The sequence below is a fragment of the Labrenzia sp. OB1 genome (assembly GCF_001624695.1).
In the GTDB taxonomy this organism is placed as follows: Bacteria; Pseudomonadota; Alphaproteobacteria; order Rhizobiales; family Stappiaceae; genus Roseibium.
Map to the genome: position 1 here is coordinate 57,268 of NZ_JSEP01000007.1, position 115,343 is coordinate 172,610.

The 115,343-nt window shown below is 60.6% G+C and carries 109 protein-coding genes and 2 tRNA genes (2 of these 111 only partly in view); 34 read left to right on the top strand and 77 right to left on the bottom strand.

What is annotated here, in order from left to right:
* Positions 1–318: the end of a glycosyltransferase gene (locus tag OA90_RS11165; protein WP_068410902.1), read on the top strand. The gene continues 762 nt to the left of window position 1, outside the view; only the last 318 of its 1,080 coding nucleotides appear in the window; the start codon falls outside the window, past its left edge; it ends in the stop codon at positions 316–318.
* A gap of 21 nt (positions 319–339) precedes the next feature.
* Here the strand turns inward: OA90_RS11165 and OA90_RS11170 are convergent, their stop codons facing one another.
* Complete coding sequence (locus tag OA90_RS11170; RefSeq protein WP_068410905.1) at positions 340–1,140, bottom strand: WecB/TagA/CpsF family glycosyltransferase; 801 nt, start codon at positions 1,138–1,140, stop codon at positions 340–342.
* A 392-nt stretch (positions 1,141–1,532) separates the two neighbouring features.
* Here OA90_RS11170 and OA90_RS11175 point away from each other — a divergent pair, with 392 nt between their 5' ends.
* Positions 1,533–3,638, top strand: a complete 2,106-nt coding sequence (locus OA90_RS11175; protein WP_068410909.1) for a GumC family protein — start codon at positions 1,533–1,535, stop codon at positions 3,636–3,638.
* Here OA90_RS11175 and OA90_RS11180 read toward each other — a convergent pair.
* The 10 genes from OA90_RS11180 to OA90_RS11225 all read right to left on the bottom strand — a co-directional run bounded on the left by OA90_RS11180 (position 3,631) and on the right by OA90_RS11225 (position 13,636).
* A complete protein-coding gene (locus OA90_RS11180; RefSeq protein ID WP_068410912.1) occupies positions 3,631–6,072 on the bottom strand; it encodes a glycoside hydrolase family 2 protein in 2,442 nt (813 codons plus the stop codon). The genes OA90_RS11175 and OA90_RS11180 overlap by 8 nt on opposite strands.
* Positions 6,073–7,095 (bottom strand): DUF1839 family protein, encoded by a 1,023-nt coding sequence (locus tag OA90_RS11185; protein WP_068410915.1) that lies wholly within the window; start codon positions 7,093–7,095, stop codon positions 6,073–6,075.
* 16 nt (positions 7,096–7,111) lie between these two features.
* A complete protein-coding gene (locus tag OA90_RS11190) occupies positions 7,112–8,020 on the bottom strand; it encodes an amino acid--[acyl-carrier-protein] ligase (RefSeq protein ID WP_068410919.1) in 909 nt (302 codons plus the stop codon).
* A gap of 3 nt (positions 8,021–8,023) precedes the next feature.
* A complete protein-coding gene (locus OA90_RS11195) occupies positions 8,024–9,205 on the bottom strand; it encodes an acyl-CoA dehydrogenase family protein (protein WP_068410921.1) in 1,182 nt (393 codons plus the stop codon).
* 3 nt (positions 9,206–9,208) lie between these two features.
* Entirely contained in the window at positions 9,209–9,457 is a 249-nt protein-coding gene (locus tag OA90_RS11200) for an acyl carrier protein (protein WP_068411523.1), read from the bottom strand.
* A gap of 246 nt (positions 9,458–9,703) precedes the next feature.
* On the bottom strand, positions 9,704–10,234 hold the full coding sequence (locus tag OA90_RS11205) for a cytochrome b (RefSeq protein ID WP_068410923.1): 531 nt from the start codon (positions 10,232–10,234) through the stop codon (positions 9,704–9,706).
* A 90-nt stretch (positions 10,235–10,324) separates the two neighbouring features.
* A complete protein-coding gene (locus tag OA90_RS11210; protein ID WP_068410925.1) occupies positions 10,325–11,131 on the bottom strand; it encodes a class I SAM-dependent methyltransferase in 807 nt (268 codons plus the stop codon).
* On the bottom strand, positions 11,128–12,180 hold the full coding sequence (locus OA90_RS11215; protein ID WP_068410927.1) for a glycosyltransferase family 4 protein: 1,053 nt from the start codon (positions 12,178–12,180) through the stop codon (positions 11,128–11,130). The genes OA90_RS11210 and OA90_RS11215 overlap by 4 nt, the downstream gene beginning before the upstream one ends.
* 7 nt (positions 12,181–12,187) lie before the next feature.
* Entirely contained in the window at positions 12,188–12,586 is a 399-nt protein-coding gene (locus OA90_RS11220) for a 6-carboxytetrahydropterin synthase (protein ID WP_068410930.1), read from the bottom strand.
* Between the two features lie 48 nt (positions 12,587–12,634).
* On the bottom strand, positions 12,635–13,636 hold the full coding sequence (locus tag OA90_RS11225) for a zinc-binding alcohol dehydrogenase (protein ID WP_068410933.1): 1,002 nt from the start codon (positions 13,634–13,636) through the stop codon (positions 12,635–12,637).
* Between the two features lie 128 nt (positions 13,637–13,764).
* Between OA90_RS11225 and mdoH the strand changes: the two genes are divergently transcribed.
* Positions 13,765–15,564 (top strand): glucans biosynthesis glucosyltransferase MdoH, encoded by a 1,800-nt coding sequence (gene mdoH, locus OA90_RS11230; RefSeq protein WP_208986090.1) that lies wholly within the window; start codon positions 13,765–13,767, stop codon positions 15,562–15,564.
* Between the two features lie 65 nt (positions 15,565–15,629).
* Here the strand turns inward: mdoH and ptsN are convergent, their stop codons facing one another.
* From ptsN to OA90_RS11315, 17 genes are all read right to left on the bottom strand, one after another.
* On the bottom strand, positions 15,630–16,097 hold the full coding sequence (gene ptsN, locus OA90_RS11235) for a PTS IIA-like nitrogen regulatory protein PtsN (protein ID WP_068410939.1): 468 nt from the start codon (positions 16,095–16,097) through the stop codon (positions 15,630–15,632).
* Between the two features lie 60 nt (positions 16,098–16,157).
* Positions 16,158–16,745, bottom strand: coding sequence for a ribosome-associated translation inhibitor RaiA (gene raiA / locus OA90_RS11240; RefSeq protein WP_068411526.1), 588 nt, complete (start codon positions 16,743–16,745; stop codon positions 16,158–16,160).
* Positions 16,746–17,036: 291 nt separating this feature from the next.
* A complete protein-coding gene (gene rpoN, locus OA90_RS11245; RefSeq protein WP_068410943.1) occupies positions 17,037–18,602 on the bottom strand; it encodes an RNA polymerase factor sigma-54 in 1,566 nt (521 codons plus the stop codon).
* Between the two features lie 94 nt (positions 18,603–18,696).
* The gene (gene lptB / locus OA90_RS11250; RefSeq protein ID WP_068411529.1) at positions 18,697–19,479 is read right to left on the bottom strand and encodes an LPS export ABC transporter ATP-binding protein; all 783 of its coding nucleotides are present in this window, start codon (positions 19,477–19,479) and stop codon (positions 18,697–18,699) included.
* 140 nt (positions 19,480–19,619) lie between these two features.
* Positions 19,620–20,186, bottom strand: coding sequence for an LptA/OstA family protein (locus OA90_RS11255; protein WP_068410946.1), 567 nt, complete (start codon positions 20,184–20,186; stop codon positions 19,620–19,622).
* Positions 20,183–20,851, bottom strand: a complete 669-nt coding sequence (gene lptC, locus OA90_RS11260) for an LPS export ABC transporter periplasmic protein LptC (RefSeq protein ID WP_068410949.1) — start codon at positions 20,849–20,851, stop codon at positions 20,183–20,185. Before lptC ends, OA90_RS11255 begins: the two co-directional genes overlap by 4 nt.
* 58 nt (positions 20,852–20,909) lie before the next feature.
* Entirely contained in the window at positions 20,910–21,530 is a 621-nt protein-coding gene (locus tag OA90_RS11265) for a ribonuclease D (RefSeq protein ID WP_068410952.1), read from the bottom strand.
* A gap of 131 nt (positions 21,531–21,661) precedes the next feature.
* Positions 21,662–22,090: a cytochrome c gene (locus OA90_RS11270; RefSeq protein ID WP_068410955.1), complete on the bottom strand. Its 429-nt coding sequence runs from the start codon at positions 22,088–22,090 to the stop codon at positions 21,662–21,664.
* A 40-nt stretch (positions 22,091–22,130) separates the two neighbouring features.
* Positions 22,131–22,556, bottom strand: a complete 426-nt coding sequence (locus tag OA90_RS11275; protein ID WP_068410957.1) for a cytochrome c — start codon at positions 22,554–22,556, stop codon at positions 22,131–22,133.
* The gene (cueR, locus tag OA90_RS11280) at positions 22,556–22,969 is read right to left on the bottom strand and encodes a Cu(I)-responsive transcriptional regulator (RefSeq protein WP_068410960.1); all 414 of its coding nucleotides are present in this window, start codon (positions 22,967–22,969) and stop codon (positions 22,556–22,558) included. The genes OA90_RS11275 and cueR overlap by 1 nt, the downstream gene beginning before the upstream one ends.
* A 53-nt stretch (positions 22,970–23,022) precedes the next feature.
* Positions 23,023–25,380: a heavy metal translocating P-type ATPase gene (locus OA90_RS11285; protein ID WP_068410963.1), complete on the bottom strand. Its 2,358-nt coding sequence runs from the start codon at positions 25,378–25,380 to the stop codon at positions 23,023–23,025.
* 253 nt (positions 25,381–25,633) lie between these two features.
* Positions 25,634–26,230 (bottom strand): NAD(P)H-dependent oxidoreductase, encoded by a 597-nt coding sequence (locus OA90_RS11290; RefSeq protein WP_068411532.1) that lies wholly within the window; start codon positions 26,228–26,230, stop codon positions 25,634–25,636.
* A gap of 60 nt (positions 26,231–26,290) precedes the next feature.
* Positions 26,291–27,697: an FAD-binding oxidoreductase gene (locus OA90_RS11295; protein ID WP_068410966.1), complete on the bottom strand. Its 1,407-nt coding sequence runs from the start codon at positions 27,695–27,697 to the stop codon at positions 26,291–26,293.
* Between the two features lie 2 nt (positions 27,698–27,699).
* On the bottom strand, positions 27,700–29,022 hold the full coding sequence (locus OA90_RS11300) for a cytosine deaminase (RefSeq protein WP_068410970.1): 1,323 nt from the start codon (positions 29,020–29,022) through the stop codon (positions 27,700–27,702).
* Entirely contained in the window at positions 29,023–29,916 is an 894-nt protein-coding gene (locus OA90_RS11305; RefSeq protein WP_082836988.1) for an ABC transporter permease, read from the bottom strand.
* A 40-nt stretch (positions 29,917–29,956) separates the two neighbouring features.
* Positions 29,957–30,766: an ABC transporter ATP-binding protein gene (locus OA90_RS11310; protein ID WP_068410973.1), complete on the bottom strand. Its 810-nt coding sequence runs from the start codon at positions 30,764–30,766 to the stop codon at positions 29,957–29,959.
* 115 nt (positions 30,767–30,881) lie between these two features.
* Positions 30,882–31,892 (bottom strand): ABC transporter substrate-binding protein, encoded by a 1,011-nt coding sequence (locus OA90_RS11315; protein ID WP_068410976.1) that lies wholly within the window; start codon positions 31,890–31,892, stop codon positions 30,882–30,884.
* Positions 31,893–32,223: 331 nt separating this feature from the next.
* Here OA90_RS11315 and OA90_RS11320 point away from each other — a divergent pair, with 331 nt between their 5' ends.
* Together OA90_RS11320 and OA90_RS11325 are read left to right on the top strand one after the other, a co-directional pair.
* Complete coding sequence (locus tag OA90_RS11320; protein ID WP_068410979.1) at positions 32,224–32,610, top strand: RidA family protein; 387 nt, start codon at positions 32,224–32,226, stop codon at positions 32,608–32,610.
* 88 nt (positions 32,611–32,698) lie between these two features.
* Positions 32,699–33,499, top strand: coding sequence for a creatininase family protein (locus tag OA90_RS11325; RefSeq protein WP_068410982.1), 801 nt, complete (start codon positions 32,699–32,701; stop codon positions 33,497–33,499).
* Positions 33,500–34,059: 560 nt separating this feature from the next.
* Here the strand turns inward: OA90_RS11325 and OA90_RS11330 are convergent.
* Both OA90_RS11330 and OA90_RS11335 read right to left on the bottom strand, forming a co-directional pair.
* Entirely contained in the window at positions 34,060–34,686 is a 627-nt protein-coding gene (locus OA90_RS11330; protein WP_068410985.1) for a hypothetical protein, read from the bottom strand.
* A 580-nt stretch (positions 34,687–35,266) separates the two neighbouring features.
* Positions 35,267–35,353 (bottom strand) — tRNA-Leu (locus OA90_RS11335).
* Positions 35,354–35,543: 190 nt separating this feature from the next.
* Here OA90_RS11335 and OA90_RS11340 point away from each other — a divergent pair.
* Entirely contained in the window at positions 35,544–36,518 is a 975-nt protein-coding gene (locus OA90_RS11340) for a complex I NDUFA9 subunit family protein (protein WP_068410989.1), read from the top strand.
* A 261-nt stretch (positions 36,519–36,779) separates the two neighbouring features.
* Positions 36,780–38,042: an MFS transporter gene (locus OA90_RS11345; protein ID WP_068410992.1), complete on the top strand. Its 1,263-nt coding sequence runs from the start codon at positions 36,780–36,782 to the stop codon at positions 38,040–38,042.
* 126 nt (positions 38,043–38,168) lie between these two features.
* Here the strand turns inward: OA90_RS11345 and OA90_RS11350 are convergent, their stop codons facing one another.
* Entirely contained in the window at positions 38,169–38,420 is a 252-nt protein-coding gene (locus tag OA90_RS11350) for a DUF1127 domain-containing protein (RefSeq protein WP_068410995.1), read from the bottom strand.
* Positions 38,421–38,647: 227 nt separating this feature from the next.
* Here OA90_RS11350 and OA90_RS11355 point away from each other — a divergent pair, with 227 nt between their 5' ends.
* A complete protein-coding gene (locus tag OA90_RS11355) occupies positions 38,648–39,676 on the top strand; it encodes a WYL domain-containing protein (RefSeq protein WP_068410998.1) in 1,029 nt (342 codons plus the stop codon).
* A 223-nt stretch (positions 39,677–39,899) separates the two neighbouring features.
* Here the strand turns inward: OA90_RS11355 and OA90_RS11360 are convergent, their stop codons facing one another.
* Positions 39,900–40,706, bottom strand: a complete 807-nt coding sequence (locus tag OA90_RS11360) for an undecaprenyl-diphosphate phosphatase (protein WP_068411002.1) — start codon at positions 40,704–40,706, stop codon at positions 39,900–39,902.
* 252 nt (positions 40,707–40,958) lie between these two features.
* Between OA90_RS11360 and OA90_RS11365 the strand changes: the two genes are divergently transcribed.
* The 3 genes from OA90_RS11365 to OA90_RS11375 all read left to right on the top strand — a co-directional run bounded on the left by OA90_RS11365 (position 40,959) and on the right by OA90_RS11375 (position 45,191).
* Positions 40,959–41,651, top strand: coding sequence for a glutathione S-transferase family protein (locus OA90_RS11365; protein WP_068411005.1), 693 nt, complete (start codon positions 40,959–40,961; stop codon positions 41,649–41,651).
* A 72-nt stretch (positions 41,652–41,723) separates the two neighbouring features.
* Entirely contained in the window at positions 41,724–42,869 is a 1,146-nt protein-coding gene (gene queG / locus OA90_RS11370) for a tRNA epoxyqueuosine(34) reductase QueG (protein ID WP_068411008.1), read from the top strand.
* Between the two features lie 153 nt (positions 42,870–43,022).
* Positions 43,023–45,191, top strand: coding sequence for a hypothetical protein (locus OA90_RS11375; RefSeq protein ID WP_208986091.1), 2,169 nt, complete (start codon positions 43,023–43,025; stop codon positions 45,189–45,191).
* 468 nt (positions 45,192–45,659) lie between these two features.
* Here the strand turns inward: OA90_RS11375 and OA90_RS11380 are convergent, their stop codons facing one another.
* The 17 genes from OA90_RS11380 to OA90_RS11460 form a co-directional block, all read right to left on the bottom strand.
* On the bottom strand, positions 45,660–46,190 hold the full coding sequence (locus tag OA90_RS11380; RefSeq protein ID WP_068411014.1) for an RNA pyrophosphohydrolase: 531 nt from the start codon (positions 46,188–46,190) through the stop codon (positions 45,660–45,662).
* Positions 46,191–46,290: 100 nt separating this feature from the next.
* Positions 46,291–47,436, bottom strand: coding sequence for a divergent polysaccharide deacetylase family protein (locus OA90_RS11385; protein WP_068411017.1), 1,146 nt, complete (start codon positions 47,434–47,436; stop codon positions 46,291–46,293).
* 119 nt (positions 47,437–47,555) lie between these two features.
* Positions 47,556–48,884, bottom strand: a complete 1,329-nt coding sequence (locus tag OA90_RS11390; protein ID WP_068411020.1) for a S41 family peptidase — start codon at positions 48,882–48,884, stop codon at positions 47,556–47,558.
* A complete protein-coding gene (locus tag OA90_RS11395; protein ID WP_082837004.1) occupies positions 48,881–50,224 on the bottom strand; it encodes a peptidoglycan DD-metalloendopeptidase family protein in 1,344 nt (447 codons plus the stop codon). Before OA90_RS11395 ends, OA90_RS11390 begins: the two co-directional genes overlap by 4 nt.
* A 306-nt stretch (positions 50,225–50,530) precedes the next feature.
* Positions 50,531–51,028: a GNAT family N-acetyltransferase gene (locus OA90_RS11400; RefSeq protein WP_068411023.1), complete on the bottom strand. Its 498-nt coding sequence runs from the start codon at positions 51,026–51,028 to the stop codon at positions 50,531–50,533.
* A gap of 38 nt (positions 51,029–51,066) precedes the next feature.
* The gene (rlmH, locus tag OA90_RS11405; RefSeq protein WP_068411026.1) at positions 51,067–51,549 is read right to left on the bottom strand and encodes a 23S rRNA (pseudouridine(1915)-N(3))-methyltransferase RlmH; all 483 of its coding nucleotides are present in this window, start codon (positions 51,547–51,549) and stop codon (positions 51,067–51,069) included.
* A gap of 79 nt (positions 51,550–51,628) precedes the next feature.
* The gene (rsfS, locus tag OA90_RS11410; RefSeq protein ID WP_068411029.1) at positions 51,629–52,012 is read right to left on the bottom strand and encodes a ribosome silencing factor; all 384 of its coding nucleotides are present in this window, start codon (positions 52,010–52,012) and stop codon (positions 51,629–51,631) included.
* A 238-nt stretch (positions 52,013–52,250) separates the two neighbouring features.
* Complete coding sequence (locus OA90_RS11415) at positions 52,251–52,880, bottom strand: nicotinate-nucleotide adenylyltransferase (RefSeq protein WP_068411032.1); 630 nt, start codon at positions 52,878–52,880, stop codon at positions 52,251–52,253.
* Complete coding sequence (locus OA90_RS11420) at positions 52,877–54,157, bottom strand: glutamate-5-semialdehyde dehydrogenase (protein WP_068411540.1); 1,281 nt, start codon at positions 54,155–54,157, stop codon at positions 52,877–52,879. Before OA90_RS11420 ends, OA90_RS11415 begins: the two co-directional genes overlap by 4 nt.
* A 100-nt stretch (positions 54,158–54,257) precedes the next feature.
* Positions 54,258–55,400 carry a glutamate 5-kinase gene (gene proB / locus OA90_RS11425; protein ID WP_082836990.1) on the bottom strand — a complete coding sequence of 381 codons (1,143 nt, stop codon included), beginning with the start codon at positions 55,398–55,400 and terminating at the stop codon, positions 54,258–54,260.
* Complete coding sequence (gene obgE, locus OA90_RS11430; RefSeq protein ID WP_068411035.1) at positions 55,397–56,443, bottom strand: GTPase ObgE; 1,047 nt, start codon at positions 56,441–56,443, stop codon at positions 55,397–55,399. Before obgE ends, proB begins: the two co-directional genes overlap by 4 nt.
* A 24-nt stretch (positions 56,444–56,467) precedes the next feature.
* Positions 56,468–57,034 carry a GNAT family N-acetyltransferase gene (locus OA90_RS11435; RefSeq protein ID WP_068411039.1) on the bottom strand — a complete coding sequence of 189 codons (567 nt, stop codon included), beginning with the start codon at positions 57,032–57,034 and terminating at the stop codon, positions 56,468–56,470.
* Complete coding sequence (locus tag OA90_RS11440) at positions 57,031–57,573, bottom strand: GNAT family N-acetyltransferase (protein WP_068411042.1); 543 nt, start codon at positions 57,571–57,573, stop codon at positions 57,031–57,033. Before OA90_RS11440 ends, OA90_RS11435 begins: the two co-directional genes overlap by 4 nt.
* Positions 57,573–58,142, bottom strand: a complete 570-nt coding sequence (locus tag OA90_RS11445) for a GNAT family N-acetyltransferase (RefSeq protein ID WP_068411044.1) — start codon at positions 58,140–58,142, stop codon at positions 57,573–57,575. The genes OA90_RS11440 and OA90_RS11445 overlap by 1 nt, the downstream gene beginning before the upstream one ends.
* Positions 58,139–58,744, bottom strand: a complete 606-nt coding sequence (locus tag OA90_RS11450) for a GNAT family N-acetyltransferase (protein ID WP_068411546.1) — start codon at positions 58,742–58,744, stop codon at positions 58,139–58,141. Before OA90_RS11450 ends, OA90_RS11445 begins: the two co-directional genes overlap by 4 nt.
* Before the next feature lie 139 nt (positions 58,745–58,883).
* On the bottom strand, positions 58,884–59,153 hold the full coding sequence (rpmA, locus tag OA90_RS11455; RefSeq protein ID WP_068411047.1) for a 50S ribosomal protein L27: 270 nt from the start codon (positions 59,151–59,153) through the stop codon (positions 58,884–58,886).
* A 54-nt stretch (positions 59,154–59,207) separates the two neighbouring features.
* Entirely contained in the window at positions 59,208–59,864 is a 657-nt protein-coding gene (locus OA90_RS11460; protein ID WP_068411051.1) for a 50S ribosomal protein L21, read from the bottom strand.
* Positions 59,865–60,501: 637 nt separating this feature from the next.
* On the opposite strand from OA90_RS11460, the gene OA90_RS11470 reads away from it, so the two are divergent.
* Together OA90_RS11470 and OA90_RS11475 are read left to right on the top strand one after the other, a co-directional pair.
* Positions 60,502–60,591: transfer RNA gene (locus OA90_RS11470), tRNA-Ser, on the top strand.
* Between the two features lie 59 nt (positions 60,592–60,650).
* A complete protein-coding gene (locus tag OA90_RS11475) occupies positions 60,651–61,202 on the top strand; it encodes a DUF5946 family protein (RefSeq protein ID WP_068411058.1) in 552 nt (183 codons plus the stop codon).
* A 353-nt stretch (positions 61,203–61,555) separates the two neighbouring features.
* Here OA90_RS11475 and OA90_RS11480 read toward each other — a convergent pair whose 3' ends face one another.
* Complete coding sequence (locus OA90_RS11480; protein WP_068411060.1) at positions 61,556–62,437, bottom strand: LysR family transcriptional regulator; 882 nt, start codon at positions 62,435–62,437, stop codon at positions 61,556–61,558.
* Positions 62,438–62,529: 92 nt separating this feature from the next.
* On the opposite strand from OA90_RS11480, the gene OA90_RS11485 reads away from it, so the two are divergent.
* The gene (locus tag OA90_RS11485) at positions 62,530–63,186 is read left to right on the top strand and encodes an NAD(P)H-dependent oxidoreductase (RefSeq protein ID WP_068411549.1); all 657 of its coding nucleotides are present in this window, start codon (positions 62,530–62,532) and stop codon (positions 63,184–63,186) included.
* 220 nt (positions 63,187–63,406) lie between these two features.
* Here the strand turns inward: OA90_RS11485 and OA90_RS11490 are convergent, their stop codons facing one another.
* Genes OA90_RS11490 through speB form a run of 4 tightly spaced genes read right to left on the bottom strand, consistent with a single transcriptional unit; the run spans position 63,407 to position 67,077 of the window.
* Positions 63,407–64,186: an ABC transporter ATP-binding protein gene (locus OA90_RS11490; protein ID WP_068411063.1), complete on the bottom strand. Its 780-nt coding sequence runs from the start codon at positions 64,184–64,186 to the stop codon at positions 63,407–63,409.
* A 10-nt stretch (positions 64,187–64,196) separates the two neighbouring features.
* Positions 64,197–64,991, bottom strand: a complete 795-nt coding sequence (locus tag OA90_RS11495) for an ABC transporter permease (protein ID WP_068411066.1) — start codon at positions 64,989–64,991, stop codon at positions 64,197–64,199.
* Positions 64,992–65,010: 19 nt separating this feature from the next.
* A complete protein-coding gene (locus tag OA90_RS11500; RefSeq protein WP_068411552.1) occupies positions 65,011–65,988 on the bottom strand; it encodes an ABC transporter substrate-binding protein in 978 nt (325 codons plus the stop codon).
* A 45-nt stretch (positions 65,989–66,033) separates the two neighbouring features.
* Positions 66,034–67,077: an agmatinase gene (gene speB, locus OA90_RS11505; protein ID WP_068411069.1), complete on the bottom strand. Its 1,044-nt coding sequence runs from the start codon at positions 67,075–67,077 to the stop codon at positions 66,034–66,036.
* Positions 67,078–67,178: 101 nt separating this feature from the next.
* Here speB and OA90_RS11510 point away from each other — a divergent pair, with 101 nt between their 5' ends.
* Positions 67,179–68,084 carry a LysR family transcriptional regulator gene (locus OA90_RS11510; RefSeq protein ID WP_068411072.1) on the top strand — a complete coding sequence of 302 codons (906 nt, stop codon included), beginning with the start codon at positions 67,179–67,181 and terminating at the stop codon, positions 68,082–68,084.
* Positions 68,085–68,424: 340 nt separating this feature from the next.
* On the opposite strand, the gene OA90_RS11515 is transcribed toward OA90_RS11510, so the two are convergent.
* Complete coding sequence (locus OA90_RS11515) at positions 68,425–69,519, bottom strand: cyclic nucleotide-binding domain-containing protein (RefSeq protein WP_068411075.1); 1,095 nt, start codon at positions 69,517–69,519, stop codon at positions 68,425–68,427.
* Positions 69,520–69,789: 270 nt separating this feature from the next.
* Here OA90_RS11515 and OA90_RS11520 point away from each other — a divergent pair, with 270 nt between their 5' ends.
* Positions 69,790–71,322, top strand: a complete 1,533-nt coding sequence (locus OA90_RS11520; RefSeq protein ID WP_068411078.1) for a hypothetical protein — start codon at positions 69,790–69,792, stop codon at positions 71,320–71,322.
* Positions 71,323–71,383: 61 nt separating this feature from the next.
* Here OA90_RS11520 and OA90_RS11525 read toward each other — a convergent pair whose 3' ends face one another.
* The 8 genes from OA90_RS11525 to OA90_RS11560 form a co-directional block, all read right to left on the bottom strand.
* Entirely contained in the window at positions 71,384–72,409 is a 1,026-nt protein-coding gene (locus OA90_RS11525) for a glycosyltransferase family 1 protein (RefSeq protein ID WP_068411081.1), read from the bottom strand.
* Positions 72,406–73,224, bottom strand: coding sequence for a UDP-2,3-diacylglucosamine diphosphatase (locus tag OA90_RS11530; RefSeq protein WP_279625812.1), 819 nt, complete (start codon positions 73,222–73,224; stop codon positions 72,406–72,408). The genes OA90_RS11525 and OA90_RS11530 overlap by 4 nt, the downstream gene beginning before the upstream one ends.
* Before the next feature lie 201 nt (positions 73,225–73,425).
* On the bottom strand, positions 73,426–74,502 hold the full coding sequence (locus OA90_RS11535) for a transporter substrate-binding domain-containing protein (protein WP_082837005.1): 1,077 nt from the start codon (positions 74,500–74,502) through the stop codon (positions 73,426–73,428).
* 558 nt (positions 74,503–75,060) lie between these two features.
* Positions 75,061–75,999: an SMP-30/gluconolactonase/LRE family protein gene (locus OA90_RS11540; RefSeq protein WP_068411084.1), complete on the bottom strand. Its 939-nt coding sequence runs from the start codon at positions 75,997–75,999 to the stop codon at positions 75,061–75,063.
* A 1-nt stretch (position 76,000) separates the two neighbouring features.
* Entirely contained in the window at positions 76,001–76,954 is a 954-nt protein-coding gene (locus tag OA90_RS11545) for an ABC transporter permease (RefSeq protein ID WP_068411087.1), read from the bottom strand.
* Positions 76,951–77,916 (bottom strand): ABC transporter permease, encoded by a 966-nt coding sequence (locus tag OA90_RS11550; protein ID WP_068411090.1) that lies wholly within the window; start codon positions 77,914–77,916, stop codon positions 76,951–76,953. The genes OA90_RS11545 and OA90_RS11550 overlap by 4 nt, the downstream gene beginning before the upstream one ends.
* Complete coding sequence (locus tag OA90_RS11555; RefSeq protein ID WP_068411093.1) at positions 77,909–79,435, bottom strand: sugar ABC transporter ATP-binding protein; 1,527 nt, start codon at positions 79,433–79,435, stop codon at positions 77,909–77,911. The genes OA90_RS11550 and OA90_RS11555 overlap by 8 nt, the downstream gene beginning before the upstream one ends.
* A gap of 68 nt (positions 79,436–79,503) precedes the next feature.
* A complete protein-coding gene (locus OA90_RS11560) occupies positions 79,504–80,616 on the bottom strand; it encodes a sugar ABC transporter substrate-binding protein (protein ID WP_156510463.1) in 1,113 nt (370 codons plus the stop codon).
* Positions 80,617–80,682: 66 nt separating this feature from the next.
* On the opposite strand from OA90_RS11560, the gene OA90_RS11565 reads away from it, so the two are divergent.
* Positions 80,683–81,732 (top strand): LacI family DNA-binding transcriptional regulator, encoded by a 1,050-nt coding sequence (locus tag OA90_RS11565; RefSeq protein WP_068411099.1) that lies wholly within the window; start codon positions 80,683–80,685, stop codon positions 81,730–81,732.
* Positions 81,733–81,779: 47 nt separating this feature from the next.
* On the opposite strand, the gene OA90_RS11570 is transcribed toward OA90_RS11565, so the two are convergent.
* Complete coding sequence (locus tag OA90_RS11570) at positions 81,780–82,268, bottom strand: nucleoside deaminase (protein WP_082836993.1); 489 nt, start codon at positions 82,266–82,268, stop codon at positions 81,780–81,782.
* Between the two features lie 398 nt (positions 82,269–82,666).
* Between OA90_RS11570 and OA90_RS11575 the strand changes: the two genes are divergently transcribed.
* The 5 genes from OA90_RS11575 (at position 82,667) to OA90_RS11595 (ending at position 87,830) form a co-directional block, all read left to right on the top strand.
* Positions 82,667–83,671 (top strand): ABC transporter substrate-binding protein, encoded by a 1,005-nt coding sequence (locus tag OA90_RS11575; protein ID WP_068411564.1) that lies wholly within the window; start codon positions 82,667–82,669, stop codon positions 83,669–83,671.
* Between the two features lie 6 nt (positions 83,672–83,677).
* On the top strand, positions 83,678–84,457 hold the full coding sequence (locus tag OA90_RS11580) for an ABC transporter ATP-binding protein (RefSeq protein ID WP_068411102.1): 780 nt from the start codon (positions 83,678–83,680) through the stop codon (positions 84,455–84,457).
* Between the two features lie 125 nt (positions 84,458–84,582).
* Positions 84,583–85,314 carry an ABC transporter permease gene (locus OA90_RS11585; RefSeq protein WP_208986101.1) on the top strand — a complete coding sequence of 244 codons (732 nt, stop codon included), beginning with the start codon at positions 84,583–84,585 and terminating at the stop codon, positions 85,312–85,314.
* Positions 85,311–86,714 (top strand): amidohydrolase family protein, encoded by a 1,404-nt coding sequence (locus OA90_RS11590; protein WP_068411106.1) that lies wholly within the window; start codon positions 85,311–85,313, stop codon positions 86,712–86,714. Before OA90_RS11585 ends, OA90_RS11590 begins: the two co-directional genes overlap by 4 nt.
* 117 nt (positions 86,715–86,831) lie before the next feature.
* Positions 86,832–87,830, top strand: a complete 999-nt coding sequence (locus tag OA90_RS11595) for a 2-oxoglutarate and iron-dependent oxygenase domain-containing protein (RefSeq protein ID WP_068411109.1) — start codon at positions 86,832–86,834, stop codon at positions 87,828–87,830.
* Positions 87,831–87,893: 63 nt separating this feature from the next.
* Here OA90_RS11595 and OA90_RS11600 read toward each other — a convergent pair whose 3' ends face one another.
* The 4 genes from OA90_RS11600 to OA90_RS11615 are packed head-to-tail and all read right to left on the bottom strand — an operon-like array spanning position 87,894 to position 90,960.
* The gene (locus tag OA90_RS11600) at positions 87,894–88,733 is read right to left on the bottom strand and encodes an amidohydrolase family protein (protein ID WP_068411111.1); all 840 of its coding nucleotides are present in this window, start codon (positions 88,731–88,733) and stop codon (positions 87,894–87,896) included.
* Positions 88,730–89,161, bottom strand: coding sequence for an RbsD/FucU domain-containing protein (locus OA90_RS11605; RefSeq protein WP_068411113.1), 432 nt, complete (start codon positions 89,159–89,161; stop codon positions 88,730–88,732). Before OA90_RS11605 ends, OA90_RS11600 begins: the two co-directional genes overlap by 4 nt.
* On the bottom strand, positions 89,146–90,201 hold the full coding sequence (locus OA90_RS11610) for an aldo/keto reductase (protein WP_068411116.1): 1,056 nt from the start codon (positions 90,199–90,201) through the stop codon (positions 89,146–89,148). The genes OA90_RS11605 and OA90_RS11610 overlap by 16 nt, the downstream gene beginning before the upstream one ends.
* Positions 90,202–90,246: 45 nt before the next feature.
* Positions 90,247–90,960: a GntR family transcriptional regulator gene (locus OA90_RS11615; RefSeq protein ID WP_068411118.1), complete on the bottom strand. Its 714-nt coding sequence runs from the start codon at positions 90,958–90,960 to the stop codon at positions 90,247–90,249.
* Positions 90,961–91,067: 107 nt separating this feature from the next.
* Here OA90_RS11615 and OA90_RS11620 point away from each other — a divergent pair, with 107 nt between their 5' ends.
* The 6 genes from OA90_RS11620 to OA90_RS11645 all read left to right on the top strand — a co-directional run bounded on the left by OA90_RS11620 (position 91,068) and on the right by OA90_RS11645 (position 97,990).
* Positions 91,068–92,594, top strand: coding sequence for an altronate dehydratase family protein (locus tag OA90_RS11620; RefSeq protein WP_082836995.1), 1,527 nt, complete (start codon positions 91,068–91,070; stop codon positions 92,592–92,594).
* A 43-nt stretch (positions 92,595–92,637) separates the two neighbouring features.
* A complete protein-coding gene (locus tag OA90_RS11625) occupies positions 92,638–93,393 on the top strand; it encodes an SDR family oxidoreductase (protein WP_199823687.1) in 756 nt (251 codons plus the stop codon).
* A gap of 35 nt (positions 93,394–93,428) precedes the next feature.
* Complete coding sequence (locus tag OA90_RS11630; RefSeq protein WP_068411127.1) at positions 93,429–94,955, top strand: sugar ABC transporter ATP-binding protein; 1,527 nt, start codon at positions 93,429–93,431, stop codon at positions 94,953–94,955.
* Positions 94,952–95,956, top strand: coding sequence for an ABC transporter permease (locus OA90_RS11635; protein WP_068411133.1), 1,005 nt, complete (start codon positions 94,952–94,954; stop codon positions 95,954–95,956). Before OA90_RS11630 ends, OA90_RS11635 begins: the two co-directional genes overlap by 4 nt.
* Before the next feature lie 75 nt (positions 95,957–96,031).
* A complete protein-coding gene (locus OA90_RS11640; RefSeq protein ID WP_068411135.1) occupies positions 96,032–96,976 on the top strand; it encodes an ABC transporter substrate-binding protein in 945 nt (314 codons plus the stop codon).
* A 159-nt stretch (positions 96,977–97,135) separates the two neighbouring features.
* Positions 97,136–97,990, top strand: a complete 855-nt coding sequence (locus OA90_RS11645; protein ID WP_068411140.1) for a fumarylacetoacetate hydrolase family protein — start codon at positions 97,136–97,138, stop codon at positions 97,988–97,990.
* Between the two features lie 284 nt (positions 97,991–98,274).
* Here the strand turns inward: OA90_RS11645 and OA90_RS11650 are convergent, their stop codons facing one another.
* The 3 genes from OA90_RS11650 to panC all read right to left on the bottom strand — a co-directional run bounded on the left by OA90_RS11650 (position 98,275) and on the right by panC (position 101,355).
* On the bottom strand, positions 98,275–99,333 hold the full coding sequence (locus OA90_RS11650; protein WP_068411142.1) for a trifunctional transcriptional activator/DNA repair protein Ada/methylated-DNA--[protein]-cysteine S-methyltransferase: 1,059 nt from the start codon (positions 99,331–99,333) through the stop codon (positions 98,275–98,277).
* A 325-nt stretch (positions 99,334–99,658) separates the two neighbouring features.
* Positions 99,659–100,468 carry a 3-methyl-2-oxobutanoate hydroxymethyltransferase gene (gene panB, locus OA90_RS11655; protein WP_068411146.1) on the bottom strand — a complete coding sequence of 270 codons (810 nt, stop codon included), beginning with the start codon at positions 100,466–100,468 and terminating at the stop codon, positions 99,659–99,661.
* Between the two features lie 35 nt (positions 100,469–100,503).
* Entirely contained in the window at positions 100,504–101,355 is an 852-nt protein-coding gene (gene panC / locus OA90_RS11660; protein ID WP_068411150.1) for a pantoate--beta-alanine ligase, read from the bottom strand.
* 411 nt (positions 101,356–101,766) lie between these two features.
* On the opposite strand from panC, the gene OA90_RS11665 reads away from it, so the two are divergent.
* The 3 genes from OA90_RS11665 (at position 101,767) to OA90_RS11670 (ending at position 104,514) form a co-directional block, all read left to right on the top strand.
* The gene (locus tag OA90_RS11665; RefSeq protein ID WP_199823677.1) at positions 101,767–102,738 is read left to right on the top strand and encodes a P63C domain-containing protein; all 972 of its coding nucleotides are present in this window, start codon (positions 101,767–101,769) and stop codon (positions 102,736–102,738) included.
* 343 nt (positions 102,739–103,081) lie between these two features.
* Positions 103,082–103,762 carry a hypothetical protein gene (locus OA90_RS28525; protein WP_156510464.1) on the top strand — a complete coding sequence of 227 codons (681 nt, stop codon included), beginning with the start codon at positions 103,082–103,084 and terminating at the stop codon, positions 103,760–103,762.
* Positions 103,762–104,514, top strand: coding sequence for a hypothetical protein (locus OA90_RS11670; protein ID WP_068411156.1), 753 nt, complete (start codon positions 103,762–103,764; stop codon positions 104,512–104,514). Before OA90_RS28525 ends, OA90_RS11670 begins: the two co-directional genes overlap by 1 nt.
* 232 nt (positions 104,515–104,746) lie before the next feature.
* Here OA90_RS11670 and OA90_RS11675 read toward each other — a convergent pair whose 3' ends face one another.
* From OA90_RS11675 to OA90_RS11690, 4 genes are all read right to left on the bottom strand, one after another.
* The gene (locus OA90_RS11675; RefSeq protein WP_068411159.1) at positions 104,747–106,363 is read right to left on the bottom strand and encodes a thiamine pyrophosphate-binding protein; all 1,617 of its coding nucleotides are present in this window, start codon (positions 106,361–106,363) and stop codon (positions 104,747–104,749) included.
* Positions 106,360–107,640: a CaiB/BaiF CoA-transferase family protein gene (locus OA90_RS11680; RefSeq protein ID WP_068411162.1), complete on the bottom strand. Its 1,281-nt coding sequence runs from the start codon at positions 107,638–107,640 to the stop codon at positions 106,360–106,362. The genes OA90_RS11675 and OA90_RS11680 overlap by 4 nt, the downstream gene beginning before the upstream one ends.
* Before the next feature lie 168 nt (positions 107,641–107,808).
* On the bottom strand, positions 107,809–108,675 hold the full coding sequence (locus OA90_RS11685) for a hypothetical protein (protein ID WP_208986093.1): 867 nt from the start codon (positions 108,673–108,675) through the stop codon (positions 107,809–107,811).
* A 154-nt stretch (positions 108,676–108,829) separates the two neighbouring features.
* On the bottom strand, positions 108,830–109,615 hold the full coding sequence (locus tag OA90_RS11690; protein WP_068411167.1) for an ion channel: 786 nt from the start codon (positions 109,613–109,615) through the stop codon (positions 108,830–108,832).
* A 217-nt stretch (positions 109,616–109,832) separates the two neighbouring features.
* On the opposite strand from OA90_RS11690, the gene OA90_RS11695 reads away from it, so the two are divergent.
* Positions 109,833–110,594 (top strand): SDR family oxidoreductase, encoded by a 762-nt coding sequence (locus tag OA90_RS11695; protein ID WP_068411173.1) that lies wholly within the window; start codon positions 109,833–109,835, stop codon positions 110,592–110,594.
* A 309-nt stretch (positions 110,595–110,903) separates the two neighbouring features.
* Here OA90_RS11695 and OA90_RS11700 read toward each other — a convergent pair whose 3' ends face one another.
* Complete coding sequence (locus tag OA90_RS11700) at positions 110,904–111,407, bottom strand: DUF302 domain-containing protein (protein ID WP_156510465.1); 504 nt, start codon at positions 111,405–111,407, stop codon at positions 110,904–110,906.
* A gap of 427 nt (positions 111,408–111,834) precedes the next feature.
* Here OA90_RS11700 and OA90_RS11705 point away from each other — a divergent pair, with 427 nt between their 5' ends.
* Positions 111,835–113,220, top strand: coding sequence for a tetratricopeptide repeat protein (locus OA90_RS11705; RefSeq protein ID WP_068411180.1), 1,386 nt, complete (start codon positions 111,835–111,837; stop codon positions 113,218–113,220).
* 96 nt (positions 113,221–113,316) lie between these two features.
* Positions 113,317–114,585, top strand: a complete 1,269-nt coding sequence (locus tag OA90_RS11710) for an OpgC domain-containing protein (RefSeq protein ID WP_279625811.1) — start codon at positions 113,317–113,319, stop codon at positions 114,583–114,585.
* Between the two features lie 28 nt (positions 114,586–114,613).
* Here OA90_RS11710 and OA90_RS11715 read toward each other — a convergent pair whose 3' ends face one another.
* Positions 114,614–115,343: the 3' portion of a diguanylate cyclase gene (locus tag OA90_RS11715; RefSeq protein WP_068411184.1), read on the bottom strand. Its footprint extends 1,067 nt past the window's final position; 730 of the gene's 1,797 nt are visible here — the last part of the coding sequence; its start codon lies off the right edge, out of view — the gene reads right to left on this strand; the stop codon is at positions 114,614–114,616.

Consider the following 115,343-nt stretch of genomic DNA (forward strand, 5'->3'; position numbering starts at 1 on the left):
GTCTTCTGCTATCTGCTGCCGGACGGGCTGAGCTCGCGGCGCGGCAGCGTTCTGGCCGCCGCGACCTCGGGTAAACCGGTCGTCGTCAATGCGCCGGCCAGTCCCGGCACCCTTGACCATCACCGTCTGTTCCGGCGACTGATCGAAACCGGCAGCATCCGGCTGATCCCGACCGGAGCGGATGCCGCGGCGGCCGCTGAAGCCGTTCTGAAGGCCAGACAAGCTGATGCCCGAACCACCGGTCTGGCCGGAGAAATCGACGCGCTCTGGTGCGATGTCGTTGCGAAAATCGACGCTTGCCTGCGGGACAGCGCATGAGTCCGAGGCACGACTGGCCCGTTATCTGGAGTTCCGCAAGATCTCCCGCAGGGCGATCGGGTTGGTAACGAGATATCGGCGGGCCAGACGTCGTGGCTCCAGGATGGTTCTATAAAGCCATTCCAGGCCGCATTTCTGCATCCATTCGGGAGCCCGGCTGTTTTTCCCCGACAGGAAATCAAACAGGCCACCGCTGGTTTTTATCACCCCGACGCCGTGCAGTCTGTGAAGATTTCGGACAACGAATTCCTGTTCGCGCGGCACGCCAAGCCCCACCCACAGGATGTCCGGTTTCAGTCGGCTGATCTCCTCGACGACCGCCTTTTCGTCCTCCGTCGAGAAATAGCCGTTGCGCCGTCCGGCAAACTTCAGCTTCGGGTAGAGCGCCTGCATCCGCTCCACAGCCAGCTTGTTGACCTCCTCGTGGGCGCCGAGAAAATAGAAGCTGACGCCGGCAGCTTCGGCCTTGCCGGCGGTTGCGTGGACAAGATCGGTGGTGGCCACGCGCTCGCTCAGGGCGGTGCGGGCGACATGGCGCGACAGCAGCACCATGGGCATGCCATCGGCATGGATCTGGTCCGCATGCAGCAGAAGTTTTCTGAAATCCGGATCCTTCGCCACCATGGCAATGACTTGACCGTTGGCCGAAGTGGAATAATAGGGAAGGCGGTCGCCTTTCCTTGCATCGAGTGCAATTCGGACAAATTGCTCGGCCGTTTCCTGCATTCCGATGTTCGCAATGGGAAGTCCGCCAAGCACCGTAGTTGCCTGGGTTAGCGTTGAACCGGATTGCTGCCGTTGTTCGGCTTCGGACGAGATCATTCAGTTCCAGAACTTTTTGACGGAAAAACCGGGTCACGGTCCCGGACCGGTATGATCAATATCACGTTTGAAGTTAAGCACGGGTTAGGAGCGGGGGAGCGGCCTCAAAATTCCGTGATTATGACAGTGTCAGCAGTGCCAGCTCAAGGTGCCCTTCAATGGTTTGGCACTCGCCATGATTTAACCGAAATGATCACGTCACATCCTTGGCTCGCTGCGGATCGAGGCGCATACAGGAATTTCCATGTGTGGAAACAGGTCCCGACAAGCTGCCACCGACCCGAGACCGTCTCACGGCCCCCATTAGGCAGTTGCTAACCATGTTGGATTATACTATCGGGATGAACAAACTTAGTATTCTACAAAATTCGCACGCGAAGCAGGGCGAGTAAGTGTCGGAAAAGGCACCCACATTTAGGGACACTCTGAATCTTCTGACCGAATTTCGGCGCAAGATCTGGATCGTGCTTGCCTTCGCGGTCGTAGGCGCGGCCGTGGCGGCCGCCATCTCCCTCAGCCTGAAGCCCGTCTATCGGGCAACAACCCAGGTCCTCATCGACCCCTCCGTACGTCAACCCTTCGAAGACAGGAACGCACCTACACGCTATCTGGAAGATACCTTTGTCGTCGACAGTCAGGTGACCGTGCTGCAGTCCTCCTCCGTACTCAGGAACGTCGTCACGCATCTCAATCTGACGGAAGATCCGGAGTTCGGCGAAAAGCCGGCCGGTCAGGGATTTCTAACCTCGCTTTTCGGCGGATCGACGCAACGCTCTCCGGAAACGCAGGAGGTAATCGCAAACGACGCCGTGCAAGCACTTCGCGATGCCATGACCGTTAGCCGCGAAGGCCTTACCTTCGTCATTAATGTCGCGATCGATACGGGATCGCCAATCCAGGCAGCGATCCTGTCCAACGCCATTGTCGAAACCTATATCAACGACCAGGTAGGTCAGGTGTCCAATATCGGCCGCACGGTCGAGGAGAAGATCGGCGACAGGCTCAAGATCCTCAGAGATCAACTTCGCGAGGCCGAAGCCAGGGTAGAGGCCTTCAGGGCCAAGCATAATCTGCAATCCACCGACCAGAACGCCTTTCTGACCGATCAGGAACTGGCGGAGCTCAACACCCAAATCACGGAACAGAAAGCCGCGCTTGCCGCCGCCGAAGCTAAGGCCGCCGAAATCCAGCGGATGATAGATGCCGGCGCAAGTCTCGATGCGCTTGCCGATGTCACCGCGTCCCAGACGGTTGCCAACCTGCGCCAGCAGTATGCGACTGTAGCCCGTGCAGAGGCGAATCTTTCCGCCGAACTTTTACCCTCTCACCCGGACCTGATACGGGCCCGCGCCCAGACACAGGAAATCCGCGAACAGATCGAATCCGAAATCCGTCGCGTCGCCAGCACCGCGCAACTTGAAGCGGATGTCCTGCGCGATCGCGTCGCCAAGCTGGAAATTCAGCTCGATACGGTGCGCTCGAGGTCAAATCTCGACCAGCAATCGCGCATCGAATTGCAGGAATTGCAGATCGAGGCGGACACCAACAGAACACTTTATGAAAATCTGCTAAGCCGGACCAAAGAAATCACCGAGATCGATCAGATCAGCATTCCGCATGCGCGGATCATCTCGCCAGCGATCCCGCCGTCATCGCCCGTGTGGCCGAAAAAGAAGATCCTGGTGGCGCTGGGGCTCGTTCTCGGCGGCATGATCGGCACTCTTCTGGCAATCGGCCGTTCGGCGCTGTCCCTTTGCATGCGCTATCTTTTATATCCGCGTTCCGATGTCGCCTTTGCCTATTCGCTGACAGACTCACCTGTTACGCCTGCCGTTACTGAAATGCCTGTCTCCGCCCCTCCTCATCAGCAGCTTGCCCGACAGCCCAGCCCGGAAGAGCTGGCTGTGTCCTATCTGCCACGGCTGCCCTCGCACAATCGCCATGAGGACATGGACACGGAAGAACTCCTGACCTCGCTCTGGGACTTCAAGAGCGGGGCCACCGACCGCGAGATGCGCCCTTACTGGAAGTCCGTCTTCACCATTCTCAAGAAGCTGCAGTCCGAGCGTGTCGACGGGTTCGCAAGCACGGTAATCGTCACCAGTATCGACGGCAAACACAACATGGTGGCCCTGTCGGTCGTTTTCGCGGCGGCCAGCCTGAAGAATTTCCGGGTTCTGCTTGTCGACAACAATACGGCGGCCGAGCAACTCTCGCCGAGAATGCCGAGCCGGCCGCACCCGACGACGGATCTCAATGATGCCGTCAAGCTGGCCGACCTCGACATCGACTTCCTGAGCCTGACGCATGGACGGCGCAAGTATCAGGATGAATCGAAAGGCTGCTACCAGGTCCTGAACGGATCCGGTCTGGATCCCGAATTTGACCTCATCGTCATTTCTGAGTCGCCCATGGCCTCGCCACAGGTCGACGCCGCTATGCAGGATGCGGCCGATCATGTGATCGTATCCCTTGAACGGCAGGCCGCGCTTAGTTGATGGCAATTGTTCCCGGGCGGTTCAGCGCCGAAAAGGTGCCGGAGGGCCGGGCCGCGCCATCCGTATGCGAATCGGGCCGCAGTTCGATGCGGTGCGTCCTGCCCGGAGCCAGATGAAACCAGTTGTCCGAGGGGCGGAAAGGATCGACGCGGATATTCACCCGGCGAAGCAGCCGGTCCGCGGCCAATTCCAGCCACCAGATCCCGTCCCCGCTCTGCCGGAGCGAGGCAACGCATTCCGCCGAAGAGGCCAACGGCTGATCGACAGGCGTAAAATGAAACGCCTCGGCCAGCACTTCACCGGTCTCCGTGTCCAGCATCCGGACCACCGTCACATCATGCGAGGGTGGGCCGAAGCGGTAGGCGTAGGTGACGTCGAAGAACGCGCCGATCAGATCCACCGCGTTGAGGGATTGCGTGCTGTGCGGGTTCAGGATCAGATCCTTTCGTCCCGAGACCACCGGCACCTGACCGTCCCGCAGACACTCCAGCGAGAGCGTGACCGGCTTTTCCTCAGGCCGGTCGTTGATGACATGAATGGCAAGGCCGCCGGTGCCTTCGTCGGTGAGCGAGACCTGAAGAGGACGGAAGGCCCGCTTAAGGGCGTAGTAGGCCGGCTTCGGTCTGCCGGCGGCGTCGATCACCCCCCAGCCCGCTCCCATGGCGAGATCCTGAAAGGTCCACACGAGTGCACCCTGACAGGAGGAGCCTTCGCGCCGCCACTCGGCAAAGGTCTGTTCCATGAGCTCGCCGGTCACCGCCCTGCCGAGATCGAGATAGCGATCCGGATCGCCGTAGCGCAGGGCTGCCGGGTCGATCCCGTATAGCGTTTTCAGATAGTGATCGCGGACATCCTCAAAGTCCCAGCCTGCGCCGCGATCGCGCGGGACACGCGCTTTCCAGCGCGGATCGTGCCCGGGTTTGACGCCTGACAGGCCTTCGTCGAGGCTGCGCTGTTCGGGAATGTTGGAAAAGGCCAGACACTCTGCGGCAAAGCGGACATTGGCGCGGCGGGCGTCCTCCAGCGGGCGCAGGTAGGCTCCGACGCCGTAGTAGTGGGCGATGCCCTCTCCCGGTGAAAACGGCAGCACGCCACCGGATGGCGCATTCGGCACGTAAGGCACGTCGGGCCGGAGGCGGCCGGCCAGCTCCGGCAGGATTTCCTCGCACAGCGGACCCTTCCAGCGCTCTTCCGGCAGGCCCATCATGGCGCCCTGCTGATAGATCTCGCTGCCGCCACACAGAACAGCCAGCGACGGGCAGCCTTGGGTTTTGGCAAGCTGATCGCGGATCTCGGCGCGAACCTCCTGAACGAACGGCTCGTCCTTGACCGGGTAGTCGTAATTGGCGAACTGGAAATCCTGCCAGATCAGCAGGCCGAGCTCGTCACAAATGTCGAAAAACGCCCTGGTCTCGTAGAGCATGGTGCCGCCGATGCGCAGCATGTTCATGCCTGCGTCGCGGGCCGCTTCCAGAAGCGGCCGGTAGCTGTCCGCATCGCCGGGCAGGTAGAGCAGATCGGTACAGGTCCACACGCCGCCGCGGCAGAAAACGGACACACCGTTGACCTTCAGGCCGAACCCCTTGTCGTCCGCACCGCGATCCACTTCCAGGCGGCGGAAGCCGGTTTTTCCGAGGGAAAACTGCCGCTCGCCTGCCTTGAGCTTCACGTCATAGAGCGCAGGCGTCCCATGGGTATGCGGCATCCAGGGGGTAACATCAGCCGGTCTCAGCACAGCCGTCCAGCGGCCTTCCTCCTGCCGGGTCATTTCGGCTGTGGTTCCCGCACAGGACAGCTCGGGCGTACCGCCGGCGTTTTCGAGTTTCAGTGAAACCGTGAGGGTTGCGCTGCCGTCCGGTGCAAGATCGGCGAGAATGTGACTGTCCGTGATCCGGGGTGCGTCAGCCGGTTCAATCCGGATCGGCCGATAGGGGCCGACAGCGTGAATCTCCGGACACCAGCCGGGCATGTGGCCCAGAAGCGTGGTGCGGATCAGGCGCAAGCCCTGCGAGGTCGCCAGTTGCGGCTTCCAGCGAGCGCGCGGTCCCCTGGCATTCAGATGCGGTTCCAGCGCCCGGAAGCAGATTTCCAGTCTGTTGCTTTTCGACAGCTCGGCTTCGACCTCGCATGTGCGGAACATGTTCCGGCTGTCCAGAAGACGTTCGCCGTTCAGCCAGACCTCGGCAATCGTCGCAAGGCCGTCGAACGCCAGCCGGTAGTGGCCGGGTTCGGCGTCGAATTCCGTTCGGTACCAGGCGTCCCTGTCATGCAGCGGGTGCGGATTTTCAGGGTCGTAAAGACCGGCGGCGGCAAGGGCTGAGGCGACTGTTCCGGGGACTTTCGCCGGGACGCCTTGCAATCGTGCGTCCCCGGCCTCTTCAGAGCCAGGCGAGCTAAGCGCGACGGTCCATTGCGCTGCGGCGAAATCGGCCATTCAGGCCCCGGCTGCGCTGACCACGGGCGCAAGGCTTGCCTCGCCGTCACCATAGTGCCGGTCAAGATGGCTCATCAGGCTGTCCCAGGCGGTCACCGCCGGAAGCAGACTTTCGTCGAGCCCCTGGAACTTCTTGCGCATCACCGCCCTGGCCAGCTTGAACTGAACCGTCTTGCAGGTGGTGGAAATCGCCCTGGCCTCGATAGCAGCTTCGGCAAGTCCGGGCCGTCCCTGAGCCGTCAGCCAGTCCAGATAGGAGGAAAACAGCTCGAAGTTGGCGCCGAGCTGGCGCAACGTGTTGAAGGCATAAAGATGGAAGAAATCGAACGCGCGCTCGCTCACCTTCTCCACCTGCGCCGGGAACACCGCGGCGAAGGCCGCCACCGGATTTTCGGCCGGCCGGCGCTTCAGATGATGGCGCAACAGGTCCTCGGAAACAGCGAGAATATACTGCTGCGACGGCAGCCTGTCGGGGAATTTCACGAACTCGGTATATGGCAGGAACGGCATCGGGCCGGCATGCGCGCCGCGCTGGAAAACGCCGTCGAAATCGTCGTCTTCCAGACGGTGCAGGCCGAGGCCGTGGAAATAGTCCATGGTCCGGTTTTCGAAATCCATCCGGTTGACGGCTATCGTGGTCTTGCCATGGGTCGCATGGTAGCCGACGCCCTGAGTGTCGGGCAGGAAATAGCTGTCCACCTCGACCAGCGACAGGCGGCCGCGTTCGATCTGTTGCTGAACATGGTTTTCCACCCGGTCGTAGATCGCCAGTTCGGTGACCTTCAGGCCATAGAGCGCTTCCAGATCCTCCAGCGGCACCTTGAAGAAGGTGAACTGGTCACCTTCGAAGTCCTGGGTGAGCGAATAGGCGAGGCAGGCTTCCGGCGGCAGGCCAAGCGACGGCAGAACCTCGATCCAGACATCGAGATAACAATTGGTCTCGGGCCAGTCGCGCTCCTGCGCATGCAGAGGGCTGCGCACGTAGGTGTCCGCGTTCAAGGTGTCAAAGACGGCTTGCGTCATGGGGTGTTCGATCCTCTCAACCCCAAAGGGCCGATCTGACGCCTTCAGGCCAGCTGGCTGTGTCGAAGCCGTGATGGCGGAAAAGAGCGAGGGCAATCCGTTCGAGACCGAAGCCGACACAAGCGGTGTGCGCGGGTGCGCCGTCCGCCTGGCGGATGTCCCAGGCCTTGCCGAAATTGTCCATGTGATAGTTGAAGCTCATGCAGGCGGTCGGATTCTCCTGCGAGGTGATCGGCACCAGCATCTCGAACTTCAGTTCCTGTTCGCGCTGACCGGAGGCCATGATCCTGCCGGCACGGCCGAAAAACGGATCGTTGGCGACATCGACATGATGCGGCAGCTCCAGCCGCTTCATCATGTCCTGGCCGCGCTCTTTCCAGGTTTCCCGAAAAGCCATGGTCTGCTCCGGAGAGCCGACACGTACATATTCCCGCTGGCGGAACATCTGCATCCGCGCCGGATCCTTGGAGGGTTCGTGCCGGAAGCAGTAGGACTGAAGCGCGACATAAGCGCCGTCTTCCGCCAGAGGTCCGCGCCGGGAGAGGATCGGATAGAGCGGATAGCATGCGGCAGGCGTGAGCGCGACCTGGGTCGGCTTCTGGTCCTTCGACCAGTCCTCGCCGGCGGCCATACATTGCAACAGACCCATATGGTCGTGATCGTTGCCGCAAAAGGCATGTACCGTTCCCGCCAGCTGGGGGAAGCTCTTCATGTAGCCGCTGGTTTCGAAATCCTGCATGGTCATGCCGGGCGGAAAGACCATGGCTTCGGAAATCTCGTCCTTGCCGTAGGAAAGAGCGAAGGTTTCGAACCTCGAGATCACATCCTCGAATTCACCGCTGCGAGCATAGAGACCGTCGACACCGCTATCGTGCAGCACGCCTTTGGAGAAGAGCTGATCCAGAAAAGAGACTTGCGCGTCCATTATTTACCCCAAAAGGCTTGTGTCTTGCTTGTTGACCAGCAGCATTGTCGACGTGTTGCCCAGAATCCGGTCGTTGGAAATCATCAACTGGGCGGAATGGGCATCGCGCAGATGCCGGCCGAGGCTGAAAGGCGTGCCGTTCTTGTATCCGGCAATGCCGCAGATCAGCATGCAGTGGTTGATGATCGTCAGGATGGTCTGCGAGGTGCCGATCTTGATGTTGTTCATGGCGACCGAGAAACTCATCGCATTCAGCGCATCTCCGTCGCCCTTGGCGCCCTCGAACTGCTTGAGGCCGGCGACCACATTGGCCTTGACCAGTTGCAACAGGTTTGAAGCCTCGGCGAGGCGCAGCGCTCCGGGAGGAACCTGGCCGGGTGTCTTGCGGGCGGCGGCCTTGACGAAGCTCTGGGCGCGCGCCACCGCGTCCGCGGCGATCCCGTACCAGAGCGCACCCCACAACAGGTGAGACACGGCCAGCATGGACTGGGCAGCGATCTCGGCGAAGGGACGCGGCAGGATCTGTTCGGCGGGCGCTTCCGCCTTGAAGATATAGCCGTCTGAACAGGTGCCGCGCATGCCGAGCGTGTCCCATTTGCTGGTCTGCTCGAGCGTGTATTGATCCTTCAGGAAAACCGTCGCGACCTGATCGGAGTGGGCGGCGTCCGGATGACGGCGGGAGGTGACCATGATGGCATCGGCCTTGGCGCCGTAGGAGATCACGGTGGCATCCTTGGTCAGGCGGACGATGTCGCCCTCAACCTCGGTCGCGCACAGCGAGTTGCGCAGATTGCCGCCAATACCCGCTTCACTGGTCGCGGATGCAATCAGAAGCTGTTCGTCACAGATCCGTTTCTGGAACGCCTCATGCCAGTTGCTGCCGGGCGCGTAGTCGGCCAGGCTCGCGATCTGGATCTGGTGCATAGCGTAGGTCATGGCGGTGGCCGCACAGGCCTGGCCGAGGATCGCGCAGACATCGGCGACTTCGGTGAGGCTTGCCCCCTCGCCGCCGAATTCCGGCCGGATCATGATGCCCAGCAGCCGCTCGGCTTTCAGCGCTTCCATGCCTTCGGCAGGGAACCGCCCCTCTTTGTCAACCTGATCGGCAAATCCGGCGGCGGCTTTCGCGGCGCGTTTGGCCCGGTCCGTCAGGGGAAGAGCGGTAATCTTGCTGGCGGCGGTCATCGATCAGGCAGCCTGTTCTTCGACGATTTCGGAAAGCGCCGCCGCAATGGCGTCGACGGAGGAGAACGACTTGCGGTTCAGCAGATGCTCTGGAAATTCGATATCGAATTCCTCTTCGAGTGCCAGCATCACCTGAACCGACGCAAAGGAAGACAGGCCAGCGTCATAAAGATCCGCACCGTCATCGATGCTTTCAATCGCGCCGGGCAGGTTGCCGTGTTTCGCCAGGAGGGTCCTAATAGCCTGTTTCATGTCAGTCCTTGCCATATCTAACTGTTCACCGTGAACCGGTGACTGTGTTCAGAAGCACTATTTCTCGCAAAAAAAGAATAAACTGTACTTAAGAGGCATGGTAAAAAATTACAAATCAACTTTAGTTAAATTTTGTTAAGTAAACAAAGTGTAAACATAAATGACCACGCTCTGGAAATCGCCTTTGATTCCAGCATCTCAGCAGAAGTATCTGTAGAATTATGTTTTCTGGTACCTTTGCGGCGCTCAAACCATGCGGCTAAACACACCGTCCCGGCGGATGATACCGTGATAAAGTGCGGCAGCGATGTGCATCAGGACGGCGGCGGTGAAGAGCAGGCCCAGAACTTCGTGAACCGCGAAAAGCTGTTCCGAAAGGGCGCGATCCTTCGCAACGATGGCAGGCATGGTGAACACACCGAAGACCGATATCGAGGCCCCATAGGCGGATGTCGCCACCCATCCGATGAACGGATTGACGAGCAGGAAGAGATACAGAAAGACGTGAGTGGCCTTCGCCGCCAACTGTTGAATCGGGGGGATTTCGGCCGGAAGGGGCGCCGGGGGATGGGTGAGCCGGTAAGCCAGCCGGATGACCGTCAGGATCATCAGAACCACTCCGACGGAGCGATGAAAATCGAAGAGCTGGTTCTGCAGCGGCCCACCTCCGATCCGGATCATGATCAACCCGGCCGGCACCATCGACAGCACCAGCAGCGCAGTCAGCCAGTGGATGGAACGCGCAATCAGACTGTAACGCTCATTCACTTCGGCCATGCCGGTCTCTCCCCCTGAATGCCTCCTCTAGCTTAAATCAACATGCTTTCAGTTGGAAACAGGTGAACGCAGAAAAGTTACCGGCCCCGATCAAGGAGCGGATGACGGAAAGGCTGCGAAATCGATGTGGCCGACCTCCACGTGCAGCTCTCCGGAGCGGATTTTCCGCTGACGATCTCTCCACCAGGCGTCCAGAGCGTTTTCTTCCAGTCCCAGTTCTTGGCCGACACGACGCCAGCCCTGCAGAAACTCGAGCAGAAACTCCGGGGAAGAAGACCCTACCTGCCAGTCGGACGATCCGCGAGCCACATTGTATCCCAGCGCTTCAAAAAGGCCGGCGGCCCGCTCCGCAGCATCCGGTCCAAGCGCCGGACCGAAGCCCTTGTCGGATTTCTGATGCGCGTTCAAGGCCGCGCCCAGGGTCGCATCAAAGGTATGGGAGGGTTCGAATCCCGTGCGTCCGTCATATGTCAGGCTGGCGAGAAACGGTTTTCCGGCCCGGACAATCCGGTCCGTCAGACGGAGCAGGAAGTCGTTTGGAACAAGATCGAGAAAAGCCGACGTCGTGACGGCATCGACATCCGCGAGCGGCAGATCCTTCAGGCCCCCGGAAAGATCGAGTTGGCGCGTTTCCACCCTTTCACCGGTTGCTTTGCTCCAGCGCGATGCCGCAACCTCCAGCAGGGCCGGATCATGATCGGTGAGCAACCAGGTCACGGGCTGGCGAAACTTGCCGTGCAGGGCGGCGACCGTCGATCCGGCGCCGCTCGCCAGATCCAGTATACGAAGTGGTCTTTCGGGAAGTTGCGCCAGAAATGCCTCTTCGACTTCGGCGTTTCTGGCCGCAAGGTCGAGTGGCTCGCGCAACGCCAGCCATTCAGATGAAAATCCACTCATTCGGCAAGCTCCTGCAGGGTTCGGGCAAATTGTGCTGCGGCGTCGGGCCAGCCGGGAAGCGCTGCAGCGGCCATCCGCGCGGCACTCGCCATTTGCGAACGTGCCGCAGTATCGGTGATCAGCAGTGCCAAGGCTTCGCGCAGCGCTCCGACGTTTTCAACCCCGCAATAAATCGAAGCCCCTTCGGGCAAGGTATCCCGCACGGCGCCCGCGCCGCTGCCGATGACCGGCAAACCGTGGGCCAGGGCTTCCGTATAGGCCATGCCATAGCCCTCGTAGCGGCTGGCAAGCACGAAGACATCCGCGTTGCTGTAAAAGCCGGTCAGATCCTCAGGCGAAACGGCGCCGCGAAACGTGATTCCTCCGGCAAGGCCCAGACCCTCGATCTGGCTACGCAATGAACGATAGCACTCAGGATCGGCATCCAGACCTCCGACGATCTCCAGATGCCAGTTATTGTCCGGCATTGCGGAGAGGGCCTGAAACAGCAGATCATACCCCTTTCTCGGCACGATTGTGCCGACGGAAAGCAGCCTGACCACATTCGAGCGCTCCCGCGGAATGGCTTCCGGGCGGTCGGTTCCGGGAAGGACAACGGTTACCCGGTCCGCCGGATATCCGAACAGATCGGCCACCTGCCGGGCAGTTGCGGGACTGGTGACGATCACATGCCGGGCGAAGGCAAGCGCCTTGTGTTCGCTTTCGCGCATTGCCTCGGCCTTTTCTGGTGTCAGACCATTTTCCAGACACAGCGGATGATGCACGAGCGCGATCAGGCGAAGGTCATTGCAAAGCTCCTGCGCGGCAGCCACCATCACACCGAAGGCCAGCCCGTCGATCACCACAAGGGCGCTTGAAGGCAGAGCGGCGAGCTGCTTTTCCGCCGAGGCCAGCGTCATTGCCGAAGGTTGGGGAAACCCCTCACCGAGAGGCACAAGTTCCACACGCCAGCCGAGATCGCGCAACCCGGCAATGATCCGCCGATCGTAACCATATCCGCCGGTCGGCGTCTCCAGGTTTCCCGGAAAGGCGAAGAAGAGCTGATTCATGCCGGGATCAGATCGCGGCTTCATACCAGGCGCGGGCGACATGGGATTCCGAGATCGTCACACGGATGGCGCCGAGCTCGCTTCCCGGCCGGCCGAGCCGGTTCTCCCGGGCGGCCTTCGCCAGATGGTCGTGAATATGTTTGGTGAGAAACTCCGTCGTGGTGTTGATACCGGCAAAAGCGGGCACCTCGTCGAGGTTCTTGTAGTTGAGCGGCTGCAGCACTTCCTTCAAGGCATCATGCGCGCGGCCAATGTCGATGACCACGCCGTTTGCATCCAGCGTTTCGGCCAGAAAGGCGGCGTCGATAACGAATGTCGCCCCATGAAGCGCCTGGGCTGGGCCGAAAAGCTCACCCTTGAAAGAGTGGGCAATCATCACGTGGTCGCGAACTTCAACAGCATACATGTCACTTGGATCCTGAAATTTCAGTGGGAGAAAGGTGGTGTGAAGAGGTCAGCCTGGCGCGCCTTCATAAACGACCAGCGCCGTCAGCACATCGGATGCCTTGTTCAACAAGTCGGGAAGCTGCGTGGGCAGGTCCGGAAATTTCACCCGATGGCTGATCAGCCGGTCCAGAGCCGGGTCCTGCAACAGGGACAACGCGGTTTCCATCCGGCGACGGAAGGTCCAGCGGGCCTGCCGCTCCACCGGGATGGTGCCCACCTGGCTGGAGACAAGCTTCAACCGGCGGCAATGGAAATCCGCGCCGAGCGGCGCAAGCACATCGCTTGAGCCATACCAGCTCATTTCGACAACGGTGGTTCCGTCACCGGCGCAGCCCAGCGCCGTGGCCAGGCCGGCGGAGCTGGCGCTGGTGTGGAACACAAGATCCTGATCGCGCGGCGCATGTTCGGGCAGCGCGAAGTCCATGCCCAGGTCCGCAGCCATTCCTGCCCTGGCGGCATTCGTATCGATCAGCGTCACCCGGGCGCCGGGGAGCCTGCTTGCCAGATAGGCGGTCAACAATCCGACGACTCCGCCGCCAACCACGCAGATGTGATCCCCAGGTGATGGTTTTCCGTCCCATAAAGCGTTGATCGCGGTTTCCATATTGGCCGCCAGAACCGCTCTTTCGGCAGGGATGCCGGCCGGAACGGGTACGCACGCACTGGACGGGAGAACAAAAACGCTTTGATGCGGATAGAGCGAAAAAACGATGCGGCCGGCAAGATCCGGATTGCCCTCCAGCACCCTGCCCACATTGGCGTAGCCGTATTTGACCGGAAAGGGAAAGTCACCGGCCTGAAAAGGAGCCCGCATCCGTTGCCATTCGCTTTCAGGAACTTCTCCGCGGAAGACCAGGCCTTCGGTGCCCCGGCTGATACCGCTGAAGAGAGTTTGAACCAGAACTTCGCCGGCCTGCGGCACATCGCTCGGCACGACATCGATTGCGCATTGCGCCGGGTCAGTATACCAGAGCGCCTGCGAGAGGGGTGTGTTGCCCGTCACCGCCATAATTCCGCTCTTCCTTTACCGTTCATGCTCATCCGCACCGCCTCTGTCAACGTAAGGACACTTTGACATGCGCACTAACGACATGATCGCCCTGATTGGAAGTCAAAAAAATGTTTCGGGTCTTTGACATGACTTTTTCCGATAAAGCCGTTGCACGCATGACCGCCCGGCGCGGTCTCTTCTCCATGCTCGTGATTACCAGTTTCATTGCCCTTGCCGCGCTGATGACGGTCACGCTGTCGCCCGGCGGTTATTCGGCGCTCGACCTGTTCATTATACTTTGTTTCATGGTGACGCTGCCCTGGACGATCATCGGCTTCTGGAATGCGGTCATCGGCCTTCTGGTAATGCGGCTTGCCCGAGATCCAATTGAGACGGTTTGCCCGATCGACCCGGGCAAGGGACCGCTCACGAGTTCGACGGCGCTTTTATCCTGCGTTCGCGACGAGGACGTTGCCAGCCTGGAGATCAGCCTCAGCGCAATGATGTCGCATCTGGTCCGGGCAGGCGAAGCGGAACACTTCACTTTTTATGTGCTCAGCGACACCTCGATGGACGACATCGCCCTGCGAGAGCAGCAGATGGCGGCGCGCCTTGCCGAGAGATTTCAGGGCCAGATGGACGTTCATTACCGGCGGCGCGCCAAAAATACCGGCTACAAGGCCGGAAACATCGAAGATTTCTGCCGTCGCTGGGGTGACAGGCATGACTTCGCGCTGGTGCTCGACGCCGACAGCTTCATATCGGCGGAGGCGATCACCGGTCTTGTCAGGCGCATGGAAGCCAATCCCAGGGTCGGCATTCTGCAGAGCCTTGTGGTCGGCTTGCCGACCGAGAGCGCCTTTGCCCGTGTCTTCCAGTTCGGCATGCGGCTCGGCATGCGCTCCTATACAATCGGCAGTGCCTGGTGGCAGGGCGACTGCGGACCCTATTGGGGCCACAATGCGATCCTGCGCCTGAAACCGTTTACCGACCATTGCAAGCTGCCGGAGCTGCCGGGAAAAGGTCCGCTGGCCGGACCGATCCTGTCCCACGATCAGGTGGAAGCGGTGTTGATGCGCCGCGCCGGATACGAAGTGCGTGTCCTGCCGCTCGAGACCGGCAGCTATGAGGTCAACCCGCCGCATCTGCTTGAATTCATCCGCCGCGACCTGCGCTGGTGCCAGGGCAATCTGCAATACCGCCGGTTGCTCGGCATGCCCGGACTGAAGGGCGTCAGCCGCGTGCAACTCTTTCTGGCGATCCTGATGTTCCTGGGATCTCCGGCCTGGATCGGCTTCATGACCGCTGCCGCCATATTGGGAATGGTGGCCGAAGAAGCGCCCTACCGCGCGGACACGGGCGCACTCCTGTTCTTCAGCGTGCTGACAATGGTGTTCGCCGCCAAGCTCGCAACGGTCGCCGACGTTCTGGCACGGGCGGATCTGCGCAAGGCGTTCGGCGGGCCGGTGCGCGTCCTGATCAGCGTTTTTGCGGAAATCCTCTATGCGGCCATGCTCGCGCCTGTCATGGCCGTTGCCCATACCCTGTTCATGGGTGGGCTCATCTTCGGCAAGACCATCGGCTGGGGTGCCCAGGCCCGGGGCGTTTCGCGGTTGCCGGTGCTGCTCACCGCCCGCAAGCTCTGGCCGCAAACCCTGTTCGGACTTGCCGGGCTGGCATGGCTGACCGGACAGCAGATCGGCCTGGTCTGGCCGGTTATTCCGGTTGCGCTCGGCCCGCTTCTGGCGATCGTTATCGCGGTGACGACGTCCACCCGGACACTCGGCATGCTCGCGCTACGCTCAACGCTGTGGCGTATCCCGGAAGAAACCGCGCCGCCGGCCGAACTCGGGGACCTGCATCTTCCCGCGCTCGCAAAGAGTCCTGTTCCGGCAGCGGGTGCCAAGGACATCGTTCAGAGCGACGCCAATCCGGCGAAAGCCTGAGCCGGTCCGAAAAGCAAATAAAGTCGCTCATGTCATGGTCAAATAGGGTCTTATTTCGGCTGGTATCAGGCGGCGTTGGACGACGCCAGGGGCTGGGTCAGGAGGGTGTAGATCTCTTCCGCATCGGAGGAGCTGCGAATGTCCTGTGTCACCCCAGTGTCCCTCAGTTGCCGCGCAATTCTAGCCAGCGCCTTGAGATGGTCGGCCCCGGCGCTTTCCGGCGCCAACAGCAGAAAGATCAGGTCCACAGGTTCGTCGTCGAGAGAGTCGAACTCAACCGGCTTTTTAAGCTTGGCAAACAGACCGACAAGCTTGTCGAGACGGATGAGCTTGCCGTGCGGGATGGCAATGCCATGGCCGACACCGGTGGAGCCCAGACGCTCACGCTGAAGAAGCGTATCGAAAATTTCGCGTTCGGAAAGACCGGTCAGCTCCGCCGCCCTGGACGCGAGTTCCTGGATAGCCTGTTTCTTGCTTTTGGCCTTCAGGTCGGCAATGACCGCGTCTTTACCCAGAAGATCACTAAGATCCATTCGTTCGCCTACAAGTTTCAGAAGCCGGCTTCCCCTGGGAAGCCGACCTCGTCCGCATCTTTACTCAGCGGCCACACTGGCCACCAACGCCGGGTCAATCCAGCCTATATTGCCATCCGGCCGGCGATAAACAACGTTGACACCGCCGTTTGCCGCATTTTTGAACATGACAACCGGTGCTTCGGTCAGATCCAGCTCCATGACCGCCATGCCGACGGTCATTGTCTTGATTTTCGCAGAGGTCTCGGCAATGACGAGCGGATTGAAATCCACCGGCACTTCCTCATCCTCTTCAGGTGAAGCGAGCACATAAGATGCCGCCTCGAGTGCCTCACGGCCGTTGCCGCTGTGGCTATGATGGTCCTTCAGCTTGCGCTTGTAGCGCCGCAACCTCTTCTCGATCTTTTCCGCAGCCAGATCGAAGCTGTTGCGCGGATCCTGGTCCTGCGCAGACACCTGCAACAGTATCCCGGTGTCCAGATGCAGGTTGCACTCCGACTTGAAGCCGGCGCCCTCCCTGCTGAGCGTGACGTGGCCTGTGTAGCCGCCCGTGAAGTATTTTGACAGAGCATCTTCAATTCGGTCTGTGATGTGGACGCGCAGTGCGTCACCGACATCGACATTCTTACCCGAAATCCGCAAAGCCATGGGGACCTCTTCTTTTCTATTGACCGACAGGTCACCGGCAATCAAGCCGGTGTTGAAACGCGATACGTTTCAAGCTTCCAGAATGGACCAGTCAGCGCCGAAGCGCCATCCCCTGTTTACCTCACGAGGGCGGTCCTATAATTGCGTCACCGCGAAGAGTCAAACATTTCTGTAAAAGAATTCCTGCGCCCAATAAACACGAAACGAATTCAGTGTTTTCTTTCAGTGGACATCTCGAAAAAAGGTATAAAACCAAAATGATCGGGGCAAGGCGAACCGGCACAATAGCTCTTAAATTCGCGAATTCTTTTCCCGCCGGCGTTGTACCGAAGATCCGATTCTCATTGCTTCGCGGTATTTTGCTACGGTTCTACGTGCGATATCGATGCCGTCATCCCTAAGAATTTTGACAATGGTATCGTCGGACAGGATGGCCTTGACGTCTTCGGCCTCGATCATCTGCCTGATCCTGTGGCGCACGGCTTCCGCCGAATGCGCATCGTCACCGCCCACAGTCGCCGAAATGGCGGAGGAGAAGAAGTATTTCAGTTCATAGATCCCGCGCGGCGTCGACATGTACTTGTTGGACGTCACACGGCTGACCGTGGACTCATGCATGCTTATGGCTTCGGCAATGGTCTTCAGGTTCAGGGGACGCAGGTGCGCAATGCCATAAGTCAGGAATCCGTCCTGCTGCCGGACAATTTCCGTCGAGACCTTCAGGATGGTCCGGGCGCGCTGGTCCAGGCTTTTCGCCAGCCAGTTGGCAGTCTGCAGCGATTCAGTCAGATATTCCTTTTCCGTATCGCTGCGCGCTGTCTTGATGACCTTCGCATAGTAAGACTGATTGACGAGCACCCGGGGCAAGGTGTCGGAATTCAACTCCACCGTCCAGCTGCCGTCGCTTGCGGGGCGCACGAAGACATCCGGGACGACGGGTTGCACGAGAGACGACCCGAACACACTGCCGGGTTTCGGATCCAGGGCACGGATCTCGGCGATCATCTCCATCAGATCTTCGTCATCCACACCGCAGGTTTTCCTCAGCGCAGCGAGATCGCGTTTGGCGAGCAGTTCGATGTTGTCGATCAGCGCTTCCATCGCCGGATCGAAACGGTTCTTGTCGATCAGCTGAAGCTTCAGGCATTCAGCCAGATTGCGGGCAAAGACACCGGCAGGTTCAAAAGTCTGAAGCACGCTCAGAACCCGTTCCAGACGGCCCGTGTCGACGCCGAGCTGTTCCGCCGCCTCGTCGAGGTCCAGATAGAGATAGCCGTTCTCGTCAAGGGAATTGATCAGATGGCCGCCGATCAGCTTGTCAGCCGTGTCGCTCAGCGCGAGATGCATCTGTTCTTCAAGCCAGGCACCGAGTGACGTTTCCTCGGCAACGAAAGCCTCGAGATTATAGTCATCCGACGCGCTGCCACTGGAGGCGTTCTTGTAGCTGTCGCCCGACTTGAGAAGAGCCGGATCGGGCGAGGCGGGAACGCCGGGCTCATCGGGAAAGACGTTGCCGAGATCGGTGTCCATGCGTGCGGCGATGGCTTCCGAGCCGGTCTCCAGATCGCTTTGCATCCAATCGCTCGCGACAGCTTCGTCACCGGCCTGGGCCACGCCGTCATCGCCTGCCGGACCCTGATCAGACGAGCGATCCGCGTCGCCTTCGCCCACTTGGCCGCCGGCATCGGCCTCCTCCGCGCCCGATTTTTCCAGAAGCGGGTTGCGTTCAAGTTCGGCTTCGACATAGTCGACAAGGTCGAGGTTGGACATCTGCAAAAGCTTGATCGCCTGCATCAATTGCGGCGTCATGATCAGCGACTGACTCTGTCGCATCTCCAGCTTTGTCGAAATGGCCATTAATGTCCCGGGCGCCGTTTGAGTGAAAGGCGATTGGTCTGGTTTTTGCTTATCGCTTAATTGCAGACCTTATAACCTAGGCGGCCACCTGTCATCAAAGCGTAAATTGTTCACCCAGGTACAATCGCCGAACATCCGGGTTGGTGACGATTTCCTGCGGAAGACCCTCGGTGAGAACCTCACCGGACGCGATGATATAGGCCCGGTCGATCAGGCCAAGTGTCTCGCGCACATTGTGATCGGTGATCAAAACCCCAATTCCCCGCTGCGTCAGGTGACGCACAAGCTGCTGGATGTCCCCGACGGCAATCGGATCGATCCCGGCAAAAGGTTCGTCGAGCAGCATGAAGGACGGACGGCTTGCCAGCGCGCGGGCAATCTCCACACGGCGGCGCTCGCCGCCGGAGAGTGAAATGCTCGGTGCCTTGCGCAGATGAGTCAGACCGAATTCGGCGAGGAGCGAATCGAGCTCTTCCCGGCGTTTCTGGCGGCTGGGTTCGATCACCTCCAGAACAGCGCGGATGTTCTCCTCAACCGTTAGACCGCGAAAGATGGACGCTTCCTGAGGCAGATAGCCAATGCCAAGGCGGGCCCGCCGGTACATGGGCATGCGGGTGATGTCGAAACCTTCCAGAAAGATCTTGCCCTGATCCGGGCGAATCAGCCCGGTGATCATGTAGAAAGTCGTCGTCTTGCCGGCGCCGTTCGGTCCGAGAAGGCCGACAGCTTCGCCGGGTTTCACGGTCAGGCCGACATATTTGACGACCTGACGGCGAGCATAGGTCTTGCCGATGCCCTCGACGACCAGAGCCTGGGAAAGATCGTCCTCCCGGCCGGCCGGTCCCGGCGCGCTTGTCTGCGGCCCGTCATAATCCATGGAGGTTATCTTCACCGATGTGTCGTCCATTCAGTCTTGCAGCAGGTTCACATAAGATCTGCGACAGGCAGTGTCGAGTCAGATCAGGGATTCGCACCCGGGGCAACCCGCATTCTTGCCGATGCCGGCCGGTTCAAGGTTCAATTGCTGTTTTCTACGCTGTTGGGTTGAATGCGGACCTTCACCCTGCCGCTTCCCTGGCCCGAGCCGCCTCCCTGGCCTGCCGTCAGGTTCGCCTGGCCGGTCTTCAGGTTGACCGTAAGCTTCTTGCCGACAACCACATTCGGACCCTGGCTGAGCACGACCTCGTTGCCGGTCATCACCATGAACTCCCGGTTCATGTCGAAGCTGGCTTCATCGCCCTTGGCCGTCTGGTCCTTGGAGGAAATGAAGACACCGCCGGCCGCTTCCAGGCGGGAGATCTTCTGCTGGATCGCCCCCTCTGACTGGCTTGCACCATCTCCGGCATAAAAGACTTTCAGGCGCTGCGTTTTCAGGCTCGTCTCGCCCTGGATGACAACCACATCGCCGACAAAGGTCGCCGTGTTGTTGCCGTCTTCCACACGCAGCTCACTGGCCTCGATCTCGATCGGTTCACCCTCGTTCGAGCCGAAGCCCGCGAAGGCATCGGAGAACGTCTGCGCCTGCGCCGATCCAAAAAACAGGACCGCTGCTGACGCTATCAACAGGCGTTTGAAAAATATCATCGCTCACCGTCCTTTGAAATCGGATTGATGGTCATCTTGATACCATCGGAAAACCTGACGAGGCCCTTGCTCTCGTCATAGGAAAGTCTACCGGCAACAACATGCCCTTGATCCGAGCGGATTGAAACAGGTTCCGACGTGGTCAATGCGCCATTGCTCAAATCAATCTCCACATCCTTCAAATCCACCTTGTAGCCTTCGCTCCAGTCGAGCTGGATACCTTCATAAAGACGGAGGGTCTCCAAGGCGTTGTTGTAGGTTCCCTTGAGTGCAACGACTTCAGCGCTCTGGTCGGCGCTCAGCACGATGTCGGCCCGGATCGTTTCCAGATCGATGATGCGCGGATCGCTCAGGCGCTGGATGGCGCGGCGCGCGGTCACCTGGTAGGAGCGCTCGCCGTCATGACCCGACAGCTCCGGCTGGTCCATGACCAGGCCTTCGCTGGTCAGCATCACATTCGACGCGCCGAAGCCGCTCAGGATGTTGAACAGAACAACCATACCAGCCATGCCCGCGAAGATCAGGAACCCGGCCAGCGGAAAAAGCCAGCGCAGGATGCGCACAAGCAGACTGTGCCTGCGTGCAGCCCGCTGAGCCCGGCTCTGCGGCCTGCGCAGGGCGGGTCTGGGAGCTCCAACTCCCGGATGTTCGCTGACAACGCTCAACAAGGTCTCCGAAAACCAAAGGGCCGACAGGCCCGGGGCTCAGAACAGCCCGCAAAAATCAGGAATGGGCGAAGATGTCCGTATCGTCCCATCCCTTAAGGTCGAGTTCCGCCCGAACAGGCAAAAAGTCGAAACACGCCCTGGCGATTTGTTCCCGCCCTTCCCGGGCGAGCATGAATTCCAGTTTTTCCTTCAGCCCGTGCAGATACAGCACGTCAGAGGCCGCATATGCGAGCTGCGCATCTGACAAGGTTTCCGCCGCCCAGTCCGAACTTTGCTGCTGCTTGGACAATTCCACGCCGAGCAGTTCGCGTGAGATATCCTTCAATCCGTGCCGGTCGGTATAGGTGCGCACCAGTTTCGATGCGATCTTCGTGCACCAGACCGGCGACACTTCAATGTTCAAATAGTGCCGCAATACGGCAACATCAAATCGGGCGAAGTGAAAAATCTTCGGTTTTGACAGATCGCTCATCAGCGCCGCCAGATTCGGCGCTTCTTTCTGGCCGCGGGCGATCTGCACCACATCGGCCGTACCATCGCCCGGGGAAAGCTGCACGACACACAGACGGTCACGGAGCGGATTGAGACCAAGGGTCTCGGAATCGACGGCCACCGCGCTTGCCGTTTCATAGGTTTTCAGGTCGGGAAGGTCGCCCTTGTGGTAGCGGATGGTCATGTTGCGTCGTCTCCTGTTTCCCGTTCACGCCCAGCGCTGGAATGACGAAGAATTTGATGGTCTGGTAGAACATGGCACCGAGTGTGGCAAGCAAATTGCCGTGGCGTCCGGGGAGGATTTCCGCCATAACCCTACTTTTTGATACGGAACTCCTGATGGCATGCCTTGCATGTGCCCGCGAGTTCGCCGAACGCGTCCGCCAGAGCCAGGCTGTCCGCCCCTTGTTCGGCCATTGTTTTCAGGGCGAGCGCCGAGGATTTCAGATCGCCGGCATAGTCCCTGAATGCCGTCCAGTTGCTCCAGATGGCCGGGCTGGCTTCACTTTGCGGCTGAAGACTGCCTTCGGGAAACAATTCTGTAAGTTCTTCGCCGGCATGACCGGCGATCGCGTCGCCGGCGACAATTGCCACCTCCGGATCGTAGGGGCCGCTTTTGAGTATCCGGCCGAGGGACTTCATGCTGTCACCGATTTCCAACATGGCATCCATCCGCTCCTTGACGAGGCCGGTCGCGCCACTGTGGGCGAAGGCCGCCCCCGCACCTGCCAGAGCCAAAACCATGAATATTCCCACCAGTTTCAACCGCATGCCGCTGCCCCCCTCAATTGATTCCGTTGGCGCGCTGAAGCGCGCGCACATAAGCTACAATTCTTTCCACATCCCGTTCGCTCACGTTTTCGACAGGGGGCATGTCGCCGAACGGCCAGTGGTGCGCACGTACACCCCTGGCGGCCGCCAGATGGAAGGCCCCGTCGCCGTGATGTCCGGGCTCGTAAATCCTGTGCACCAGCGGCGGACCGAAACCGTCGCGGCCGGCGGCATTGTCGCCGTGACACCCCGCACAGTTTTGCCCAAATAGCACCTCTCCCTCACGCGTTTTGGCATTCAGCGCAGGTACCGTGACTGCGACGAGAGCTGCGCCCCCTGCCGGAGCCCGGTCGGTCCGCCCCGACACCAACCCCTTCGTCAAGACGCCAAGCACGATCAGGGAAAGCACCACCGAGATCAGTAAAAACAGCCGCCGCATCAGTGCCGCCCTCTTCCGTGACCGCGCTCGCGCCCAGACAGATCGTCCATGATCGGGCACTCCGGCCGCTCGTCACCGTGACACGCCTCCACCATCTCCAGAAGAATCCGCTTGAGTGAGTTCAGTTCGGCGATCTTGTGTTCGACTTGCCGGATCTTCTGGCGTGCGATGGCTTTGACATCGGCGCTTGCGCGGTTCGTGTCCTCATAGAGCGACAGCAGATCGCGACACTCTTCAATCGAAAACCCCAGGCTGCGGGATCGCTGCAGGAATTTGAGGCGCTCCAGGTCCGTCTGCGAAAAATCACGGTATCCGTTTTCGCTGCGCGGAGGACGCACGAGGCCGATCTCCTCATAATAGCGGATCGTCTTGACCGGAAGCCCGCTCTGCCGGGATGCAGCACCTATATTCATTGTGAGACCTGCCAATTCACGCGCGAAATACTCCGTACCCAGGGTACGGTTTTCTAAAATTTCAACCTGCGCAGACGCAGCGCATTGCTGATCACCGAGACCGAAGACAGGCTCATGGCGGCGGCGGCCAGCATGGGCGACAGCAATATGCCGAAGACCGGATAGAGGATCCCCGCGGCAATCGGCACCCCGACCGCATTGTAGATGAAGGCGAAGAAGAGGTTCTGGCGGATATTGCGCACCGTCGCGCGGGCCAGCTTGCGGGCGCGCACGATGCCCTCCAGATCTCCCTTCAGCAGGGTCATGCCGGCACTTTCAACAGCAACATCCGCGCCGGTGCCCATGGCAAGGCCGACATCGGCTGCCGCCAGTGCCGGGGCGTCGTTGACACCGTCCCCGGCCATGGCGACTGTCGCACCGGCCGCCTTCAGATCCTGGATGAGCTTCTGCTTGCCTTCAGGCAGAACACCCGCGCGCACCTCGTCGATGCCGAGAGCTCCCGCGACAGCCTGTGCTGTGCGCGGTGCGTCCCCGGTTGCCATGACTATCCTGATGCCATCGCGATGCAACGCGCCGATCGCAGCCCTTGCATTGGACTTGATCGGGTCGGCGACGGCGATCAATCCCTGAAGGGCGCTTTGCCCACACGATACCTTCACCAGATACATGACCGTCTTGCCGAGCTCGGCCAGTTCTTCGCCGCGGCTTTGAATTGCGGAAATGTCAGCCCCGCTTTCCACCGCGAAGACGGCATTGCCGAACAGCACCTCGTCGGCGCCGACACGTGCCCTGACACCCTTGCCGGTCACCGCTTCGAAACCGCTGGCCTGCGCCAACTGGAGGGATCTTTTGTCCACTTCGGCAAGAATGGCCTCCGCAAGCGGATGTTCGGATCCCTTTTCAAGCGCGCCGGCCAGCCTGAGGAGATCCTCCTCCGATACACCGGAAACCGTCACGAGATCGCTGACCTCTGGCTTTCCTTCCGTCAGGGTCCCGGTCTTGTCGACGACAATCGTATCGACCGAGGCTAGCCGCTCCAGGCTCTCGGCGGTTTTCACCAGAACACCGGCCTGCGCGCCGCGTCCCGTCGCTGTCATGATCGACACCGGCGTCGCCAGCCCCAAAGCGCAAGGACAGGCAATGATCAGCACGGAGACGGCGGCAACGATCGCATGCACCAGGGGCGGGCTGGGGCCAACCAGCAGCCAGACGATGAACGCCAGCACCGCGACGGAGACCACCGTGGGGACGAAATATCCCGCAACCCTGTCCGCAAGGCTCTGGATCGGCGCGCGCGAACGCTGTGCGGAGGAGACCATGTCGACGATCTTCGCAAGCATAGTGTCCGCGCCGACAAGTTCGGCCTGCATAACGAAGGAGCCGGTCTTGTTCAGCGTGCCTCCGGTAACCTTGTCCCCAATGGATTTCTGCACCGGAACCGGTTCACCCGTCACCAGGCTTTCGTCGATCGAGGACGCGCCTTCCAGGACCACGCCGTCGACAGGTAGAGCCTCGCCGGGACGAACCCGGAGCTTGTCGCCTTGCAGGATGTTTTCCAGGGGCGCGTCATATTCGTCACCGTCCGGGGTGATGCGGCGGGCTGTTTTCGGCGCCAGGTCCAGGAGCGCGCGGATCGCGTCGCCCGTCCGCTCACGGGCGTTCAGTTCCAGAACCTGACCGACGAAGACGAGTGCGACAATCACCGCCGCGGCCTCGAAATAGACCGGCATGTGACCGCTTGCGCCCTTCAGCGCGTCCGGGAACAGAAACGGCAGGAAGGTGGCCGCCATGGAATAGAGATAGGCCGCGCCGACGCCGATCATGATCAGTGTCCACATGTTCAGGTGGCGGGTGACCAGGGACGTCCAGCCCCGCTTGAAAAACGGCAGGGCTGCCCAGAGAACCACGGGTGTCGCCAGAAGCGCCTCCAGGTAGATCGAGACGCCTTCGCCGATCCAGGTGCGCACCGGAAGGCCGACCATCGGCCCCATGGTCAGGATCAGCAGCGGTACGGAGGCCAGCACGCTGACCTTGAGGCGGCGGGTGAAGTCGATCAGTTCATGATTGGGCTCGTCGGAAACGCCGCTTGCCGGTTCCAGCGCCATGCCGCAGATCGGACAGGTGCCGGGCCCTTCCTGGACAATTTCCGGGTCCATCGGGCAGGTGAAGATCGCGCCCTGCACGGATGCTTCGGCGTCCATCGCCTTCTTGCGGGCCTTGTTTCCGGACACATAAAAATAGGGATCGTTCCCGAACTTGTCATGGCAGCCTGAACTGCAGAAATGATAGTCCTGCCCCCTGTAGTTCAGGGTCGGCTTGCCCGTACCGGGCGTGACGGACATGCCGCAGACCGGATCAATCGCCTTTTCGGCTGCCGGTATCCTGGTGGACCTGACTGCTGCTTCCTGCATTTCGAACTCTCACCCCGGGGCACTGCCCCTCACTTATCCCGATCTCAACAAACAAGACCCTGTCTTGACCGTGACATGAGCGCGCTCCAAAGCGTTGCGCGTCTTGGCCGATGCCCGGCATCGCCCTGCGACACGCTCCTCGCGGAACGCTCTCATGTAGTGGTCAAGACAGGGTCTTGTTTGTTGAAATTGATATTAGAGTTTCCAGTTACTGGAAGGTCAAGGCAAAAGAATGCCGGTACCCGACAGCCTTCTATTGCGCCGTGAATGCCGCAATTTTCCGCCCGACCTTGTGCAGATATCTTTCCCGGCTCTCCCGGGTGGAGCTGTCCATCTTGTAGTGCGCAAGGTACAGCGTCTTGCAGCCGGGCCGGCACAATATCCCGATACCGCGCAGGATCGTCTTGCGGCCCGGTTCGCCTATCAGCTTCGAGAGCCACCAGCTTGCACCGCAGGTGGTGACGACCGCGATGCGCTTGATATGCTGCATTTTCGGCCGTGCGCCGTGGGTCGCCGTCGGCATCTGGAAGGTCTCATGCGGCACCCAGACCCGCTCCAGCCAACCTTTCAGCATCGCCGGCAGGCCGAACCACCAGGTCGGATAGACGAAGACAGTCGCCTCGCACCACATGATGTCCGCAAGGTCCTCGGCGACAGGCTCGGTATTGGCCTGCAGTGTATGATAGCCGCGCCGTTCCTCCGCGCTCATGACCGGATCGAAACCCTTGGCATAAAGATCCGACAGGCGGACCTCATGCCCCTGGTCCTTCAGGGTCTCCACCACTTTCTTGCAAAGAGCGGCATTGAAACTTTCCTTGCAGGGATGGCTGAAAACCACGAGAACGCGCATGGGACTGGCCTTTGCGACACGGTGTTTGTTACGCCCGCCGGAGATCGGCGGCATGAATTGTCAGGCCTGCTGCAGGCCGGGAAACAGAAAGACCTGATCGCCGGAAAAATCGTAATCCGGGTTTTCCCAGGCGATCATCTTGCCCGGATTGAGCAGCCCCTTGGGGTCCGCCTGCTTCTTGAAGGCGAGCTGCACGGCGTCGGTGCGTTTCATGCCGCCCTCCTCCAGTGTGTAGCGGTGCGGATTGAAGATCGGACAGCCGTTGTCCTCATGCAGGCGAATGATCTCGTTGAGCCGCGCTTCGCTGCTATAGCGGACGATGGGCAGACCGAAACAGGTGATGTTGCCGTCGAAGCGGACGTATTCCAGATGCCCCGGCACCTCGTTGCCGAACATCTCGTGCATCTTGCGCACGCGCTCTATCTGATCGGGGAAGGGATACAGCACCTGCAGGTAGGTGATGGTCGGATCGACCCTGAGGCCACGCAGCGTGGTATGGTTCCACGCCAGTTCATAAGCCGGCGGCAGGCGGGTTCTGTCTTCCTCGCTCGCCCGGTCCGAGCGGTAGAGCACTTCGGCTTTTGTCTGCCGGGCGACAAACGCCTCGAAGGCGGGCATCGCGAAAGGCGCGACCATGAGCACGGCGACAGACTGGTCCCGGCGGATGAATTTCCTGTGGCGCAGAAAATAGTCATAAGGCACCGGCGCGGCGATCGGGGCGATGTTCTTCACCAGCAGACCATCGAGATTTGCCAGTTCGTCGGAAAAGACGGCCGCGTCCATGAAATCATCGAAGCCGACCAGCACGTCGACCCAGTCATAGGCGGCCGTCAGCGGCATCTCGACTTCGGTGATCACGCCATTGGTGCCATAGGCATGCATGACCTTCTGCAGATCGTCGCCGGTCATTTCCAGGACTTGCGGCTCAGCCTCCATCGTGATGACCCGCAGCCGCAGCACGTTGCCGAGATCGCGCAGTCCGCCCCAGTTTATCGACCCGACGCCGCCGGACCCGCCTGCAATGAACCCGCCGACGGTCGCCGTCCGGTAGGTGGACGGGTGCATGCGCAGTTCCTGGTTCGAATGGGCGCGCGTCGCCGCATCGATATCGGCCAGAATGGCCCCTGCCTCGGCGACAACGGATCCGGGACGGATGTCCTTTACCGCCGTCATCTCCGCCAGATTCAGCACGACGCCGCGTGACAGGGGCATCGCCTGGCCGTAGTTGCCGGTTCCCGCACCGCGCGTCGTCACCGCCACACCGGCGGCATAACAGGCCTTCAGGACGCGGATGACTTCGGCCTCGGATTTCGGTGTCACGACCAGATCCGCGGTGACGTCCTCAAGCTGCTGCTTGAGCACCGGAGAATACCAGAAGAAATCGCGGCTCTTCTGCCGGACGATCTGCGGGTTGTCCTCGATCTGCAGTCCTTCGAGATCGGCTTTCAGGGTGGCGATGGCGCTCATGGTCAGGCTTGCCTTTCCAGCATCAGGTGATCGAGCTCGCGGTAGTCAGGCAGTTTGCTGTCGATGCTGTAGCCACCGCGAATGACTTCGCGCGGCCCCGCCGGGCGGGAAAGCAGCTCGTTCCAGGTGCGAGCCCGGAAAAGAATCAGATCGGCGGGCGCTCCGGGGCGCAGCCGTCCGTGCGGCACATTCATGATGTCCGCCGGGGTCGACGAAACGCTGCTGATCCAGTCGGCTATCGGGTGATCCAGATGGAGGATGCGGGTCGCCTGGGCATAGACCTCGACAAGGTCCAGATCGCCATAGGCATAGAACGGGTCACGGGTGTTGTCGGAGGCGACGGATACCGGAATGCCGCGCGCGCGCATTTCGTGCAGCAGCGTGACGCCCCGCCTGCGTGGCGTCCGCCCTGCCTGCCGGTCCTGCAGGTACATGTTGCACATGGGCAGCGAAACGATGGCGACCCCGGCCTCGGCGAGGAGATCCAGCGTTTTTTCCGCCTCGGCTTCCTCATGAACTGACAGCGAACAACAATGTCCGCAGACGATCTTACCCTCGAAACCAAGCCGGATGGCGGTTTCGGCGATATGGCGCAGGGTCACGGCGGCGGGGTTGAGGGTTTCATCGACGTGAAAATCCAGATCCAGTCCGCGTTCCATCGCCGCGCGGAAGACCGCTTCCAGATGCATGTCGATATTGGGCACCATGTACGTCACCGCGCCCATGACACCGCCGGCGGCGGCGACCCGGTCGGCAATACAGGAGAGGTATATCCGGCCATCTTCCAACAGACGGTCGATGCCGAAGAGACAGACACCCTGCAGGTCGATCCGGTCTGCCCATTCGGCACGGATCTCCGAAAAAAGAGGCCAGGTAACCGAATCCTGTGGCGGCAGGCTGTCGAGATGCGTGCGAATTGCCGAAGTGCCATGCGCATAGGCGGACTTGAGCGCGAATTCCATGCGGGCACGCAGGTCCACGGCGGACCAGTTGGCGGTCCTGTCTGCGCCCACGGCCTCAAGAGCACCCTGGAAACTGCCGTCCGGATTGGCCTTGCGCGGCCAGATATGGCCCTTGTCGAGATGAGTGTGCAAGTCGACTAGGGTCGGCAGGACCAGGCCGCCGTCGAGATCGAACGTGCCGTGCAGTCCGCTCGGGGTACCGGCGGGCAGGATGCGCACCAGCTTTCCCTGCGAGATTTCCAGATCGGCGGCGATCAGGTTGTCCGGGTTCTCGTCGTCATTGCCGGCAATCAGGCAGGCCGGAACGGTCGCGTTTTTGAGATAGCCGGATCCGTGAAGCCCGGCATTGAGGATGTGTCCCATTCAGACTTCCCGCTTCAGGGCGCTCTCATGCCACTTTCTCAGGAGCAGATGCGACAGAAGGTTCATGGTGAGGAATATCAGGATGCCGGTCACGGAAATCATCAGCAGGGCGGCGAACATGCGTGGCATGTTGAGCCGGTAGCTGGCTTCCAGAATCTGATTGGCGAGCCCGGAGCCGGAGCCGGCCGAGCCTGCCACGAACTCCGCTACGATGGCACCGATGAGCGACAGGCCGCCGGCGATCTTCAGCCCGCCGAGAAAATACGGCATGGCGGCCGGGAGGCGCAGATAGCGCAGCGTCTGCCAGCGGCTGGCGCCGTAGAGCTGGAAGAGATTGCGCAGATTGTGATCCGCGGAATTGAGACCCAGAACCGTGTTGGAGAGGATTGGGAAAAACGCCACGATCCAGGCACAGATCAGCAGGCTGGCCGTGAGCGAATCCACATAGATCAGGATCAGCGGCGCGATGGCGATGATCGGCGTGACCTGAAGGATGACCGCGAAGGGAAAGAAGGAGATCTCGATCCATTTCGACTGGGTGAACAGCACCGCCAGGCCAAGGCCGCCCGCCGTCGCTATGAAAAGCGCACCGAAGGTGATCTTGAGCGTGTTGAGAAGGGCAACCCACAGGATCGGCCAGTCGATGAGCAGCGTCTCGAACACCAGCCCGGGCCTGGGCAGGATATAATGGGGAATTTCGTTCCAGATGCAGATCCGGTCCCACAACCAGACCGACAGCACCAGAATGGCGAGCGGGACGACCCAGCGGCCGATGGATTCGATGCGGGCGGCGCGGGCGCGCTTCAGCTCTTCCTCATCGAGCGGGGCGGCATCAATCGGAGCGGCATAGGAAGTCTTGGCCGGATCGGCCTTGTCTGACAGCGCGACGGTCATGGGGTCTGCCTTTTTAGGGATACGGCGCGGGCGGTGTGCATCACATGTCGTCTCCCGCATCCATGGCCGCGTGCAGGGCCTGGGAGACGTCGCGGCAGAAGCCGCTGTAGACGGCGGAGGTGCGGAAGCTCTCGTCACGCGGATAGGGCGCGTCGATTGCCATGTCATTGACCACGCGTCCGGGCCGCGCCGCCATGACGACGATACGGTCGGACAGATAGACGGATTCGAACACCGAATGGGTGACGAAGACGACCGTCCAGCCGAAGGTCTCCCAAAGGTGCAGCAGATCGTTGTTGAGCTTGAACCTGGTGATTTCGTCGAGCGCCGCGAAAGGCTCGTCCATCAGCAGCAGTTTCGGTTTGGTCACCAGCGCCCGGGCGATGGAGACACGCATCTTCATGCCGCCGGACAGTTCGCGCGGGTAGCTCTTGGCGAATTCCGCCAGACTGACCATTTCCAGCGCCTCCATGACGCTGTCATGGGCCTGCCGTTGAGAAATGCCCTTCAGGCGCAGCGGCAGCCAGACATTGGCGAACACCGTCGCCCAGGGCATCAGCGTCGGCTCCTGGAAGACGAAGGAGAGTTCATGCTCCGTGGCGCCCGCCGTTTCCTGGGGCCATTCCACCCGGCCCGAGGTCGGGCCGGTGAGGCCGGTGACGATCCTGAGCGCCGTCGACTTGCCGCATCCCGACGGTCCGAGCAGGGAGACGAACTCCCCCTGCCGGATATCGAGCGACATGTTGTTGAGCGCCACCGTGCCGTTGGAGAAGGTCTTGGAGATGCCCTTCAGGGACACGATCGCCGGGTTCGGATCAGTCTGCATGCTGGTATGTGCCATGGCCGTCATTGTTTTGTTTTCGTTTCCGGGGAGTGATTTTCCGGGTTTCAAAGCCCGGCCATGGTTGCATGTTTTCCGTCCGCCGCGAACCGGCGCCGGTCTGGTTTGAATGCCCGCGTTGCGGTTATTCGCCGGTGAGTTTTTTCTTCAGATCGACGCCGACACCTGCATTCACGAAGTCCAGCGTATAGGACTTGGTGTAATCGACATCCGGCTTCACGACACCGGCCTTGACCATCTTGTCGAAGAAGGACTTCTGGCGCTCGTCGGTCATGGCGCCGATGCCCATGGTCAGCGCGTCGCCGCTGTCGACAATGCCGTATTCCTTAAGCTTTTCGATGGAAAAGGCCAGTTGGCCGTCGGACATGCCCGGGTTGTCCTTCTTGATCATCTCCAGCGCCTTGGAGTTGTCGCCGTAAAGGAAGTTGACCCAGCCGATGGCCGAGCCGTCGACGAAGCACTTGACGACTTCCGGCTTGGTTTCAATCAGGTCGGCACGCGTTTCAACGGTGGTGGAATAGGTGTCGTAGCCGTAGTCGGCGATCAGGAAGATGTTCGGCGTGAAGCCGCCTTCCGTCTCGATGGCGAAGGGCTCGGACGTCACATAGCCCTGCTGGGCGATCTGCTTGTCGGCCAGGAACGGCGCGGAGTTATAGGTATAGGGGCGCACCTGCTCGTCGGTGAAACCGAACTCGGCCTTCATCCACTGGTAGAAGGAGTTCAGCCCGCCCTTGCCGAGCAGCAGCTTGATGCCCTTGAGGCTGTCCCAGGTGTCCAGACCCTCGCCCGGATGGGTCATCAGGATCTGCGGTTCTTTCTGAAAATGCCCTGCGACGACGACGGTCGGGATGCCCTGCTCGACGGCCGAAAAGGCCTGCAGCATGTTGCCGCCCATGAGGAAGTCGATCTTGCCGGCCGGCAGCAGGATGCGGTTGTTGGCCTGCGGTCCGCCAGGCTTGATTTCCACCTCGAGGCCACAAGCCTCATAGGTGCCGTCCGCAAGAGCCTGATAATATCCGCCATGCTCGGCCTGGGCGACCCAGTTCGTGCCGAAGCTGACCTTTTCCAGTGCCTGCGCACTCGTGGAGGCCACAAGCGCAAGCGCCGCAATTCCGATTTTCCGAGAAACTGTCATGTATCCGCCTTCCCCTATCTTTTCGTACACCGCGCAGGTCAATCCGCCCGCAACGGGCCGAATGCTCTGCCGCTGTGCCTTGATAAGGCCCTGTGAGCGGAACAGGCAACAAAGCAGGCCCGGTATTACCCTTCAGCCCGCAAGAAATTTTACCAGCGTCGCGAGACGCCGGAAGCAGGTGAACAATTGCACAGGACGGGAAACGTGTCAGCATAAAAAATAGACGTGCTTGAAATTTTAGCAAACGCATTAAAAATACGCAGCAGGGGAAATTGCCCAACCGGCAAGCGCACTATAGGTTTAGCGATCCTTCACGACGGGAATATGAAAATTGACACGCGCCCACACGCCTGACGGCATCCGCCCGCCCTTCGCCCGCTACAGCCATGCCATCGAGGTTCCGCCCGACCACCGGCTTCTGTTTGCCTCCGGCCAGCTCGGCATCGCGGCGGACGACACGGTCCCCGCTGACGCGGAAGGTCAGACGCGGCTGTGTTTCGACAATATCTCCGCCATCCTGGACGAGGCGGGCATGACGCTGGCCGACGTGGTGCGCATCAACGCCTATGTGAGCGACCGCGCCCATCTTCCCGGTTACATGGTGGTGCGCGACAGTTATTTTTCCGACCCGCCGCCGGCCTCCACCCTGATGATCGTCTCCGGCTTCGCGCGCGAAGAATTCGTCGTCGAGGTGGAAGTCATCGCCGCCGCGCCATAACGCCAGGCAATCCCTAACGCCTGACAGCACCTGCCCGAAGCAGGCCAGGCCGAGCCTGGCCGAACCGAATTACCCGAAGGACCACCCGATGCTGCCGACACCCTATTGGCATGAAATGACGACGACCGATTTTCACGCGCCCGGCGTGGAAAGCTGGATCGCGGTGCTGCCGGTCGCGGCGATCGAGCAGCACGGCCCGCACTTGCCGGTCTTCACCGACACCGCCATCGCGGAAGGCCAGATCCGCCGCGTCGTGGAGCTGCTGCCGGAAGATCTTCCGGCAACTTTCCTGCCGGTGCAGGCGGTGGGCAAATCCAACGAGCACATCTCCTCGCCCGGCACACTGACATTGACCTGGGAGACGGCCATAAAAGCCTGGCTGGAGATCGCCGAAAGCGTTCAGCGCGCCGGCATCCGCAAGCTGGTGATCGTCAACTCCCACGGCGGCAACGTGCCGCTGATCGACATCGTGACGCGCGAATTGCGCGTGCGCCATTCCATGCTGGCAACCGGTACCGCCTGGGCCCGCTTCGGCCAGCCCGAGGGGGTGTTCTCGCCGGAGGAACTTACCTTCGGCATCCATGGCGGCGACGTCGAAACCTCCATCATGCTGCATCTTCACCCGGAGCTGGTGCGCATGGAGCGCGCCGAGGACTTCCGCTCCAACCAGCACGCCCTGGTGGAAGACTTCACCCACCTGCGCGCCCACGGCCAGCATCAGTTCGGCTGGAAAGCCCAGGACCTCAACCTCGCCGGCGCCATCGGCAACGCCTCGCTGGCCACCGCCGACAAGGGCCGCCAGTCCCTCGACCACGCCGCGCACGGCTTCATCGAGCTGCTGAAGGATGTGGACAGGTTCGACATGGGAAGATTGTGGGCGGAAGGGTGAGGCTGGCGGGGGGGCTTCTGGAAGCTGATACCCCGCTGACATCCCCTCTTTTCACGAGTTCTCGCGCTCCCGGCCAGCCGGAAACAGCAACGCCTCGTCGCTTGCTCCCTGTCTTCCCCCTTGAGGGCGGGGCTGTCGCAAATGAGCGGAATGTCGCCTCAGACATTGCTGTCACCCCGGGCGAGCGGAGCGAGACCCGGGGCCCACTCATATCCAGAGAGCAGGTGGATTGTAGAAACTCGAAAGGGGAAAATTCAACTGTTTCAACAAGCTGCACCGCGAGCAGGCCCCGGATCTGCGCTTCGCTTGTCCGGAGAGACACCCGAAGAGAAGCTCCCCCACAAGCCATATGGACTGGCGTATCCGTTCATTTGCGATAGCTCTGCCCCTTGGAGACATAGGGAGGGCACCAGCTCCGCGAATTCGGCAAAAATGACCGTGCCGAGAGTCCGATACCCCCCCTCTGTCCGCTTCACGGACATCTCCCCCTCGAGGGGGGAGAGGGCAGCTGCCGCGCCGTCTGAGCAAATCTCGAGCGCCTGTCCTGGCGGACAGCAAATTCACCCATCGCGCGCCTTGAACACCGGAAAGCCCTCATACCACGCGCCATGATCGCCCGCGTGGTTGTCGAACCCCGGTTTCGTCAGCAGGCCGGCCGGGGCGGCGTAGCTGTCGATACGGCGCTCGGGGTCCTCGCGCCAGTTGACGTTCACCGCCCAGAGCTTCGGGAAGAACCAGAGCGAATTATACGGCAGGTGATCGTGGATCCACCACGCCAGCCGCCGCCAGTCGCCTTCCTCGCTGTGACGGTCCCAGACCCAGGGCACGACAATGCAGGCTGTCGCCCCCAGACGCCCCTCGCCGTCGCAGTAATCCCAGATGTGATGGGCATAATTAGCCTCGTTGCGGGCGCAGTTGAGATCGTTCTCGTTGCCGAAGGCATTGACCTCCGGCGAGCGGTAGGCGGAGCGGATGGCGACATGCCCGAAGGCGGCCCGCAGCGGCTCCAGCAGCTCCTCACACAGCTTCGTGCCCGCCTCGATGGCAACATCGGGATGATGCGGAATGTTGGGGATGCCATAAAAATTGGAAATTTCCGAATAGAGAAAATCCCGCATGAAGAAATTCTCCGACAGCCGCACCCGGCCGAGATTCTCCAGGGATTTCATCGATTGGGGCTGGCGCATGGGGGCTCCTTTTAAAAAGATCCTGAAACATCAATTCCGGTGCCGGCTCCGCGAAAAGGGCTTTCCAACCGGCCCTCAGTCCGCCGACCCAATATGGGCCTCACCGAAGTCATTCCGGCGAAGCCCAGCGCGAGCCGGGATCGGAGAGCCACAAGCCGCAGCCCTTGAAAATTGCCAATCGAAAGATCGCGGCCCACCGATCCCGGATCTTCGCTGCGCTGCGTCCGGGACGACGCACTGGAGGTTTTGCAACAAATTGAGGACCGGTAATAACAGTCCTCTCCCCTCCCCCGGTCCTGCCATGACCCGACCATGGCATCCATGCCGTTTCGGGTCAAAAAACTCTGGCCTGTCCTGGGGCAACGGCACGGCATGGATCACCGGGTCAAGCCCGGTGATGACCCGGGAGGGAGGCAAGTGACTGAGTCTCGAGCTGAAACAAACGCTTCAAGCGGAAAACAACGCTTTTGGAAGAATTCGAGATCGTCGAATCGCCGCCATCGAGAACAAAAAAAGCCCCGGCGAACCGGAGCTTTTTTTGAGTGTTTCAGACGTTGGTAGACTGTCCGAAACGGGAATTTGGTGCCCAGGAGAGGACTCGAACCTCCACGCCCTTTCGAGCACTAGCACCTGAAGCTAGCGCGTCTACCAATTCCGCCACCTGGGCTGTGAGGGGGGCTTGTAAGGGGGAGGTTACGGGTTGTCAATCATGGAATGCTACTTTTTGCCTTCATTCTTGCCAAGCTCCTCCCCGGCTCTTCACACACCGGCTGCAAAGGGCTAAGAGACTGGGGGAGAGCCGGGCAAACGCCCGGGGCAAGACAGTTCTTTTTCGGCGCGACAGAAGGCATTTCAGGATGTCCACTTCCCTTAACGGCAAACTCGTCACGGTTTTCGGCGGCTCGGGCTTTCTCGGCCGCCATATCGTCCAGGCACTGGCCAAGCGCGGCTACCGGGTGCGGGTGGCCGTGCGGCGGCCGGATCTGGCGACGCACCTGCAGCCGCTCGGCATGCCGGGGCAGATCATGGCGGTGCAGGCGAACCTGCGCTACCGCTGGTCCATCGACCGGGCGGTGATCGGCGCGGACGCCGTCGTCAACGCGGTCGGCATTCTGGCGCCTTCCGGCAAACAGTCCTTCGATGCTGTGCAGGCCTTCGGCCCGCGCGCCATCGCCGAGGCGGCCCGCGCGGCCGGTCTTGACGGCATCACGCATATTTCCGCCATCGGTGCGGATGCGGAAAGTTCCTCCGCCTATGCACGTTCCAAGGCCGTGGGCGAGGCAGGCGTGCTTGAAACGCTGCCCGGCAGCGTCATCCTGCGCCCGTCGATCGTCTTCGGCCCGGAAGACGACTTCTTCAACAAGTTTGCCGGCATGGCGCGCTTTTCGCCTGTTCTGCCGCTGCTCGGTGGCGGCGAGACGAAGTTCCAGCCGGTCTATGTGTGCGACGTGGCCGAAGCGACCGCGCGCGCCGTCGACGGCGATCTGACCGCCGGCGCGGTCTATGAGCTCGGCGGGCCGGAGATCAAGAGCTTCCGCGAGTGCCTGGAAGAAACGCTCGAGGTCACCCGCCGCACACGCACATTGCTGCCGATCCCCTTCCCGGTCGCCTCGGGAATGGGCAAGGTCTTTCAGCTGTTCCCGATGGCGCCGTTCACCGCCGACCAGGTGGAGCTGTTGAGAACCGACAATGTCGTCTCCGAAACGGCAAAGGCGGACGGCCGTACCCTGGACGGCCTCGGCATCGACACGGCCACACTGGCCGCCGTGCTGCCGACCTATCTGGAACGCTACCGCGAACACGGCCAGTACGACGCCCACCGCCCGGCCTGAAGCCGAGGCGCATTGCCCTTCCAGCCAGGCCTGTTGCCGTCCCGGACCTGATCCGGGACCTTGGCAGCGCTGCGTGTGAGGCCGGGGTTTGAGACCCGGGCCGGATACCGCTGCGCGGTGTCCCCCCATCCCTGACCCTTCCCCACAAGGGGGAAGGGGATCAGGCCGCGGCGCCTGGTTTGTGCTGCGGGAAAAATCAGGGGTGGCAATTCGGCTGGTTTTGGGATGGGATGAATTCGGTTCTTTTGCCAAGGAGTGCCGATGTCGTTTCCCGCGAAATTCACTCTGCTGTTTGTGGTGTTCGTCGATCTGCTGGGCCAGGGACTGGTGTTTCCGATCCTCAACGGGCTGATCATGGACACCGGGTCGCCGATGCTGGCGCGCGATACGTCGGAGGCGGCGCGGCATTTCGACTACGGGCTGGTCATCGGCGTGTTCTTCCTGTGCTGGTTCTTCGGCGCGCCCTATGTCTCCAAGCTTTCCGACGTCATCGGCCGCAGGAACGCCATCCTGATCTGCCTTTTCGGCGCACTCGGCGGCTATGCGCTGACCATTGCCGCGCTCTACCTGAACAGCTTCGCGCTGCTTATCCTGGGGCGGGCTATCACCGGACTGACCGCCGGCAACCAGCCTATCGCCCAGGCGGCGATGATCGACGGCAGCAGCGATGACGAGGACCGCAACCGCAACATGGGCTACATCATCACCGGCGTCAGCTTCGGGCTCGTCGGCGGCCCGATCATCGGCGGTTTTCTCTCCGACCCGGCTTTCGTCGGCAGTATCGCCAGCGTGAAACTGCCGTTCTACGCCTGTCTAGCGCTCGTGGCGGTGGCCATCGTGCTGGTGCTGACCGCTTTCCGGGACGAGCGCGACCGGGAGGCCGACCGTCCACCCTTCGTTTTTCGTCCGGTGGAGATTTTCGAGCTGCTGTGGCAGATCAGGCAATATCCCAAGGTGATGCGACTGACGGCGGTGTTCGTCCTGTTTCACCTCGCCAACATGTCGTTCTACATCTTCGTCGACAATTATCTCAGCAGCCGCTTCGGCTATGGCACGCTGGGGGGCTCGATGGTGATGTTCACCATCGGTGTGGCGCTGGCCGTTTCCAGCACCTTCCTGGTGGTTCCGGCGCAAAAGCGCTTCAGCAAGGAGGCCATTCTGACGGTGACCTTTCTGGTATGGGCCGTCTCCGCCGCCGCCTTCCTGGCATCGCCCGTGGCGATCCTCACCTTCATTCCGGTCTTCTGCTTCTATTTCATCTTCGGCATCGCCTACCCGACCTTTCTCGGGCTTTATGCGGCCTCCGTCAGCGACGACCGGCAAGGCTGGGTGATGGGCGTGACCATCGCCGTCTTCACACTGGATGCGGGCGTGGTTTCGCTGCTCGGCGGGGAACTGATCGGCCTGGATCTGAACTTGCCCTTCTACGGGGTCATCGCGATCTCGATCATGGCGCTTGCGGTGATGTTCCTGGCCTGGAACATGCCGGAGATCAAGGCGCTGACGCGCCGGTCCGGCGGATGAACCTATTAGAGCATCGGACGTTTAACAACCGCCCCAAAGATGCTCTAACGCTAAGGAAGCGAACAGCTTTTGGGCGACAAGCCGTTTCCGGCCTAACGCCCGCTGATCCAGCCGCCGGCAAGCGCTTCAGTTGTTCCAGTAGTCGGCGCCGAGCCGGTCCTGATGCAATTCTCGGTAGCCGAACTGGGTACGGGCCAGACCAATGTCCTTCAGTTCGTCCGCACTCAGATGAGACAGGGCCCTGGCAGTTGCCCTGCGGCGGAAATACTTGCGCAGTTCAGCGGCCAATATACCAAGGGCAGACAACAGAAGACTGGATACCAGAAAGTTGCGGCTGCGCGCGCGGCGGTGGAATACAGTTTCGATCTCAACGCTCATCTCATTTCTCCCGGAGCATTCCGGCATGGGCCGGAGGCTCTTGCATTTTCAATTCGATCACCCCGTCCGCTTTCAGAATGGACCTTAAAAAGCGGGGCAACACAGCCCCGATTGCCGGGGACAAGGGAAGAATGACAGGCCAATCCTGACAGCAGGGAGTCATGTTTGATCTCGTTATGTTCACGGGATATGCTTTTTTTCGAGATTCTTTCCCGTGAGACCGTCCGATGAACCCGATTGAACGCGCGCTTGGCATCCTGCTGCTTCTGACCGGCGGCAAACTCATCCCGGCGACGGTGCTGGCAGAGCGCTTCCAGGTGTCGCTCAGAACGATCTACCGCGATATCGACCGGCTGATCGCCCTCGGCGTGCCGGTCGATGCGGAACGGGGCGCGGAAGGCGGCTACCGGCTGGCCAGCGGCTACCTGCAGCCGCCCGTTGCCCTGACCCGCAACGAGACCGCGGCGCTTCTGGCGGCCATGGCGATGGTGCGCGCCAGCCGGATGGTGCCGCTGGCGGCGGACCTGGCCTCGGCGGAGCAGAAGCTGCTCGCCTCTCTGCCGAAAAGCGTCCACGGGCTGTTCAAGGACGCCGAACGGATCGTCGGCATCGAGCCGATCCCGCCGGATATCTTCCATTCCGGCACCAAGGCGGAGCCGAGCGGGGACTGGCAGAAGGCGCTGGACGGTTTCATGACCGGCATTCTGGAGGGCAAGCGCGTGCGCTTCGAGCATGTGAACCCCGCCCGCAAGACCGTGAAGGACCATGACGTCGAACCGCGCGGCATCATGTTCGACCGCGATCACTGGTATCTTGCCGGGCGCTGCGTGGACACGGACGTGGTCAAGGTCTACCGGGCCGACCGGGTGCGCAACCTTGCCGTCAGCGGGCTTTTCTTCCGGCCCGACAAGGAGTTCTCCATCCAGAGCCTGCTCGGCGGGACGTGGCTCTCACGCGCGATGCGCCGCTGGGAACAGGAAGAGGAGATCGCCAAGATCCTGATCACCTCGCGCCAGGCACAGAAGCTCGGCGCCGACTGGTATTACCGCCATGCGGTGTTCACTCCAGCGGAGGACGGCAGGGTGCTGATCAGCATCCCTTCAACGGAACCGGCGCGCATTCTGCCGCTGGTCCGCTGGCTCGGCCCGGGCGCCGAGATCGTCGCGCCGGACGGCCTGCGGCGGGAACTGGCGCGGGAGCTTGCCGATCTGGTGGCGCTTTATGACACCGGGCCGCCACTCGACCTTTCAGCCTGAGGCCAATGTATCAGATCCGATCGGTGCCCGGTTTTCCGGACAGGTGCAGCGAACGCTGCACGCCGATCCGGAAACCGGCGTATCAGCGTGAGCAAAGCTCTCTTTGTTCAAGAATGCCGCGCCTTTGGCGCGAAATATGTCTGGATCCCGGATCGGCGTTCGACTGGCGTCTCACTGGTCCGGGATGACGGCGCGGGGGAAAGCGCGCCGCGATCCAAAGCGCTCAACCCAGAAAATACAGCCCGGCGAAACCGGCGAGGCCGACGAAGATCCGCCACCAGGCAAACGGGGCAAAGCCGTGCCTGGAGACAAAGTCCAGCAGGCCCTTGACCACGAACACGGCGGCAACGAAGGATGCGATGAAGCCGATGGCGATGATCATCGCATCGTCCATCGAAAGCACGTTGCGGTTCTTGTAAAGGTCATAGGCGAAGGCTCCGGCCATAGTCGGCATGGCCAGAAAGAACGAGAACTCCGCCGCCGAGCGCTTGTCGGTTCCCATCAGGAGAGCCCCGGCGATGGTCGCACCGGAGCGGGAAACCCCCGGCACCATGGCGAGACACTGGAAAAAGCCGATGGCCAGACACAGCGACAGCGGATAATCCATGACGTTGGTATAGCGCGGTTTCAGGGGCAGCCGGTCGATCCACAGAAGAATGACACCGCCGATCAGCAGCGTGGAACAGATCAGCGCCGGGCTCTCGAACAGGACTTCCTTGATGAAGCTGTGCAGCATCACGCCAATCACGGCCGCGGGCAGAAAGGCGATCAGGATACCGGCCACGAAGCGGCGGCTGGTCGGATCGCTCGGCAAGGTCACGAGCAGGTTCCAGAGCCGGGAGAAATAAACCGACAGGATCGCCAGAATGGCGCCGAGCTGGATCAGCACCTCGAAGGTTTTGCCTGTGCTTTCAAAGCCTAGGAAATGCCCCAGCAGCAGGATATGGCCGGTGGAAGACACCGGAATGAATTCGGTCAGCCCTTCGACAATCCCCAGAATAAGAGCGTGTACAATTGTCTGACCATCCATTGCCTGTCATCTCTCCACACGGCTAGAAGAAATCCGCGACGCGAATCCGGATGCCGACTATTTGACGATGCAATCGCGGGTCGTCAAACCCTTGATAACCATATCTGAGTCAAACTCACCGATAATACGATGTTCTCATCCGGCGAATAACGCAGCGTCGTGCGGTTCTGCAAGCGAGCGGACCCCGCCGTTTCAGTCTCATTTATGAGTCCGCACCCTAGTCTCGCCACAGTTCAGGCTCTAAACCGCTCAATGCTCACGCTTTACCATCATCCGTTCTCGCCGTCGTCCCGGTTCGTGCGCCTCATTCTGAGTGAATACGGGGCCGCGTTCGAGGAGCACCACGTCAACCCCTGGGAACGGACGGAGCAGCTTCTCATGCTGAACGCGGCCGGAACGGTTCCGGTGCTGGTGGAGAACGAAGGTCCGGCGATCTGCGGTCCGGGCCCGATCATGGAATATCTCGACGAGACGCGCGGCTATGCGGTCGCCGACAAACGCCTGATGCCCGATCATCCGGAGGCCAGGGCCGAAACACGGCGGCTGGTGGAATGGAGCCTCACCAAATTCGATCAGGAAGTGGTCGGCCATCTGGTGCGCGAGCGCATCTACAAGCAGATCATGCCGAAGTCCGTTGGGGGTGGCGAACCGGATTCCGCCGCGCTCAGGGTCGCCAGGGCCAACATCCACCACCATCTGAAATATTTCGCCTATCTTGTCGCCGCCCGCCGCTGGCTGGCCGGAGACCGGCTGTCCTTCGCCGATTTCGCCCTCGCCGCCTGCCTTTCCTGCGCCGATTATCTGGGGGAAGTCTCCTGGAGTGACGAGGAAGACATCAGAAGCTGGTACGCCCGGGTGAAATCGCGCCCCAGCATGCGGCCGCTGCTCGGTGAGAAGGTGCTGGGCATGCCGCCCGCGCAAACCTACGCGGATCTGGATTTTTAGGCTGTCGGGACCTAGGGTCCGTACCTTGGGGTCGGCGTCCCTGTCATGACCCGGAACACGCAGTAGCCAGACGTGGAACTCAAGACCAGAAAACTGCTGACCGCATTTGCCGAGAAGGCATCCGGCCTCGGCTTCGACGATGTCAAGGTCGCGCCCGCCGACGGCATCCCGGGCGCGGGGGAGCGTCTGCGCCACTTTCTCGACAAGGGGTATCACGGAACCATGGGCTGGATGGCCGAAACAGCGGACCGCCGCTCCGCGCCGGTCGCCCTGTGGCCGGAGGTGAAGTCGGTCCTCATGCTGGCCATGAACTACGGCCCGGACGGCGCGCCTGAAAACCATCCGCTTGCCCATCTGCAGGACTGGAGCAGCGGCGGCATATCGGTCTATGCGCGGCACCGCGACTATCACGATGTCATCAAGGGACGTTTGAAGGAGCTCGCGAGTTTTCTGGTGTCGCGCGCCGGCGGCGATGTGAAGGTTTTCGTCGACACCGCCCCGGTGATGGAAAAACCGCTCGGACAGGCCGCCGGACTCGGCTGGCAGGGCAAGCACACCAACCTGGTGTCGCGGGACCTCGGATCATGGTTCTTTCTCGGCTCGATCTTTACAACGCTGGAGCTGCCGCCGAGCGGTGCGGAAGAAGACCATTGCGGCTCCTGCCGGGCATGCCTCGACAGTTGTCCGACCGACGCCTTTCCCGCCCCCTATCAACTGGATGCACGGCGCTGCATCTCCTATCTCACCATCGAGCATCCGGGCGCGGTTCCGGCCGAATTCCGTGAGGCGATCGGCAACAGGATCTACGGCTGCGACGACTGCCTTGCCGCCTGCCCGTGGAACAAATTTGCCGCCGCCGCGCGCGAGGCAAAGCTGATTGCCCGGGAGGATCTGAAAAACCCGAAGCTGGCGGATCTGCTGTCCCTGGACGATGCTGCCTTCCGCACGCTCTTTTCCGGTTCGCCGGTCAAGCGCATCGGGCGTGGCCGGTTTCTGCGCAACGTTCTGATCGCCGCCGGCAATTCCGGACAACCCGCCCTGCTGGACAAGGTCCGGCCGCTCCTGAAAGACACCGATCCGGTTGTCAGGGGCGCTGCGGTCTGGGCGTTCCGCCGGCTGGCGCCCGAAGACGCCGTCCTGGCCATCAGCCCCGCGGAAATCGCGACGGAGGCCGACGAGGCTGTCCGCAGTGAGTGGCTCGCGCCGCCCCCGCCTTGAGCAACAACAGAAGCCGCCGCCACAAATTCGCTGCTGCTCGACGCCGTCATGAGAATGGGCCATAGTCATGGAAAGGTCGGAAATGACCTTTTTAATCGGGCCCGGTCGTGACTCATCCGGCCATTTCCGATTATGCTTTTTGGAGCCATAGCATTGTTTTCTCAGCCTCTATCCTCTTCACGTCCGAAGCCGCCGATAGCATCTGTCCGGGTTCTCGCCCTTTTCAGCGCACTGACGCTGGTCTGCGGAACCGCCTTCGCGCAGGACAAGGGAACCACCGCATTCGACGCCTATGTCAACGGCCTTGACAAGCTCGGCGTCACGCTTGAATCCGATGCCGTCACCTATGACGAGGACAGCGACACGCTGACCATAACCGACCCGATTTTCACCTTCAGTGGCACGATCAGGGACCTTCCGCCGCATGAGGCTGAGGCAACAGAAACAGACGGGCCCAAGGATATCGCTCCTTCAAAACCCAGGAGCCTTGCGTTCGCCATTTCCATGTCCAGCGGTTTGCTTGCCATCACCGGCCTCACACATGAGAACGGCGACTTCGAAACGGGAAGCTGGATACACTCTGACGACACAAAACTACTGATGACGGGATCGGTGGAGAACGAAGGCCGTCTCAAGATCGAGGGCCGGCTGGCGGGCATATCGGCGACCGGTTACAGCTTTACCCTGCCGGAAATACCGGCGGAAGACCCCGATCATCCGGCCAGCCGTTGGCTGCCCTTCCTGCAGGCGCTGTTTCTGACGTCCTACGAGGAGATCAGGGTCGACAGCACGGGCCTGACCTTCGAGGGCCATGCGAACGAGGACGGCAAGGAGACCCTGGTCTTTTCCGGAACCTCCGAAATGGACGGCTACCGCATGGCGGATGCCGAAGAAGGCTGGATCGGGGAGTATTCCATCGATCTCGTGACTCAGGACCTGCGCACGCTCGATCCGGCGACCGGCGGGATGCTGCGTCAGACGACACGGCAAGGCAAAACCGTCTACCGGGATATCGACGTTGCCGCCATCGTCGATCTGTTCGATCCGGACGTTCCGGTCACCGGTGAGGAGCAGACACTGATCGGCTCCGGCTCCATGGTCGACTATGAAAGCACGCAGGACCTGCCTGACGGACTGGCAATCAAGACATCTGTGGAACGCGGATCGATTCGCGATATCACGGTCGTCAAGCAGGAGAACACGCTGATCTCGATGCTGGATCAGCTTCTCAACAGCAAGGCTCCCGCGCCGGAAGAGCTGATCTCCGGCGTCTTTCAGTTCTACCGGTCTTTTGCCGTCGCCGATGCGAGGATCAGCGGAATTGCAGTCGGACTTCCGGCGGGACCCAGTGTCGGGGATATCGGTTTCACAATCAACGAAATGGCGATGACCGACATCGGCTCCGAGGGGATCGGCGAAATGCTGATCGTCGGTCTCGATGCCCCCGAACTTCCCCAAGGCAGCTCCGTGACCCTTGACTGGGCCGCTATCGGCGACATCGAATTCGCTGAATATTCGCCCATGCGCGCCATGATCGCGACGCTGATGGCCGATCCGGAATACGGTGAAAACAACCCGCTCGAAGTTGCACGCGCCTTTCTGCCGCGCTCCTTCGGGTACGAGGTCCAGGGCCTGGATGTGAACGTGCCGGAAATCGGCCGGACCCAGATCGGCAAGGCCGAATTGACCGTGTCCAGCACCGTTCCGCCGGTGCCGACAAGCCTTTACGTCAAGAATGACGGCATCCGGATTCCCGTCAGTGCCATTGAGGACGAAGACGCAAAGGCCCTCCTTCAGGCACTCGGCCTGGAGACACTCGACTGGTCGGACGAAACGCGCTTTTACTGGGACGAGGCGACACTGGAACTGCGCCTGGAACGTCTGATGCTGGACATCAAGGGGCTCGGAATGGCTGAAGCCTCCGCGCGCTTCGCCAATGTGCCGAAGGCCCTGTTCGAGGACCCGCAGGGCCAGGGGCAAATGGCGGCGATCGTTGCGCAATTCGTCGATGCATCGGTGGTGTTCAAGGACGCCGGACTAACCGCCAAGGGCCTTTCCCACGTCGCCGGACAGCAGGGCATTCCGGAAAACGTCTTCCGCGAGGCCCTGGTGAGCCAGGCGACCATGGCGACGGCGGCTATCGGCAATGAAGTCTTCACTCAGATGGTGAGCGAGGCAGCGTCGGCATTCCTGGAGGATCCGAAGGAACTCAGAGTTTCGCTGAAGCCTGAAAATCCGGTGCCGATGGCGCAGATCCTTGGCAGCCTGGCAACGCCGCAGGTGCTGCCCGACCTCCTCAATGTGAATGTCGAGGCGAACTGAGAAACAGAAAATCGCGTCCCTTGCGGATCACTCCATGATGAATGCCTGCACCTTCCCCTTGTGAGGAGGTGGCGAGGCGATGGAAACAGCAGGGCTATCGCATATGACCGGATACGCCAGTCCATATGGCTTGTGCGGGTGGCTTTCTTCGGGTGTCACCTCGGACAAGCGAAGCGCAGATCCGGGGCCTACTCGCAGTGCAGCTTGTTGAAACAGCTGAATTTTCGCTTGTAAGGTTTCTGCAATTTACCTGCTCACTGGAAATGAGTGGGCCCCGGATCTCGCTCCGCTCGCCCGGGGTGACACCCGTTATTTGCAGCAACTTTCCGGGCAAATGCGATAGCTTTGGGGGAGACAGGGTAACCGGGCACCACTGTTGCTCCCAAAGGCAAGATTTCCTGGAGCCTGCCGCGCCTTCATCGACCGCGAGCAGAAACCTGGCCGCCGTTCAGCCTGAGTTCGTCGTGCTCATGCTGTGAGGTGCGAAAAGGCTGCCACGACCCGCTCATAAACCGGACGCTTGAACGGCACGATCAGGTCCGGCAGACGCGCGGCGTCTTCCCAGCGCCAGGCGCCGAATTCCGCCGAATGCCCGTCCGGCGGGTTCAGAATATCGATCTCGTCGTCGGAACCGTCGAAACGATAGGCAAGCCAGCGCTGCGCCTGACCGCAGTGCTTGCCCCTGCGCGAAGCCTTGATGACTTCGGGCGGATAGTCATAGGCAAACCAACCCTGGGCTTCTTCCAGCAATGTTACGGAGTGGATCGAGGTTTCCTCGTAGAGTTCCCTGCGCGCGGCGTGTTCCGGCACTTCCCCCTTGTCGATGCCACCCTGCGGCATCTGCCAGGCATAATCGTAGACGGCGGACCCGGAGCCATCGTCCCGGCAGCCGATCCACACTTTGCCATCCTGATTGATCAGCATGATCCCGACGCAGGGACGGTAAGGAAGCCCTCCTGCCGGTTCCGGAAAACCCGCTCCAAGTTCAAGCTTCTTCACAACCGCACCTATCTCGAAATCGATATTGTCCGGAGGTTATAAAGTCTGTTGTTTTCAAAATGCAAGATCATCCGGCTCGCGGTCGATCCAGGGCAGGTGTCTATCTGTCGATGGTCGCGCTGACCGGCACAAGCTGCAAGCCGCGTTGCTCAAGATCGCGCGACCATTTTTCAAGCCGGCGTACGGTGACCGGAAGCGCGGAGCCTGCTGCGACCGCAACCCCGCGGGCACGCGCAATGCTTTCAAGCTGCAACAGCTTTGCGTCGATCTCGTCTTCGCGCGGAACCTCATCCAGAACAACATCGACGCCACTGAAAGGAATGCGCGTTTCCGCGGCGACCTCGGCCGCTATGGAGCGCGAGGACGTCCCGTTATCGACAAACATCAGCCCACGCCCCTTCAGCTTTTCCATCAGAAACTGCATGGAAGGCTGGGTGGAGGTGAAGCGTGCGCCCATTTCGTTGATCGTGCCGACATAGTTGGTCGCACGCGTCAGCAGAAAGACCAGCCGCTCGACCATCTTGTCCGGCATGAGACTGACGAGAAGCGTATGGGGGCCCGGATCGTTATCTGGAAAATCGAACGGCTCAAGGGGCAGTTGCAGCAGCAATTCATGGCCTTCCATCCTGGCCTGCTGCATGTAGAGATCCAGTTCCTCGCCATAGGGTGCCAGGGCGAAGGTCACATCCGATGGCAGGCTGCTGATGGCGTTGCGGGTGCCCGTCTCGCTCAACCCCAGGCCGCCCACGATGACGGCAATCTTCGGAATGGACGTGAATTCGCGCAAGATCGGCCGGGAGTAGGCATCGAGCGGCCGCACGCCGGCATCGCTGACCTTCGGGAGAAAGCCGAGTTCCGAGCGTTCGCTCACTCTTGTGTCGGGGTGGAGGGAAAGCCCGGTCACGGGAGCCTCCGGCCCCAGACCGTCGGGCCGCATGACCATCTCATACCGGGGACCGAGCAGATCGCTGCTTGTTTCAGGCCGTAGATTGGGGCCCAGATCGTCGCCGATACCCGGCCGGATTTCGACAACTTCGATGTCCTGGGACGTCACGCCCTCGACCACCGCGTCCAGAGGCAGAACCGCAACGGGCTCTCCGCCCACCGGATCGTCCACGACGGCAATCCAGACGAACATTGTGGTGGCGATCACACTCAACAGGCCCGCACCGATCAGCCCGAACGGCAGCCTGACAAGCCGCCGTTTTCCCATACCTAGGGGAGCTGTGAGATCTTCGCTCGTCATAGCGTCCTGAGACTGTTGACCGGCGCGCGAACAGGCGGACCGGCATCATGATTGTTATAGGGATACGCAGAACGAGGATGGACAATGTGCGCCGGCTGGCCGGCGCACATCAGAGTTTGTCAGTTCTTGACGGCCGCGCTGTCGGAGACCGGCGGAAAGGCGCTGTTGGCCTGAATGCCGCGCAGGAGGTCCAAAGCCAGCTTCAGCTGGGTATCGTCTTCCGGATCTGCCGGCACATAGGCCTGGCTGCCGGATTCTTCCTCGCCGTCGGCTTCCAGGTGGCCGCGCAGACCCGCTTCCCCCTTGGTGTCGACACGGCCGACCAGCTCTTCCGGCAGCTCCTGCAGGGCTTCGATGTCCGGCACGATGCCTTTCGCCTGGATGGAGTTTCCGGACGGCGTGTAATAACGGGCGGTCGTCAGGCGGATCGCACCGTTGGCGCCCAGCGGAATGATGGTTTGCACGGAGCCCTTGCCGAAGGACCGGCTGCCGAGGATGGTCGCCCGGCGGTGATCCTGCAGTGCACCGGCAACGATTTCCGACGCGGACGCAGAGCCGCCGTTCACGAGCACGATGACCGGCTTGCCGTCCGTCAGATCTCCCGCACGCGCATTATAGCGCTGGGTTTCTTCCGCTTCCCGGCCACGGGTCGAAACGATTTCGCCCCGGTCGAGGAAAGCATCGGACACGGCAATTGCCTGATCCAGGAGACCGCCCGGATTGTTGCGCAGATCAATGACGAAGCCTTTCAGCTTGTCGTCACCGATATTCTCGCTCATTTCCTCGATGCCGTCCCGGATGCCGTCAAACGTCTGTTCGTTGAACTGGGTGACGCGGACATAGCCGACGTCGTCCTCTTCCCGCCAGCGCACGGACTGGATGCGAATGATGTCTCGAGTGATGGTGATATCGAATGGATCGGCGCGGCCCTCGCGGCGCACAGTGACGACGATGTCCGTATTGACCGGACCGCGCATCTTCTCGACCGCTTCGTTCAGCGACAGTCCCTGAACCTGCTCTCCGTCGATGTAGGTGATCAGGTCCCCGGACAGGACACCCGCCTTGGCAGCCGGCGTATCGTCGATCGGCGAGACGACTTTCACAAGACCGTCTTCCATGGTGACCTCGATACCGAGACCGCCGAATTCTCCGCGGGTCTGCACCTGCATGTCGCGGAAACTCTTGGGCGACATGTAGCTGGAATGGGGATCAAGCGATGTCAGCATGCCGTTGATGGCGTTCTCGATCAACTGGGCATCGTCCGGTACTTCCACGTAGTCCGAGCGCACCCGTTCGAACACGTCACCGAACAGATTAAGCTGCCTGTACGTATCCGTTGCCGCCGCATTGGCTGCCACGGACACATTGAGCGGCATCTGGGCCATTGTCGTGACTGCCGCAGCTCCCATAAGGGCACCCACCAGCAGCAAGGAAGCTTTCCGTATCATCCGCGAGCCTTTTCTTCTTCTGTGCGCGCCCACCAGGGTGTGGGGTCGATCGCACGTCCGTCCTTCCGAAATTCAACATATAGTATTGGCTGGGTAGATCCCAAGCCAAAGGTCGAAGCGCTTGCCCATTGCGTCGCACCCATGACCCCTACCGGTTCCCCGGTAAGAACAAACTGCCCCAACTCCGCATCGATCCGGTCCATCCCGGCCAACAGCACATGGTAGCCATCACCGGTATTCAGGATCAAGAGTTGTCCGAACGAACGGAACGGTCCCGAATAGACCACCCAGCCGTCCGCCGGAGAGGTTACATTAGAACCCGGCCTTGTGGCGATAGATTGTCCTTCCGTCAAACCGCCAAAATCATCTTCCTCACCGAAATCCTTCAGCATGGTTCCCGAAACCGGCTGAGGCAACTGGCCTCTGGCCTCCTGGAAAGGTATCACCGGCGCCAGCCGTCCCGGATCGGAAAACGGATCAAAGTCGCGTGAAGTCTTTCCCTTTGTCTCCAGCGATGCCTGCCTGGACTTTTCCGCGGCCTCGCGGGCGCTTTCGATTTCAGTTTCCAAATTCGCAATCAGCTCCTGGAGAGACCCGGCTTGCTCGGCCAGTTCGGCGGCGCGCTGTTTCTCCGCTTCGAGATCCCGTACGGATCTTTGATGTTCCTGCCTTTTGGCGCTCGACAGAAGCTCAAGACGAGACTTTTCCTCAGCCAATCGCATCGCATCGCCGCGCAGGCGGTTTTTTTCCTCCGCAATCACGCTCCTGAGCCGGTGCAGCTCCTCCAGATCCGCTGCCAGAGCCTCCGTCTCCACCTTCAGCTCCGGCATGACCGCATTCAGGAGAATCGCACTGCGGACAGCCGACAGGGCATCGCTCGGGCGGACGGCCAGGGCCGGCGGCGGGCGCCGACCGAGCCTTTGCAGCGCGGCGAGCACCTCCGACAGGATATCGCGGCGGGCAATCAGGGACAGCCGCACGGCGTCCTCGTTCTCGCCAAGACTTCTCAGACGACGCTCGGTATCGGTCAGCTCTGTTTCCAGGCCCTGGATTGTATCGGACGTGCTGATGATCTTGGCGTTCAGCGTTTCGCGATCCCGGTCCAGGGACCTGATTTCGCGAGCGATGGCGGCCTGGCGGTCAGTGGAGACTTCAATGTCCCGCGACAGCGCTGCCAGTTCCTCTTCGCGAGCCTTGATGATCTCTGCCGCGGCATCGGCCTGCGCCGCGGTTTCAGACCGGTTCTGCGGCACGTCATCGATGCTTTCGGTCGCGAGTGCCTGCTGCGGCAAGGCAAGCGCACCCGCAAGAAGGCTGCCCAAGAGCGGTCTGACAAGCATCCGCTTCTTAAGTCCAGGACGCACGACCTTGATGCGATCCGGTTTCAACCTGTCTCAACTCCCGAAGGTTCGTCCCGTTTGCGATACACAGTCAATGTTAACGAACCGTTTACCTTGTCGGCCCGCTACACAATGTCAGCTCCCGCGTGTACCGCCACACGCTCCAACCTCTTTTCCCTTGATGGTCTGACCGTTACGTGCCGATTGCGGCGAGATACGGGCAGCGGCGTGTTTTCCCGGCGTTCGCCGCATTAAAGATCCTTCACAATTCAACGTTCGCGGCACATGGCCGCTCCGACCCCGGCCTCACGTTGCGGCGTGCCTGTACACCAGATCGCGGGGATCGTTGCGCGGGGCCTCCGCATCCAGTTTCGCGCCCAGCCGTTCGGCGAGCCTGCAGGAACGGATATTGTCCGGGTCCACATAACTCACCAGGGTCGGCAAGCCGCGGTCTTTCAACCCCCAGTCCAGGAACGCCCGCGCCGCTTCAAACGCCACCCCCATGCCTTCCGCCTGCGGATAGACAAACCAACCGATTTCATGTTCGGGAAAAAGCGGGCCATGATTGATGCCTACCTGGCCGAGACAGCGGCCGGAGCCGCGTTCCTCGACCATCAGGGCACCGTGCCCCATCAGTGACCAGAGCGCCACGTCATGACAGAACGCCCCCCAGGCCTTGTCCCGCGACATGGGTCCGCCCATGTAGGCGGCGCGGTCCGACTGCATCAATGCGGCGAAATCCGGCCAGTCCTCCATCGTGATCGGGCGCAGGATCAGGCGTTCTGTTTCAATCGTCGGGATCATGACAATTCCTCTTCCACAGCGGCATCGCGGCCGCGAAATCAGACCCGGTGATAGGGATGGCCCGACTGAATGGTCATGGCCCGGTAGATCTGTTCGGCCAGCAGGATGCGGGCGATCTGGTGCGGCCAGGTCATCGCACCGAGAGCCAGCTTGAGATCGGCTCTCGCAAGAACCTCCGCGCCGTGACCGTCAGCGCCGCCGATCGTGAAAACGATGTCCGGCACACCGTCGTTTTTCCAGGCTTCCAGCGTCCGGCTGAAATCCCGACTGCTCATGTTCCGGCCGTTCTCGTCGAGAACAACGACACGGGCGCCGCTCGGCAGCGAGGCAAGAATGCCGCCGGCCTCTTCCGCCTTGCGGTCTTCGGCGCGCTGAGCACGGCTTTCCGGCATCTCGTTCAGGAGGACATCGGTGATGCCCAGACCGCGCCCGCTTTTGCGGGCTCTGTCCAGGTAGCGGTCGAGAAGGTCCCTGTCCGCACCAGCCTTCATCCGGCCAATGCAGGAAAGCGTAAAGCGCATGAAATCTCCGCCGGAAAACGATCCGGTGACTTTATCCCTCGGCGGACAGAGGTCCCGCTGTCAGGACCTCATTCCCGTCTCAACCGATATACTGCGGTGTTTCGTCCGCTTCCGGCGCCCACATCTTTTCAAGATTGTAGAAGCCGCGTACTTCCGGACGGAAAATGTGAACGATCACATCACCCGCATCAATCAGCACCCAATCGCAGGTCGTCATACCCTCAACCGTTGCCTTTCCGGCGCCGGCTGCTTTCAGGTCTTTCTGCAAATGTTCCGCGATCGCGCCCACGTGACGGTGAGAGCGTCCGGACACGATCACCATGTGATCGGCCAGGGAACTTTTGCCTGCGATGTCGAGAGTAACAACGTCCTCAGCTTTGGAGTCGTCAAGACTGGTGAGGACCGTATCGAGAAGGTCAGCCGCAAGATCAGTGCTTACGGATGCCTGCAGAGGAGAGGACATATCTGTCCGCCCACTTTCAAAGGTCATGGTCAGGTGTTGTGCCTTTCGCCGTTTGTGCCGTCCTGCGCCCAACGTCGTCACGAACAAAAAAAGTTCGACTTCATACGTCACCCGTTTTGGTTACAGGACCGGTTGACCGTACCTCGGCCGCGCCACCGCGACCGCCCCCCTATAATACCGCTTCCCGTTTGGCATTTTCAAGACAGGGATTTTTACATGGCAAATCCGGGCTTAACCGTCAGCGGATCTGCCGCAGTTTCGTGGAGGAAGCCTGGTCCAGCGGAGTGTGCAGAAAGGTCCAGACGGGCGCTTCCATATCGGCCAGAAGAGCCGCTTTTTCTTCAGGAAGTCTATGTTCTTCATAGACTTTCGCCATCGGCGACGACAGGACGGAAAGCGACGCGCCGGGGCGGTCGACAATTGCGACCGGCACAGAGCCGACGATGGCGCGCCAGTCCCGCCAGTGATGAAAGCCGGCCAGATTGTCCGCGCCCATGACCCAGACGAATCGTACGCCCGGCCGTCTGGCGCGCAGCGCCATGATCGTTCTGGCCGTATAAGTCGTGCCGAGAACCGCCTCATAGGCGGTCACTTTCATACGCGGATGATCGGCAAATTCACCGGTCAATCGCAGCCGCGTTTCCAGCGGCGCGAGGTCGGAATGGCTCTTGAGCGGATTGCCGGGTGTCACAAACCACCAGATCTGATCGAGTCCCAGCCGCTTGAGCACGGTCGAGGCGACAAGCCGATGGCCCGAATGCGGCGGATTGAAAGACCCGCCAAAGATGCCTATCCGGTTCCCGGTTTCGGCATGAGGCAGCTTCAGCCAGTCGCGGCCGAGCTCCGGCCGGAAACCCGAAGCACTCATGGGCGCGTCTGACCCGTCCCGTGAACCCTGTATTTGAAACTGGTCAGCTGTTCGACGCCAACCGGCCCACGCGCATGCATCCGCCCGGTGGCGATGCCGATTTCGGCGCCCATGCCGAATTCGCCGCCATCGGCAAACTGGGTGGAGGCATTGTGCAGGACGATGGCCGAATCGACTTCCCGCTGGAAACGATCCGCCGCTGCCAGATCTTCCGTCAGGATGCAATCGGTATGGTTGGAACCGTATCGGGCGATATGATCCATCGCCGCGTCCAGGTCCTTGACGACCTTCACCGCGAGGATCTTGTCGAGATACTCGGTGGACCAGTCTTCCTCGCTGGCCGGAACGATGTTCTCGCAGATATCGCGCACACGGGCGCCGCCGCGGATTTCGCACCCCTGGTCCTGCAGCGCCTTGACGATGACAGGCAAGTGAGTGTGGGCGACATCCTCATGCACCAGAAGCGTTTCCAGCGCACCGCATATTCCCGTGCGGCGGAGTTTGGAGTTCACGACGATTTCGACGGATTGCTGCGGATCGGCCGCCTTGTCGACGAAAATATGCACAAGACCTTCCAGGTGCGCGAAGACCGGCACGCGGGCCTCGCCCTGTACGCGCTCCACGAGGCTGCGGCCACCACGCGGCACGATGACGTCGAGATTGCCGCTCAGACCGCGCAGCATTTCGCCCACCGCCGCCCTGTCGGTGACCGGAACCATCTGGATGGCGTCTTCGGGAAGACCCGCTGCCGCCAAACCTTTCTGAAGAGCCGCATGGATCGCCCTGTTGGAACGGATCGTGTCGGAGCCACCTCGCAAAACCACCGCGTTGCCGGCCTTGAGGCACAAGGCGCCGGCATCCGCCGTCACGTTGGGACGGCTTTCATAGATCACCCCGATGACGCCCAGCGGCGTGCGTACACGCTCGATTTTGAGCTCGTTCGGCCGCTCCCATGCGGCAATGACTCTGCCGACAGGATCGTCGAGTGCAACGATATCCTCCAGCGCGCGGGCGATGGCCTCGATCCGTTCTTCGCTCAAGGTGCCGCGATCCAGGAAAGACGCTGCCTGTCCATTGGCGGTCATGGCATCGATATCCTGCCTGTTTCCGGCAAGGATCTCCGGCGTCGATGCACGGACCGCGACGGCCATCTCGCGCAGGGCCCTGTTCTTCTGCTCCGCCGGTGCCGTCGCAAGGATCCGGCCCGCAACACGGGCGCGCTGCCCGATCTGCGCCATCAGGTCCCCGGTGGTCTTTGCCTCGACTACATCCAGCATTGCTGCAAACTCCTGTTCAGCCGGTTTGTCCGAACGTCCCATCCGCTTTCATGTCAATCCATGTGACAGCGGGATCGTCAACCGTTTGTCTCCCGGCTTTTTAGCCTGTTCCGTTCAAAAACGCATCTTCCAGAACGAGATCGTCCCGGTGGATCATTTCGGCGCGCCCCGGATAGCCGACGATGGCCTCGATCTCCCGGCTGTTGCGTCCGGCGATCAACTCGGCCTCGTCGGCATCGTAGGCGACCAGCCCGCGTCCTATCACCCCGCCTTCCGGCGTGAGCAGAATGACCGCATCGCCACGGGTGAAGGTCCCGGTGACAGACGTCACGCCAGCGGGCAGCAGGCTCTTGCCGGATTTCATTGCCCGGACCGCGCCCGCATCCAGCACGACCCTGCCGCGCGGTTCTAGATGACCGCCGATCCAGGCCTTGCGGGCGCTCGCCGGTGTGGCGATTGCCGGAAACCAGGTGCCTCTGCCCCCCTCGTCCAGACGTTTCAGCGGATGGAGCTCCTTGCCGGAAGTGATCACCATGGATGTTCCCGCCGCAGTCGCGATCTTGCCGGCGTCGATCTTGGTCTTCATGCCACCGCGTGAGAGCTCCGATCCGGCGCTGCCGGCCATCGCTTCGATTTCCGGCGTGATGCGCGCGACTTCCGGCAGGAACACGGCATCGGGATCCTGCTGCGGGGGCGCGGTATAGAGCCCGTCGATATCGGAGAGCAGCACCAGGCAATCGGCGCTCGCCATCGTTGCGACACGCGCCGCCAGACGGTCATTGTCGCCATAGCGGATTTCCGACGTGGCGACAGAGTCGTTTTCATTGATGATCGGCACCGCGCCGAGTTTGAAAAGCATGCCGATTGTGGCGCGGGCGTTGAGATAGCGGCGGCGTTCTTCCGTATCGCCCAGGGTCAGCAGAATCTGTCCGGCCTTCTTGCCATGAGCGCCGAGCGCATCCGCATAGGCCTGCGCCAGAGCGATTTGACCGGCGGCCGCGGCGGCCTGGCTTTCCTCCAGTTTCAGCGGCCCAGCGGGCAGTCCGAGAATGCCCCGGCCGAGCGCGATCGAGCCGGAGGAGACGATCAGTATTTCGGCGCCGGATTCGACAAGCCCCGCCAGATCGCTGACCAGGGCATCCAGCCAGCCGCGTTTCAGCTCGCCGCGTTCAACCAGCAGGGCTGACCCGATCTTGACGACAATGCGGCTGTAGCCTTTCAGGCTGCGGGACGCCGACGTCACGGATGCCAGCCCTCCTGTTCGGGCGAAGGCACCTGATTGGCAGCGTCCTGCTTGTCCTTGTCGATGGCCCTTACAATCATGCGCAGCGCCCGGTCGACGTTGAGCCCGCTGGCGGAAGACAGGATCAGCGGCTTCTGGCCGCAAGCGGCTTCCAGGCTCGCCGACTGCTGGGCGATCAGCTCCTCGTTGAGCGCGTCGCATTTGGACAGGGCGACGATTTCCGGCTTGTCCACCAGCCCGGCGCCATAAGCCTCCAGCTCGCCGCGAACAACCTTGTAGGCCTCGCCCGGGTCTTCCATGCCCGAGCCGTCGACCAGATGCAGGAGCACGCGGGTGCGTTCCACATGACCGAGGAACCGGTCGCCAAGACCCGTGCCTTCATGGGCGCCCTCGATCAGTCCGGGAATATCGGCCATCGCGAAGCTGTTGCCGTCAATCTGGACAATGCCGAGGTTGGGATGAAGCGTGGTGAAGGGATAGTCGGCGATCTTCGGCTTGGCTGCCGTCACCTTCGACAGGAATGTCGACTTGCCGGCGTTCGGCAGACCGACCAGCCCGGCATCGGCGATCAGCTTGAGACGCAGCCAGACCCACTTCTCCTCGCCCTCGAGACCCGGGTTGGCCCGTCGCGGCGCCTGATTGACCGATGACTTGAAATGCGCGTTGCCGAAGCCGCCGTTGCCGCCCTTGAGCAACAGCACGCGCTGGCCGAGTTCGGTCAGGTCGGCAATCAGCGTCTCGTTGTCTTCCTCGAAGATCTGCGTTCCGACCGGCACCTTCAGAACCACATCGCCGCCATGGGCCCCGGTGCGGTTGCGGCCCATGCCGTGAATGCCGGTTTCGGCCTTGAAATGCTGCTGGTAGCGGTAGTCGATCAGCGTGTTGAGACCATCGACACATTCAACGATCACGTCGCCGCCCTTGCCACCGTCACCGCCATCGGGACCGCCGTATTCGATATATTTCTCGCGCCGGAACGACACACTGCCCGCCCCGCCATTGCCGGAGCGCAGATAGATCTTGGCCTGATCGAGGAATTTCATTGTTTTTCTCTTTTTATCCGGTTGTCAGGCCTGATCCTGTCTCGAGTCAAAGCCGTTTAAAAAACCTGTCCGTGTCAGTTCCATACGGATGGCGGGCACTGTCGCACCGCGCGACAGGCTGGCGCAGCCCACTCGTGCGACCTCGCGAAAACCGAGCTTTGCCGCAACCTTGAGCGACGCGGGGTTCCCGATCATGGCCTCGCAGGCCACAAGCTGGTGATCCGTATTGCGGAACAGCCAGTCAACCGCCGCACCGACCGCCTCGCTCATGAAGCCCCTGCCCCAGTAGGCACGCCCCAGCCAATAGCCGATCTCCGGGGTCTCCCGCAACTTTTTGAAGGCGAAACCGCCGATCATTTCGCCGTCATGGTCAATCTGAAAGCCGAGGTCACCGGCTGTCTTCCAGTCGGCCCAGCTGTCCACGGACGCCTGCAGCGAGGTTCTGCCGCGCTCGAGGTCATAGGGATGCGGTACACGCGACAGCATCCTGGCGACCTCATAGTCACCAAGAAGTTCCGCGCAGCGGTCCAGATCTTCCAGGCGCGGCGGCCGGAGAACCAGCCGTTCGGAAGTGATGAGCGGAGCGCTCATGAGCCCGTTCCCGCCGCTGCCGGAAACCGTTCACGCCGCAACATCACCCGGGCTCCGGGAAGCTCGGCGTCCCGCGACCTGATCGGGAGCAGATAAGGTCCCTCATCCTCAAAACCGAGTTTTTTCAAAACGTTGAGGGAAGCCGTGTTTTCCGTCAGCGCGCCGCTCATGACGCGCTTTGTCTCCGTGGTCTCGAACAGCCATGCCAGGATCGCGCGGCCCGCCTCGCTCATGAAGCCGCGCCCCCAATAGTCCTTGCCCAGCCAATAGCCGAATTCCGGTGCCTCAGCCGGCGATCCGACCGAGACGACACCGATCAATCCGCTGCCACCGTCAATCGCGAAGGCCCGCTCGCCATCCTCCTTGCACACCGCATTCAGCCCGTACCAGTAACGGGCATCCTCAAGCGAATAAGGGTGCGGGACCCGCGCGAGCATCTTCGCCACATCGTATTCTCCGATGAGACGGGTAATGACCGGCAAGTCTTCGGGAACAACCGGACGCAGCAGAAGGCGCCCGGTTCCAAGCTCGGGAAGCATCACGCGGCCTCCTTCCGGGCTTCGAAATCCGCCCGCTCAAGCCGGACCACGACATTGGCGACCCTGCGATCAAGTGCCACGGAAAACCGTTCGGTCAGGCTGTAGGGCTTGAAGCCCATCTTGCGCAGGAGACCGCGCGAGCGGAAATTGTCCTCAAAGGCCCGCGCCGCGATGGCATCGGTTTCGAAGGCGTCGAACGCCCATGCGAGCACCGCTTCCACCGCCTCGGCGGCATAGCCGTGCCCCTGGAACGCCCGTCCGATCCAGTAGCCGAGCGTCGGCGTTGCCGGCAGGTTTTCGAGATCGCCCGGCGGCTCGACGGCCACGACGCCGATGAAGACGCCGCCGAGGGTAATTGCGAACAACGCCTCGGTCTTGAAGGGATCCTTGCCGACGACCGATTTCAGGAACGTTTCCGCCGCTCCCTCTTCGTAAGGCCACGTAAAGGAGGTCAGCCATCTGGCCACCTCGAAATCCCGGCCCGCAAGAGTGGCCATGGCTTCGGCATCGCTCAACGCAACCGGTCTGAGGATCAGGCGCCGCGTTTTCAGGTCAGGCAACATGGTCATCGGCCCTGCCCCCATCCCTTGAGCGACTTCCAGACCGCACGTTCCAGCGTATAACGCTCGATCGGCACGGATCCGCCCGCTCCGAGGGAGCGTATCATCGCCTGGTCGCGGTACTGGAACCCGGACTTGACCAGCACCCGGCGGGAGGCCGGATTGGTCACCCTGCAGGACCCCTGAAGTTCGTCGATTTCGTTCCAGGCAAAGGCATGGTCGACGAGGGAATGCACCGCCTCGGTCGCGAGGCCCCGCCCCCAGAACGGTTCGCCCAGCCAGTATCCTACATGGACGGGCCCGCCGGTTTCCACGACTGCGTATTTGGCAATACCGATCAGACGGCCGGTGCTTTTCAGCCGGATCGCGAAGACAGCCGTGCAGGCGCGATCTTGCCCTGCCTTTTCGATCAGCGCGCGGCCATCCTTGGCGGTGAAGGGATGCGGCATCGTCGCGAGATTCGCCGCCACAGTCTTGTTGTCGGCCAGATACACAAGATCGGCCAGATCGTCCCTGCGCGGCTTGTCCAGCAGCACACGAACCGCTTCCTGCGGCAACGGGGCCGCAATCGAACTGCTCTCGTCCAGTAACCCATCGCTTTCAACAACCATTTTTTCCTCCAGCCAAAACAAATCAAGGGAGAGATGGTGTCCCATCTCTCCCCTGGATCTCTGACTGGCCGGTTGCTGGCCTCATCTCGAAATGCCGGGGTCGTGAGGGACACCGGCGTTTCGAAACTTCACGTCGGCTTTACTCCGCTGCTTCCGCTACCGGGAGCACATTAATGTAGGTTCGCTTGTTGGCTTTCGCCTGAAACTCAACCTTGCCTTCCACGGTAGCGAAAATGGTATGGTCCTTGCCCATGCCCACGCCGTTACCCGGATGCCACTGAGTGCCACGCTGACGAGCGATAATGTTGCCGGGAATCACAGCTTCCCCGCCGAATTTCTTGACGCCGAGACGGCGGCCGGCCGAGTCGCGACCGTTGCGGGATGAACCGCCTGCCTTTTTATGTGCCATCGTTAGAACTCCTCGTTCTTCGAATTCTCTTTAACAGGTACCGGAAACGGCGGCTTACTTGCCGGCCAGTTCCTTGGCCTGTTCAACCCAGTTGTCGCGCTCGATGCGGCCCTTGAAGTTCAGGACCTCGTCAACGCGGGCAATGTCTTCCGCGGAGAAGGCGATGATCTGCTCATAGGTCATAATGCCCAGAGCATTCAGCTTCTTCTCCAGGACCGGGCCGACGCCGGAGATCTTCTTCAGATCGTCCTTGCCGTCCGGTGCGGTGAAGAGAGGCTCGACAGCCGCCTCTTCCTTCTTGTCTGCCTTCTTCTCGGCAGCAGGCTTGGCTGCCGCCGGAGCCTCTTCAGCCTTCGGCGCGGCCTTCTTCGGCGCTGCCTTCTTGGCCGGCTTCGCGCCACCGGTCAGGATATCGGTCACCTTGACGAGGGTGAATGACTGACGATGGCCATTGCGGCGGCGTGAATTCTGACGCCGGCGCTTCTTGAAAATGATGATCTTGCGGTTGCGGCCCTGTTCGACCACTTCCGCAACGACGCTGGCGCCTTCGACAAGCGGCGCGCCGACAGTTGTATCGGTTCCGTTGCCAACCATGAGCACGTCGTCAAAGGTGACGGTGCTGCCGGCCTCGGCATCGAGTTTTTCGACCTTCAGGAGGTCGTCGGCAGCGACAGTATACTGCTTGCCACCGGTCTTGATCACTGCGAACATGTCTCGCACGTCCTTCTTTTCGTTTTTGAACTCACCGGCCGTGATGTTGAACCATCTGTCAGCCGGCAGCTATCGGGTCGAAACGAGGCGCTTGCTGCACCGGAGCACAAAGCCCGGTTGGCAAGTCTTTGGTGACGGGTTGAGCGTGAAGCTGTGAAAGCCCGGCAGGCCTGGAACGACGGTCAATACCCGGAAAGGCGAACCTTTTCGAGCTCGCGCAATATAGTCAAACAGCTTGCGATGTCAAACGGAAATCTGAGCCGTTCCGCCGGTCTTATGCTTCCGGCCGCCTCTCTCGTCCGGGCACACCGCACCGGAGCGCCAGGGAAGAACCGTCCCCGTCACGCGGCGCGAACGCCCTCCATGCGCTCCCGGCCGCGCCGTTCCGGATACTGGCCCGGACTTCACTATCCGGCCCCTTGCGCCGGAATCCTTTGCGAACCGCAAGCCGATCCGTGACAATTCGGCCGGCGGCAGACCCATGAACCGGCCCTGTTCGGCCGTTGCACCGCCCGAACCGGCGTGGAAATCCGGCTCATCCACATTTGGCGAAAAACACTGAAATCCGGTCTTGCGGCGCGCGCACAGTGTGTCTATGTTCCGCGCCACTTGAGACCCGTTTAGTCAAAAGTACCGCGGAGAGGTGCCGGAGTGGTCGAACGGGGCGGTCTCGAAAACCGTTGAGCGCGCAAGCGTTCCGAGGGTTCGAATCCCTCTCTCTCCGCCAATTTCGATAAAATATTGCGTATCCGATACTTCTTTGCTGGATCAGAATAACCTGCCTTCATGATCAGACCTGCAGCAAAATCACACTGCCCGGGTTGCGGTGTTGACCTGGAAAGTTTCGATGGGCCGACCCATGCCTACATGACGTCATCGCCCGCCTGTTTCGAACTTTTCACCAATGTTCTGGCTTTTGAATACAGTGACGCAGCACTGCTGGCGACACATCGGCTGACGGTTGACACCTATGCGGTTCAGCATCCGGGAACCGGCGGGAGCCGCCGGCAGATTCAATCGGTTGGTCTGCACCTGGTGCGTCTGTGCGTGCAACTGGCATCACCGCTCCCGCCCAAGGAAACCAACGACGTCATGCTTGGCTGTGCCAGGCATAAGCAGACATTTGTTTTCCTCGAGCCACCCGACCGGTTTTCAATGACCGTTGGGGATGTCGCGCCCTATGCCGGGGACACAAAACATGCCGGGAAAGTACGGGAATGGGCCGCCAGGACGTGGAATGACTGGGCGAAGCACCATAGCTACATCCACGGCTGGATCGAAAAATACATGCCGGAAATCAGCCCGGACAAGTCCTTTTCCTCGAGCACTAAACGATAACAAGAGCAGGCACCCCTGTATCATCCTCACCTTGACCCGCCGGGAGACCGGACAGCTATTTCAAAATCTTCCGTCAGCCCTCAGGGTCCGTGGAAAGTTCTTCAAAAAGGGTCGGCTGCTCCACGGAAGGCCCGCCATTTTTCATCAATAACCGCTTCCGAAGCCGCTTGGTCGCTTTCGGAGCAGCGCGATCGAGTTTTCAACCCTGGTATCCATACCTCTCGTCAACGCAAGGGTGATTACCGGCGTTTTGTTTTGGTTCCTGAATGTGCCCGACGGTCGATATGCGTGACTTTTCCAGCCTTCGCCCACGAATGATGAACGTCTGCCTGTTTTGTGGCCGGGATACTGGATCAGTCCTCCGCGATCCCCATCTCGGTTTCGCGCATTCCGGCTCTTATCCATGCGCAGATCATCCGTACCGTGCGTTCCGAAACCCGGTCGGGATCTACAGTCATCCAATAGGACAGGCCGTCGACCCAAATGTCGGGGCGCACGACGCGGAGCAGTCCCTGCTGTATCAGCGGGCCGGCGAGAATGCTGCTGACCAGTGCAATGCCGGTTCCTGTTAGAGCCGTCTGCAAGACCTGATGCTCATCCGGAAATTCAATGATTTTCCGTGTGTCCGGGACACTTTCTCCAAGCTCTTCAAACCAGCAATGCCAGGTCGGCGCGAAATGATGTCCCTGAGACCATCGTGTCTGGACAAGCGTTGAACGCGTATCGGCCGGGTCGTCGGTTTCGGACGATGTCCCGGCGACAGCCTGAAACCTCTCACTCCTGAGACGTTCTCCCTGCGCGTCCTTCGCATAGCGTATCGATATCGCGGCACCATCGGACGGAAGAGCCAGGTCAGTTGTCGCATGGATGCGCAAGGGAAGCGTGTTCCCCATTCCCGAAGAGCGCGCAAGACGGGGCGCCAGCCAGCATGCGGCAAATGCCGGGGTGACGGAGACCGTGATGACATCACTCTGGCCCATTGCGGAGACCACGGCCCGATCAATTCTTTCGAAGGCGGGCGCAAGTTCCGATGCCAGATCCCGGCCTGCTCCTGTCAGGGACGATGGACCGCCTGAACGATTGAACAAGGTTCTTCCGAGCTGTTTCTCGAGGGACCGGATCGCATGGGATACTGCGGTCTGGGTAATGCCAAGATCGTCAGCAGCCCTGCCTTGCGATCCCGTGGCAACCGTCCGTTCAAAGGCACGCAGGCCGGAGAGAGATGCACGCTTCATGAATTTACCTCATATCGGCACGAGAATTATGCGTTTGATAACTCGGGATGAAAAGCCGATCTACTTCAATGAGATCATGAAGGAGATTTATGATGCTTACCGTTTTGAGAGTCGATGCAAGCGCGCGAAATGAACGGTCGCTTTCACGCAAGCTGGCGGATAAATACATCGACGCCCTGTGCCGGGCTTGTCCCGACGCCGACATCGTAACGCGGGATGTCGGTTCTCGACCGCCTCCCTTCGTCACCGAAGCCTGGATCGCCGCGGCATTCAAGGCTCCCGAGGACCGGTCGCCGCATGAACAGGCCGTGCTGGAAGTCTCGGATCAGCTTATTGCCGAAGTGAAATCCGCCGATCTCATCGTCGTGGCTTCGCCACTCTATAACTACGGCATGCCTGCAACCTTGAAGGCATGGGTGGATCAGATTGTTCGGGTGGGCAAGACGTTCGACTTCGATCTTGCGCGCGGTGACTTTCCGATAGAACCCATGCTGTCGGGCAAGAAGCTCGTCGTTCTGACGTCAAGTGGCGAGTTTGGGTTTGCTCCAGGTGGTATTCGGCAGAACCAGGATCACCTCACGTCCCATCTGCAAACCGTCGCCAAGTACATCGGGGCGGAGTCGGTGGATGTCATTCGGATCGAGTACCAGGAGTTCGGAGACGAAAGACACGAAACGTCAAAAAATGCCGCCTTCCAGATGGCAGAAGCGCAAGGGCGAAAACTTGGACAGCTTCAGGCTGCTGCATAGCCAGCTTTCGCGGCTCCGCGGCACTTCTGCTGGCAGGGATTGGGAACCAAGTTCAAGACTGCGTCCCAGTCCTCTCCCGTTTTTTGAAGAGGTCAGCGAAAAGGTTCGGATCTTCTCTTCGCAGATACGCTTTTTTGATTTGCGTAGCGCCCTTCGGCCTCCTTGAGCATCAGGGTGCTGGTGCGGACGTTTTTCCGGACGCTCCGTCGTTTTCCCTGTATCAGGCCATTTCAGCCCGAACAGCCTCGTCATGCATCAATGAGATGATCTGCCGTTTATAGTCCATGAAGGCCGGAGAGGTCAGAACATCGATCCCGCGCGGGCGATTGATGTCAATGCTCAGGGTCGATTTGATCCTGCCGGGCCGGGCGCTCATCACATGGACTTCATCACCGAGGAAGATAGCTTCGTCGATGTCATGGGTGATGAAGAGGACCGTCTTGCGCCTGCGCTGCCAGATCTCGAGCAGCAACTCCTGCATTAGCTGCCGGGTCTGGCTGTCGAGCGCTCCGAAAGGCTCGTCCATCAGCAGGATACGTGGATCATTGGCCAGAGCGCGGGCCAACGCAACACGCTGGCGCATGCCGCCCGACAGTTCCTTCGGGTAGGAATCTTCAAAGCCGGTCAGACGAACCGCGGCAATCAGGTCATCGGCGATATCCTCGCATTCGGACTTCGGCATGCGCTTCAGCTTCGGGCCGAACATGACGTTCTCGCGGACGGTGAGCCAGGGAAACAAAGTGTAGCTCTGGAACACCATTCCCCGGTCAGCGGAGGGACCGGATATCGAGACGCCATCGAGCATGAGCTGACCGCTTGTCGGTGTCTCCAGTCCGGCGACAAGGCGCAAGAGCGTAGACTTGCCGCAACCTGACGGGCCGACGATGACCGAGAATGTATTGTGTTCCACCGCGAGCGAGACATCGTCCAGGGCAATGACCGCCGGTTTCTTCTTGGGTTCAAAACGAACGGTGATATCGGTTAGGGCGAGAAAGCTCATGACAGGGGGCCTAGAATTCTGCGGACCAGGGAAGAAGGCGGTGGCGGAGCCATTTGAAGAGGAAATCCGTCAAAAGACCGAGAATTCCGATGGTGAAGACGCCAAGCAGGATGACGTCGGTGAAGAGGCCGCGCATGGCGTTCAGGATCATGTATCCGAGGCCGCTGTTGGCCGCGACGAGTTCGGCAACCACCAGATATGTCCAGGCCCAGCCCATGGTGACACGCAGGTTGTCCATGACACCGGGCATACAGGCAGGCAGCAATATGCTCCTGACAACCTGTCCCCGTCTTGCGCCCAATGTGTAGGCGCAATCGATCAGGTCCTTGCTGACCCGCGCGGAAACATCGGAAATCAAGATCAGTTGCTGGAAGAAGGTGCCCAGAAAGATCACCATGATCTTCTGCTCGATCCCGATGCCGACCCAGAGGATCAACAACGGGATAAGGGCAGACACCGGAATATAGCGCATGAAACCGGTGATGGGCTCCAGGACAGCCTGGATAGCTTTGAAACTTCCCATCAGGATGCCTATCGGGACCGCCAGAACCGATGCCAAAAGGAAACCGGAGAGAATGACCGTGAGGCTTGATCCCATGTGATGGAACAGGGACAGATCGCCAATGCGCTTGGTTGCAGCGGACAAGACTTCTGCCGGGGTGGCCAGAAAGTCCGGCGGCGTAAAGCCGCCGTAGGTGAGCAGACACCATAGACATAGAATTGCCAGGAACGAAGAGACGCTCAATCCGATATAAAGACTGCGCGGGATCTCCGTTTTCGGAGATAGCAACGAGGACGTGCTCATGATGTCTGCTCCACGCTGCTCAGTTGACGATGCCCGAAGCGATCATCGAAGCCGGGTCTGCCTCAAGTTTGAACAGACCGGCTTCCTCACCAAGCGTCTTTGCATTGGTGATCGTTGCGAGGATGCCGTCCGGGGTGGCCGGGTTCATGAAATTGACGTTCATATCCGCGTCATAGAAGGCTATGCCCGCACGTGTTTCGGCGAAAACAGCGGGGTCTTCGAGCCACCCGCCGACACCCTTTGCCATGATAGCGTCAGCCTCGGCCTCGTTTTCCTTCTGCCAGTCAACAGCCTTGCTCCAGGCCCGATAGAATGCCTGCATGTCTGCTTCGCGCGTTTCCAGAACCTTCTGCGTTGTGACGGCAACATCCGTGATCAGACCAGGCGTTGCGGAACTGTCCACGATCAACGCACCATGATCTGTTGCCTTGCCGCGGCTCAGCCAGGGTTCCCAGGTCACGGCAGCATCAACGCGACCGGCCACGAAGGCAGCGCCGGCATCGCCAGCGGTCATGTTGAGAGTTTCAACATCGCCCAGGGACATGCCTGCGTTCTTTAGCAAGACGCTCAGGAAGAACTGTGAGACAGATCCCTCGGTGTAGGCGACCTTCTTGCCTTTTAGATCGCTGACGGTCTTGATGTCCTTGCTGGCGACGATCCCATCGCCGCCCCGGCTGTCATCCAGCGCGAAGAGGTAGACGAGGGGCCGTTCCGGCGTCGTAAATCCAAGAACGGTATCAATTGTGGTGACTGCAACGTCGACCCGCCCAGCAGCCAATGCGGGCATGCGGGTTTTCACATCTTCCATGACAACCAGATTCACATCAAGACCTTCGTCCTCGAAGAAGCCCTTGTCGCGAGCAATATAGAGGGGGCCATACCCAACCCAGGTCGAATGGGCGACGGTCAGTTTGTCGGCGGCCTGTGCGGGCGCCACGGACACTGCGGCAAGCAGCGCGATCGCAGCGCTGCCAAGGCGGGAAAATATCTTTTTCATGCTGTTCTGCTCCATCTGGGGTTCAAGGCATTGTTCTTGTTATGATTATTTGTCGTGACCTAAGGGGGGTCTTAGGCGTTTCGTCCCTGGTGCACCTGCAAGAATGCAGAGCAATTCAAACATGATGGATACGCCGACCCAGGCTGTTCCACCGGAGGGATCGAACGGGGGAGACACCTCGACAAGGTCCGCGCCGATCACATTGAGCCCGTCCAGCAATCGGACCATACGCTGCGCTTCGCGGGTGGTTAAACCACCTGTTTCCGGCGTGCCTGTGCCCGGGGCAAAGGCCGGATCGATACTGTCGATGTCGAAGCTGACGTAAGTCGGCAAGTCACCAACGATCGCCCGCGCCTCTGACATGACATCGGCGATGCCGCGATCATCGACTTCTTCAATGCGGATGATACGTACGCCCTGTTCCAGACCCCAGAGAATGTCTTCGTCATCGTACATCGTGCCGCGAATGCCGATCTGAACGACACGTTTTGGATCCAGATAGCCATCCTCGATGGCGCGGCGAAAGGGTGTCCCATGGGTGTATTTGAACCCGCCGAAATAGCTGTCGAAGAGGTCAGTATGAGCGTCGAAATGGATCATCCCGACCGGCGCGTCCGCTGCGAGAGCCTTGAGGATAGGATAGGAGACAAGATGGTCACCACCGGCGCTCAGAGGTGTGATGCCGCGTTGCTTCAAGTCTGTATAAAACCCGGTAATGCGCTGCAGCGCGTCGGCAACATCGGCCGGATTGACCGGCGCATCTCCCAGGTCGGCAATATTGCGCGTCTCGAACGGCCGCGCGCCAGTGGTCGGGTGAATTCGCCGTATCATGGTGGAGAGGTCGCGCAATTGGCGCGGTCCGTGACGGGTGCCCGGACGATTGGTCGTTCCGCCGTCCCAGGGCACACCGACAATACCGATATCGACGTCGTCTATGCCAACATCCTTCGCGCCGAGGAGAGGCAAACGCATGAAGGTTGGAATTCCGGCATAGCGAGGCAGATCAAAACCGGAGATCGGCTGAAAGGACAGCCCGTCTTTTTCATTTGCCTGGCCTGGCTCTTTATCTAATGGGGTGGTCTCGGACATGGGAGGCTCCGCAAGTGTGCAACGGCCATCATGTTGCCATGCACAAAAACGTCCGATAAGATCGAAGTACAAGAATAAACGTCCGAAAGTTTCAACGTAAGATGGTCTCGACTGTTTCCCCGCTGAGCGACGTCGACCTGCGCCAGCTGCGCATCTTTCGCGCCGTGGTGGACAATAACGGGTTCACAGCTGCCCAGGATGAACTTGGGCTCTCTCGCTCGACCATCAGCGCCCAGATGGCAGCCCTTGAAACACGGCTCGGACTGAAGCTCTGTCGCCGGGGGCGCTCAGGTTTTTTACTGACTGAGCAGGGGCAGAAAATATATGCAGAGGCCATCAAGTGCTTTGCTGCCCTGGAGAACTTTCGCAATGAGATTGGCGTCATGCGCGGAAATCTGGTTGGTGAGCTGCGCATCGGCGCCGTAGATGCCTTTGTTGAAAATCCCAAGGCCCATCTATCAGACGCCATTGCCCTGTTTAACGAGCGTGTTCCCGACGTGCATCTGACGGTCATGGTGTTGTCGCCGAACCAACTCAGCACCGCGCTCCTGAACCGGCAAATCGAGGTCGCAATCGTCGCGAACCAGCCAATGAACGCGGCGGTACAGCTGGAACAGCTCTTTCAGGAGGAGCAGAATCTTTATTGCGGCGCACGCCACAACCTGTTTCATGCAGATACTAGGGATCTGACACTGGACCGGATTTCCGCCGAGCCATATGCCCGGCGCGGCTATACGATCGCAACCGCCTATAACTCACTCTTTGCCCATGCTCCAGCAGCGACGGCCTATTCAATGGAAGGTCTCGCACATCTCATTCTCAGCGGGCGGTTTGTCAGTTTTCTGCCAAATCACTATGCGGAGCGCTGGGTCGAACGAGGCGAAATGCGCGCTTTGCGCCCGGATCTGGTCAGTTTCCAAATCGGAATGTGCATCGCCCACTTTCCTGTCGGCACCCTGTCACGCATCGCCGAAGCCTTCCGAGAATGCCTGCTAGAAGCGCATTGAGATAAAACGAAAGCCTTCCGAGGCTGATCCCGACGCGTTGCGCCGCGGCCGTTATCGCCGTTCCTTTTCCCTGCAGTCCCCTCCACCAATAACCCAGGCTAAGTGGACCAAGATCAAACTGCACACACGAAATGATTAACTAGAGCGCAAAGCAGCCTACAAATCCCGAGCGCTATCAATGGCCAGAAACCGAAACAAATCAGTTTGTTGATGAAGATTTACAGAGCGAGCATGCCACTTGTTTCATTCATATCAGCGCAAGAAGGAACTCAGCCCTGGCAAAGAACCCTTCTCATAAGGGTGGCGTGCCGGAAACAATTTTGAGACGGCACTTCGGAGTTTATATCGCAACCATCAGTGCGGCGAGAACGCCGAACCAGTAGTGCATCAAGACCACGCCGGCGAGGTTCTTCTGGTAGAGATAGACGTAACCGAAGACGATGCTGGCGAAGAAGGTGATGACCACCGCGTCCACCCCGAAGGTCAGGTGGAGCGAGGCGAAGATCGTGCTGGTGAGGAGGACGGCGCGGTGTCCCCTGGTGTCGGCCAGGAACTTCTGGAACAGGCCCTGGAGCAGACCCCTGGAGCCGATTTCCTGGATCACGGTGTGAAACAGGTACTGCACCAGAAACAGCAGGTCGACCTTGACGCCGGCATTTTGCGGCACCTGATCCTGCCTGAAGAAAACCATGTAGATCACCGCCGGCGCCGACAGCACCAGACAGATCGCAAACGATTGGGCGAGCGAGCGGAGCAGCCCTTCCCGGCGCAAACCAAGCTGGCCGGCCGGAATCTTCATGACCTTGATGATGATCAGGCAGGGAACCGCAAACGCCAGGATGGTCTGCCAGGAGAACCCGGGATCATAGACGTCCTTCACGTAGCGTTCGGCCACGAGATAAAACAGCGAGGTCGAAATCAGATAAAGCGCAATGGTGAAGACCAGAAAGTAGCCAAACTGGTTTTGCAGCGTCTTGGCCGCCAGTTGCTCCTGCAGGGCGGACAGCATGCCGTCACTCAGGGAGCGCGCGCGCTTCACCACCACACTTGCCAGGGCCCCTTTCAGCTCGCCGGAAACGGCGGCACCATCGGGCAGCTTCCTGAGGGCGTCCACCGGTATCTTGATTAGCGTGCAGGCGGTCTGCGCGACGACCGATGCCGCGCGAGGTGCACCGTCCAGAAACGCCAATTCTCCAAGACATTCTCCTGCGTGCACGGTGTTCAGCGAAATGTCGCCTCCCTCCGGCCCCTTCCTGGTGGCGAGTGCCTCGCCCTCGATCAGAAGAAACAGATCGGAGGTCTCGTCGCCTTCACGCACGATGGTTTGCGTTTCGGAAATGTGAACGTATCGGGATACAGAAGCGATGCTTTCAAGCACGCTGTCGTTCAGATGCGCAAAGGCATCGTGCATCTTGAAGTGATCGATCATTTCCATGGACGGACTATCGGCAAAGTGTCTGAAATCGAGTTCTATCGCTGTTCCGGCTAACGTGCCCGATGGCTATCATCAAGACGTTCATAAACTCCTACCGCTTCCCGCTTCGGGAGAACACAGCCAACCGATTGCCTCCCTTCGCGCAAGCAGTTGCAACGCAAGGCAACTGCACGGGCCGACAAAAGGCAAACGGGCCTTGCCGCGGCTTGTTCGCGCCGTTAGAGCGTTAGGTTACGGATCGAACCCTATCAAACCTGAACCCTTCGGGACATGATGCAAGCGGGACAGAAGCGCCGAGTTCTCATCGTCAATGCCTATTTCGACCCGTGGAGGTCGGCATCGCCCACGCGCTTGTTCGTCCCGCGCGCGATGGCCCCCTACTATCTGGCTGGCTATTTCGACCCCGACCTTGTCGAGGTCAAGGTCTGGGACGAGGTCTTTCACGGGGCGCTGCTGAACCGCCGCCTGCTGGAATGGCCGGACATGGTGGTCTTCACCGGATTGACCGCGGCCTTCGACCGGGCCCGGCAACTGGCCGCCTATTGCCGGCATTTCACTCCTCAGGTGGTGAGCGTGATCGGCGGCCCGATTGCCCGGGCGCTGCCCGCCCTCTGCGATCAGGTGTTCGACTATACCTGCCAGGGCGACGTGGAAGAAATCGGAGCGGTCATAGAGGCCGTGTTCAGCGCGGATCATGTCGCGGACAGAACCGCGCCCCGCTTCGACCTGACAGCTCCGACGATGGGGGTCGGCTATCTCGAAACCACCAGGAACTGCAATTTTGCCTGTTCCTTCTGCTCCCTGTCCGGCGAAGGCCGCGCATATTCCGCCCATAGTGAAGCGTCGATCGACGGTCAGCTGGGTGCAATGGGCAAGGCGTTTGGCGTCATGGTTCTGGACAACAATTTCTACGGCAACAACCGCAGCAGTTTCGAGTGGCGTGTCGGCAAGATCGGCGAGCGCTGGAGGCAGGGGCAGTTTCGCGGATGGGGCGCTCTGGTGACGGGCGATTTCTTCAAGCGTCCGGAAAACCTCAAGCTGATGGCGGACAACGGTTGCAAGGCTCTCTTCTCCGGTGTCGAGAATCTCGATCCGGCCGTGCTGAGAACCTTCAACAAGAAACAAAGCCTTGCTTCCGATCCGCTGTCCCTGACCCAAGCCTGCGCGGAGCACGGCATGTTCTTCGACTACGGGGTGATCATCGATTTTGCCCAGCAGACCGTCGCCGAGGTGGACGATCAGGTTTCCGGCATCCTGTCGGATCCGCGCATCCCCTTGCCCGGCCTGCTGTCGCTGACCATACCGATCGCCGGGACACCCTATTTCGACGAAGCCGCGCGGGCCGGGCGGCTGATGCCGAATGTCCTTTTGAGCGACCTGGACGGGCAGAAACTGGTCGAATGGCCGCAGGAACCGCTGGAAAAGGTCACGCCCTTCCTGCGCGACCTGCTGAAGTTCCGCGGGCGCAAGATGGCGCTCTCGCGCCATGCGTTTAGGCATGCGTGGCATTGGCGCAAGCATTTAGGATGGGAGCAGACGGTCCTGTCCGCCGTGCGTCCGCTGCATCGGTTCGGTGGAAATTTCGGTCTCGGCAGCCCGCGCCAGATGCGCCAGTCGTTCCGGGAACCCGCGCTGACCTACAGCGTCATGACCGACACGTTGCGGGCCGCCTACCGGCCCCTGCACAGGTTGCCGAGCCAATTCGCCAAGGACTTCGAACCGTTGAGGGTGACGGATGAGACCGGAGCATTGAGCGATCAGTTCCTGGAAGCCCGGTCGGGAGCGTCATCCCTGACAGCCTGAGTTTCACCGGCCGATGTGGCTGCCTGCTTGAGTCTGGCCGGCGGTTTTCAGCCACCCGGTTTCAGGCATGTCCCTGCGCCGCTTCAGCCGCTTCCATATTGGCAACAAACTGATCGGTGCAGACGGCCCAGCTCTGCCCGAGAGCCGCTTTCCGGCAGTCCTCTCGCGGTATCTTCAGGGCCTCAAGCGCGGCTTCGCGCAAATCGTCGGACAGGACGCCCGCGGCGCTGTCGCCGATCACGTCGAGCGGTCCCATGACCGGATAGGCCGCCACCGGCGTGCCGCAGGACAGCGCTTCCAGCAACACCAGCCCGAAGGTGTCGGTCTTTGAGGGAAAGACGAAGACGTCGGCGCTTGCATAGTGCCGGGCGAGATCCTCACCGGATTTCGCTCCGGTGAAATGTACCTCCGGATAGCTGCGGCGCAGGCTTTCCAGCTGCGGACCGTCGCCGACAACGACCTTGGAGCCGGGCAGGTCGAGATCGAGGAAGGCCTCGATGTTCTTCTCGACGGCGACACGGCCGACATTCATGAAAACCGGGCGGGGAAGCGCCTCTGGAAGAACGGAACCTTCATGTGGTCTGAACAGGCTGGTGTCGACGCCGCGCGACCAGCGCATCAGGTTCCGGAATTTGCGCTCACGCAGATTTTCCTCCAGCAGCGACGTGGCGACCATGCAGCCGGACCCGGAATTGTGGAAGCGGCGGAACCAGGCATAGAAGGGCGCTGTCGGCAACGGCAAACGGGCTGCGACATATTCAGGGAAACGGGTGTGGTAGCTGGTTGTGAAGGTGCGGTTTTCCTTTTTCGCGGCCGCAGCGGCGAGCAGCCCGAGGGGACCTTCCGTCGCAATATGCACATGACCGCAGCCGTAGTCCCGGATAAGCCTGCGCACGGTTCGCCCGGTTGTCAGGGAGAGCCGGATATCGGGATAGGTCGGGCAGGGAACCGTCCTGAATTCCCGAGGGGTGATGAACTCCACGCGCAGGCCTCGGGTCCGCAGCTCACGGGCCGTATATTCAAGCGTCCGGACGACACCGTTGATTTGCGGATACCAGGCATCCGTCACGAAGAGCACGGATTTCATGCTGCAATTACAGGCTCTCTGTCATGATTTGTCCTTGTCGTGGCCTGTTCGGACCCGGCCCATCTGACGATCTCCAGCGTACCGTCAAACCGTTCGCCGACGGCGGTGCAGCTTTCCACCCAATCTCCCGTATTGAGATAGTGAAGGCCATTCATGTCACGACTGGTGGCGTGATGGATATGACCGCAAATGACCCCATCAAGTTTCCGTTGCCTGATGTCGCTTGCGACGGTGTTTTCAAACTGCCCGATGATATTGACGAATTGCTTGACGTGCTGTTTCGCGAAGGCCCCCAGGGACCAGTAGTTCATCCCCAGTTTGCGCCGGGCGATGTTCAGCCAGGTGTTCATCGCCAGAGCAGTGACATAAAAACGGTCGCCCAGATAGGCCAGCCATTTTGCCTTCTGGATAACCACATCGTACTGGTCGCCATGGATGACAAGATAGCGGCGGCCGGCCGCCGTGACGTGTTCGACATCGTCGGCGAACTCGACACAGCCAAAGCGAAGCTTGCGAGATTTTCTGAGAAATTCGTCGTGGTTGCCGGGCAGATAGACAATGGTCGTGCCCTGGCGGCCACGCTCCAGCAGAAGATTCATGACCGCCTGGTGAGAGGCCGGCCAGAATCTCTTTTTCCTGAGCCGCCAGCCGTCGATGATGTCGCCGACAAGATAGATCGTTTCGGCCTGGTGGTGTCTCAAAAAGTCCAGAAGCAGTTCGGCCTGACATCCGCGCGTGCCCAAATGGATATCTGAAAGAAAAAGCGTCCGAAACGTCCGGACCTGAACGTCCTTGGAAAAATCCTGTTCGTAAATGGCTGAGGCTCCTGAATGGAATGGCTGCAGGGAGTATTGTTCCAACATCCTGTGCACGCAAGACCTCAGCGGAACATCGCAAGGGCTGCCGCTGAAGGCAGCGGTTCTCCGTTTCCCTGCGACAGGTCCTTCTTGCTCCTGCGCTCTGCTTCTTCAGGTACTCGCCGGATGAACGAAGAGAGATCCGGCCGTGTTGAAAATTCAGTTGTCGCCGAAATACTGTGTGCGCAGGTCGTCGATCACACCATTTTCATGAGCCCCCACGACCTCTATCGTCATCTCCCGTCTGAGGGGGCTGCCATGGGGAAGACCGAAGCCGTATTTCTCCGGCTGAAAAATCGGACCGACCACCTTGAGTTCAGCCTGCGGATTCCTGTGCAGGTAATACTCCAGGACAGGGGCGTCGCCGATGATGGCTTCCACCCAGCCGTTTTCCAGGGCCTCAACGGAAGCATTTATATTGCGGGTGGAAATCGAGGTGATGATCGAGTCATGCGCGAATTCTTCCGCGCTGCTGCCTTCCGCTACCGCGACCGTCTTCCCGGCAAGATCGGAGACGCTGTTGATGGTTCCGGTCAGTGACAGACTTGTCATGACGCTCGTGACCGAAGATGTGACATAGGCCATCACAGCTATCCCGCACACGAGCCACAATGCCTGCCAGATCCGGCCAACCCAGCCGAACAGGTTCTTCCGGGACGGGGCCTTTCCCGAGGTGACGACCGACATCACCGAATAAAAGCTTTCCGCAACGCCATCGGTCCACTTCTGCGGAAACCCCTTGTCGAACCTCCGGTCGAAAAGGGTCATGCCCAGGGTGGAGACAACGATAATGAGCGCCAGCCAGGCATAGGGCTTGAGATAGCCCGCATCCCTCAGACCTTCAACCAGCCCGCTGAAGCCGACATGCGGTGTTTCGCTGACCATGATGCGCAAACCCGCGTCGAACCAGGGCTGTGTAAAGTCAAAACGCCCCGCACGCTTCTCGGTGATGGTCAGATTGGTGACGGCCAGGTCGATTTGCTCAGACGAAACCGCGTCGATCAGTTGCGTTACCGTATCGAAGGACTTGTATTCGTATTCGGCGCCGGTCTCGCCGGCGATATATTCCCAAAGGTCAACCGCCATGCCTGAAACATCGTCCCCTTCCACCATGACGAAAGGAGGACTTTCATAAACGCCGACCAGCAGTTTCGAGGTTTCTTCCGTGCTGTCCTGCGCTGCAGACAGTGGCGAAAAACAGACGAGCGCAAGAAACGCGGCGAGAATTCGCATCATGGCATTCACCTGAACTGTAGCGTGTTTCGAAAAGGAACATTCAAATTTGATCTGATCATACAAGTAATATCAATGTCCTGGATAAGATAACGGACAAAAAGACAGGGGCAGATAGTTTCCTGTGCATGGTGACCATCCAGTGTTTAACGTTGAGTTAAATATAAAAACCCTCCGGAGATAGCGCCTGGTGAGGCCTGACTATCGTGCTTCGCTGGCTGTCAGAATTATCTGGTGGCTACCGTGATAGACACCGCGGCCGATGGCGGAACAGGGCGTCGAATATATAGCTCGGCAAATAAGAGTTCATTTGATGGCTTCGTGGAAGGCGTGTCGCGTTTAAGCGGATTCATGGGTTCAGGTAGACGCTGGTTGAAGCGTTTGCATTGCAAATGCGCTCGGGCGATTTTCTGAACTCAGTTTTTTGCGGTCTGCGTCAATTACGTCCTGCCGCAGCGTTCGCCAACCGGGCCGTTGTGCGTCTTTATCTATGAACTCTACGTCCTGGTCAGAACACTTCGGTTATCATGGCTACTACAGAGCCCCTACCGGAGTGTCGCTTCAGCGGGGGAAGGCGTGTGCAGCATCTGTTCGGTACGACCTGACACGCCAGACCATCCCAGACGAGGTGATGAACATGTCGGTGCCGGAAGGTCCGCCAAAGCACAGGTTGGACGTTTGGGCGGGCAAGCGAATTTTGCCCAGGCAATGCCCCTCCTGATCAAGGCAATGTATGCCATCCAGCGCACTGGTCCAGACAAGGCCGCCGTGATCCACCCGCAAGCCGTCGGGCACGCCCGGCATGATCTCGGCAAAGACCCGTCCGTTGGACAAGACGGTCCCGTTTACGTCGAACACGCGGATATGGTGCGGCAGATTGTAGTCGATGCCGGGAAAACTCGCCCCGCGAATGGCGCCGGAGTCGGCCACATAAAGCTGCGTTTCATCGGGTGAGAAAGCCAACCCGTTGGGTTTGTCGAAATCGGTCAATACGGCCGTCAAGGTTCCGTTAGGGGCAGCGCAGAATACATAACATCCACCGATCTCACTTTCGGCGGCGTAGCCTTCGATGTCGGAGTTGATGCCGTATGGCGGGTCCGTGAACCATATCGATCCGTCAGAGCGCACAACGACATCGTTTGGAGAGTTCAGCCGCTTGCCCTGATAGCTGTCGGCGATCACTTCAATTGCTTCGGGGTCTTCAGGGTCGTGCCGCCGGATGACCCGTCGCCCGCCATGTTCGCACGAGATCATCCGCATTTGCATGTCGCGCGTGTTTCCGTTCGCAAACTCGCTGTTGGACAGAGCAGTGGTGACCCCGTGACCCTCGCGCCAGATCATCATCCGCTTGGCAGGGATATCGTTGAAATACAAGCGATCCTTCATCCATACGGGGCCTTCGGTCCACGTCATACCCTCCCCGATAAGTTCGGGCGGGTGATCAATGTCGAGGAGATCCGCGAAGACAGGGTCAAAGCTTTCGTAGGTTGCTTCTTCCATTTTATTGCGACTTTCTGCGCAGCGTCTGAAGCAACAGCATGACGATGATAATCAGGCCGAATATGATGTTGCGCCACGCGTCAGTGATTTGCATTACCGACAGGATGGAGGTCAGAAGCGTAATGAACAGAACACCGCCGACGGTTCCGATCAGGCTCCCCCGTCCTCCCAGAATTGACGTGCCACCAATGACGACAGCGGCGATGGTCGGCAAAAGAAACGGATCGCCCATCGACTGATAAGCCTGATTTGCATAGCCTGCCAGCATGACCCCGCCCAATGCGGAGCAAAGCCCGGCGATTGCGAAAGCCGCGAAGATAACCGAAGGGGTTGAGACGCCAGACAGGAAAGTCGCCTTTTCATTGTATCCGATAGCGGAAAGATAGCGCCCGAAGCCTGACCGTTTCAGCAGCAGAGCCATCGCTCCGGTCACCGCCATCCAGACGACGAAGGCAACCGGTATTCCCGCAAGATCGCCAGTCGCCAGCAAGGTCATCGCAGGGCTGGCTTCGCCCTTGGGGTTGAACCCGCCCGTATTCAGAACCGCCACACCAAGCAGCATGGAGTTGACCGCCAGGGTCCAGACCATCGACGGGATGCGCAGAATCGCGACACCAACGCCGTTGACGATCCCGACAAGAACCCCGAATAGCAGCGCGGCGGGGATGGCCGCCGCGGCCAAGGCCGGATTGCCCGAACCAACCAGCGACGTTGAGATGATGGCCGCACCCGCCAGTACCCACGGAACGGAAAGGTCGATATGTCCCAACAGGATGACCACTGTCGCCCCAAGGGCCAGAACCCCGAGAAACGCCGCGATCTGCAATTGTTGCGCAAGGTAGTCGACGCCCAGGATCTGTGGAAAGAAATAGCTTCCACCAAGGATCAGCAGGACCGCTCCGAGATATGGAAACAGGGCGTCGGGGCTGGGCAGATTTTGTTTGATCGTATTCATTTTCCAAACACCTCCAGCCGGTTCCTGACCCGCAATACGCCCGCGCCGCCAATTGCGATGGCCCCGGCCAGGATCAGCCCTTCGATGAAAGGTTGCGCCAGCGGAGGCAAGCCGGAAAAGAACATCAGGGAGCCGATGGTTTTCAGAATAAACGCACCAGCCATCGCACCTGTCAGCGTGCCGACGCCGCCGCGCAGTGCAACGCCGCCCAAGACGACCGCGGCGATGGAATTCAGCGTGTAGTTGGGGCCGATCCCAGCGTCCCCCGTTGTCGTTACAAAGCTGAAATAGAGGCCGGCTAGACCCGCGAACAAACCACCCATCGCGAATGAGACAAGCCGGATCACCGGCACGGGCATTCCTGATTGAAATGCAGCCTGTTCAGAGGAACCGACGGCATACAACCCAAGACCCAGACCCGTCCGGCGCAAAGGCACCCAGAAAAGAACGATCACCGCGGCAGCGATGATCAGCGCCGTCGGAATGCCAAAGACATCCAGCGTGAACGCATCGGCCAGGTCATAATCGATCCGGCCGCCCGGAGTGGGCCGCAGCAGCAATGCCAGACCAACAAACAAGGATGCCGTTGCAAGTGTCGCCACGATCGGTTGAATGCGGCCAAACACAACAACTGCGCCGTTGAAGAGCCCGCAGGCCACACCAACGGCGAGCACCGCCGCAATCCCAAGGGCCATGTCGAGACCGGAACCGATCACGAAATAGGAGGCGACGCAATTCGTCAGCGCCATGACTGCGCCAACGGACAGATCAATGCCCCGCACAATCACCGCGAAGAACTGGGCAATCGCTGCCAAGGCAAGGATCAGGCATTGGTTGGCCCAGATCGTGATTACATAGGTATTGGGCCCGCTGGGATGGCTTGCAAGGTATAACGTGAGCAAGACAGCAAGCACCAGAATGGCGATCGCTTCTCGTTGATTGGACCTGAGCAGATTACCCATTGGCGGCCTCTGAGGTTTGCGCAGGAAGGGGGATGTTCAGGGAAGCTGCAATGATCGCCTCGGCTGTGACGTCATTTCCTGTCAGGTGACGAACGATACGCCCCTGATAGAAAATATGCGCTTCATCGCAAAGGTGGATCAGCTCTTCATAGTCGGTTGAGACGAGCAGGATCGCGACACCGCTGTCGGCCAACCGCCGCAGCAGCGCATATATCTGTGTCTTGGTTTTGACGTCGATCCCGCGTGTCGGATCGGCCAACAGCATGCAGCGGGGACCGAGGGCAAGCCATTTCGTCAGAGCCACCTTTTGCTGGTTTCCGCCGGACAACTCGCCGACCGGCTGATCCAGACTGCGACATTTCAATTCAAGAGCATCCAGAAACGGCTGATAGATCGTGACATCCGACGCATCAATTCCGTCCGTACCAAGCGCGGCCAGTTCCAGATTTCGGGCGATACTCTGTTGCAGTATGAGCCCTTCGGTCTTGCGATCTTCCGGTACGAGGGCAATGCCCAGTTTGGGATTCTTGGCCTGTTTGGGGTGGGTGATCGTAACCGGGATGCCACCCACGACGCAGCGTCCCTCCGTTCCCTTGAGAAGACCGAACAAGCCTTGCAATACGCTGCCTTGCCCTTGCCCATCCAGGCCGCCAAGTCCCGTAATCTGTCCCTTGCGCAAAACGATAGAGATATCACGCAGTTTGTCTGTCCAGCTGAAACCGTCGACGCGCAGCACCTCTTCCGCGTCCGGGTTCGCCGGTGGCTTTGGCGGGAACAGGTCATCAATGCGCTGTCCGACCATCTTGCTGATTATTGCGCTGTAGTCGTAGGCACCATTGTCGAAAGTTTCGACATGCGCACCGTTTCGAAAGATGGAGATACGGTCGGCAAGGGATTCGATCTCGTGAAACCGATGCGAAATGAACAATACACCGACGCCCCGATCCCGTTCCGCACGAATGAGCCGGAACACTTTCTCGACGACAGAGGCATTCAGGGCGGACGTCGCTTCATCCAGGATCAGCAGCTTGGGATTGCGGGTCAGGGCTTTGGCGATTTCAACCTGTTGTCTTTCCGCCAAGGACAGATCGGCCACGCGCGTTTTCATTCCGATCGCACCGCCATCTATCTGTGCCAGTATGTCCTGCGCGCTCCGCACCACGCTCGCATTCAGCCTCCCGAGCCCGGTTCCGACCGCGCCCAGCATCAGGTTTTCACGCACGCTCAGATCGGGAACCAAAGACAGTTCCTGAAACATGCAGACAAGCCCGCGCACCATTGCATCGGCCGGGCTGGTCAGCCGGGTGACCGCGTTGTTGACCTCGATATCTCCGGATGTCGGCTGAATGACGCCTGCCAACAGTTTCATCAGTGTTGATTTGCCGGCACCGTTCTCGCCCAGCACTGCGTGGATTTCACCGCCGAAACACGAGAAATCTACATCGGACAATGCCTGGGTCGTGCCATAGATTTTAGAGACGCCGCGAAGGCGCGCAATCGGGTGTTCAGATCGAGACATTACAGGCCGTCCGCTGTCAAAAGGAGCGTTCCGGCAGCGCGATGCCGCCGGAACCGATTTCACCGCGATCAGGTGTTGTCAGCGGTTTGGCCAAGCAGCTCTTCCGGGGTGAAGGGCGCAAAGCAATCAGGGAAACCTGTGCCTGTATTGAAAGACTTCGGCAGGTCCGGGAAGTAATTCACACCCGCTTCAAGGTCTTCTGCTTTCACCTGCGGAATCGGCAGATAAACAGTTTGCGGCAGTTCGTTGCCCTGAAGCAATGCGACGGCGGCTTCCAGCGCGACGGCGGACATGGCAGGTGCCTGGGATGCGGAGATGCCGGGGATATCGAGCTCGTCCATAAGCATGCGAACACCATTCTCGCCGTCCACTCCCATAGGCACAATCGGATGTTCAGCGGCCTGCATTGCGTTGATCGTTCCCGCGGCTCCGTGCTGAGAGACGACACCATCAAATTGGCCATGCGTCGCCAGCGCATCTGCGACGACTTTCTGGCTCGTGCCGGTATCCCAGTTGCCAACGACCTCGACAATTTCAAGGCCCTCGACATTTTCAAGCACACTCATCATGCCAACACGGCGATCACGATCTGTGGCATTGCCGGGCAAACCGTTCACCATCAGGATCTTGTCGGCGGTTCCGCCGAGTTCATCCATCACGGTTTGCGCTTTGAGACGGCCCAGTTCCAGCTGGCTTTCATTGATCTGCACGACCTGATCCGTGTCCAGAACATTGTCGAACGGAACAAGGACAGTGCCCTGGCGTGCCGCCCTGCGGATCACCGGCTCAAATGCGCTCGGGTTCACGGCGATGAACGTGATGGCATCGTAGCCCGCAGCGATGAAGTTATCGATTGCCGCTATTTGCGCCGCGCTGTCATTGCCCACTGATACGACCGTGAATTCTTCAATATTTGCAGCGTTTTCAGGACGTGCGGCCCAGGCTTTCGATGCCTGGATGGCCGCGATACGCCAGTCGTTTCCGGCAAAACCGTTCACAAACGCCATTTTGTAAGGCCCCTCTTTGGCCTCACCTTGAATTGTTGTGCTTTCCGGCGCAGGCGCGAAGCACTCTGCACGGTAGGTTTCCGCGGATGCATGTGAAACGACAAACATCGCCAACGCGGTTCCCAGCATGAGATTTTTCATTCGATTTCCTCCCAGAGTTTGATAATTCGTCACATGTTTACGTAAACATATGGCGCATCAAACATGTTTACGTAAACATGTGTCAAGTGATTCTGTTAAATGCATCTGATTATTTACGAATGGAGACCGGAGTTGGCGGACCGAAAAGCAGCGCGCCCCACGATGGATGATGTCGCTGACCGCGCGGGCGTAAGCCAGATGACAGTCTCGCGGGTGATGAGCGGAAAGGGCTATATCTCAAGCAAGGTGCGCGATCAGGTCCATGCTGCAGCCGCGGAAATCGGCTATGTTCAAAACCGGTTGGCGCGTGGGTTACGCTCCGAGCAATCCTCCCTGATCGCAGTCGTGCTTCCCACACTTGGCAATACTGTTTTCACGGAGGTGTTGCGCGGCATCACCGACGCCCTGTCAGCGCAAAGTCTGCGCCCGGTGTTTGGTTTGACTGAATATTCGGAAGACCGGGAATATGAATTGGTGCGCGATTTGCTGTCGTGGCGTCCTGCGGGCATTGTGCTGGCCGGGCTGGAACATTCTGACCAGACCAGACGTGCAATCGATGCGTCTGGCGTGCGGGTTGCCGAAGTCATGGATATTGACGGCGAACCTATTTCGACGGCGTTCGGACTGTCGCAGAAAGCCGCGGGACAGGTCACGGCACAACATATGCTGGACAAGGGCCACCGTCGCTTCGTTTACGCGGGCAGCCAAAGCGGCGCCGATCTGAGGGCGGGTAAACGCCTTGAGGGTTTCCGGCAGACCGTTCGCGAAGCGGGCGGAACAATCGTGTCCGAAATCATCAGTTCGCAGCCTTCCTCCATGGTTGAAGGGCGGCGGATAACAGCGGAGATCCTGTCCGGCGGCGACCGCCCGGACGCGATTTACTACTCCAATGATGATCTGGCGGCGGGTGGGATCATGCATTGCCTGGCCGAAGGAGTAAGAATCCCCGGTGACATTGCTATGGCCGGCTTTAATGGATTGCCATACCTTGATGCCTTGCCGATCCAACTGACGACAATACAAACTCCGCGCTACGATATCGGTTTTCAGGCTGGAAAGCTCTTGGCGATGCAAGGCGAAGATCGTTCAAGCACCGCGTCGCAATTGGTCGATCTGGGGTTTGAGTTGAGCGTCGGAAGAACCTGTTGAAACGACCGGCAGTTTAACCGGCATCAGAACACTGGTTGCAGCCGGCCTCAGGACCAGAAGTCGGCCTGAAGCTGCGCAGCCTCATCCTCCAGAAGCGGGCCGACCACCTCAACCTGCCTCTGGCCCGCGGCGAAGACGGTGCGGCAGGGCAGGTCCAGTGTCGGGTTCTCGTCGTGATCGCCTGTCTGTTCCTTGAGCGATTTTTCCGTCTGGCCGAAGACGACGCGGCCGATGCCGGACCAGTAGACGGCGCCCGAGCACATGGCGCAGGGCTCCGCCGAGGTGTACATGGTGCAACCGGCGAGAAAATCTGGACGCCATTGCTTGCTGGCGCGGGTGGCGAGCAGACGTTCCGCATGGGCCGTCATGTCCTGCCCCTCGGCGGTATAGCCGTTTCCCTGCTCCATCAGGATTTCTCCGTCGGGCCCGGCCAGAAGGCAGCCGAACGGATGGTCGCCGGTCTCCCTGGCCATGGCCGCGATCTCGAACGCCCTGCGCAACAGCGCGATGTCCCTGTCTTCCCGCGTAGCGCTCACACCTGTCTCCCGTATGCATTTTCGACAAACAGGATCATGCCCTTTTTCGCCATGTATGTGTTTGTAACCCTCAGTCGACTTGGATAGTTTTTGATCAATCTGATGGCGAAAATTGTATCACTTGCGGAAATATTAAGCGAAATCACAGCAATCAATTGCAATTACATTTCACTCTTCTTGACATAAACACTCCCTTGATCTTCCGTCAGGGAGAGTAGAAGCGGTAGAGCCTTTGGCTTTGACATTGCTCATCTTTGTTAGCTGATCAATGCGGCCCCGGGAACGTTCGGGACATGCCTTGCCGATAATGGGATGACGATGGTGAAAGGCAGGAAATCAAGCTCCCGCGTCTTGCCACTTTTCCAGATGAACAACAGCGAAAGGATGTGCTGATGCGCATGTTTGACGGGAAGATTTTATGCGTTGCCCTGACTTCGGTCGCGGCCGCGTTTACGGCTTCGGGAACCGCCTCCGCAGCCGACCTGGTAACCTATCAGCTCGACTGGCTGCCGGGCGGCGACAAGGCACCGATCTATGTTTGCGTCCAGGAAGGCTTCTGCGAGGAAGCAGGCCTGGAGATCAAGATCGAGCCGGGCCGCGGTTCGTCGGAAGCCATCACCAAGCTGGCGACCGGCACGTCCGATATCGGCTCGGCCGGGCTGGGTGCGCTGATGGCTGCAAGAGCGACGGAGGGCGTCCCGGCGACCGCCGTCATGTCCATCTTCAACATGGGCCCGCACGCTTTCTACACGACCGCCGACACGGGCATCGCATCCATCAAGGACGTCAAGGGCAAGAAGATCGCCACTTCCCCCTTCACGTCCTCCAACGTCTTCCTGCCGCTGGTGCTCGCCGACAACGGGTTTTCGGAAGCCGATATCACCCTGACCAAATCCGATCCGGGCGCGCTCGGCCCGCTGCTGATGACCGGCCAGTCCGATGCCATCATCGCCTGGCTGACGGATGTGTCCCGTTACACCGGCCAGGCCAAGGAAGCCGGCAAGGAACTGGTCGTCCTGCCCTGGGCCGATGCGGGCCTGGAGCTTTATTCAGCAGCGCTCGTCGCCAGCGACACCTTCCTTACCGAACGTCCGGAGGTGGCGAAACGTTTCGTCGCCGCGTTCAAGAAATCGCTCGAATTCGCCTATGAGAACCCGGACAAGGCGGCAGCGGCCGTTGCTGCCATGGTGCCGGAACTTTCGGCCGAAGACGTCAAGGGCTCCTGGCTCGACGCGTCCAAGCTGGCCTTCAACGAAGTAACGGAAACCTATGGCCTCGGCGCACTGGATGCGGACCGGCTGCAAGCCACCTGGGAACGGGTTGCCGCGTCCCAGGATCTGGATCCGGCTTCGCTGCAGCCTGAGGACGTTGTCGACCGGTCCTTCATGCCGGCGTCGGAGTGACGCCCCGTGGCGCTTGCAGGTAACGCGATCAACTTCTCCGGTGTCGGTCAGACTTTTCTGACCGGCACCGGCTCCCTGACGGCTCTCGACGGTGTTTCCGTCACCATTGCCCAGCATGAGTTCGTCGCCGTGCTCGGGCCGTCAGGATGCGGCAAGTCAACCTTGCTGCGGCTGACCGCGGGTCTGATGAAACCCTCCACCGGCAGCGTGAGCGTCTTTGGCCTTCCGGTGACGCAGCCGCGCGACGATGTCGGCATCGTCTTCCAGAAGCCGACGCTGCTTCCCTGGGCGAATGTGGAGGACAATGTGGTGTTTCCCGCCAGGCACAAGCTGGGCCGGGTCACCCCCGAGGACCGCGCGCAGGCGCAGGCGATCATTGAGACGGTCGGGCTGGCCGGGTTTGAAAAACGCCTGCCCTCGGAACTTTCCGGCGGAATGCAGCAGCGGGTGGGGATTGCCCGGGCGCTGTTCCTCAACCCGGACATCCTGCTCATGGACGAGCCGTTTTCCGCACTGGACGCCCTGACCCGCGACATGATGGGTTTCGAGCTTCTGCGCCTGTGGCAGGCCAGCCCCAAGACGGTGCTGTTCATCACCCATTCCATTCCCGAAGCGGCCCTTCTGGCGGACCGGGTGCTGGTGCTCAGCGAGCGCCCCGGACGGGTGATCGCCGACCTGCCGGTGCCGACATCGCGCCCCCGGGACGAAACCTCGCTCGGCTCACCGGAGATGCAGGACTATGCAGCGCATCTGCGTTCGCTCCTGATCCGAAAGGAAGCCGCCTGATGACGGCCGCAGACACACCGGACACGTCCGCCGCGAAAACACCCAAGCCGGTGACGGCAGCGCCCTCGGCAAAGACAGTTCCCTTGAAGGAGCGTCTGCTGCGCACGCCGGTGGCGCTGCCGCTGATGACTTTCCTGCTGTTGCTGATTCTATGGGAAGCAGGCACCCGGCTCTTCTCGGTGCCGTCCTATATCCTGCCATCTCCCTCACGCATCCTGCTGGGCTTCGAAGCCGTGCCGCCAGGGCGCTGGGTGGAGCATATCTGGGCGACGCTGCGCGTGGCGCTGCTGGGCTATCTGGTCTCCTTCGTGGTCTCCCTGCCGATCGCTGTCGGGCTGGCGAAGTCCCGGCTGCTGTCGGGCGCACTCTATCCGCTGCTTGTGGTGATCCAGTCCGTGCCGGTGGTTGCCGTCGCGCCGATCATCATCGTGGTGCTCGGCACGGGCGATGCGCCACGAGTGGTCATAACCTTCATGATCTCCTTCTTTCCGCTGGTCGTTTCCATGACCACGGGTCTCGCGGCGACACCGCCGGAGCTGATCGAACTGTCGCGCTCGCTGCGCGCGCCGTCCCTTCGGGAGATCACCCAGATCCGGCTGCCCTATGCGACGCCTTACATCTTTTCCGGCATGAAGATCTCCATCACCCTGGCGGTCATCGGCGCGGTGGTGTCCGAATTCGTGGCGGCGGAAAAAGGCATCGGCTATTTCATCCAGTTCTCGACCTCCATGTTCAAACTGCCGCAGGCCTGGGCCGGTCTGGTGATCCTGGTGGCGATGTCGCTCCTGCTGTTTCAGGTCGTCAGCCAGACCCAGCGGATCTTCTTCCCGTGGTCTCTGCCGAAGGGGCAGAAATGACGTCTTTCCTGATTACCGGCATCGACTACGGACTTACCGGCAATCGGGAGGGGGAGCGTTTCAGCGGCGCGCTGCGGGTGCGCGACGGCATGATCAGCGAGATGGGTGCGCTTCTGCCGTTCTCCGGAGAAGAGACCGTCGATGCCGGCGGCTGCGCGGTGACGCCCGGACTGGTGAACAGCCATCATCATCTCTTCCAGTCGATCCTCAAGGCGGTGCCCGAAGGGCTGAACGCCCCGCTCGACGACTGGCTGATGCATGTGCCTTACAGTTACTGGCCGCTGATCGACGAGGAAGCCCTGAGAGTGGCCGCGCGGATCGGACTGGCCGAGCTTTTGCTCACCGGCGCAACGACGGTCTGCGATCATCACTACGTCTTCTCCGGCCGTTACGAGTACGACCCCGCCGATATCCTGTTCGAGGAAGCAGGCGCTCTCGGTCTCCGTTTCGTGCTGGCGCGCGGCGGTGGCACGAAGGGGCGCTCCTTTGCGGATACGGCCCTGCCTCCGGCACCGACCGAAACACTGGACGCATTTCTGGCCTCCATCGAGCGGACCGCCGACCGCTGGCATGACCCCTCCCCCGGTTCCCTGCGCCGGGTCGCGGTGGCGCCGACGACACCCACCTTTAACGTCGAGCCCGGCGAGCTGAAGGACATTGCCGGTTTCGCCCGCGCCAAGGGCCTGCGGCTGCATTCGCATCTTTCCGAAAACCGCGCCTATGTGAATTTCACGCTTCGGAGCTACGGCAAGCGGCCGGTGCACTGGCTGGCGGAACAGGACTGGCTGGGGCCGGATGTCTGGTTCGCGCATCTGGTTGAATGCGATCCGGCCGAAGTGGCGCTGCTTGCGGAAACCGGAACGGGCATGGCCCATTGCCCGCAGGCCAATGCGCGGCTCGGCTCCGGCATCGCGCCCGCCGACGCGCTGCATGACGCGGGCGGGATTGTTTCTCTTGCAGTCGACGGGGCCGGGGCGAACGAGGCGGCGGATATGGGCGCGGCGCTCTACAGCGCCTTTGCGCTTCACCGGGCCGCCAAGGGCGTTCAAGCCGCCCGCGCGGAAACGCTGCTGAACTGGGCAACGGAGGGTGGAGCCGGGATGCTCGGCTTCGACGGTTTGGGAATTCTGGCGCCAGGGATGGCTGCGGATATCACCCTCTTCGACTTGAGTGCCCCGCGTAATCTGGGTCTGCACGATCCGGCCCTGGCACCGGTTCTGACCGGGGCCGCCACCGTGAAGCACAGTTTCGTCGGCGGCCGGCAGGTTGTGAAGGACGGGCGGATACCGGGTCTCGATCTTGCGGCGCTTGCCGAAGATGCCGTCCGGATCACACGTGGCATCATCGAACGAAGAAAGGAGATGACGGCGTCCACCGGGGCCCGCGCCGCCCATGCCTGATGGGCCTGAAAGACTGGCCTGAATTGCCGGTGAAACCGGTATGTGGAGTATAAGCTGGCAGTGCCGCCGCGGCACGGGTCATTGCTCCGGGAAACCTTTTTTGAGGAGAACGGAAATATGAGCACCTCTACATCATACGGCCTTGCCGAACTGGAGAAGGAAAAGAACTTCGGCGGCGAAGGCGAACTCGTCGATCGCGACATCCCGCGGATCGACATGTCGGACTATTTCTCACGCAAGGCGGAAATCACCGAAGAGCTGTGGGAAGCAGCCACCGGGATAGGCTTCTTCCAGCTTGCCAATCACGGAATTCCCCAGGCGTTGATCGACGAGGCCTTTCGCCTCTCGGCCGGTTTTTTCAGCCTGCCTGCGGAGACGAAGGAAAAATTCCCGCTCAAACCCGGTTCGAACGCCGGCTGGGAATTCAAGGCTCAGGTGCGCCCGTCCACCGGTACGGCGGACCAGAAGGAAAGCTATCAGATCACCCTGCCCCGCATGACCGGCCTCTGGCCGTCCGGAGAGGAAGTCACGGGCTTCAAGGCGACCATGCTGGCCTTCGAGCGCCACAACTGGGCGCTGGCGATGAAAGTACTCTCCTGCTTCGCGGACAAACTCGACTTTCCGCCGGATTTCTTCACAGATGGCCATGATCCGCTGACGCCGGAGTATCAGTCCACCCTGCGGCTGATCCACTATCTGGGCATGGAGGACGCCAAGCCGGAGGACTTCAAGTTCTGGCGCGCCGGAGCTCACACGGACTTCGACTGTCTCACGCTGCTGCACCAGAAGGCAGGGCAAGGCGGATTGCAGCTCTGCCCTGGCAAGGACAGCCAGGGCCGCGCCATCGCCTGGACCGACGTGCCGCCGCTGGAAAGGGTGATCACCTGCAATATCGGCGACATGCTGATGCGCTGGTCCGACGACAAGCTGCTGTCCAACCTGCACCGGGTGCGCATGCCCAAGCCGGAGGAATATCTCGGTCCCCGCTATTCCATGGCGTTTTTCGCGCAGGCCAACATGGATACGGTGCTTGCCGGTCCGGAAGGCAAATACGAACCGATGACGGCGCATGACTACATCCAGATGCGCCTCGGTGCGAATTTCGGCAAGAAATAAAGCCCAGCGCATATCGACCGGTCCGGCGGGGTATCAAACCTCGCCGGACCTGACTACCTGTCATCAGAGGCCGTAGACCCTGACGGCATTGTCATGCAGGACACATTTTATCTCCACCTCGCTCAAGCCCGCGAGAAGCCGGTCCGTTGCCGCGACCCAGTCCGCATAGCTTGCCGCAAGAGTGCAGACCGGCCAGTCGCTTCCCCAGATCAGCCGGTCCGGACCGAAGGTGGCGAGGAGATGGTCCACATAGGGTTTGAGGTCTTCCACCTTCCAATTTTCTGCAGCCTCGGTGACGAGACCGGAGAGTTTGCAATAGGCCTTCGTCTGGCCGGCAAGCGCGCTCATGTGCTCCGCCCAGTTATCGAACTCTCCGGAGCGTATATCCGGTTTCGAACCGTGGTCGATGACGGTTTTCAGACCGGGGTGCCTGCCGAGCAGCTTTCGCAGGTGCGGCAGGTGACCCGGCAGGGTCAGCGCGTCGAAGGTCAGATCATGCCGCTCCATTGCCTCGAAGGCCGGCGTCAATTGCGGACCCAGCATCCAGGTGACATCGGCAATGTCCTGGATCATCGGGCGCAGGCCGACAAGGCCGGGACGCGCCGCCAGCACGGCGATCTGACCTGCTGCGTCAGCCGCCTCGAAATCCACCCAGCCGACAACGCCCCTGATGAAAGGATTGTCCTCGGCCAGCGAGAGCATGAAGGCGGTCTCGGCCGGTGTCGGCGCAGCCTGGACGAGGATCGTCCCGGCAATGCCATGCGCCTCAAGAAACGGTTCGTAATCGGCGGGCAGGAAATCCCGGTAGATCGGCCCCAGATCGGGTGTCAGCCAGCCGTAATCGCCGCGCCCGATCTGCCAGAAATGCTGGTGGGCGTCGATGCGGGTCCGGGCGGCTGTCATGAACCGATCACGCCCTTTTTCAGAAGGATGTTGCCGTAGAGACGGGTTTCACCGGTCTGGAGAATGACAAAGGCTTCCCGGGAGCGCTGATAGAAGGCATTGCGCTCCAGACCACCGATCTTCACCGGGTTGTCAGCCAGTTTATCGACGAGCTTCTGGAATTCGGCGACCACCGGCGGGACTTCGGAAGGATTGCCGACTACCTGCATCGTCAGGGCCGGATCGGGCACGAAAGTGTCGAGCGGCAGGACCTGAAGTACTGCTTCCAGCGCCGCCGTCGCCGAAACACCATCGAGGCGGACGACGCGCTGGCCGTTGCTGTGCGCGGGGAAGTTCGCGTCGGCGATGACGATGTCATTGCCGTGCCCCATGGCCGCGAGGGCATGCAGCAGGTCGGGTGAAAGAAGAGGGTTCAGGCCGCGCAGCATGTGCGTTCCTCCGGCATGGGGGCGTCCTCGCGGACGAGGCCGCCGGACTTCAGGTCCGACCAGACACCGGCCGGGATGGATGTCTTCAAGACCGCCAGATTGGCTTCGACCTGGGCCGCGTTGACCGCGCCCGGAATGACCGTCTTGACGCAGGGATGGCCGAGCACGAATTGCAGGGCGGCGGCGACAAGGGGAACGGAATGAGCGGCACAGATCTCCTCGATCCTGCGAACCCGATCCAGTATGTCCGGCGGCGCGTCCGCGTAGTTGTATTTCGCTCCGGGCACGGCCCCGGTGGCCAGAATGCCGGAATTGTAAGGCCCGCCCAGAATGATGCCGACATCGCGGGCTTCACAGAGCGGCAGGAAGCTTTCCAGCGCTTCCTGTTCGAGCAGCGTATAGCGGCCCGCGAGCAGGAAACAGTCGAAATCAGCCAAGCCAAGCAGTTTCTCGCACACCTGCCATTCGTTGACGCCGGCGCCGATGGCGCCAATCTCGCCGGCCTCTCTCAGCTCACTCAGGGCGCGGTAACCACCGAGGTCGAAGAGTTCGCGGACACGGGCGTCGCTTGCTTCCTGGGAGCCCTGGGAAAAGGCGCAGACGTCGTGAACGAAGAGAATGTCGGCGTTCCTGATCTGCAGCCGGGCCTTGCTGGCCTCATAGCTGCGCATGACGCCGTCATAGCTGTAGTCGAAGACGATCCGCTTCTGGGGCACATCGACGAAGGCTTCCGGCGTCACTTCCTCCGGTTCGCAGTCGAGCAGCAGACGGCCGATCTTGGTGGAAAGCCGGATGTTGTCCCTGCCGAAGCGCTTTATGGCCTGCGCGAAGCGTTCCTCCGACCGGCCAAGGCCGTATTGCGGCGCCGTATCGAAATAGCGGATGCCGTTGTCATAGGCCGCCTGCAGCGCGGCCTGGGCATCGGCTTCGGAAACCTTCCTGTAAAGGTTGCCGAGCGGCGCACCGCCAAAGCCCATTTCCGTCAGCTCTATCTTTTCGGATGTCCGGCTGTTCAACAGATGCGTTCGAAGACCGTTCATTGCTTATCCTCATTCATGGCTGCGCCTCCAATTCGTCCACTTGGCCTAGTCGAACAGGTCCGGCCGGCTTTCGATGAGCGGTTCGAGGCGGGTAACAAGCCTGCTCAGATGCTTCTGCATGGCCCGCCGCGCCTTCTCGGGATCCCGGGCGCGGATCGCATCGATGATGACCTTGTGCTCTTCATAGGCTTCCTGCGCGCGGCCGCGCATCGGCAGCAGCAATTGCCGGGCGCGGTTCACCTGGACCCAGCCGGCGGAAGCAAGCGTGTTCAGTTTCGGGTAGCCTGTGAAGGAGAAAATGAGTTCATGCATGCGCTCATCCTCCCGGTAGAACCCGGCCTCGTCGTAGTCCTCAAGGCAGAGCGCCTGGAGCCGGAGATTGCGGGTCAGTTCGGAAAGCTGTTCCTCGGTGCGTTCCGCCGCGACTTTGGCCACGGCGGCCAATTCGATCGCTTCGCGCAGAAAGGCACCCTCGTGGATTTCCGACATGGAGAATTTCGTGACACGCGACCCCGACTGGGGAATCACTTCCACCAGGCCCTCACCCGCCAGCCTGGTGATGGCCTCGGTCACCGGCGAGCGGGAGACACCGAGCTGCTCGCAGATGAGCTGTTTTTTCAAGTTGGTGCCCGGCGGAAGATCCATGGCGAGAATGGCCGTACGCAGCGCCTCATAGACACGCTGCGCAAGGGAGCCGGTCAGTTTGCCGATGTCCGGCAGGGCGATTTCGTCAGGATCTTGTTCGTTCGGCAGCGACATGACTATCTCAATTGGAATGCTAACATGTTAGTTGACACAGTTGCCCTGTCAAGCTAATCCTGAAGACGAGGTTGGCCTGAGCGAGAGGCTGAACAGGGAGAGCCGACGTGTTGCAGACTTACGCCAATTCAATCCTTCTCAACCCCGGAGACAACGTGGTCGTCGCGCTTCAGGATATCGAGGCGGGGGCGAACGCGGCCTTTGTGGACACACCGCTTCCCGGACAGGTTCTGCGCGGCCACAAGATCGCGCGCCAGCCGATTGCCGCCGGAGAGAACGTCATTCGCTACGGCCAGATCATCGGCCAGGCGAAAGCCGACATTCATCCGGGCGAGCATGTGCATGTTCACAATCTCGGCATGGGCGACCACAGCCAGGACTACCAGCATGGCCAGGCCTGTGTCCCGCTGGACCCGGTCAGCGAGGAGCGGACATTCCTCGGCTACCGGCGCACGACCGGCAAGGCTGGAACCCGCAATTACATCGGCATCCTGACTTCGGTGAACTGTTCAGGCTCGGTCGCCAGATTCATTGCGGAAGCGGCGGAGAAATCCGGTTTTCTGAGAGACTATCCCAATGTCGACGGCATCGTCCCGATCGTGCATGGCACGGGCTGTGGCATGTCCGGCAAGGACGAAGGTTACGCGACCCTGTTCCGTACGCTGTCCGGCTATGCGCAACACCCAAATTTCGCCGCCATCCTGCTGATCGGCCTCGGCTGCGAGGTGATGCAGGTCGCCGACCTGATCGGCGAACGCAAGATGCGCCCGGGCGGCGATCTCAGGTATATGACCATCCAGCAGACCGGCGGCACCCGCAAGACCATCGAAGCGGGCCTTGCGGAACTGAAGGAACTGGCGGAAATCGCCAACAAGGCCGAACGCACACCGGTTCCGATCTCCGAGATCACCGTCGGCATGCAGTGCGGCGGCTCGGACGGTTATTCCGGCATTACCGCCAATCCGGCCCTCGGCATGGCGTCCGATCTGCTCGTCCGCCACGGCGGCACGACCATTCTGTCCGAAACCTCGGAAATCTATGGCGCAGAACACCTGCTCACCCGCAGGGCGGTTTCCGTCGATGTCGGCAAGAAACTCATCGAGCGGGTTCGCTGGTGGGAGGATTACACCGCCCGCAACGGCGGCGAGATGGACAACAACCCTTCCCCCGGCAACAAGCGCGGCGGCCTGACGACGATCCTGGAAAAATCTCTCGGGGCAGCGGCCAAGGGCGGGTCGGCCCCGCTGGTGGACGTCTACAAATTCGGCGAGCCCGTCGACAAGAAGGGTTTCGTCTTCATGGACAGTCCCGGTTTCGACCCCTGCTCCGTCACCGGTCAGATCGCCTCCGGCGCCAACATCATCGTGTTTACCACCGGACGCGGCTCTGTCTCCGGCTACATGCCGACGCCCTGCATCAAGCTGGCCACCAACAGCGAGATGTACGGCCGCATGTCGGAAGACATGGACATCAACTGCGGCGATGTGATCTCCGAGAATATCAGCCTGGAAGCCAAGGGCCGGGAGATCTTCGAAAAGATCATCAGCGTTGCCTCCGGAGGTCATTCCAAGAGCGAGCAACTGGGCTTCGGCGGTGTCGAGTTCGTTCCCTGGCAGATCGGCGCCGTGATGTGACATGCCGCAAAAACAGAACATATCCGTCTAGGGTTTCGGGAGAATTTCAGTGCGTTTGAAGAACAAGACCATACTGGTTTCGGCAGCCGGCCAGGGCATCGGCCGTGCCAGCGCGATCGCCTGCGCCAGGGAAGGCGCGAAGGTCTTCGCCGTCGATATCAACGAGGCGACCCTGGCAACCCTGCCGGAAGAATGCCCGGGTATCGAGGTTCACAAGCTGGATGTGCGCGACCGCGCCCAGATCGACGCGCTGGCTCAAAAACTGCCGCAGCTCGACGGTCTCTTCAACTGCGCCGGGTTCGTCCACCATGGTTCGGTGCTGGATATCGAGGAAGAAGACTGGGCCTTCAGCTTCGACCTGAACGTTACCTCCATGTACCGCATGATCCAGGCGTTTCTGCCGGGCATGCGCGAGAGCGCGAAGGCGAGCGGGACGGCCTCCATCCTCAACATGTCGTCGATGGCCTCTTCCCTGAAGGGCTTTCCCGTCCGCACGCTTTACGGCGCCACCAAGGCCGCGGTTCTCGGGCTGACCAAGGGTGTCGCCGCCGACTTCGTGCAGGAAGGCATCCGCTGCAACGCGCTTTGTCCGGGAACCGTCGACACACCATCCCTGCGCGGCCGGATCGCATCGGCGCCCGATCCTGTGGAAGCGGAAAAGAACTTCATCGCCCGTCAGCCCATGGGCCGTCTGGCGACGGTCGACGACATGACCCCGATGGTCATCTACCTGCTGTCCGATGAAAGCCGGTTCGTTTCCGGGCAGGCACTTCTTGTCGATGGAGGTGTCACCATTTAGGCGGCACCTTCGTCGCGGTTTGGGAGGACTGCGCGATGACAGACCTGGTCAGAATGACGGGGATCGACAAACGGTTCCCGGGCGTTCATGCCCTCAAGAACGTCAGCTTCGATCTGGCCGGTGGAGAAGTTCATGCCCTGATGGGCGAGAACGGCGCCGGCAAGTCCACATTGATGAAGATCCTGTCCGGCATCTACCCCAAGGACGGCGGCGAGATTCTCGTCAACGGCCGCGAGGCGGAACTGGACGGCCCCCGGGCCGCGCAGGATCTCGGCATCGGCATCATTCATCAGGAACTCAGCCTGATGAATGACCTGACAGTCGCGCAGAACATCTTCATCGGCCGCGAGCCGCGTCTCAGGTTCGGACGACTGGACGAGACCGCGCTCAACGCGCAGGCCGTCGAAATCTTCAAATCCATGAACCTGAACCTGGACCCGAAGACGGTTGTCGGCGAACTCACCATTGCCAGACAGCAGATGGTGGAAATCGCCAAGGCGCTGTCCTACCGTTCCCGCGTCCTGATCATGGACGAGCCGACCGCGGCGCTGAACGACGCGGAGATCGCCGAACTCTTCACCATTATCCGGCGCCTGAAGGCCGACGGTGTCGGCATCATCTACATCAGCCACAAGATGGACGAACTGAAACAGATCGCCGACCGGGTGACCGTGATGCGCGACGGTGCCTATGTCGGCACGGTGGGCGCGGCCGAGACGCCTGTCTCCAGCATCATCTCCATGATGGTGGGGCGCGAGGTGACCAACGAGGCAGCCGAGATTCCGGATCTGTCGCAGGCAGAAACCCTTCTGGAAGTGCGCGGCCTCAACCGGGGCCGCGAGATCCGCGATGTCAGTTTTTCCGTCCGCAAGGGCGAAATCCTCGGCTTCGCCGGATTGATGGGCGCCGGACGGACCGAGGTCGCTCGGGCCATCTTCGGGGCGGATCCGCGTGACGGCGGAGAGATCCGCGTGCACGGAAAGCCCTGCACGATTTCGCAGCCGTCCGACGCGGTGAAAGCCGGGATCGGCTATCTGTCGGAAGACCGCAAGCACTTCGGTCTCGCGACCGGCATGGATGTGCGCACCAATATCGCCCTAGCCAGCCTGGACCGTTTCTCCGGCAGCCTCGGTGTCCTCAAGGAAGAGGACATGCGGCGCACGGCGCAGGACTATATCGGCAAGCTGGATATCCGCACCCCGTCGGACAGGCAGGAGGTGCGGCTGCTTTCCGGTGGCAACCAGCAGAAGGTCGTCATCGCCAAGTGGCTCTACCGCGACTGCGACATCCTGATCTTCGACGAACCGACGCGCGGCATCGATGTCGGCGCGAAATCGGAAATCCACAAGCTCCTGAAGAACCTGGCGAAGGAAGGCCGGGCCGTCATCGTGATCTCTTCCGAACTGCCGGAAGTCATGCGGCTCAGCCACCGTATCGCCGTCATGTGCGAAGGGCGGCTGACCGGCATTCTGCCGGGCGGCGAGCAAACCTCGCAAGAAGACATCATGCACCTGGCGACGCTTCGCGCACCGTCCATGCAGCCAGAGGGATACCAGCAATGACTGCCGTCAATCCGACTTCCACCCCCTCCCTGTTCGCGCGGATGATCGACACGGGCGCGCATCAGAAGCTGCTGGCCTTCGCCAGCCTTGTCCTGCTGCTGATCGGCTTTTCGATCGCCTCGCCCAACTTCATGCAGACCTCCAACATGATCGCCATCCTGCAGGCGACGTCGGTCAACGGGGTGCTGGCGGTGGCGGCAACGCTGGTGATCATCACCGGCGGCATCGACCTGTCGGTCGGAACGCTGATGACCTTCTGCGCGGTGATTGCCGGCGTGGTGCTGACCAATCTCGGCATGCCGCTGCCGGTCGGGGTCGTGGCCGCCATCGGCACAGGCGCGCTCTGCGGTCTGTGTTCGGGCACTTTCGTCGCCAAGATGAAGATCCCCCCCTTCATCGCCACCCTCGGCATGATGCTGATCCTGAAGGGCCTGTCGCTGGTGATATCCGGCACGCGGCCGATCTATTTCAACGACACGCCGGGCTTCGACCAGATCTCGCGTGGCTCGCTCATCGGCGAGATCTTTCCCGCCCTGCCCATACCCAACGGCGTGTTGATCCTGTTCATCGTCGCGCTCGCGGCGTCCTATGTTCTCGGGCGCACGGTGCTCGGGCGCTACACGTTCGCGCTCGGTTCGAACGAGGAAGCCGTGCGCCTGTCGGGGGTGAACACCGATTTCTGGAAAATGGCGGTCTACAGTCTGGCGGGCGGCATCTGCGGCATCGCCGGCATCCTGATCGCCTCGCGCCTGAACTCGGCCCAGCCGGCGCTCGGCCTCGGCTACGAGTTGGAAGCAATCGCGGCGGTTGTCATCGGCGGGACGTCGCTTTCCGGCGGCCGGGGCACCGTGCTCGGCACGCTGATCGGCGCGCTGATCATGGCCGTGCTGACAAATGGCCTGCGGGTGCTGTCCGTCGCCCAGGAGTGGCAAACGGTGGTGACCGGTGCCATCATCATTCTGGCCGTCTACGCGGACATGGTGCGCAGACGCAAGGCCTGACGATCCATCAACAAGAAGAGGGTGCCCACACCCCGCCAAGCGGACAAAGGTCCGATCACGACAAAGGAGAGGAATATGCTCAACAGACGTCACCTCATCGGAGCCGCAAGTGCGTTCGCACTTCTGCTTTCCGGTAGTTTCGCTTCCGCTCAGGAAATCTACATTCCGATGATCTCGAAGGGCTTCCAGCACCAGTTCTGGCAGGCGGTCAAGGCCGGCGCGGATCAGGCCGCCGGAGAGTTCGGGGTCACCATCACCTTCGAGGGACCGGACAATGAAACCATGGTCGATCGCCAGATCGACATGCTTGCCGCCGCGCTCGCCAAGAACCCGACGGCAATCGGCTTCGCCGCTCTCGACAGCCAGGCCGCCATTCCGCTTCTGCGCCAGGCGCAGGAAAAGGGTATTCCGGTCATCGCCTTCGACAGCGGCGTGGACAGCGACATTCCGGTGAGCACCGCCTCCACCGACAACCTTGCCGCCGCCGCGCTTGCCGCCGACAAGATGGCGGATCTGATCGGCGGTGCCGGCCAGGTTGCGGTCATCGCCCATGACCAGACCAGCCGCACGGGCATCGACCGGGTGGACGGGTTCTCGAACCAGATCAAGGCCAAGTACCCGGATATCGAAATCGTCACGGTCCAGTACGGCGGCGGCGACCATCTGAAGTCGACGGAGCTGACCAAGGCTATCCTGACCGCCAACCCGGACCTGAAGGGCATCTTCGGCGCCAACGAAGGCTCGGCGCTCGGTGTGGTCAACGGCGTTACCGAGATGGGCAAATCCGATATCGTCATCATCGGCTACGACAGCGGCAAGGCCCAGAAGGACGCGATCCGCAGCGGCGTGATGGCCGGCGCCATCACCCAGAACCCTGTCGGCATCGGCTATGAAACCGTGAAGGCCGCGCTCGAAGCCTCGCAGGGCAAGGACGTTCCGGCGAATATCGACACCGGTTTCTACTACTACGACAACTCCAACATCGACGATCCGAAAATCGCCGCTGTGCTCTACGACTGATCCGGACCGGAGCATCCCGCGACCAGATGCGCGGGATGCTCCGGGCTTTGCGGACAAAAGCTCTTTTCTGCTTTCCTATCGGTCCATATGAAGGCAGTTTGAACCGACGAACCCGGCCGCCGGTGCGGCCGGGCTTCCAGCACCAAGGATACTGATTTCATGAAATTGCTGCGATTTGGCGCTCCCGGACAGGAAAAGCCGGGCGTTCTCGATGCGGACAACCGGGTTCGCGATCTGTCATCGGTTGTTGCGGATATCGCCGGCGACGCACTTCTGCCCGATAGCATCGAACGCCTGAAGGGCCTCGACATTTCCGGCCTGCCGCTCGTCGACGGCGATCCGCAGAAGGATCTGCGTCTGGGACCATGCGTCGGCGCCATCGGCAAGTTCATCTGCATCGGCCTGAATTACGCCGACCATGCCGCCGAAGCCGGAATGGAGGTTCCGCCGGAACCGGTGGTGTTCAACAAGTGGACATCCGCCGTCATCGGTCCCGATGACGATGTGAAAATTCCGCGCGGTTCCGTGAAGACCGACTGGGAGGTCGAGCTCGGCGTCGTCATCGGCAAGGGCGGCTCCTATATCGAGGAAGCCGACGCCATGAGCCATGTTGCCGGTTTCTGCGTCGTCAACGACGTCTCCGAGCGCGAATACCAGATCGAACGCTCCGGCACCTGGGACAAGGGCAAGGGCTGCGACACCTTCGGCCCGACCGGCCCCTGGCTGGTGACGCCCGATGAAGTCGGCGACCACGACGCTCTGGGCATGTGGCTCGAAGTCGACGGCAAGCGCTACCAGGACGGCTCCACGAAGACAATGGTCTACCGGGTGCCGTTCCTCGTCTCCTATCTCAGCCGCTTCATGAGCCTGCAGCCCGGCGACGTGATCTCCACCGGCACCCCTCCGGGCGTCGGCATGGGCCAGAAACCGCCAGTCTATCTGAAGGGCGGCGAAGTCATGCGTCTCGGCATCGACAAGCTCGGCAGCCAGACCCAGAAGGTCGTGAAAGCGTAAGGCAGACTTTCGTTTTCACGCATGCAAATGACGCGAGAAGGGCCGGTCTCCGGCCCTTTTTTCGTCTGCTGACACCCCCTTAGCCTGGTCATTGCGGACATGTGCAGCAACGCTGCGCGCAGATCCGGAACCCGGCGCATATGGGCGAGCGAGAGCGAGCGCCGAACCCAAATAAGTTCTTGAAATTATTAATTAAGGTGCACCTACGGCGCGAAATATGTCTGGATTCCGGATCTGCGCTCGACTTACGTCTCACTTGTCCGGAATGACGCGGAGAGGTGGTGTCATGCCCCGGAGCGATACCCCTGCTCGATCTCGATCAGGCGCTGTTTGCGCCAGAGGCCGCCGCCGTAGCCGGTCAGGGAGCCGTCAGCGCCCATGACCCGGTGGCAGGGAATGACCACGGCGATCTGGTTGGCGCCATTGGCGCGGGCGACGGCGCGAACCGCTTCCGGCCGGCCGAGGGCTTTCGCCACATCGGTGTAGCTGCGGATGTCGCCGGCGGGGATCTTCAGCAGCTCGCGCCAGACGTCGCGGGTGAAGGCCGTGCCGTGCAGGGCGAGCTTCGTCTCGAAGGTGCCGCCCCGGCCCGCGAAGAAGCGGTCGAGCTCGGCCTGGATCTGGTCCGTGACCTCGGTGCGCCCGAAGCCGATCCGGCCTTTCGCGAAGGTCTGCAGCTTTCTGAACTCGGCGGGAAACGCCTTGCGGTCGAGAAATTCCAGCAGGTGAAGCTGGGTGCTGTCGGTCACGGCGATCATCGGCCCGAGCGGCGAAGCGACCCAATCGGCGAACAGCAGCGGCTGCGCGGAAAACGCGCCCGGAGGCTGGCCGAGGATTTTCGCGAAGGCTTCCCGGAAGGCGCTCGGGGACTCGAACCCCGCCGTGATCTGGGCGTCGATGACCTTGCCGCCACCGGCGAGGGCCGAAAACCCCTCCTGCAGGCGACGCTGGCGGGCCATTTCCAGAAAGGTCATGCCGAAATGACGCTTGAAGGCGCGGCGCACGGTGGAAGGTTCAAACCCCATGCGCACCAGGTCCGGCTCGCCCCAGCGATAGGAGGGCCGCTTTTCCAGCGCCTCGATCAATGGCTTGACCACCGGATCGGCGCTGGCCTCGGGCGTTGTCGGCCGGCAGCGCTTGCACGGGCGAAACCCGGCTTCGATGCATTCGGCCACTGTCTCATGGAAACTGCAGTTTTCCGCCTTGGGCTTGCGCGCCGGACAGGTGAGCCGGCAGAAGATGCCGGTGGAGGAAACGCAGACGAACATGCGCCCGTCATAGGACGCATCGCGCGTCAGAAGGGCTTCATAAAGCGTATCGAAGGAAGGTCGGGTCATCAGCATGGCCTGAGATTAAGCTGAGCGGACGGATAGTGCAGCCGGAAATCGGGCGTTTATTTCCAAATGCTGCAACGGGCTGGCATTTCAGGGGAATGCTGTCGGCCTCGATGCCCCTTGCATTGGCTACAAGCCTTGCGGCTGACACCCGGTCTCCCCCCTTGAGGGGGAGATGTCTCCGGCAGGAGACAGAGGGGGGTGACAGCCTCTCCGCACACAACGGTTTTCCCCGAACACGCAGCACCGCTTCACCCCCCTCCGTCCGTTTCACGGACATCTCCCCCTCAAAGGGGGAGACGGGAGCAAGCGGAGGTGTCTTTGCCCCCTGCGCCTACCTGTAGACCTGATCCTCACCCGGGAAGCTGCGGGACTTGACCTCTTCGGCGTAGGCCTTCACGGCCGCCTCGATCTGGCCGCCGAGGTTGCCGTAGACCTTGACGAATTTCGGCGGGGTGGGGTTGAGGCCGAGCATGTCTTCCAGAACCAGGATCTGGCCGTCGCACTGGGGAGAAGCGCCGATGCCGATGGTCGGGATGGGGATCTGGCTCGTGATCCTTGCCGCCAGCGGCTCGACCATGCCTTCCAGAACGATGCCGAAGGCCCCCGCATCGGAGACGGCGCGGGCGTCCGCCTCGTGCATCGCCCAGGTGTCCTCGTCGCGCCCCTGGGTGCGGAAGCCGCCCATGACGTTGACCGATTGCGGCGTGAGGCCGGTATGGGCCATGACGGGAATGCCGCGTTCGGTCAGGAAGTTGATGGTTTCGGCCATGCGCACGCCGCCTTCCAGCTTGACCGCGCCGCACTGGGTTTCCTTCATGACGCGCGCGGCGTTCCTGAAGGCTTCGGACGGGCTTTCCTCGTAGGTGCCGAAGGGCATGTCGACGACGACGAGCGCCTTCTTCGTGCCGCGCACCACCGCCTTGCCGTGCATGATCATCAGTTCCAGCGACACGCCGACGGTCGATTCCATGCCGTGCATCACCATGCCGAGACTGTCGCCGACGAGGATGAAATCCGCGTATTCATCGACGATGGCCGCCGTGTGGGCGTGGTAGGAGGTCAGCGAGACGATCGGGTCGCCCCCCTTGCGCCGGGTGATCTGCGGGGCCGTGGTGCGGCGGATGGGTTTCTGGGTGCTCATGCGGCGTCCTTTCGAAGGGGGCTTGAGAGGCGAATTCAGGTATCGGGCGAGATGACCCGCTGGTCAATCAGAAGAACGTTGCCGAAGCCGACAGCGAGCAGCACGACGGCCGGCCGGTCGAGGCGGCCGGAGAGCTCGGCAAGCGTGTCGGCATCCCGGATATCGACGCTCCGGACCTCGGCCGCCGGCGCAGCGGCAAGCTCTTTCCGGATGGCGGCGTCCAGAGCGGCGATATCGGCTGCGGATTTTGCCAGCTCCTGCGCCCGGGACAGCGCCCGGCTGAGGACAACCGCCTGCGGGCGGTGCTCGGCGCTGAGGCGGACGTTGCGCGAGGACATGGCCAGACCGTCCGCCTCGCGCACGGTCGGATGTCCGACAATCTCCAGCGGCATGTCGAGATCGCGCACCATCTGGCGGATCAGGGTCAGCTGCTGGTAGTCCTTTTCGCCGAAGACGGCAAAATCCGGCGTGACGATGTTGAAGAGCTTGGTGACCACCGTGGCGACACCGCGAAAATGACCCGGCCGCAGGGGCCCCTGCAGAATGGCGGAGAGGCCCGGCACCTCCACAAAGGTATCGCCGCCCGCGCCGTACATTTCCTCAACGCTCGGCACGAACACCGCATCGACGCCTTCGGCCTTCAGAAGCGCCAGGTCGCGGGTCTCGTCGCGCGGGTAGGTCGCAAGGTCCTCATTGGGGCCGAACTGGGTCGGATTGACAAAAATACTCGCCACCACCCGGTCCGCCCTTTCGCGGGCCACACGCACGAGACCGAGGTGGCCTTCATGCAGGTAGCCCATGGTCGGAACCAGACCAACCGCCGCACCTTCGCGCCGCCACGCCCGCACGGTCTCGCGCATATCCACCTTTGTCGGGCAGATTTTCATTTCGTTCCTCCCGCAGCCGGTTTGTCGTCAGACCGGTCTTTTCGCGGGTGCAGCATAATGAGGGGGACGGGGAAGGTCTAGGGGGAGATGGGGGCAGCGGGCGATCACAGTAAATCTTGCTGCGCGCTTTACTCAATCGTTCATGCCCAATGCAGCATCTCGAAGCTTCCAAAGAGCAAAAGAGCAGAGGGATTTAGAGTCGGGGTTGGGAACTGCAACTGCATGAGCACGAATTCGCGAGAAATCAGACGTAAAGCGTCAGGCAACTGAGTGGAAAACTGATGCCTATATCATATCAAAGGTTGGGATAAAGGCTAGTGACAGCCAACCCATTCGGCCCCGCTCTCCAGAGAACTGGGCCGCACGGACATGGAGAAGGCATAAGAGCTGCCAATTATGAACATTGTTTAAATGATTAATATTGATTCTTATATTATGTCCGTTATATATGTCTTCTTACTCAATATGGAGACTTTATTGGACATGAAAAAAGATAGCGATGATTTCGAGCGCCAAAGCCACCTAGTGCAAAAACAGGCTAAATACTCAGGTGAATTGAAGATCGGCGAAATTCAGATGAGTTGCTTCGTAACTGCTGAGGGGGAGCGCTACATTTCTGGTCGGAGTATGACATCTGCGATTGGCATGAAGGGGCGTGGTCAAGGCATGGCACGAATTTCCTCACATCAAGCCCTGAAGCCGTTCATAAACAACGCGTTGTTTATGGCCATCCAAAACCCTGTTGAGATCGTTGGAAGAACACCGCGACCTGTCCATGGGCATCGGGCTGAAATTTTGGCTGATATCTGCGATGTGCTCTTGGAGGCCAGGAAAAGGGGGGCCTTGAGGACCGAGCAGGAAATTAGATATGGGGACTATGCTGAAATGTTGGTCCGTGGGTTCGCACGCGTTGGCATCGCGGCGCTTGTTGACGAAGCGACTGGCTACGAAAAGGTTCGAGAGCGCGATGCTCTACAAAAGATTCTCGATAAATTTTTGAAAGATGAAGCTAGGGTTTGGTCGAAAACCTTTCCTGATGAATTCTGGGAAAAACTAGTTAAAATAAAAGGATATGAAAATTATCTTGCAGTGAAACGGCCAGCCTTCATTGGTCACTGGGTAAACGACATTGTCTACTCACGACTTGCGCCTGGGATCAAGGACCGCCTTAAAGAGGTCAATCCGAAAACTCCTAAGGGACATCGGAGAAACCGACACCATCAGCACTTCACTGAGGACTACGGTCTACCAGAACTTCGTGACCATTTGAAAAAGGTAATGGTTCTTATGGATGCGGCCTCAAACAAGAGAGATTTTGAGCGCTTGCTGAACCGGTCGCTGCCGAAATATGGAAGCACTCTTGATCTACCATTAGACGAATAAAATCGATGAGATGATCGAATTGGCTTTGTTGAAGAAGAGCTTACAGCGACTCCAAACGACCTCTTGTCGCCCTCAGTTCTCAGTCGAGCGTTGCTCAGCTACCGGCCCTTAGCGATCATACACACCCATCCTAGTAAATAGCCGAACGAATGGGTTGTGTATACCGGGTACAATCTGAGGCCGCGGCGCCGGTTTTTGTGCTGGATGCAGGGATTGCCCGCGCTCCGACGACAACGGCGTTGCTGCTTAGGGCCACATAGGATGTCCGAATATACGGATCAAGGTTGCGAAGCAGTTCCTCGAACCGGACATTTAGAACCAGCTCAGCATTCGTAAACCGCTCATGACGGTAGTTCAACTCAGGGCTGCAATCCGAAATGTACATCTTGACGCTGCGGTAAAAAGCCAGTCTTTCATTAATCCCTCAAAAGTGGTAAACTCTCTGAGTTTAAACTATCTGCGTGCAAATATCATGAAGACTTTCTTTATTGTTTTGTTTGCTGCCCTTTGCGCCCAAGCGAACGCTCAATCAATAGATAGCACAATTGTGGAAGACGGATTATTAGGTATTCCGTCCGCCGAGTATTTTCTTCGTGAGCGTAGGGGAATTTACAATTTAGTACCTCGCGATAGTGCTATCAACAAATTCTGTTCTGGATATTCAGATGCGGCCGTCGCAATGGTCTTATCTAGTCGTATTACGAGAGACGAGGCTGACCGGTGCTACCAGAGTGGAGCTACAACCGTCACCGAAGTCTTTGATCGCTATCGAGGTTACGTCTACTTTAATCTAGAGGCTGAACCAAGAGAGCTCCTTGAGCAGTACCGTATTTGGACTGATCCAAACCTACAAATCGATCAATACGATCTTCATAGATATCTTAATCGAGACCGCAGGCTGCTGCCCGGAATACTGCAAACCAACGCTCCAGAAACGTGCACTGGTGAAAATCAACTTGCATGCGCTGATGGCGAATACTGTTGCAATGGTACTTGCATTCCCAACGATGAGGTTTGTAACTGATGCTTGATCGGTTACAAGATCAGAAATGGATAGTCTACGTCCTCCCAGGTTTCTTGTCCCTTTTTGTTGCGGGCTTTGTCAGTGACTTTCCACAAATAAGAGATGTTCTAATTCCATTCGTATATGTGGCGCTCACCGCATTAAGTGTAATATTTCCGCTTGCGGTAACCTTCGTTATAGCCAAGATTTCAAGAAGAAGCATTCACTTGGACGAATTGCCTTCCAACGGTTGGTTTGTGACTGGCGTGTTTTTGTTTTCAATCGTCTTGGGATTTGTGTTTGGGGTAGCCCATTCCACAGATGGTGTGTCAAATTGGCTAAGGCAGATGCTCGGAAAAAATGTGGTTCTGGTATCCAGTCATACTGAGCCGGTTCGCTTGCTGCTACGTGAAGCCTACCAACACGATTTTGTTGATGAATTCGACGGCGTGCCTGCGGCTTACATCCCCAAAAAGGAACGGAATATATATACCGTGGTCAATTACGGCGCAGGTGAGACCGCAAAAATCGCGCATGGGGTGGTTCATTCTTACCACAGTCACACCGAAAGCCCACAAGCTTACCTCTCTCCCGCCTGTACCGAAGAATCTGGCAAAGTCACGCCTATTCAAGGGCCTGGAATTTGGGTAAATCTGACTGACGTACACTCAATTGAATTCGTTTACCAATCCTGCTCGAGTTGCGCTGCGGCAATTAAGGCCGACACTGGAAATGGAGAACTCAAAAGCAAATGTCCGTTTGAAGGTAGTTGAAAGACGTCGAACTTGGGTTCCCCCCAATTGAAGTAGCTTAGAAAGCTAAGCACTGGATTAAATCAGCCTTGGAGGCAGTGCAGCACCATTGTGCTAGATGTTTTGGGCTTGAGCGGCCATCCAGAGGCGAGGCTGGATATTGTGTTATTCAAATGTCGGCTTCCAGCTTTACGGTTTGATCGCTTCGCATTTATATAGAATGACTTTCCTCCACCCCTTTCGGACTCCCCCCTCAAAACGCCCCGTCATACGCCCGCCGTTCAATCCGGCAGGCCAGCAGCGTAAAGCCGTCGCGGCTCAACGCCGCTTCGGCTTCCGCTTTCAGGTCCGTCGCAGTTTCGATCCACACCCCGTGGCCGCCGTAAGCCCTGGCGACGGCGGGAAAATCGGTCTCGCCGAAATCGACGCCGACGTTCGGGCGCTGGCTGGAGCGTTGTTTGAGTTCGATGAGGGAGAGGCTGGTGTCGACCAGTACGCAGATGATGACCGGGATGTTCAGGTCGCGCAGGGTGGAGAGTTCGCCGAGGCACATTTCCAGGCCCGCGTCGCCGACGAAGGCGATGACGGGAGAGCGGCCTTCGACAAGCCGGTGGCCCATGGCCAGCGGCACGGCGCAGCCCATGGTGCAGAGCGCCGAGGATTGCAGCATGCCGCGCGGGTTGGGGCAGCGCCAGATCTGGCTGACGAGGATGCGGTGGGCGCCACTGTCGGCGGTGGCGACCGTGTCTGCGGGCAAGGTGTTGCGCAGCGTGTGGAAGACCGTTCCCGGTCCCCAGCCGGAGGGCTCCGGCGCGAAGGCTTTTTCCAGGTCCGCCCTGATCCGCGCCGGTTCCCCGTCCGGCCATGACGGCTTGTCCGCAGCCCTGGCCGCGCTCAGACGCTCCAGCGCCGGGACGACGGTGCTGCGCAGGGTGGCCGAGACGGCGTGCATGCCGTGGGTGCGCAGAACCGGGGTCACGTCGATCACCGGGGCGTCCGCCGCCCAGGGGCTCCGCCAGTTGATGCGCATTTCGATGGGGTCGTAGCCCAGAAGCAGAATGCAGTCGCTGCGGTTGATCAGCGGCAGCAGGTGGTTGTCTGCTTTCGGGGAGAGCCCGGCACCGCCCAGCGCCAGAGGATCGGTCTCCCCCAGAAGGCCCTTGCCCTTGTAGCTGGTGACCAGCGGCACCTGGAATGTCCGGCAGAAGTCGGAGAGGACGGCCGAGGCGTTTTCATTCACCGCGTCGACACCGGCAATCGCGATCGGCCGTTCTGCCTTGGCGAAGAGCTCCAGCGCGGTTTCAAGATCCGACCCGGCGGCCGGGGCCAGCGCGGCGGGGCCGGAGCGGAAGGTCTTCGACCAGGCTTCATCCGTTTGCGTTTCGGCGACCTTGATGGGCACGTCGATATGGACCGGGCCCGGCTGGCCGTCGAGGGCGATGGCGAGCGCCTTTTCCATCATCACGTCGAGCGCACCCGAGCGGGCGGAAAAGCTCGCCTTGACGATGGGGCGCAGCAGCTGCTGATGATCGAACACCTGATGGGTGTAGCTTTCGGCTTCGCCGTGGTCGACGCAACCGGTCAGGAAGATCAGCGGCACGCGGTCCTGCCACGCGTTGGCGACCACATTGACGGCGTTGGCCGCGCCCGGCCCCAGCGTTGCCAGCAGAACGCCGGGCGCGCCGTTCGCATGCCAGCCGCCCTCGGCCATGAAGCCGCCGGCGTTTTCGTGTTTCACCAGCACGAATTCGAGGCCAGCCTGATCGAGCGCCTGCATCAGCGCCAGAACCTCGCCGCCGGGAATGCCGAAGGCATGGCGGCAGCCGGCGGCAGAAAGCTTGCCCGCAATGATATCGGCGCCTGTGGTCATTTCGCTGCGTTTCCTTTTTGCCCGGCCGGAGCGCCGAGATCGACGATGCCTTTTTCGGCCAGCGCGGACAGCGCCGTTTCGTCCAGTCCGAGGTGCCGGCTCAGCACGTTTGCCGTGTCCGCGCCCAGAACCGGCGGTGCGCTCCTGTAGGAGACCGGTGTCTTTTCAAGATTGATGGGAGAGCCGATCAGGTCCACGCCGCCGCTGAGGGGATGCGGCAGGGTGATGCGCATCTGGCGCGCAAGCACCTGCGGATCGGCGAAAACGCCGGCAAGATCGTTCACCGGCCCGCAGGGCACGCCTGCTGTCTCCAGAAGGGAAATCCACTCCGCAGCCGACTTTTCGATGGTCAGGCGGCGGATCAGCGGAATGAGCTGCTTGCGGTTGCGCACCCGGTCGGCATTGCGGGCATAGAGCGGATCGGTCGCCAGTTCGGGGGCACCGGCGATTGCGCAGAACTTTGCAAATTGCGTGTCGTTGCCGACCGCCAGAATGAAGGACCTGTCGGCGGCCGGGAAGGTCTCATAGGGCACGATGGCCGGATGGCCGTTGCCGATCCGTCCGGGCACGTCACCGGAGATCAGATAGGCGACCCCCTGGTTGATCAGCCAGGAGACCTGGGCATCCAGAAGCGAGATGTCGATGGACTGGCCTTCGCCGGTGGTGTTGCGGTGATTGAGCGCCGCCAGAATGGAGACGGCCGCATACATGCCGCACATGACATCGGCGATGCCGGTGCCGCATTTGGTCTCCGTGCCGCCTTCCTCGTCCGAGAAGCCGGTGAGGGACATGATGCCGCCCATGCCCTGAGCGATAAAGTCATATCCGGCGCGCTGCGCATAAGGGCCGGTCTGGCCGAAGCCGGAAATCGAGCAGTAGATCAGCTTCGGATTGCGCACCTTCAGCGTCTCGTAATCCAGCCCGCGCCGCTTCAGGTCGCCGACCTTGAAATTCTCCACCAGGATATCGGCCCTGGCGGCAAGATCCGCGATCAGCTTCTGGCCTTCCGGTGCCGCAAGATCGATGGCGAGGGAGGCCTTGTTGCGGTTGGAGGAAAGGTAATAGGCGCTTTCCGCCGTCTCCTTGCCCTCTCCGTCCTTCAGAAACGGAGGTCCCCAGCCACGGGTATCGTCGCCACGGCCCGGCCGTTCGACCTTGAGGACTTCAGCCCCGAGATCACCGAGGATCTGGGTACAGGTCGGCCCGGCAAGAATGCGCGACAGATCGAGGACGACAAGACCGGAGAGCGCGCCGGTCGCGGAGGAAGGTTTTGACAATGGCCACCTTGGGTCACGGGTTCAGGAACGTTCTCGTAAAGGCCACACGGCAACCGCCCGCGTCAACTCCACCTTATCGCGGGTGACTACAACACGGCTCACATTCTTGTCAGAGACATAGACTGCCGCATCACATCTGGGCTGGGGCGGCGCAGTGGATAGGTGCGGTCAGGACCAGCCTTTCATCTCGGCGAGATGTTCCCAGGCCCGCCGGATCCACCCGGCCTGAACGCTGTGACCGCCGTCGTGGAGGCAGAGTTCCAGAATGCCGGTGACCGGCTGCCAGCGTTCGCATTTCAGGTTGCCGTCCGTTTCGGTCTGCGGCGCGGTGCCGGAGAGGCCGCTCTGGCGGCGCCAGACATCGAAGCTCTGGGATACATCGCCCTGTTTCCATTTGCCGCCGCCCAGCCAGCGCCCTTCCAGAGGCACCACCGTGTCGGCCGTTCCGTGAACGTGGAACAGATAGGGCGGCTCTGTGGGGCAATCGTGCGGCAGAGGCTCCCAGAAGGCGCCCGCTATCGGCGCATATCCGGCGAAGCGGCCGGAATCCGCGCAGGCAAGATACCACGTCATGAAGCCGCCCGAGGAGAACCCGGAGAGCAGCGTCCGGTTCCTGTCGACGCCGAAGCGGCCGGAAAGATCCTCAAGCACCGCGTCGAAGAAGACGGCCTCGTCGCGCAGGTTGCGCGGCGCCGTGGGAAACGACCAGGTGCCGTCGACCCCCTGGACGGCGACAAAGGCCACGCCGAGTTCATCCGCCATGCGCTGGAAGCTCTTGTTGCGGACAGCGTTCAGGGCCTTGCCGCGATGCCCGTGGAGATAAAAGATGGCGCCCAGGGGTTCACCGCTCTTGCGGATCTGCGGCAACGTCTGCGGCAGGTGGATGAAGTATTCCCCGTTTTCGAGTTCACAGGGCGTTTCCTCGCCGCATGTGCCGCTGTCCACCGAGGGCGCGGCAGACAGCGCGGCGGACGACGCAAGTCCGGCGGCCAGAAAGGCCGCGCAGGCGATTGAGTGAAGAAATTTCGGGACCAAAATCGTCTCCAGCGCTCATTGAAACAGGACTGATAGGATCAGGCGTGAGGCGGTGCGGGTCGCGCCACCCTTCACCGGATAGACAATGACCTCAAGACGGCACTTGTCCAGATGGTTGCGTTCACAAGTCGGCGATTGAGCGCGTCCGGGAGGATCAGTCCCAGGCGCCTTCGGTCGGGATATTGATGGTCTTGCCGCAATGTTTGCAGTGAACCGCGTCCGGATCGTGACGGCTGAGACCGCAATCCGGGCAAGGTGCGTGGACCTTGGCAGGCCGGAAGATCGTCTGCACCAGGCGCAGGAACAGGGCGACGCCGAAAATCATGATGAGAACGGTCATCAGGCGGCCGACGCTGTCGGTCATTGTAATGTCGCCGAACCCGGTGGTTGTCAGCGTCGTGACGGTGAAATAGAGCGCGTCGAGGTAATTGTTGATGTTCGGATTGCGGTCGTCCTCCACCACGAAGACAAGCGCGGTCACGACAAAGATGAACACCGCCAGGTTCACCGTCGACTGCAGGATCTCCTCGTTGCTGCGGAACCACTTCGAGGATGAGCGCAACTCCTTCAGGAGGTGATAGGACCGCATCAGCCGCAGCATGCGGACAACGCGCAGGAAAGCGAAGTTTTCAAGGAATGCCGGTGCGATCAGGGACATGATCACCACCACATCCGCGAAGGAGGTGAAGCTTAGGATATAGCGCCTGGGCCTTGCCGCCACGATCAGCCGGGCGGTGAAGTCCAGGGCCAGCACCACCGCGATTGAATAATCCAGCCCGTGATGAATGCGGTAGGGATCGATCACCGAGGACACGATGAAATAGCCGATGGTGATCAGGTCGAAGGCCAGCAGCGCGTAGCGGAAGACCTGCGCCTTTGTGGAGTGCCCGTAATAAAGCTGGCGCAGAAAGGTTCTCAAACCGGACATTGCTTCCGCCATCGGCACCGCATCCTCATGTGTTCGCTTCCGCCAGAAGAGGCAACGGACAAGAGGCGGGGACAAAAGTCAATCCGCGTGTTGCGCGGGTCAGAGCGGCATTCGTGCAGAAGCTGCAGGACCCTCCTGCAAACGGGCTGTTTATTCCAGCGCCGGACTGACCTAATAGGGATTATGTTGAACACAATTGGCCGGTGGGGCCGAAAGACGGGAAAGTTACATGTTCGATTTATCGGGACAAGTTGCGCTGGTTACCGGCGCGAGCCGCGGGATTGGCGAGGCAGCGGCGCGCAGCCTTGCGAAATACGGAGCCAGGGTGGTTCTGGCGGCCCGCTCCGGCGATGATATTGACCGGATCGCCCGGGACATCGGCGCCACAGGCGGCGAAGCCGCGGCCGTCACATGCGATGTGGCCGATTACAGCTCAGTGGACAAGGCCGTCCAGTTTTGCCTCGATACCTTTGGCGGCATCGACATTCTGGTGAACAATGCCGGGGTGATCGAACCGATCAGCCGGATCGAGACCTCCGATCCGGACGCCTGGAACAAGGTCATCGATATCAACGTGAAGGGCGTCTATCACGGCATCCGCGCCGTGGCTCCGCATATGCTGGAAAAGGGCTCCGGCACCATCGTCAACATCAGTTCCGGCGCCGCGGCCGGAGCGCTGGAAGGCTGGAGCCACTATTGCTCCTCAAAGGCGGCGGCCCTGGCGCTGACGCGCTGCGCCGACAAGGAATTCGCCGACAAGGGTTTGCGCGTCGTCGGCCTCAGCCCCGGAACGGTCGCCACGCAAATGCAGGTCGATATCAAGGCCTCCGGCGTCAATCCGGTCAGCCAGCTCGATCCGTCGGTCCACATTCCCGCCGAATGGGTGGGAGAAACCATCTGCTGGCTGTGCACCGACGCGGGCGACGCCTATCGCGGTGTCGACTGTTCCCTGCGCGACGAAGATGTCCGCAAGTCGGTCGGGCTCGTCTGAGGGCTTCCGCAGCTATTGGCCGTCACATAACCCCCGCCGGAATCAAAAGAGGGCCGCAACCGCGGCCCTCCCATGAGATCGACGTGACACGAGGTCCGGATCAGATCCCGGCGAAACCGTTCAATGCCAGAGGCTGCTCCAACATCGTTCCATTCCGCCCAGACACATGGGCCACGTTCGGATACTCATTAGACATGGGCACACCTCCTTTCAGTTGTTGATGACCTGATTAATGTGAGGTGGTTCAAACGGATTAACAAGCCTAAAAACCCGCCCCTGCTGCCTTTCAAACGTGCATCTTCCGTTCTGTTACCGGGAAGACACAGCCTTTTGCGCGATTTTCATGAAGACGGCGTCCAGTTCCGCGGCCAGCTCGGCAAGGGCCGCGCCGCCCTCGTCCATGTAGGGTGCGAACACCAGATCCGCCGTTTTCCAGGAGAGAGTCGCGGTGCCACCGCTGTCTTCGCTCACGTAAAAGCGGATCGGCGCTTCGATGCCGGCGGCAACCGAGGCCTCCAGCATGCGCACCGCGTAGTCGTTGCGGTAGACGCCGATGACCCGGTTGCCCGGGATCGTCAGACCCCGCCCCTTCGCGCCGGCAGAGGCGCTGGCCTGGGTCACCACGATCATGCCTTCTTCCTTGACGGCGGCTTGCAGTTTCTCCACCAGATCGTCATAGGCAAGGGACGTCGGCATCACCTGCCAGCCCTCCCGGGGTGCGACGCTGTCCGCCCATGCCGATCCGGGGGCCAGTCCGGGGACCAGTCCCGGGGCGAGCATCAGCATCACTATGAAACAGCTCAACAAGCGCATTTTCTCGTCTCCCGATTTTTTTCGCGACTGTGAGGGGACCCTAGCGGCCCTTCGCTCACAAGCGTCTCACAATGCAGTGTTGCGACGATTTTCGACCGGTGCCGTGCCAGGTGCAGGGTGATGTCGAGGCAAAGCGGTTTCGCGGCGGTGCGGCAATGCCGATGAAGGATCGCCGGCTCTTCCGGCGGATATCGGCGCCATCCAGTTTCCCGCGCGCGCGGCGGCATTCAGCCTGGCATCGTCCGGGCTCATACCGCAATGCAACTCTCCTTTGCCGGTTTACACATTGCCAACACCTTTTTGTGTTTTGCAGTTCAAGTGAAGGCTGCGGATTTTGGGCATTGATAATTTATTCGGCCGGTGCATTGTGCCCAGCGCGCGCAGCGCGTTTCGGCAAACGCCGGCCCGGGAACCAAAAAGGTCTGTCATGCGTCTAAGCGATCAATTCGGGTATGACCTCACCCTTGCGGACAAGGACGCCGTCTCGGCCTGGAATGCGACCGTGAACGCCTTTCTGGCGCACGGAAAAACGACGCCGCAACATCTCGAGACCTGCCTTGGCCTCGCTCCCGACTTCGCGCTCGCACACGCCACACGCGGGCTGTTCTGTCTGTTGCTGGGCCGCAAGGAACTTAATGCGACGGCGCAGGAGTGTCTTGAAGTGGCCCGTGGCTCCGCCCGGCACACACCGTTGACGGAACGCGAGACGGCGGTCGTCGACGCGCTGGACAGCTGGCTGCGGGGTTTCCCGTCGCGCTCCGCCGATATTCTCGACACCATGCTGGTGCGGGTGCCCGAAGACGCGCTGATGATGAAGCTGGTGCATGCCATCCGTTTCGTCATGGGCGACGCGACAGGCATGCGCCAGTCCATCGAGCGTGTTTTTTCCGCTTATGAAGAAAGCCATCCAGCCTATGGCTACCTGCTCGGCTGCCGGGCCTTCTCGCTGGAGGAAACCGGAGACTACCGGCAGGCCGAAGCCCTGGGGCGCAGGGGGCTGGAGTTCGCCCGCGACGACGCCTGGGGCCTGCATGCCGTTGCCCATGTGCATGACATGACCGGCCGCTCGGAAGAAGGCGCCGGCTGGCTGGAAAATCATCCCGACGGCTGGGCCCATTGCAACAATTTCGGCTATCACGTGTGGTGGCACCTGGCGCTGATGTATCTTGATCAGAACAATCCGGACAAGGCGCTGGCGCTTTACGACGCGGAGATCCGCAAGGACAAGACCGACGACTACCGCGACATCTCCAACGCCGCCTCGCTGCTTGTCCGGCTGGAGCTGGAAGGCATTCCCGTCGGAACAAGATGGGACGAACTGGCGCTTCTGTCCGACAAGCGCGCCGAAGACGGCTGCAATGTCTTCGCCGATCTGCATTACCTGATGGCGCTTTTGAACGGCGGGCGCCGCATGGGGGCCGACCGGCTTCTCACCGGACTGAGGCTGCGGGCGCAGAGCGAGACCGATCTCGGCCATGTCGCGTCCGAAGCGGGTCTGCCGACCGGTCTCGGCCTGGAGCAATACCGCAAGGGCAACTACGCCTCGGCCTTCACGCTTCTGGCTTCGGCAAGAAACAGTCTTCACACCATCGGCGGCTCACATGCCCAGCGCGACGTCTTCGAACGGATCACGATCGATGCCGCCCTGCGCGCAGGGTTTTCGCCCGAAGCGGAAAATCTGCTCAAAAGCCGCGCCCGCAAGCGCGGCGCACTTGACAGATTTGCCGAACAGCGTCTTGAAATCTGCAACATAATGCATCGCGCCCAACGCGTGATGGAAGATAAAAAACTCAGGGCTACGGATTCGGTATAAGACCCGGCCTTCCCGAAGGGTGAGCAGCCTTTGCGCTTTCGGGTCTCATGCCCCGGAAGCGACCCGTCCTCACCCGATGCATCAGCTGGACCAAACGTGAACGTTCATTCTCAAGCGAAACGCCCCCGTGACCCGCGGCTCGACTTTTTCCGCGGGCTCGGCATGTTCATCATTTATATCGCCCATCTGCCCGGAAACTGGTGGACCCTCTGGATACCCGCCAGATTCGGCTTTTCCGACGCTACGGAAATCTTCGTCTTCTGCTCCGGCATGGCCTCCGCCATCGCCTTCGGCAAAATCTTCGACGTGCACGGCTGGGCGATGGGCGCGGCCCGCATCCTGCACCGCATGTGGCAGGTCTACTGGGCTCATATCGGCCAGTTTCTGCTGATCGCCGTCGGCCTCGTGATGCTGCACGAAAGCAATTTCCTGAACAGCTGCTGCGGCCTGACCCAGGACTATGTGGCGTCGCTGAACCTCTGGCACCTTTTCAACAACACCAGCGTTGCCCTGCCGGGCCTCATGACGCTGACGTGGGTGCCGAACTACTTCGATATCCTTCCGATGTACGTGGTGATCCTGGCGCTGATCCCGCTGATCATGCTGGCGTCCCGCATTTCGGTGATCGCGGCCTTCGCGCTGTCCATCGGCCTGTGGCTCGCCGCACAGTTCGGACTGCTCGACCTGCCGGCGGAACCCTGGTCGGACCGGAAGTGGTTCTTCAACCCGTTCGCCTGGCAGATGCTGTTCTTTACCGGCTTTGCCTTCATGCGCGGCTGGATTCCCGCACCGCCCGTCAGCCGCAAGCTGATGGCGCTGTGCGCCGCCATCGTGATCGCGACAATTCCCTTCGCCTATTTCCGCATTCACCTCAATGTGGAATGGATACAGGAGATCCGCCAGTCCATCCGACCCTTGTGGATCAAGACGGAATTCGGGCTGTTCCGCTATATCCACTTCTTGGCTCTGGCCTATCTCGCGTGGATCGCGGTGGGCGAGCGCGGCAAATACCTGCTCGGGCATGGCGAGCTCTGGGGCCTGTTCGTGCGGGTGGTCCAGAAGGTCGGCCAGCAATCGCTCGCCGTCTTCATGGCCAGCCTCGTGATCGCCCAGGCGGCCGGGCTGCTGCGCGACATGGTCTGGGGCCGCGGCGACTGGATTCCGCAGATCCTGTCAAATCTTCTGGGTTTTGTGGCTTTGATCGCCGTTGCCTACACCGTCTCCTGGTACAAGAGCGAACCCTGGCGCAAGCCACCGGCCACTTCCGGCAGAGGAACCTCGGGCCGGACGACATCCGCACCTGAAGGTCAGAACACTCCGGCAGCTCGGGACATCTCGGACAAAAAGACCGATGTGATGGCGTAGCCCGGCCAGCGTCAAAAAAGAGGCCGGCTCAGCCGGCAGCCTGACGCAGGTCCCCGTCCTCTTCACAGACGGTCCTGTCCCGTCCGGCATCCTTTGCCTTCAGCAGGGCAACATCCGCGCGCGTGCGCAGCGAGGACACCACGCCTCCCTGCGGCGTGTCGGCAAGCCCGATTGATACGGTGACAAGCCCCAGAACCATGCCGCGATGGGAGAGAGCCATCCTGGCGGTTCGCGTGCGAATGTCTTCCGCAATCCTGAAGGCGTCTTCGCGCGGCATCTCCGGCAGAAGAACGGCGAACTCCTCCCCCCCGTACCGGTAACAGTCGCCGCGGTCACCGACGACCTCCGTGAGAAGCCCGGCAAAGGACTGCATCACGAGATCGCCCGCATCATGACCGAATTCATCGTTGAAGCGCTTGAATTTATCAATGTCGAGCATCAGGCAGGTGAGCCGGGCGGGTTCACTCTCGCCGGCCTTTTCCCGCAGTGCCTGGTCGAGCGACCGGCGGTTAAACAGGCCCGTCAGACCGTCCCTTACGGCCAACTGCGTCAGCCTTTCGCGCAATTGCAGATTGGCAACCGCCAGCGCAACATTCTCGGCAATCATTTTCAGGTAGAGTTGCGCCTCGATGATCGACGTTTCGTCGTCGGCCGGGCCCGTGAAACTGAGGAGACCGATGATATCTCCCTGAGCTGTCAGTGGCACACACAACGCCACCGAGGCCGTGTCCGTCAAATGGGAGCACATGACGTCCTCC

Coding starts and splice junctions, on each gene's coding strand:
- OA90_RS11595 (WP_068411109.1), top strand. CDS start 86,832: ATGAGCACCTCTACATCATACGGCCTTGCCGAACTGGAGAAGGAAAAG.
- OA90_RS11390 (WP_068411020.1), bottom strand. CDS start 48,884: ATGATACGGAAAGCTTCCTTGCTGCTGGTGGGTGCCCTTATGGGAGCT.
- rpoN (WP_068410943.1), bottom strand. CDS start 18,602: ATGGCCATTTCGACAAAGCTGGAGATGCGACAGAGTCAGTCGCTGATC.
- OA90_RS11420 (WP_068411540.1), bottom strand. CDS start 54,157: ATGCTGGATGTAGTCGAGGCAAAGACCACCGGGGACCTGATGGCGCAG.
- OA90_RS11480 (WP_068411060.1), bottom strand. CDS start 62,437: ATGAAGCGTGCATCTCTCTCCGGCCTGCGTGCCTTTGAACGGACGGTT.
- OA90_RS11440 (WP_068411042.1), bottom strand. CDS start 57,573: ATGCTTCCCGAGCTTGGAACCGGGCGCCTTCTGCTGCGTCCGGTTGTT.
- OA90_RS11460 (WP_068411051.1), bottom strand. CDS start 59,864: ATGTTCGCAGTGATCAAGACCGGTGGCAAGCAGTATACTGTCGCTGCC.
- panC (WP_068411150.1), bottom strand. CDS start 101,355: ATGAAAATCTGCCCGACAAAGGTGGATATGCGCGAGACCGTGCGGGCG.
- OA90_RS11330 (WP_068410985.1), bottom strand. CDS start 34,686: ATGCGCCAGCCCCAATCGATGAAATCCCTGGAGAATCTCGGCCGGGTG.
- OA90_RS11600 (WP_068411111.1), bottom strand. CDS start 88,733: ATGACAGCCGCCCGGACCCGCATCGACGCCCACCAGCATTTCTGGCAG.
- OA90_RS11350 (WP_068410995.1), bottom strand. CDS start 38,420: ATGAGCGTTGAGATCGAAACTGTATTCCACCGCCGCGCGCGCAGCCGC.
- raiA (WP_068411526.1), bottom strand. CDS start 16,745: ATGGCTTTGCGGATTTCGGGTAAGAATGTCGATGTCGGTGACGCACTG.
- OA90_RS11290 (WP_068411532.1), bottom strand. CDS start 26,230: ATGCGCGTTCTCGTGGTTTTCAGCCATCCCTGCAAGGAAAGTTTCAAT.
- OA90_RS11215 (WP_068410927.1), bottom strand. CDS start 12,180: ATGAATCAGCTCTTCTTCGCCTTTCCGGGAAACCTGGAGACGCCGACC.
- OA90_RS11180 (WP_068410912.1), bottom strand. CDS start 6,072: ATGGCCGATTTCGCCGCAGCGCAATGGACCGTCGCGCTTAGCTCGCCT.
- OA90_RS11585 (WP_208986101.1), top strand. CDS start 84,583: ATGACTTTCCTGCTGTTGCTGATTCTATGGGAAGCAGGCACCCGGCTC.
- OA90_RS11615 (WP_068411118.1), bottom strand. CDS start 90,960: ATGTCGCTGCCGAACGAACAAGATCCTGACGAAATCGCCCTGCCGGAC.
- OA90_RS11355 (WP_068410998.1), top strand. CDS start 38,648: ATGAACCCGATTGAACGCGCGCTTGGCATCCTGCTGCTTCTGACCGGC.
- OA90_RS11395 (WP_082837004.1), bottom strand. CDS start 50,224: ATGCTTGTCAGACCGCTCTTGGGCAGCCTTCTTGCGGGTGCGCTTGCC.
- OA90_RS11295 (WP_068410966.1), bottom strand. CDS start 27,697: ATGAGCGCCATCGCCACCCTGAAAGCCGATCTCGAAGGACTGCAGATC.
- OA90_RS11545 (WP_068411087.1), bottom strand. CDS start 76,954: ATGAATACGATCAAACAAAATCTGCCCAGCCCCGACGCCCTGTTTCCA.
- OA90_RS11360 (WP_068411002.1), bottom strand. CDS start 40,706: ATGGATGGTCAGACAATTGTACACGCTCTTATTCTGGGGATTGTCGAA.
- OA90_RS11340 (WP_068410989.1), top strand. CDS start 35,544: ATGTCCACTTCCCTTAACGGCAAACTCGTCACGGTTTTCGGCGGCTCG.
- OA90_RS11670 (WP_068411156.1), top strand. CDS start 103,762: ATGCTTGATCGGTTACAAGATCAGAAATGGATAGTCTACGTCCTCCCA.
- OA90_RS11565 (WP_068411099.1), top strand. CDS start 80,683: ATGCATCTGATTATTTACGAATGGAGACCGGAGTTGGCGGACCGAAAA.
- OA90_RS11400 (WP_068411023.1), bottom strand. CDS start 51,028: ATGATCCCGACGATTGAAACAGAACGCCTGATCCTGCGCCCGATCACG.
- OA90_RS11690 (WP_068411167.1), bottom strand. CDS start 109,615: ATGGCGGAAGCAATGTCCGGTTTGAGAACCTTTCTGCGCCAGCTTTAT.
- rlmH (WP_068411026.1), bottom strand. CDS start 51,549: ATGCGCTTTACGCTTTCCTGCATTGGCCGGATGAAGGCTGGTGCGGAC.
- OA90_RS11510 (WP_068411072.1), top strand. CDS start 67,179: ATGGTCTCGACTGTTTCCCCGCTGAGCGACGTCGACCTGCGCCAGCTG.
- OA90_RS11225 (WP_068410933.1), bottom strand. CDS start 13,636: ATGGCGGTGACGGGCAACACACCCCTCTCGCAGGCGCTCTGGTATACT.
- OA90_RS11255 (WP_068410946.1), bottom strand. CDS start 20,186: ATGATATTTTTCAAACGCCTGTTGATAGCGTCAGCAGCGGTCCTGTTT.
- OA90_RS11385 (WP_068411017.1), bottom strand. CDS start 47,436: ATGACGAGCGAAGATCTCACAGCTCCCCTAGGTATGGGAAAACGGCGG.
- OA90_RS11170 (WP_068410905.1), bottom strand. CDS start 1,140: ATGATCTCGTCCGAAGCCGAACAACGGCAGCAATCCGGTTCAACGCTA.
- OA90_RS11635 (WP_068411133.1), top strand. CDS start 94,952: ATGACTGCCGTCAATCCGACTTCCACCCCCTCCCTGTTCGCGCGGATG.
- OA90_RS11605 (WP_068411113.1), bottom strand. CDS start 89,161: ATGCTGCGCGGCCTGAACCCTCTTCTTTCACCCGACCTGCTGCATGCC.
- OA90_RS11265 (WP_068410952.1), bottom strand. CDS start 21,530: ATGACCATCCGCTACCACAAGGGCGACCTTCCCGACCTGAAAACCTAT.
- OA90_RS11590 (WP_068411106.1), top strand. CDS start 85,311: ATGACGTCTTTCCTGATTACCGGCATCGACTACGGACTTACCGGCAAT.
- OA90_RS11270 (WP_068410955.1), bottom strand. CDS start 22,090: ATGGTTTTGGCTCTGGCAGGTGCGGGGGCGGCCTTCGCCCACAGTGGC.
- OA90_RS11445 (WP_068411044.1), bottom strand. CDS start 58,142: ATGACCATGTTGCCTGACCTGAAAACGCGGCGCCTGATCCTCAGACCG.
- OA90_RS11515 (WP_068411075.1), bottom strand. CDS start 69,519: ATGGAAATGATCGATCACTTCAAGATGCACGATGCCTTTGCGCATCTG.
- OA90_RS11365 (WP_068411005.1), top strand. CDS start 40,959: ATGCTCACGCTTTACCATCATCCGTTCTCGCCGTCGTCCCGGTTCGTG.
- panB (WP_068411146.1), bottom strand. CDS start 100,468: ATGAGCACCCAGAAACCCATCCGCCGCACCACGGCCCCGCAGATCACC.
- OA90_RS11450 (WP_068411546.1), bottom strand. CDS start 58,744: ATGGTTGTTGAAAGCGATGGGTTACTGGACGAGAGCAGTTCGATTGCG.
- OA90_RS11205 (WP_068410923.1), bottom strand. CDS start 10,234: ATGGCCGAAGTGAATGAGCGTTACAGTCTGATTGCGCGTTCCATCCAC.
- OA90_RS11220 (WP_068410930.1), bottom strand. CDS start 12,586: ATGTATGCTGTTGAAGTTCGCGACCACGTGATGATTGCCCACTCTTTC.
- ptsN (WP_068410939.1), bottom strand. CDS start 16,097: ATGGATCTTAGTGATCTTCTGGGTAAAGACGCGGTCATTGCCGACCTG.
- OA90_RS11535 (WP_082837005.1), bottom strand. CDS start 74,502: ATGATGCGAATTCTCGCCGCGTTTCTTGCGCTCGTCTGTTTTTCGCCA.
- OA90_RS11315 (WP_068410976.1), bottom strand. CDS start 31,892: ATGACAGTTTCTCGGAAAATCGGAATTGCGGCGCTTGCGCTTGTGGCC.
- OA90_RS11490 (WP_068411063.1), bottom strand. CDS start 64,186: ATGAGCTTTCTCGCCCTAACCGATATCACCGTTCGTTTTGAACCCAAG.
- OA90_RS28525 (WP_156510464.1), top strand. CDS start 103,082: ATGACGGTAGTTCAACTCAGGGCTGCAATCCGAAATGTACATCTTGAC.
- OA90_RS11200 (WP_068411523.1), bottom strand. CDS start 9,457: ATGAAACAGGCTATTAGGACCCTCCTGGCGAAACACGGCAACCTGCCC.
- OA90_RS11640 (WP_068411135.1), top strand. CDS start 96,032: ATGCTCAACAGACGTCACCTCATCGGAGCCGCAAGTGCGTTCGCACTT.
- OA90_RS11550 (WP_068411090.1), bottom strand. CDS start 77,916: ATGGGTAATCTGCTCAGGTCCAATCAACGAGAAGCGATCGCCATTCTG.
- OA90_RS11645 (WP_068411140.1), top strand. CDS start 97,136: ATGAAATTGCTGCGATTTGGCGCTCCCGGACAGGAAAAGCCGGGCGTT.
- rpmA (WP_068411047.1), bottom strand. CDS start 59,153: ATGGCACATAAAAAGGCAGGCGGTTCATCCCGCAACGGTCGCGACTCG.
- OA90_RS11650 (WP_068411142.1), bottom strand. CDS start 99,333: ATGCTGATGACCCGACCTTCCTTCGATACGCTTTATGAAGCCCTTCTG.
- OA90_RS11575 (WP_068411564.1), top strand. CDS start 82,667: ATGTTTGACGGGAAGATTTTATGCGTTGCCCTGACTTCGGTCGCGGCC.
- OA90_RS11675 (WP_068411159.1), bottom strand. CDS start 106,363: ATGACCACAGGCGCCGATATCATTGCGGGCAAGCTTTCTGCCGCCGGC.
- OA90_RS11435 (WP_068411039.1), bottom strand. CDS start 57,034: ATGAGCGCTCCGCTCATCACTTCCGAACGGCTGGTTCTCCGGCCGCCG.
- mdoH (WP_208986090.1), top strand. CDS start 13,765: ATGACTTTTTCCGATAAAGCCGTTGCACGCATGACCGCCCGGCGCGGT.
- OA90_RS11300 (WP_068410970.1), bottom strand. CDS start 29,022: ATGGGACACATCCTCAATGCCGGGCTTCACGGATCCGGCTATCTCAAA.
- OA90_RS11325 (WP_068410982.1), top strand. CDS start 32,699: ATGCTGCCGACACCCTATTGGCATGAAATGACGACGACCGATTTTCAC.
- OA90_RS11305 (WP_082836988.1), bottom strand. CDS start 29,916: ATGACCGTCGCGCTGTCAGACAAGGCCGATCCGGCCAAGACTTCCTAT.
- OA90_RS11695 (WP_068411173.1), top strand. CDS start 109,833: ATGTTCGATTTATCGGGACAAGTTGCGCTGGTTACCGGCGCGAGCCGC.
- OA90_RS11190 (WP_068410919.1), bottom strand. CDS start 8,020: ATGGACGCGCAAGTCTCTTTTCTGGATCAGCTCTTCTCCAAAGGCGTG.
- OA90_RS11700 (WP_156510465.1), bottom strand. CDS start 111,407: ATGCGCTTGTTGAGCTGTTTCATAGTGATGCTGATGCTCGCCCCGGGA.
- OA90_RS11555 (WP_068411093.1), bottom strand. CDS start 79,435: ATGTCTCGATCTGAACACCCGATTGCGCGCCTTCGCGGCGTCTCTAAA.
- OA90_RS11540 (WP_068411084.1), bottom strand. CDS start 75,999: ATGGAAGAAGCAACCTACGAAAGCTTTGACCCTGTCTTCGCGGATCTC.
- obgE (WP_068411035.1), bottom strand. CDS start 56,443: ATGAAATTCCTCGATCAGGCCAAGATCTATCTGCGCTCCGGCAATGGC.
- OA90_RS11210 (WP_068410925.1), bottom strand. CDS start 11,131: ATGAGTGGATTTTCATCTGAATGGCTGGCGTTGCGCGAGCCACTCGAC.
- OA90_RS11500 (WP_068411552.1), bottom strand. CDS start 65,988: ATGAAAAAGATATTTTCCCGCCTTGGCAGCGCTGCGATCGCGCTGCTT.
- OA90_RS11275 (WP_068410957.1), bottom strand. CDS start 22,556: ATGCGGCGGCTGTTTTTACTGATCTCGGTGGTGCTTTCCCTGATCGTG.
- OA90_RS11665 (WP_199823677.1), top strand. CDS start 101,767: ATGATTAATATTGATTCTTATATTATGTCCGTTATATATGTCTTCTTA.
- OA90_RS11475 (WP_068411058.1), top strand. CDS start 60,651: ATGATCAGACCTGCAGCAAAATCACACTGCCCGGGTTGCGGTGTTGAC.
- OA90_RS11525 (WP_068411081.1), bottom strand. CDS start 72,409: ATGAAATCCGTGCTCTTCGTGACGGATGCCTGGTATCCGCAAATCAAC.
- OA90_RS11345 (WP_068410992.1), top strand. CDS start 36,780: ATGTCGTTTCCCGCGAAATTCACTCTGCTGTTTGTGGTGTTCGTCGAT.
- OA90_RS11610 (WP_068411116.1), bottom strand. CDS start 90,201: ATGAACGGTCTTCGAACGCATCTGTTGAACAGCCGGACATCCGAAAAG.
- OA90_RS11485 (WP_068411549.1), top strand. CDS start 62,530: ATGCTTACCGTTTTGAGAGTCGATGCAAGCGCGCGAAATGAACGGTCG.
- speB (WP_068411069.1), bottom strand. CDS start 67,077: ATGTCCGAGACCACCCCATTAGATAAAGAGCCAGGCCAGGCAAATGAA.
- OA90_RS11630 (WP_068411127.1), top strand. CDS start 93,429: ATGACAGACCTGGTCAGAATGACGGGGATCGACAAACGGTTCCCGGGC.
- OA90_RS11195 (WP_068410921.1), bottom strand. CDS start 9,205: ATGACCGCCGCCAGCAAGATTACCGCTCTTCCCCTGACGGACCGGGCC.
- OA90_RS11310 (WP_068410973.1), bottom strand. CDS start 30,766: ATGACGGCCATGGCACATACCAGCATGCAGACTGATCCGAACCCGGCG.
- OA90_RS11705 (WP_068411180.1), top strand. CDS start 111,835: ATGCGTCTAAGCGATCAATTCGGGTATGACCTCACCCTTGCGGACAAG.
- rsfS (WP_068411029.1), bottom strand. CDS start 52,012: ATGTCCTCTCCTCTGCAGGCATCCGTAAGCACTGATCTTGCGGCTGAC.
- OA90_RS11285 (WP_068410963.1), bottom strand. CDS start 25,380: ATGCAGGAAGCAGCAGTCAGGTCCACCAGGATACCGGCAGCCGAAAAG.
- OA90_RS11415 (WP_068411032.1), bottom strand. CDS start 52,880: ATGAGTGCTTCGGGTTTCCGGCCGGAGCTCGGCCGCGACTGGCTGAAG.
- OA90_RS11495 (WP_068411066.1), bottom strand. CDS start 64,991: ATGAGCACGTCCTCGTTGCTATCTCCGAAAACGGAGATCCCGCGCAGT.
- lptB (WP_068411529.1), bottom strand. CDS start 19,479: ATGGATTATGACGGGCCGCAGACAAGCGCGCCGGGACCGGCCGGCCGG.
- cueR (WP_068410960.1), bottom strand. CDS start 22,969: ATGAATATAGGTGCTGCATCCCGGCAGAGCGGGCTTCCGGTCAAGACG.
- OA90_RS11185 (WP_068410915.1), bottom strand. CDS start 7,095: ATGACGCAAGCCGTCTTTGACACCTTGAACGCGGACACCTACGTGCGC.
- OA90_RS11520 (WP_068411078.1), top strand. CDS start 69,790: ATGATGCAAGCGGGACAGAAGCGCCGAGTTCTCATCGTCAATGCCTAT.